At 70.2% G+C, this 115,343-nt stretch carries 94 protein-coding genes (1 of these 94 running past the window's edge); 58 read left to right on the top strand and 36 right to left on the bottom strand.

Annotated elements, in window-relative coordinates; translation table 11 throughout:
* Positions 1-314 precede the first annotated feature (314 nt).
* Positions 315-1,535, top strand: a complete 1,221-nt coding sequence (locus AC1PME_RS12965) for an RtcB family protein (protein WP_481096077.1) — start codon at positions 315-317, stop codon at positions 1,533-1,535.
* A 95-nt stretch (positions 1,536-1,630) separates the two neighbouring features.
* Positions 1,631-2,650, top strand: a complete 1,020-nt coding sequence (gene rtcA, locus AC1PME_RS12960) for an RNA 3'-terminal phosphate cyclase (protein ID WP_481096076.1) — start codon at positions 1,631-1,633, stop codon at positions 2,648-2,650.
* A gap of 61 nt (positions 2,651-2,711) precedes the next feature.
* Here rtcA and AC1PME_RS12955 read toward each other — a convergent pair whose 3' ends face one another.
* The gene (locus AC1PME_RS12955) at positions 2,712-3,311 is read right to left on the bottom strand and encodes a hypothetical protein (RefSeq protein ID WP_481096075.1); all 600 of its coding nucleotides are present in this window, start codon (positions 3,309-3,311) and stop codon (positions 2,712-2,714) included.
* 1 nt (position 3,312) lies between these two features.
* Positions 3,313-5,055: a S8 family serine peptidase gene (locus AC1PME_RS12950; RefSeq protein WP_481096074.1), complete on the bottom strand. Its 1,743-nt coding sequence runs from the start codon at positions 5,053-5,055 to the stop codon at positions 3,313-3,315.
* A 521-nt stretch (positions 5,056-5,576) separates the two neighbouring features.
* Here AC1PME_RS12950 and AC1PME_RS12945 point away from each other — a divergent pair.
* From AC1PME_RS12945 to AC1PME_RS12935, 3 genes are all read left to right on the top strand, one after another.
* Entirely contained in the window at positions 5,577-6,725 is a 1,149-nt protein-coding gene (locus AC1PME_RS12945) for a winged helix-turn-helix domain-containing protein (RefSeq protein WP_254458400.1), read from the top strand.
* A gap of 312 nt (positions 6,726-7,037) precedes the next feature.
* Positions 7,038-8,009: an XdhC family protein gene (locus tag AC1PME_RS12940; RefSeq protein ID WP_481098116.1), complete on the top strand. Its 972-nt coding sequence runs from the start codon at positions 7,038-7,040 to the stop codon at positions 8,007-8,009.
* Positions 8,009-8,617 carry a nucleotidyltransferase family protein gene (locus AC1PME_RS12935; RefSeq protein ID WP_481096073.1) on the top strand — a complete coding sequence of 203 codons (609 nt, stop codon included), beginning with the start codon at positions 8,009-8,011 and terminating at the stop codon, positions 8,615-8,617. Before AC1PME_RS12940 ends, AC1PME_RS12935 begins: the two co-directional genes overlap by 1 nt.
* 344 nt (positions 8,618-8,961) lie before the next feature.
* Here AC1PME_RS12935 and AC1PME_RS12930 read toward each other — a convergent pair whose 3' ends face one another.
* Genes AC1PME_RS12930 through AC1PME_RS12920 form a run of 3 tightly spaced genes read right to left on the bottom strand, consistent with a single transcriptional unit; the run spans position 8,962 to position 12,998 of the window.
* Positions 8,962-11,157: a xanthine dehydrogenase family protein molybdopterin-binding subunit gene (locus AC1PME_RS12930; RefSeq protein ID WP_481096072.1), complete on the bottom strand. Its 2,196-nt coding sequence runs from the start codon at positions 11,155-11,157 to the stop codon at positions 8,962-8,964.
* A gap of 22 nt (positions 11,158-11,179) precedes the next feature.
* Entirely contained in the window at positions 11,180-12,181 is a 1,002-nt protein-coding gene (locus tag AC1PME_RS12925) for an FAD binding domain-containing protein (protein ID WP_481096071.1), read from the bottom strand.
* The gene (locus AC1PME_RS12920) at positions 12,168-12,998 is read right to left on the bottom strand and encodes a 2Fe-2S iron-sulfur cluster-binding protein (protein ID WP_481096070.1); all 831 of its coding nucleotides are present in this window, start codon (positions 12,996-12,998) and stop codon (positions 12,168-12,170) included. The genes AC1PME_RS12925 and AC1PME_RS12920 overlap by 14 nt, the downstream gene beginning before the upstream one ends.
* A 346-nt stretch (positions 12,999-13,344) precedes the next feature.
* Here AC1PME_RS12920 and AC1PME_RS12915 point away from each other — a divergent pair, with 346 nt between their 5' ends.
* Positions 13,345-13,677 (top strand): DMT family transporter, encoded by a 333-nt coding sequence (locus AC1PME_RS12915; RefSeq protein ID WP_254458394.1) that lies wholly within the window; start codon positions 13,345-13,347, stop codon positions 13,675-13,677.
* 45 nt (positions 13,678-13,722) lie between these two features.
* Here the strand turns inward: AC1PME_RS12915 and AC1PME_RS12910 are convergent, their stop codons facing one another.
* On the bottom strand, positions 13,723-14,640 hold the full coding sequence (locus tag AC1PME_RS12910; protein WP_481096069.1) for a LysR family transcriptional regulator: 918 nt from the start codon (positions 14,638-14,640) through the stop codon (positions 13,723-13,725).
* Positions 14,641-14,752: 112 nt separating this feature from the next.
* Between AC1PME_RS12910 and AC1PME_RS12905 the strand changes: the two genes are divergently transcribed.
* Positions 14,753-15,526, top strand: coding sequence for an SDR family oxidoreductase (locus tag AC1PME_RS12905; RefSeq protein WP_254458392.1), 774 nt, complete (start codon positions 14,753-14,755; stop codon positions 15,524-15,526).
* A gap of 113 nt (positions 15,527-15,639) precedes the next feature.
* On the opposite strand, the gene AC1PME_RS12900 is transcribed toward AC1PME_RS12905, so the two are convergent.
* Positions 15,640-17,712 carry a TonB-dependent receptor gene (locus AC1PME_RS12900; protein WP_254458391.1) on the bottom strand — a complete coding sequence of 691 codons (2,073 nt, stop codon included), beginning with the start codon at positions 17,710-17,712 and terminating at the stop codon, positions 15,640-15,642.
* Between the two features lie 154 nt (positions 17,713-17,866).
* On the opposite strand from AC1PME_RS12900, the gene AC1PME_RS12895 reads away from it, so the two are divergent.
* Both AC1PME_RS12895 and AC1PME_RS12890 read left to right on the top strand, forming a co-directional pair.
* Positions 17,867-18,280 (top strand): MerC domain-containing protein, encoded by a 414-nt coding sequence (locus AC1PME_RS12895; RefSeq protein ID WP_307551127.1) that lies wholly within the window; start codon positions 17,867-17,869, stop codon positions 18,278-18,280.
* Between the two features lie 111 nt (positions 18,281-18,391).
* Positions 18,392-18,577 carry a 30S ribosomal protein THX gene (locus tag AC1PME_RS12890; RefSeq protein WP_254458389.1) on the top strand — a complete coding sequence of 62 codons (186 nt, stop codon included), beginning with the start codon at positions 18,392-18,394 and terminating at the stop codon, positions 18,575-18,577.
* Between the two features lie 167 nt (positions 18,578-18,744).
* On the opposite strand, the gene AC1PME_RS12885 is transcribed toward AC1PME_RS12890, so the two are convergent.
* From AC1PME_RS12885 to AC1PME_RS12870, 4 genes are all read right to left on the bottom strand, one after another.
* On the bottom strand, positions 18,745-20,178 hold the full coding sequence (locus AC1PME_RS12885) for a chloride channel protein (RefSeq protein WP_254458388.1): 1,434 nt from the start codon (positions 20,176-20,178) through the stop codon (positions 18,745-18,747).
* A 64-nt stretch (positions 20,179-20,242) separates the two neighbouring features.
* Entirely contained in the window at positions 20,243-21,508 is a 1,266-nt protein-coding gene (locus AC1PME_RS12880) for an alkaline phosphatase family protein (protein WP_481096068.1), read from the bottom strand.
* Between the two features lie 118 nt (positions 21,509-21,626).
* Positions 21,627-22,154 (bottom strand): methylated-DNA--[protein]-cysteine S-methyltransferase, encoded by a 528-nt coding sequence (locus AC1PME_RS12875; protein ID WP_254458386.1) that lies wholly within the window; start codon positions 22,152-22,154, stop codon positions 21,627-21,629.
* The gene (locus AC1PME_RS12870; protein WP_481096067.1) at positions 22,151-23,623 is read right to left on the bottom strand and encodes a DNA-3-methyladenine glycosylase 2 family protein; all 1,473 of its coding nucleotides are present in this window, start codon (positions 23,621-23,623) and stop codon (positions 22,151-22,153) included. The genes AC1PME_RS12875 and AC1PME_RS12870 overlap by 4 nt, the downstream gene beginning before the upstream one ends.
* Positions 23,624-23,832: 209 nt before the next feature.
* Here AC1PME_RS12870 and AC1PME_RS12865 point away from each other — a divergent pair, with 209 nt between their 5' ends.
* The 5 genes from AC1PME_RS12865 to ubiM all read left to right on the top strand — a co-directional run bounded on the left by AC1PME_RS12865 (position 23,833) and on the right by ubiM (position 27,585).
* Entirely contained in the window at positions 23,833-24,876 is a 1,044-nt protein-coding gene (locus tag AC1PME_RS12865) for a COG3904 family protein (protein WP_430544013.1), read from the top strand.
* 87 nt (positions 24,877-24,963) lie between these two features.
* Complete coding sequence (locus tag AC1PME_RS12860; protein ID WP_307551118.1) at positions 24,964-25,224, top strand: hypothetical protein; 261 nt, start codon at positions 24,964-24,966, stop codon at positions 25,222-25,224.
* A 65-nt stretch (positions 25,225-25,289) separates the two neighbouring features.
* Entirely contained in the window at positions 25,290-25,865 is a 576-nt protein-coding gene (locus AC1PME_RS12855) for a DUF4019 domain-containing protein (protein WP_481096066.1), read from the top strand.
* Positions 25,866-25,908: 43 nt separating this feature from the next.
* Positions 25,909-26,298, top strand: a complete 390-nt coding sequence (locus tag AC1PME_RS12850) for an MAPEG family protein (protein ID WP_254458383.1) — start codon at positions 25,909-25,911, stop codon at positions 26,296-26,298.
* A 99-nt stretch (positions 26,299-26,397) separates the two neighbouring features.
* Positions 26,398-27,585, top strand: coding sequence for a 5-demethoxyubiquinol-8 5-hydroxylase UbiM (gene ubiM / locus AC1PME_RS12845; RefSeq protein ID WP_481096065.1), 1,188 nt, complete (start codon positions 26,398-26,400; stop codon positions 27,583-27,585).
* A gap of 199 nt (positions 27,586-27,784) precedes the next feature.
* On the opposite strand, the gene AC1PME_RS12840 is transcribed toward ubiM, so the two are convergent.
* Positions 27,785-28,108 carry a hypothetical protein gene (locus tag AC1PME_RS12840; RefSeq protein WP_481096064.1) on the bottom strand — a complete coding sequence of 108 codons (324 nt, stop codon included), beginning with the start codon at positions 28,106-28,108 and terminating at the stop codon, positions 27,785-27,787.
* A 67-nt stretch (positions 28,109-28,175) separates the two neighbouring features.
* Positions 28,176-28,397: an RNA-binding S4 domain-containing protein gene (locus tag AC1PME_RS12835; RefSeq protein ID WP_307551112.1), complete on the bottom strand. Its 222-nt coding sequence runs from the start codon at positions 28,395-28,397 to the stop codon at positions 28,176-28,178.
* Between the two features lie 265 nt (positions 28,398-28,662).
* Here AC1PME_RS12835 and AC1PME_RS12830 point away from each other — a divergent pair, with 265 nt between their 5' ends.
* The 3 genes from AC1PME_RS12830 (at position 28,663) to AC1PME_RS12820 (ending at position 32,698) form a co-directional block, all read left to right on the top strand.
* A complete protein-coding gene (locus AC1PME_RS12830) occupies positions 28,663-30,630 on the top strand; it encodes a DEAD/DEAH box helicase (RefSeq protein ID WP_481096063.1) in 1,968 nt (655 codons plus the stop codon).
* Positions 30,631-30,777: 147 nt separating this feature from the next.
* Positions 30,778-31,497 (top strand): pseudouridine synthase, encoded by a 720-nt coding sequence (locus AC1PME_RS12825; RefSeq protein ID WP_254458378.1) that lies wholly within the window; start codon positions 30,778-30,780, stop codon positions 31,495-31,497.
* A gap of 133 nt (positions 31,498-31,630) precedes the next feature.
* Positions 31,631-32,698, top strand: coding sequence for a GGDEF domain-containing protein (locus AC1PME_RS12820; RefSeq protein WP_254458377.1), 1,068 nt, complete (start codon positions 31,631-31,633; stop codon positions 32,696-32,698).
* A gap of 162 nt (positions 32,699-32,860) precedes the next feature.
* On the opposite strand, the gene AC1PME_RS12815 is transcribed toward AC1PME_RS12820, so the two are convergent.
* The 3 genes from AC1PME_RS12815 to AC1PME_RS12805 form a co-directional block, all read right to left on the bottom strand.
* A complete protein-coding gene (locus AC1PME_RS12815; RefSeq protein ID WP_254458376.1) occupies positions 32,861-33,808 on the bottom strand; it encodes a DMT family transporter in 948 nt (315 codons plus the stop codon).
* 53 nt (positions 33,809-33,861) lie between these two features.
* Positions 33,862-34,836 carry a 2-keto-3-deoxygluconate permease gene (locus AC1PME_RS12810; protein WP_254458375.1) on the bottom strand — a complete coding sequence of 325 codons (975 nt, stop codon included), beginning with the start codon at positions 34,834-34,836 and terminating at the stop codon, positions 33,862-33,864.
* Positions 34,837-35,036: 200 nt separating this feature from the next.
* Positions 35,037-35,876, bottom strand: a complete 840-nt coding sequence (locus AC1PME_RS12805; RefSeq protein WP_254458374.1) for a DUF72 domain-containing protein — start codon at positions 35,874-35,876, stop codon at positions 35,037-35,039.
* A gap of 392 nt (positions 35,877-36,268) precedes the next feature.
* Between AC1PME_RS12805 and AC1PME_RS12800 the strand changes: the two genes are divergently transcribed.
* The 6 genes from AC1PME_RS12800 (at position 36,269) to secF (ending at position 44,785) form a co-directional block, all read left to right on the top strand.
* The gene (locus AC1PME_RS12800; RefSeq protein WP_481098115.1) at positions 36,269-37,846 is read left to right on the top strand and encodes a serine hydrolase; all 1,578 of its coding nucleotides are present in this window, start codon (positions 36,269-36,271) and stop codon (positions 37,844-37,846) included.
* Between the two features lie 261 nt (positions 37,847-38,107).
* Positions 38,108-39,937 carry an ABC transporter ATP-binding protein gene (locus AC1PME_RS12795; protein ID WP_481096062.1) on the top strand — a complete coding sequence of 610 codons (1,830 nt, stop codon included), beginning with the start codon at positions 38,108-38,110 and terminating at the stop codon, positions 39,935-39,937.
* Positions 39,938-40,071: 134 nt separating this feature from the next.
* Entirely contained in the window at positions 40,072-41,217 is a 1,146-nt protein-coding gene (gene tgt / locus AC1PME_RS12790) for a tRNA guanosine(34) transglycosylase Tgt (RefSeq protein ID WP_254458371.1), read from the top strand.
* A gap of 283 nt (positions 41,218-41,500) precedes the next feature.
* Positions 41,501-41,845, top strand: coding sequence for a preprotein translocase subunit YajC (gene yajC, locus AC1PME_RS12785; RefSeq protein ID WP_254458370.1), 345 nt, complete (start codon positions 41,501-41,503; stop codon positions 41,843-41,845).
* A 56-nt stretch (positions 41,846-41,901) separates the two neighbouring features.
* On the top strand, positions 41,902-43,746 hold the full coding sequence (secD, locus tag AC1PME_RS12780; RefSeq protein ID WP_481096061.1) for a protein translocase subunit SecD: 1,845 nt from the start codon (positions 41,902-41,904) through the stop codon (positions 43,744-43,746).
* Between the two features lie 73 nt (positions 43,747-43,819).
* Positions 43,820-44,785, top strand: coding sequence for a protein translocase subunit SecF (secF, locus tag AC1PME_RS12775; protein WP_254458368.1), 966 nt, complete (start codon positions 43,820-43,822; stop codon positions 44,783-44,785).
* Between the two features lie 321 nt (positions 44,786-45,106).
* Here the strand turns inward: secF and AC1PME_RS12770 are convergent, their stop codons facing one another.
* The gene (locus AC1PME_RS12770; protein ID WP_481096060.1) at positions 45,107-47,254 is read right to left on the bottom strand and encodes a methyl-accepting chemotaxis protein; all 2,148 of its coding nucleotides are present in this window, start codon (positions 47,252-47,254) and stop codon (positions 45,107-45,109) included.
* Positions 47,255-47,750: 496 nt separating this feature from the next.
* Between AC1PME_RS12770 and AC1PME_RS12765 the strand changes: the two genes are divergently transcribed.
* The 5 genes from AC1PME_RS12765 (at position 47,751) to AC1PME_RS12745 (ending at position 53,130) form a co-directional block, all read left to right on the top strand.
* Positions 47,751-48,752 carry a helix-turn-helix transcriptional regulator gene (locus AC1PME_RS12765; RefSeq protein WP_481096059.1) on the top strand — a complete coding sequence of 334 codons (1,002 nt, stop codon included), beginning with the start codon at positions 47,751-47,753 and terminating at the stop codon, positions 48,750-48,752.
* 139 nt (positions 48,753-48,891) lie between these two features.
* Positions 48,892-50,994 (top strand): TonB-dependent receptor, encoded by a 2,103-nt coding sequence (locus AC1PME_RS12760; RefSeq protein WP_481096058.1) that lies wholly within the window; start codon positions 48,892-48,894, stop codon positions 50,992-50,994.
* Entirely contained in the window at positions 50,994-52,169 is a 1,176-nt protein-coding gene (locus tag AC1PME_RS12755; protein ID WP_481096057.1) for a PepSY-associated TM helix domain-containing protein, read from the top strand. The genes AC1PME_RS12760 and AC1PME_RS12755 overlap by 1 nt, the downstream gene beginning before the upstream one ends.
* The gene (locus tag AC1PME_RS12750) at positions 52,166-52,363 is read left to right on the top strand and encodes a hypothetical protein (protein WP_307551088.1); all 198 of its coding nucleotides are present in this window, start codon (positions 52,166-52,168) and stop codon (positions 52,361-52,363) included. Before AC1PME_RS12755 ends, AC1PME_RS12750 begins: the two co-directional genes overlap by 4 nt.
* Positions 52,360-53,130, top strand: a complete 771-nt coding sequence (locus tag AC1PME_RS12745) for a DUF6796 family protein (protein ID WP_254458363.1) — start codon at positions 52,360-52,362, stop codon at positions 53,128-53,130. Before AC1PME_RS12750 ends, AC1PME_RS12745 begins: the two co-directional genes overlap by 4 nt.
* Here the strand turns inward: AC1PME_RS12745 and AC1PME_RS12740 are convergent, their stop codons facing one another.
* Positions 53,131-53,958, bottom strand: coding sequence for an inositol monophosphatase family protein (locus tag AC1PME_RS12740; RefSeq protein ID WP_254458362.1), 828 nt, complete (start codon positions 53,956-53,958; stop codon positions 53,131-53,133).
* A 118-nt stretch (positions 53,959-54,076) separates the two neighbouring features.
* Here AC1PME_RS12740 and AC1PME_RS12735 point away from each other — a divergent pair, with 118 nt between their 5' ends.
* The 3 genes from AC1PME_RS12735 to AC1PME_RS12725 all read left to right on the top strand — a co-directional run bounded on the left by AC1PME_RS12735 (position 54,077) and on the right by AC1PME_RS12725 (position 58,045).
* Positions 54,077-54,835, top strand: coding sequence for an RNA methyltransferase (locus tag AC1PME_RS12735; RefSeq protein ID WP_254458361.1), 759 nt, complete (start codon positions 54,077-54,079; stop codon positions 54,833-54,835).
* Positions 54,836-54,986: 151 nt separating this feature from the next.
* Complete coding sequence (locus tag AC1PME_RS12730) at positions 54,987-55,904, top strand: phosphate/phosphite/phosphonate ABC transporter substrate-binding protein (RefSeq protein WP_430543965.1); 918 nt, start codon at positions 54,987-54,989, stop codon at positions 55,902-55,904.
* Positions 55,901-58,045, top strand: coding sequence for a putative bifunctional diguanylate cyclase/phosphodiesterase (locus AC1PME_RS12725; RefSeq protein ID WP_307551083.1), 2,145 nt, complete (start codon positions 55,901-55,903; stop codon positions 58,043-58,045). The genes AC1PME_RS12730 and AC1PME_RS12725 overlap by 4 nt, the downstream gene beginning before the upstream one ends.
* Positions 58,046-58,105: 60 nt before the next feature.
* On the opposite strand, the gene epmB is transcribed toward AC1PME_RS12725, so the two are convergent.
* Positions 58,106-59,143: an EF-P beta-lysylation protein EpmB gene (gene epmB, locus AC1PME_RS12720; protein WP_481096056.1), complete on the bottom strand. Its 1,038-nt coding sequence runs from the start codon at positions 59,141-59,143 to the stop codon at positions 58,106-58,108.
* 99 nt (positions 59,144-59,242) lie between these two features.
* On the opposite strand from epmB, the gene efp reads away from it, so the two are divergent.
* From efp to AC1PME_RS12695, 5 genes are all read left to right on the top strand, one after another.
* A complete protein-coding gene (gene efp / locus AC1PME_RS12715) occupies positions 59,243-59,809 on the top strand; it encodes an elongation factor P (protein WP_010343528.1) in 567 nt (188 codons plus the stop codon).
* 392 nt (positions 59,810-60,201) lie between these two features.
* Positions 60,202-61,536: a TRZ/ATZ family hydrolase gene (locus AC1PME_RS12710; protein WP_254458357.1), complete on the top strand. Its 1,335-nt coding sequence runs from the start codon at positions 60,202-60,204 to the stop codon at positions 61,534-61,536.
* Positions 61,537-61,589: 53 nt separating this feature from the next.
* A complete protein-coding gene (ubiG, locus tag AC1PME_RS12705; RefSeq protein ID WP_481096055.1) occupies positions 61,590-62,327 on the top strand; it encodes a bifunctional 2-polyprenyl-6-hydroxyphenol methylase/3-demethylubiquinol 3-O-methyltransferase UbiG in 738 nt (245 codons plus the stop codon).
* Positions 62,317-63,024 (top strand): phosphoglycolate phosphatase, encoded by a 708-nt coding sequence (locus tag AC1PME_RS12700; RefSeq protein ID WP_481096054.1) that lies wholly within the window; start codon positions 62,317-62,319, stop codon positions 63,022-63,024. Before ubiG ends, AC1PME_RS12700 begins: the two co-directional genes overlap by 11 nt.
* 190 nt (positions 63,025-63,214) lie before the next feature.
* Positions 63,215-63,919, top strand: coding sequence for a phytoene/squalene synthase family protein (locus tag AC1PME_RS12695; protein WP_481096053.1), 705 nt, complete (start codon positions 63,215-63,217; stop codon positions 63,917-63,919).
* 28 nt (positions 63,920-63,947) lie between these two features.
* Here AC1PME_RS12695 and AC1PME_RS12690 read toward each other — a convergent pair whose 3' ends face one another.
* Positions 63,948-65,129, bottom strand: a complete 1,182-nt coding sequence (locus AC1PME_RS12690; RefSeq protein WP_481096052.1) for a putative acyl-CoA thioester hydrolase — start codon at positions 65,127-65,129, stop codon at positions 63,948-63,950.
* 380 nt (positions 65,130-65,509) lie between these two features.
* Here AC1PME_RS12690 and AC1PME_RS12685 point away from each other — a divergent pair, with 380 nt between their 5' ends.
* Both AC1PME_RS12685 and AC1PME_RS12680 read left to right on the top strand, forming a co-directional pair.
* Complete coding sequence (locus AC1PME_RS12685; RefSeq protein WP_481096051.1) at positions 65,510-67,192, top strand: sensor domain-containing diguanylate cyclase; 1,683 nt, start codon at positions 65,510-65,512, stop codon at positions 67,190-67,192.
* A complete protein-coding gene (locus AC1PME_RS12680) occupies positions 67,189-68,145 on the top strand; it encodes a hypothetical protein (protein WP_481096050.1) in 957 nt (318 codons plus the stop codon). The genes AC1PME_RS12685 and AC1PME_RS12680 overlap by 4 nt, the downstream gene beginning before the upstream one ends.
* Before the next feature lie 418 nt (positions 68,146-68,563).
* Here the strand turns inward: AC1PME_RS12680 and AC1PME_RS12675 are convergent, their stop codons facing one another.
* From AC1PME_RS12675 to yidD, 3 genes are read right to left on the bottom strand one after another with little or no spacing between them, the layout of a single operon-like run.
* Positions 68,564-69,427 (bottom strand): M23 family metallopeptidase, encoded by an 864-nt coding sequence (locus AC1PME_RS12675; protein WP_481096049.1) that lies wholly within the window; start codon positions 69,425-69,427, stop codon positions 68,564-68,566.
* Positions 69,427-70,761, bottom strand: a complete 1,335-nt coding sequence (locus AC1PME_RS12670) for a dihydroorotase (RefSeq protein WP_481096048.1) — start codon at positions 70,759-70,761, stop codon at positions 69,427-69,429. The genes AC1PME_RS12675 and AC1PME_RS12670 overlap by 1 nt, the downstream gene beginning before the upstream one ends.
* Positions 70,762-71,034: a membrane protein insertion efficiency factor YidD gene (gene yidD / locus AC1PME_RS12665; protein WP_106407029.1), complete on the bottom strand. Its 273-nt coding sequence runs from the start codon at positions 71,032-71,034 to the stop codon at positions 70,762-70,764. It lies immediately after the preceding gene.
* A gap of 114 nt (positions 71,035-71,148) precedes the next feature.
* On the opposite strand from yidD, the gene dksA reads away from it, so the two are divergent.
* A complete protein-coding gene (gene dksA / locus AC1PME_RS12660; protein ID WP_254458349.1) occupies positions 71,149-72,279 on the top strand; it encodes an RNA polymerase-binding protein DksA in 1,131 nt (376 codons plus the stop codon).
* A 371-nt stretch (positions 72,280-72,650) separates the two neighbouring features.
* On the opposite strand, the gene AC1PME_RS12655 is transcribed toward dksA, so the two are convergent.
* The 10 genes from AC1PME_RS12655 to AC1PME_RS12610 form a co-directional block, all read right to left on the bottom strand.
* Entirely contained in the window at positions 72,651-72,851 is a 201-nt protein-coding gene (locus tag AC1PME_RS12655) for a hypothetical protein (RefSeq protein ID WP_481096047.1), read from the bottom strand.
* Positions 72,852-73,756: 905 nt separating this feature from the next.
* Positions 73,757-74,428: a secreted signal peptide protein gene (locus tag AC1PME_RS12650; protein ID WP_481096046.1), complete on the bottom strand. Its 672-nt coding sequence runs from the start codon at positions 74,426-74,428 to the stop codon at positions 73,757-73,759.
* 66 nt (positions 74,429-74,494) lie between these two features.
* Positions 74,495-75,334 carry a hypothetical protein gene (locus AC1PME_RS12645; protein ID WP_481096045.1) on the bottom strand — a complete coding sequence of 280 codons (840 nt, stop codon included), beginning with the start codon at positions 75,332-75,334 and terminating at the stop codon, positions 74,495-74,497.
* Between the two features lie 291 nt (positions 75,335-75,625).
* Positions 75,626-76,012 carry a hypothetical protein gene (locus AC1PME_RS12640; protein WP_481096044.1) on the bottom strand — a complete coding sequence of 129 codons (387 nt, stop codon included), beginning with the start codon at positions 76,010-76,012 and terminating at the stop codon, positions 75,626-75,628.
* A gap of 74 nt (positions 76,013-76,086) precedes the next feature.
* Positions 76,087-76,926 (bottom strand): hypothetical protein, encoded by an 840-nt coding sequence (locus AC1PME_RS12635; RefSeq protein ID WP_481096043.1) that lies wholly within the window; start codon positions 76,924-76,926, stop codon positions 76,087-76,089.
* Positions 76,927-77,037: 111 nt separating this feature from the next.
* Positions 77,038-78,702 (bottom strand): outer membrane protein assembly factor BamB family protein, encoded by a 1,665-nt coding sequence (locus AC1PME_RS12630; protein WP_481096042.1) that lies wholly within the window; start codon positions 78,700-78,702, stop codon positions 77,038-77,040.
* Between the two features lie 43 nt (positions 78,703-78,745).
* Positions 78,746-79,648: a dienelactone hydrolase family protein gene (locus AC1PME_RS12625; protein ID WP_481096041.1), complete on the bottom strand. Its 903-nt coding sequence runs from the start codon at positions 79,646-79,648 to the stop codon at positions 78,746-78,748.
* Positions 79,649-79,673: 25 nt separating this feature from the next.
* Entirely contained in the window at positions 79,674-80,249 is a 576-nt protein-coding gene (locus AC1PME_RS12620; RefSeq protein ID WP_254458341.1) for a 2OG-Fe(II) oxygenase family protein, read from the bottom strand.
* Positions 80,250-80,323: 74 nt separating this feature from the next.
* A complete protein-coding gene (locus tag AC1PME_RS12615) occupies positions 80,324-82,420 on the bottom strand; it encodes a peptidase domain-containing ABC transporter (RefSeq protein WP_481098114.1) in 2,097 nt (698 codons plus the stop codon).
* A gap of 92 nt (positions 82,421-82,512) precedes the next feature.
* The gene (locus AC1PME_RS12610) at positions 82,513-83,652 is read right to left on the bottom strand and encodes a beta-barrel domain-containing protein (RefSeq protein WP_481096040.1); all 1,140 of its coding nucleotides are present in this window, start codon (positions 83,650-83,652) and stop codon (positions 82,513-82,515) included.
* Positions 83,653-84,234: 582 nt separating this feature from the next.
* Between AC1PME_RS12610 and AC1PME_RS12605 the strand changes: the two genes are divergently transcribed.
* Positions 84,235-85,287: an alpha/beta hydrolase gene (locus tag AC1PME_RS12605; protein WP_481096039.1), complete on the top strand. Its 1,053-nt coding sequence runs from the start codon at positions 84,235-84,237 to the stop codon at positions 85,285-85,287.
* A 134-nt stretch (positions 85,288-85,421) separates the two neighbouring features.
* Here AC1PME_RS12605 and AC1PME_RS12600 read toward each other — a convergent pair whose 3' ends face one another.
* The 3 genes from AC1PME_RS12600 to cysS all read right to left on the bottom strand — a co-directional run bounded on the left by AC1PME_RS12600 (position 85,422) and on the right by cysS (position 88,730).
* Positions 85,422-86,669, bottom strand: coding sequence for an MFS transporter (locus AC1PME_RS12600; protein ID WP_254458337.1), 1,248 nt, complete (start codon positions 86,667-86,669; stop codon positions 85,422-85,424).
* A complete protein-coding gene (locus AC1PME_RS12595) occupies positions 86,666-87,106 on the bottom strand; it encodes a SufE family protein (protein WP_017912501.1) in 441 nt (146 codons plus the stop codon). Before AC1PME_RS12595 ends, AC1PME_RS12600 begins: the two co-directional genes overlap by 4 nt.
* Before the next feature lie 208 nt (positions 87,107-87,314).
* Positions 87,315-88,730, bottom strand: a complete 1,416-nt coding sequence (gene cysS / locus AC1PME_RS12590) for a cysteine--tRNA ligase (protein ID WP_307551039.1) — start codon at positions 88,728-88,730, stop codon at positions 87,315-87,317.
* Positions 88,731-89,118: 388 nt separating this feature from the next.
* On the opposite strand from cysS, the gene AC1PME_RS12585 reads away from it, so the two are divergent.
* The 18 genes from AC1PME_RS12585 to AC1PME_RS12500 all read left to right on the top strand — a co-directional run.
* A complete protein-coding gene (locus AC1PME_RS12585) occupies positions 89,119-89,649 on the top strand; it encodes a hypothetical protein (RefSeq protein WP_481096038.1) in 531 nt (176 codons plus the stop codon).
* 296 nt (positions 89,650-89,945) lie between these two features.
* Entirely contained in the window at positions 89,946-90,977 is a 1,032-nt protein-coding gene (locus AC1PME_RS12580; RefSeq protein WP_254458334.1) for an N-acetylornithine carbamoyltransferase, read from the top strand.
* Positions 90,978-91,035: 58 nt separating this feature from the next.
* Positions 91,036-92,271 carry an argininosuccinate synthase gene (locus AC1PME_RS12575; RefSeq protein WP_254458333.1) on the top strand — a complete coding sequence of 412 codons (1,236 nt, stop codon included), beginning with the start codon at positions 91,036-91,038 and terminating at the stop codon, positions 92,269-92,271.
* Positions 92,272-92,348: 77 nt separating this feature from the next.
* The gene (locus tag AC1PME_RS12570) at positions 92,349-92,687 is read left to right on the top strand and encodes a nuclear transport factor 2 family protein (protein WP_254458332.1); all 339 of its coding nucleotides are present in this window, start codon (positions 92,349-92,351) and stop codon (positions 92,685-92,687) included.
* An 82-nt stretch (positions 92,688-92,769) separates the two neighbouring features.
* Positions 92,770-93,216, top strand: a complete 447-nt coding sequence (locus tag AC1PME_RS12565; RefSeq protein ID WP_307551034.1) for a GNAT family N-acetyltransferase — start codon at positions 92,770-92,772, stop codon at positions 93,214-93,216.
* 6 nt (positions 93,217-93,222) lie between these two features.
* Positions 93,223-94,320 carry an acetylornithine deacetylase gene (locus AC1PME_RS12560; protein ID WP_481096037.1) on the top strand — a complete coding sequence of 366 codons (1,098 nt, stop codon included), beginning with the start codon at positions 93,223-93,225 and terminating at the stop codon, positions 94,318-94,320.
* A 79-nt stretch (positions 94,321-94,399) separates the two neighbouring features.
* Positions 94,400-95,716, top strand: coding sequence for an acetylglutamate kinase (locus AC1PME_RS12555; RefSeq protein WP_254458329.1), 1,317 nt, complete (start codon positions 94,400-94,402; stop codon positions 95,714-95,716).
* A gap of 27 nt (positions 95,717-95,743) precedes the next feature.
* Positions 95,744-96,361, top strand: a complete 618-nt coding sequence (locus AC1PME_RS12550) for a GNAT family N-acetyltransferase (RefSeq protein ID WP_481096036.1) — start codon at positions 95,744-95,746, stop codon at positions 96,359-96,361.
* On the top strand, positions 96,358-97,341 hold the full coding sequence (gene argC / locus AC1PME_RS12545; protein WP_307551028.1) for an N-acetyl-gamma-glutamyl-phosphate reductase: 984 nt from the start codon (positions 96,358-96,360) through the stop codon (positions 97,339-97,341). Before AC1PME_RS12550 ends, argC begins: the two co-directional genes overlap by 4 nt.
* Before the next feature lie 88 nt (positions 97,342-97,429).
* Positions 97,430-98,728, top strand: a complete 1,299-nt coding sequence (gene argH, locus AC1PME_RS12540) for an argininosuccinate lyase (RefSeq protein ID WP_481096035.1) — start codon at positions 97,430-97,432, stop codon at positions 98,726-98,728.
* A gap of 156 nt (positions 98,729-98,884) precedes the next feature.
* A complete protein-coding gene (locus AC1PME_RS12535; RefSeq protein WP_254458325.1) occupies positions 98,885-99,142 on the top strand; it encodes a YciI family protein in 258 nt (85 codons plus the stop codon).
* Between the two features lie 4 nt (positions 99,143-99,146).
* Complete coding sequence (gene proB, locus AC1PME_RS12530; protein ID WP_307551024.1) at positions 99,147-100,328, top strand: glutamate 5-kinase; 1,182 nt, start codon at positions 99,147-99,149, stop codon at positions 100,326-100,328.
* 182 nt (positions 100,329-100,510) lie between these two features.
* Positions 100,511-101,758 carry a glutamate-5-semialdehyde dehydrogenase gene (locus AC1PME_RS12525; RefSeq protein WP_481096034.1) on the top strand — a complete coding sequence of 416 codons (1,248 nt, stop codon included), beginning with the start codon at positions 100,511-100,513 and terminating at the stop codon, positions 101,756-101,758.
* A gap of 237 nt (positions 101,759-101,995) precedes the next feature.
* The gene (locus AC1PME_RS12520; RefSeq protein ID WP_481096033.1) at positions 101,996-103,912 is read left to right on the top strand and encodes a CocE/NonD family hydrolase; all 1,917 of its coding nucleotides are present in this window, start codon (positions 101,996-101,998) and stop codon (positions 103,910-103,912) included.
* An 887-nt stretch (positions 103,913-104,799) separates the two neighbouring features.
* Positions 104,800-111,465 carry an Ig-like domain-containing protein gene (locus AC1PME_RS12515; RefSeq protein ID WP_481096032.1) on the top strand — a complete coding sequence of 2,222 codons (6,666 nt, stop codon included), beginning with the start codon at positions 104,800-104,802 and terminating at the stop codon, positions 111,463-111,465.
* Positions 111,465-112,733, top strand: coding sequence for a TolC family protein (locus AC1PME_RS12510; protein ID WP_481096031.1), 1,269 nt, complete (start codon positions 111,465-111,467; stop codon positions 112,731-112,733). The genes AC1PME_RS12515 and AC1PME_RS12510 overlap by 1 nt, the downstream gene beginning before the upstream one ends.
* 64 nt (positions 112,734-112,797) lie before the next feature.
* Entirely contained in the window at positions 112,798-114,891 is a 2,094-nt protein-coding gene (locus AC1PME_RS12505) for a type I secretion system permease/ATPase (RefSeq protein WP_481096030.1), read from the top strand.
* Positions 114,884-115,343, top strand: the start of a protein-coding gene (locus AC1PME_RS12500; RefSeq protein WP_481096029.1) for a beta-barrel domain-containing protein. 725 nt of this gene lie beyond the right edge of the window; the window shows 460 of its 1,185 coding nt (coding positions 1-460); the start codon lies at positions 114,884-114,886; the stop codon falls past the right edge of the window. The genes AC1PME_RS12505 and AC1PME_RS12500 overlap by 8 nt, the downstream gene beginning before the upstream one ends.

Here is a 115,343-nt window from a genome sequence, read left to right as displayed (position 1 = left end):
TGTCGTGGCCGTCGTCGGTCCTGTTGTGCGCGTTGCCTGGCGGATGCAGGCGGGACTCCATCGGTCGCGGGTTCGAATCCCGCCCGCCGGTTGGCGGTAGCTCAGCGGTAGAGCGATCGTTCCGCAGACGGACTTGCCGCGTGAGGCGATGCGTTGGTTTTTGCGGTGAATGCAGGTGGAACTCCATCTGGTAGCCCTTCATGGGTCGGGTTCAAGTCCCGGCCGCGTGGCGGCAGAGCCGCCATGCGGAAGGTTCCACCCTTCCTCGTCACCGCGCTTTTTATTTGAAGATTCGTTGCACAAGGAGCAACACCATGAATACCGAACAGTACGACGTCATCGCGCAGCCGGGAGCGGCGCCGATCAAGCTGTGGACCCGCGGCGTGCCGCTGGAGGACGAGGCGCGCCAGCAGCTGCAGAACATCGCCAAGCTGCCCTTCATCCATCGCTGGATCGCGGTGATGCCGGACGTGCACCTTGGCAAGGGCGCGACCGTCGGCTCGGTCGTGCCGACGATCGGCGCGATCGTGCCTGCCGCGGTGGGCGTGGACATCGGCTGCGGCATGATCGCCGCGCGCACCTCGCTGGTCGCCAGCGATCTGCCGGATAACCTGGCGCCGATCCGCAGCGCGATCGAGCGCGCGGTGCCGCATGGACGTACGCCCGGCGCGCGCGACAAGGGCGCTTGGCAGACCCCGCCGGGCGCGGCAGTGGACGGCTGGTCGCAGCTGGCCAGCGACTTAGCGCTGATCTGCGAGCGCCATCCGCGCCTGCGCAAGACCAATAACCTGCAGCATCTCGGCACGCTCGGCACCGGCAACCACTTCGTGGAGATGTGCCTGGACGAGACGCAGCGGGTGTGGTTCATGCTGCACTCCGGTTCGCGCGGCGTGGGCAACGCGATCGGCAACCACTTCATCCAGTTGGCCAAGGAGGAGATGCGGCGCTGGATGATCAACCTGCCGGACCAGGACCTGGCCTACCTGCCGGAAGGCAGCCAGTACTACGGGGACTACGTGTTCGCGGTGGACTGGGCGCAGCGTTATGCGCGGATCAACCGCGAGATCATGATGCGCAGCGTGGTCGAGGCGGTCCGCACGGTGATCGCCAAGCCGTTCGAGGCGCAGGCCGAGGCGGTGAACTGCCACCACAACTACGTCAGCCGCGAGCACCACTTCGGCAAGGACGTGTTCGTGACCCGCAAGGGGGCGGTGAGCGCGCGCAAGGGCGAACTGGGCATCATTCCCGGTAGCATGGGGGCCAAGAGTTTCATCGTGCGCGGGCTCGGCAACGCGGACAGCTTCCATAGCTGCAGCCACGGCGCCGGCCGGGTGATGAGCCGCACCGAGGCGCGCCGGCGCATCAGCGTCGACGAACACGCCAAGGCCACCGCGCACGTGGAGTGCCGCAAGGACCAGGATGTGGTGGACGAGTCGCCGGCGGCCTACAAGCCGATCGAGGCGGTGATGGCCGCGCAGCGCGACCTGGTGGAGATCGTGCACACGCTGCGGCAGGTGGTGTGCGTCAAGGGGTAGCAAGAGGTGCCGGCCGGCGTGCCGTGCTGCCGGCCGGCGCCGATCGTCCGTGCGGATTTGTCTGCACGGGGCTTTCAACGATGGATTGTTTTGCAATGGACATGATCGAACTCGATGGCGCCGCGGGCGGCGGGCAACTGCTGCGCACGGCGCTGACGCTGAGCCTGTGCACCGGGATCGGCTTTACTTTCTTCAACATCCGCGGCGCACGTCCGCGGCCGGGCCTGATGCGCCAGCACCTGACCGCGGTCGTTGCCGCGGCCGCGGTCGGCCAGGCGTGCACCCACGGCGCGCAGCTCGGCGCGACCACGCTACGGTTCGAGCCGGGAACGGTCGTGCCCGGCGACTACCATTTCGCTACCGGCAGCGCCGGCTCGACCACGCTGGTGCTGCAGACGCTGCTGCCGGCGCTGTGGCGCGCCGGTGCGTCGTCGTGCCTGACGCTGGAAGGAGGCACCCACAACCCGCTGGCGCCTTGCGCCGACTTCCTCGCCGAGACCTGGCTGCCGGCGTTGCAGCGGCTGGGCGTGCGCGCTGCGTTGATGCTGGACCGGCACGGCTTCTATCCGGCCGGGGGCGGCGCGCTGCGTGCCAGCATCGCGCCCTGTGCGCAGATGCAGCAAGTCGCCTTCGATGCGCGTGGCGCGTTGCAGGCGATTGAGGCGCAGGTGCTGGTCTCGGGCCTGTCCGGCAAGATCGGCCGGCGCGAGTTGGCGATCCTGGCCGCGCGCCTCGGGGTGGATGCCAGCCCGCGCCACGTGCACAGCGTGCGTCCGGCGATGGGGCCGGGCAACACCGCGCTGGTGCGGGTGCGGCATGCGGCGCACGTGGAGGTCTTCGCCGGTCACGGCGAGCGCGGTGTCTCCGCCGAGCAGGTCGGCGAACGCCTGGCGGCGCAGGTGCGACGCTACCTCGACGGCGGCGCCTGCGTCGGCGAGCATCTCGCCGATCAGTTGCTGCTGCCGATGGCGCTGGCCGGCGGCGGCGCCTTCACCACCGACACGGTCAGCGCGCACCTGTCCAGCAATGCCCGGTTGATCGAGAAGTTTCTGCCGGTGGAGATTGCCTGGGAGCAGGTGGCTCCGCAGCAGTGGCGGGTGGTCGTGTCCAGCTGAGGGCGAGGGGACTGCCGCCATGCTGTGACCGCCCAGCATCGCTGGGCGGCCCGCCTCCGCATCACAGTGCGCGGTTGAAGCCCTGCACGATCTCCATGGAGACCTCGCGCGTGCCCGGCGCTCCCTGGAGTTGCCTGGATGCCGCCATTGCCGCGTCGACCGAACCGTAGTCGATCATGGCGCTGCCATCGACGTCCGAGGCATACACCACGCTGCCGCCGCTGCGGCGGGCCAGTGCCCGGGCCACATCCGGCGTGGTGCCGAACAGCTTGAGCTTGCCGGTGACCACCACCGGCTGACCGCTGCGTTCGTCGATCGCGGCGCGCAGCGCGGTCGCGTCCGCTGCGCGGGATTGCGTAGCCGTTGCGGTGCCCGCGCGGGCGTTGCCGCCGAGCACGATGGCATACGGTCCGACGCGGGCGGCGACGGTGCCGCCGCCATCGGCGGCAGCGACCTGGGCGCGTTGCGTTCCGGTGCCTGCCATCTGCGGCGCCGTGCGCACCGTGGCATCGGGCAGCAGACGGTAGGTACTGCGGCCGATCTGGAAGCGCGCGCCATTGGCTGCCTGGTGCAGTGCCTGGGCATCGGCGTATTGGGCCGATGCGGGCGCGGCCGCGGTCAGTGCAAGCACGGCGAAAAGAAAGAGCGTATTGGTCTTCATGTCAGTGGCCCACCACGCGGAGTTCGAAGTCCTGCAGTTGTTCCTTGCCGTGCGCGTCGAGCATGTCGGCGACCTCCAGGGTCCAAGACCCGGCCGCATCCTCGTCCAGGAAGGCGTTGCTGGCGGTCAGCGGGATCGACATGCCCTGGGTATAGACGTCCTTGTTCAAGGCCGAGAACGGGGTCATCACATAGCTGCGGGTGCCATGCGGAGAGATCAGCACCACGCGCAGGCGGCTGGGATCCTTGTGGGTGCCGTCGAAGTACAACTGCACCGTCTCGACCTTGAAGTGCTGCTTGATGGCCACGGTCAGCCTGGCCGGCGAGGCGACGCCGCCGATGGTGCTGGCCGCGTCGGTGGTGACCTGGTAGTCGGTATCCTGCAGCGGCGGCAGGGTGTTGAAGTGCGTGGCCGCCTCGACGGCCGCCGCGGCATCCACCAGCCCGAAGCCGTACCAGTTGCTGAAGCGATGGCCGGCGGCATTGGTGATCCAGCCGGGATCGATCACGCTGCCGTTGTAGAGCGCCTTCGGCTGCCCGCTGTCGATCGGCCGCGCGGTCGTGGCCAGGATGTATTTCACGTCGCGCCAGGTCAGTTGCGGATTCACGCCGAGCATCAGCGCCGTCACCCCTGACACCGTCGGCGTGGCCGAGGACGTGCCGTTCATGAGCCCGGTGTAGTTGCACGATGCGTCGATCGGGGACTTGCTGCCGTCCAGCGCGTTCTCCACCGGCACCCCGTCGCGGTTGTAGCCGGCGGCACAGCCGCTGAGGTCGGTGGTCACGATCGCCGGGTCGTAGTGGGGGTCGCTGGCGGTCGTCGCCGACCGGGACTGCTGGTAGCGCTTCTGCCGCCCGTATTCGCCGCCGAAACCGCTGACCCAGACCGCCGAGCCGGGGGACGAGTACGAACTGCGCACGCCTCGCGCATTCACCGCACCGACCACGATGGTGGTGATCAGGTCGTTATTCGGATCGACGTTGGCCAGGCTGCAGGCGACGTTGTAGCGCTTGGGCAGGTCCGGGCAATGATCGGCCAGCGTGCCTTGCGCGTCCGCGTAGATGAAACTGTTGAAGTCGTTGCCGGCCGCCTTGACGTAGATGGCGCCCTTGCCGTTGCGCCCGGCGCGCATGAGTTTTTCCCAGGCGTACTGCGCTTCGACCGAGACGTTGGGATAGAAATTGGAGACGATGCCCCAGCTGTTGTTGAAGATGTCCAGCGTCCTGGCCTCGGCGCCATTCCCCCAGGCATTGCGGAGCTTGTCGTCGCTCTGGTCCGAATCGAGGAAGTTGAAACCAGCCAGCGACGCGTCCGGGGCGACGCCGCGTCCGCCTTTGCCGTTCCAGCCCACCGCGGCGGCGATGCCGGCCACCGCCGTGCCGTGCGCGTCGCCGACGTCGCTGGGCTTGGGGTCGTGCGAACCGTCCAGGAAATTGTACGAGCCGTTGGGCAGGATGTTGGCGGCGAGGTCTTCGTGGTGGATGTCCAATCCGCCGTCGACCACGCCGATCTTGGCACCTGCGCCGCGGATGTGCAGTTCGTGCAGGACATCCACATCCAGGTCGACACCGGGCGTGGGAAGCGTGTCGCCGATGACCGCCTGGCCCTGGTTGTGCAGGTACCACTGATAGCGGAACAGCGGATCGTCGGCGGCGCTTGCGGCGGCCGCGGTAGTGCCTGCGGCGATGCCGAGCGCGAGTGCCGACAGCAGGACAGTGACCGGTCGTGTACAGGGAGGTGTCATGTGGCGGATCCAGGGGAGGTGAGGGACAGTCGATGGCGCTTGCCACGTGCATGCCAGGCATCGCCTGCGCAGTGCCGATCGAGGCGTTGCTTGCTGGCGTTCGCCATCCGGTCGGATACGGTCGATCGCCAAGCGCGGCGCAAGCTACCCGCATCCGGATTTCCGCCGCAAGCGCAACGCACACCGCGAAAATGACGTAGTTCGCATGTGTTTCGGTACTGTGCGGATCGCCGCGCGATGACGCGGGATTTCAGTCGAAACGCGCTGCCGGCGCGTGCAAAGCGTTTACAAAATGCTCCAGCGCGGCGTCGGCTTACGCAAGCGCGGGCAATCGGCGTGGTGCGAAGCCATCGGGAGTTGCGCACGCCATCGCCTGAAGCATGCGCCGCAAGCCCGGTTCTGCGCGGGAACGTTCAACGTGGCGGATGCCGACCAGACACACCGCGACGGATGCGATCCACCTTGCGCGCCAGGGTTGTTATCCTGGCGGGCGCTGCCGCGTTGCCAGGAAGGTCGTTCCGATGCGCACTCCCATCGCCTCCGTCCCGATCGCGCCCGCCCGGGCGCGCGCGTTGTGGCTGCACGCGCAGCGCCTGACCACGCCGGCGCCGTTCGGCCGCGGTGCCGAGGCGGTGCGGCAGGCCACCGCGCACCTGGGCTACGTGCAGATCGACACCATCCACGTGATCGCGCGCAGCCACCACCACGTGCTCTACACGCGCATTCCCGAGTACCGCGAACAGGACCTGGAGCAGGCGCAGTCGCAGGACAAGTCGCTGTTCGAGTACTGGACCCATGCCTTGGCCTACGTGCCGGTCGCCGACTACCGCATGTACGTGGCGCAGATGGCCCGGCGACGTGCGCAGGCCGACGCCAGGGGGGCGGTGGATGCGCAGGACTACGCGCGGCTGCTGCGGCGCATCCGCAGCGAGGGGCCGTTGTCGATCCGCGACATCGACGACGAGGTCCTGGTCGAGAAGACCCATCCGTGGGGTAGCCGCAAGCCGTCGCGGGCGGCATTGCAGTACGGTTTCTTCGGCGGCGACCTGGTGATCAGCCGGCGCAGCGGCATGCTCAAGACCTACGAGCTGGCGGCGCGGCATTTCGGCTGGAGCCGGCGGCCGCGCCCGGTCAGCGAAGCGCAGTTCGCGCAGTACCTGCTGCAGCGCGCGTTGCGCGCGCAGGGCATCGTCGGCGTGGAGTCGATCTGCTATGGGGAGACCGCCGCCAAACCGGCGGTGCGTGCGTTGATCGCCGCGGAGGTGGCACGCAAGCGCCTGCGCCCGGTGCATCTGCAGGGGCAGGAAGGCGTGGCCCTGTGGGCCGCGCCGGAGGTGCTGGACAGCGCGCCGCCGCCGCCGGACCCGACACGGGCGCAGCTGCTGTCGCCGTTCGATCCGCTGGTGATCCAGCGCAAGCGGCTGCAGCAGTTCTTCGGCTACAGCCATCGCTTCGAGGCCTACGTGCCGGCGCCGCAGCGGGTGCTGGGCTACTTCGCGCTGCCGGTGCTGGTCGGCGACCGCATCGTCGCCGCGCTCGACCTGAAGATGGACCGCCGCGCCGGCCGCCTGCTGGTCCAGCAATGGACCTGGCTGGAACCGCGACGCCCGGCGCTGCAGGCGGCGGTCGACGCGGCGCTGCAACGCTTCGAGCGGTTTCATCTGCCCTAGCGGCCCGTCGCCGTCACGGATGGCGGATGGCGCCCGCTCGACGGCAGCGGTATCCGCGGCGGAGCGCCGGGCGCCGGCACGGTGCCATACAGGGCCGATCGCAGGATCGCGACGGTCGCGCACTTCGTGCGCTGCGGTCCCCGCGAACGCGAGGCCTGCGAACGGCGACCAGGGTCACCTCGCGACCACAGGCCGCTGCTTAGGCTCCGGATTCCCCCTTCGCCTGGCCGCCGCATGTCCGCTGCCCGACACTGTCTCCATGATGCCCTCGACGCCTGCCGTCGCGGCGCGCCCGCGGTCCTGGCCGTGGCGATGGCCCGCGAAGGCTCCACCTACGCGCATGCCGGCGCGATGGCCTTGTTCGGCGCCGACGGTGCGCAGCAGGGGTGGCTCAGCGGCGGCTGCCTGGAGCCGGAGATCGCGCGGTGCGCCGCGGAGGCCGCCGTCGCCGGCATGCCGGTGTGGATGGAGATCGATACGCGCGAGGACGAAGACCTGCTGTCGGGTTCGTCCGCTGGTTGCCGCGGCCGCCTGCACCTGGCCTTGTTGCCGCTGCTCGCCTTGCCCGGTTTCGAGGAGCTGGCCCAGGCCTGGCTGCAGGGGCGCGGTGGCTTGACCCTGGCGCTCGATGTCGACGGCGGCATCGCCGCCAGCGTGGCCGATCAGGCGTTGCGGTGGTGCCTGCCGTGGCACACGCTGTCTGCGGCTCCGCGCGCTGGCGAGGTGCACGTGCCGCCGGTGCCGAGGGTCAGCGTCTTCGGTGCCGGCCCGGAAACCGCCTTGCTGCTGCCCTTGCTGCGGCAGTTGGGCTGGATGACCACCCTGGTCGAACAGCGGCCGCGCTGGTCTGCGTTGGCTGCGTTGGCCGATCGCGCCCTGGCGTGCACGCCGACACGCGCGCTGGCCGACTGTGCCGGCAGCGATGCGGCGCTGGTGATGCACCACAATTTCGAACTGGATCGCGAAGCGCTGGATGCGCTGGCCGGCAGCGCGATCCCGTTCCTCGGTCTGCTGGGGCCGGTGCGGCGACGCGAGGACCTGTTCCGTTTGCTGAGCCCGACGCAACGCGCGCAGTTGTCGCCGCGCCTGCATTCGCCGATCGGGCTGCGCCTGGGAGGCAATGGCGCGGAAGCGATCGCGCTGAGCATCGCCGCGCAATTGCAGGCCAGCCGGGCCGCGCCGCCGCGGCTGAGCGCGGTCGCGCAGGCCAGCGACAGGCTGCGGCGATCGCATCGCGATGCGCTGGCGGCGGCGCCGCGACGGCTGGCCGAGGGCGGCGGCTGATGGCGCAGGCGCACGCGGCGCTGATCCTGGCCGCCGGCGCCAGCCGCCGCCTCGGCCGTCCCAAGCAGACGCTGACCAGTGACGGTGAGCCGCTGCTGCGCAAGGTGGTGCGCCTGGCGCTGTCCACGGCGCCGACGCGCTGCGTGGTGGTGCTGGGCGCGCAGGCCGAGGTGCTGCATCCGCTGCTGGATGGATTGCCGGTGGAATGCGTGCGCAATCCGGACTGGTCCACCGGCATGGGCGGCAGCCTCGACTGCCTGCGTGCGGCGGTACGCGACGATGCCACGATCACCCACAGCCTGGTGCTCGGCTGCGACCAGCCCGCGCTGGCCGCGGCGCATCTGCAGGACCTGTTGGCCGCGGCCGCGCGCGCGGCGTCCGGCTGTGCGGTCAGCGCCTACGCGGGCGTGCGCGGGATGCCGGCGGTGGTGGCGCAGCAGTGTTGGCGCGCTTTGCCATTGGCCGGCGACGAGGGCTTGCGCGCGCTGTTCGCGACGCTGGCGGCGGACAGCCTGGGCTGCATCGCCGCACCGGCATTGGCGCTGGACCTGGACACGCCGCAGGACGTGGAGGCGGCGGTGGCAAAGGGGTGGCTGGATCCGTCGTAGCGGTTGCCGGCGGGCGCACGGTGTTGCGCGGGGCGTGCTGCGCCGTGCGCGAGGTGCGGCCGAACGGGGTCTCGGTTCAGACGGCGGTCGACGTCGGGGCGTTCGCCGTTGCGTTCGTCATGGTTGCAGGCGCTGCTGTGGCGCGTCGGCCAGCCACACCGCAGGAGCGGCTTCGGTCACGACGGCGGCACAAGCCGACATGGCGTTCTGCGTCGTTCGTCGTGACGGAAGCGCACCTCTCATGCTCTGCTTTCGCTGTCCTGCCGTTGGAGGTCACCTGAAGTCGCTCCCGCGGCGGCCTGGGTCGCGTCGGCTGGACGCAACGGTCGAAAACCCGATCGCGCTCAGCCGATCAACTTGTCCGGGGTGATCGGCAGGTCGCGGATGCGCTTGCCGGTGGCGTGGAACACGGCGTTGGCGATGGCCGCGGGAATGCCGACCATGCCCAGCTCGCCCATGCCCTTGACCCCGAGCGGGTTGACGATGGTGTCGTCCTCTTCGACGAACATGGTCTGGATCTCGTGCACGTCGGCGTTGACCGGCACGTGATAGTCGGCCAGCGAGGCGTTGAGCATGCGTCCGTAGCGATGGTCGATCTCGGTGCCTTCGCTGAGCGCCATGCCGATGCCCATCACCACGCCGCCGATCTCCTGGCTGTGCGAGGTCAGCGGATTCATGATCTTGCCGCAGGCGGTCGCCTCGATGACCCGCGTCACCTGCACCATGCCGGTATCCGGATCGACCTTGACCTCGATGAACTGCGCGCCGTGCGCGGCGGTCGCGTACTTTTTGCGTTCGGCCGAGGGCTTGGATTCGTGCACCACCTCCAGTTCCTGCAGGCCGTGCTGGCGCATCAGCTTGGCGACGTCCAGGCCGGCCTCGGGCTTGCCGATCGGGCGCAGCCGGCCATCGACCAGCTCCACCGCGTCCACGTCCAGTCCGCTGAACGCGGCCTGCCCGTCCTGCCTGGCCAGTTCCAGCAGCTTGTCGCGGATCTCGCGCGCCGCGCCATGGATCGCGCTGCCGACGCTGGCGGTGGTCCACGAGCCGCCCTGCGCGGGCGCCTTGGGCAAGCGCGTATCGCCGAGTTCGAACTGCACGCGCTTGGCGTCGATGCCCAGGTACTCGGCGGCGATCAGGGTCATCACCGTGTAGGTGCCGGGGCCGATGTCGGCCGTGGCGCTGCCGACCCGCGCGCTACCGTCGGCCTTCAGCACCACCCGCGCCAGCGCCGGCATCTGCATCGCCGCCCAGGTGCCGGTGGCCATGCCCCAGCCGACCAGCAGGCGGCCGTCGCGCATGGAGCGCGGTTCGGGCGTGCGCTTGCTCCAGCCGAAGGTTTCGGCGGCCAGCGCGTAGCACTCGCGCAGCGCCTTGCTCGAGAACGGCTTGCCGCTGTCCGGATCGGTCTCGGCATAGTTGGCCAGACGCAGCTGCAACGGGTCCATCTTCAGCGCATAGGCCAGTTCGTCCATCGCGCACTCGATGCCGAACATCTGGCTGATCGTGCCCGGCGCGCGCATCGCCTGCGGCGTCGGCAGGTCGGTCTCCACCACCTCGAAGCGATCCTCCACGTTCGGACAGGCGTACAGCGAGCGCGCATTGCGGAAGATCGCCTCGTTGAACGCCTCGATGCGCGAGGTATTGAGCACGTGCCGGTAGCGGATCGCCTGCAGCGTACCGGCAGCGTCGGCGCCCAGGCCCAGTTCCACGCGGTAGTAAGGCCGGTAGCCATGGCCGCTGAACATCTGCCGCCGGGTGTAGACGATCTTCACCGGCAGGCCGACCGCCTTGGACACCGCGCCGAGCAGAAACGTGTAGTAGTTCGGGCGCAGGCACGAGCCGAACGCGCCGCCGACGAACAGCGACACCACGTTGACCTTGTCCAGCGGAATGCCGAAATAGCCGGCCAGCTGTTCGCGGTCCTGGTAGACGTTCTGGCTCTTGTTCACCACGGTCAGGGTGTCGCCGATCCAGTAGCCGATGCCGCCATGCGGCTCCATCGGGTTGTGATGCTCGACCGGCATCGTGTACGCGGCTTCCAGCTTCACCGGTGCGGCGGCGAACGCGGCGGCCGGGTTGCCGCGCGGCTTCGGCGTCTTGTCCGGGGTCGGATCGTGCGCCTGGTCGAGCAGCGCGTCGAAATCGGTGTGCGCGGTCTCGGCGGCGTAGTCCACCTGGATCAGCCGCGACGCATGCCGCGCCTGCTCGAAGGTGGCGGCCACCACCACCGCGATCGGCTGCGCATTGAAATGGATGCGGTCGTCGACCAGGGCACGGAACGACAGGTCCTCGCCCTTCTTCTTGACCTCATCGGACACCGGCTTGATCGCATTGAGGTGGGTCAGCACCTTGATCACGCCCGGCGCGGCCTCGGCGGCGCGGGTGTCGATGCGCACGATGCGGCCCTTGGCGATGGTGCTGGTGAGGATGTAGCCGTGGACCAGATGCGGGATCTGGAACTCCGCCGCATAGCGCGCCTTGCCGGTGACCTTGGCGTAGCCGTCGACGCGGCGCATTTCCTTGCCGATGTAGTTCATTGCCGGTTCTCCGGTTGGCCGCTCACGCGGCGTCGCTGCCGCTGGCGCGGTGCAGGGCGCGGATCATCGCGTGCGTGCCCATCGGGATCTTGTAGGCGTTGTGCGCCAGCGGCCGCGCCGCGGCCATCTCGGCCTGCGCGGCGGCGGCGAAGGCAGCTTCACCGACATGCTGCCCGACCAGCGCACGTTCGGCGGTGCGCGCGCGCCAGGGTTTGTGCGCGACCCCGCCCATGGCGATGCGCGCTTGGCGGATGCGTCCGTCCGGTTCCAGTGCCAGCGCCGCGGCCACCGAGACCAGGGCGAACGCGTAGCTCGCCCGGTCGCGCACCTTCAGGTAATGGCTGTGCGCGGCGAAGCTCTGCGCCGGCAGCGTGATCGACTCGATCAGTTCGCCGTGCGCCAACTGGTTGTCCAGGTCGGCGCGTGCGTCGGGCAGCAGGTGAAACTCGGCGAACGGGATCTCGCGGCGCGCGCCGGCGGGCGTGCGCACGTGCACGGTCGCGTCCAGCGCGGCCAGCGCCACGCACATGTCCGACGGGTGCACCGCCACGCAATGCGTGCTGTGGCCGAAGATCGCATGGGTGCGGTTGAGTCCCTCGCGTGCGCCGCAGCCGCTGCCGGGTTCGCGCTTGTTGCAGGGCAGGGCGGTGTCGTAGAAGTAGCCGCAGCGCGTGCGCTGCAGCAGGTTGCCGCCGTTGCTGGCCATGTTGCGCAATTGCATCGTGGCCCCGGCCAGGATCGCCTGGCTCAGCAGCGGGTAGCGCTGCCGCACCAGCGGATGGTTGGCGGTCTGGGTGTTGTTGGCGAGCGCGCCCAGGCGCAGGCCGCCGTCGTCGGTTTCGGCGATCTCGGCCAGGTCCTTGAGCCGGGTCAGGTCGACGATCTCGTCGGCACCGGTGACCCCTTCCTTCATCAGGTCGAGCAGGTTGGTGCCGCCGCCGAGGAAGCGCGCGTTCGGGTTGGCGGCGACACGGCGTACCGCGTCTTCCGGCGAGGTCGCGCGCTGGTACTTAAACGGCGTCATCGGCCACCTCCTTCGCCATCTTCAGGGCGGTCAACTCGGACTGGTCGACGTAGCGCCAGGTCAGCGGCCGCGGCGCGCCGCCGCTGTGCACGTCCTGGATGGCGGCGACGATCTTGGGGTAGGCGCCGCAGCGGCAGATGTTGCCGCTCATGCGCTCGCGCACCTCGGCGTCGCTGAGCTCGGTGACCGGCCGGCTGACGTCGGCGCTGGCGTGGCTGGCGTCGCCACGCTTGATCTCGTTGAGCAGCGCTACCGCCGAGCAGATCTGCCCGGGCGTGCAGTAGCCGCACTGGAATCCGTCGTGCTGCACGAACGCGGCCTGCATCGGATGCAGCCGCTCGCCGTCGGCCAGGCCTTCGATGGTGGTGATCTGCGCGTCTTCGGCCTGTGCGGCCAGGGTCAGGCAGGACAGGCGCCGCTCACCGTCGACGATCACCGTGCAGGCGCCGCACTGGCCGTGGTCGCAGCCCTTCTTGGTGCCGGTCAGCGCCAGGTGTTCGCGCAGCGCGTCCAGCAGCGTGGTGCGCGGGTCCAGCTTCAGCGCGTGTCGCTGGCCGTTGACCTGCAGGACCACGGGCAATGCGTTCTGCGGCGGCGCCGCCTTGGCGGCGGGTGCGGCGAACGCGGCCTCGCTGAAGAGGATCTGGCCGCCGGCGCTGCTCAGGCCGGCGGCCGAGAGCAGGGCGATGAAGTCGCGGCGCGACAGGCCGTTGATGCCGAGCCGGCGTGCGAGCGCGGCTTCGTCCTCGCTCAGCGGGGTATCGCGCGCGGTGTCGGCGCCGGACGCGGCGCCGGAACGGCTGGGGTCGTGCTGCATCGGTCTCTCCTGCCTGGGGACCGCCACCGCGCGCGCCGCGGCGCGGCATGGGGCGAGTCGACCTGGGTAGCGGCACCGCCATCGCGGCACCGGCGTGCGGGCACGCCTCGGCACCCAGGGGCAGCATCGCGGCGGTGCCGCGAAGGGATTGCGAAGAGCATGCGAAGGGACGGTGTCGAGGCCGCGACACGCGCGCGCGGAGGCGGGATCGGAGCGCGTTCGCCTGGCCCAGCCGGCGGCATTGGATGCAACGCGCCTACGCGCCTGCATCCGGGACAAGGACCGTCGCCATGGTCCCCACACGCGCATTGCTATCGTGGCGCGTGGTCCGCACGGATGTGTTGCAATGAAAAACTGGCTGTTCCTGTTGGTGGCCATCCTCGCCGAAGTGGTCGCGACCTCGGCGCTGAAGGCCAGCGAGGGCTTCACCCGGCTGTGGCCGACGCTGCTGGCGCTGTGCGGCTACGGCATCGCGTTCTACCTGCTGTCGCTCACCTTGCGCAGCGTGCCGGTCGGCGTGGCCTATGCGTTGTGGTCGGGCATCGGCATCGTGCTGATCTCGCTGCTGGCCTGGTGGCGGTTCGGGCAGGCGCTGGATCCGCCGGCGCTCCTCGGCATGGCGCTGATCGTCGCCGGCGTGGTGGTCATCAACGTGTTCTCGCGCAGCGCGCCGCACTGATCGTGGGCCGGCGAGGCCGGTCGCGCGATGCACTGCCGGCATGGCTCAGGCGGGCGATCCTTCCAGGCATGGCTGCATCACGCTGGCCAGCCAGTCGCTGAAGGCCTGGACGCGCCGCGACAGATGGCGGCGATGCGGGTAAACGATCTGGACCGGCATGGAGGGCGCGGGCCAGTCGGCCAGCACGGCGACCAGGTCGCCGCTGTGCAGATGCTCCTTGACGTCGAACGCCGGGATCTGGATCAGCCCCAGGCCGGCCAGGCAGCAGGCGATGTAGGTTTCGGCGTTGTTGGCCGCAACCTGTGCCGGCACCGCCTGCGTGCGCAGCCGTCCGTCCTCGCGCCATTCCCAGGTGGCGGTGTGGGGATGACCCGGCACGGCATAGTGCACGGCCAGATGGTTCCGCTGCAGGTCCTGCGGCGTGGCCGGGGTGCCATGCCGTGCGAGATAGGCCGGGCTGGCACAGTTGATCAACTGCAGTGCACCGAGCGGTCGCGCCACCAGGCTGCTGCCGGTCTCCAGCGTGCCGACGCGCAAGGCGCAGTCGATGCCTTCGTGGACCAGGTCGAGGGTGCGGTCGCTCGACCCAAGCTCCAGTTCGATGCGCGGATGCCGCGCGAAGAAGCCGGGCAGCGCCGGCGCCACCTGCCTGCGGGCGATGCGGCTGGGCAGGTCCACGCGCAACCGGCCCTGCAGGGACTGGCCGGACGGCCGGAACTGCTGCTCCAGTTCCTCGCTGTCGGCGACCAGGGCAATGGCGCGCTCGACAAGCGCCGCGCCATCCTGGGTCAGGCTCACGCGCCGCGTCGTGCGGCTGAACAGCCGGGTGCCCAGCCGGCTTTCCAGTTGCTGCACCGCCAGCGACACCGTGGGCCGGGGCAGCCCGAGTTGCGCGGCGGCGATGGAAAAGCCGCCGCTCTGGGCAACGCGAAGGAAGATGCGCAGTTGATCGATGCGGTCCATGGAACGGATCCATTGGTAGCGATTCCTGTCCAGTCTATGAGCAAACCGGCGATTTATTGACCGGAATGGCGAGAATACAGTCGTCGAACCCGATGACTGACTAGGAGTTCGCATGTCTCGACACAGCATTGCAGGCAAGGTCGTCCTGATCGCCGGCGGCGCCAAGAATCTGGGTGGGCTCATCGCCCGCGATCTGGCCACCAACGGCGCCAAGGCCATCGCCATCCACTACAACAGCGCCGCGAGCCGGGCCGATGCCGACGCCACGGTGGCCGCCATCGAGCAGGCCGGTGCCAAGGCGGTGGCCCTGCAGGCCGACCTCACCACGGCCGCGGCCGTCGAAACGCTGTTCGCCGATGCCGTGGCCGCCGTCGGCCGCCCCGATATCGCCATCAACACCGTGGGCAAGGTGCTCAAGAAGCCCATGGCCGAGGTCAGCGAGGCCGAGTACGACGCCATGGCGGCGATCAACAGCAAGGCGGCGTTCTTCTTCCTGAAGGAGGCCGGTCGGCACGTCAACGACCACGGCAAGATCGTGACCCTGGTGACCTCGCTGCTGGGGGCGTTCACCCCGTTCTATGCTGCCTACGCCGGCTCCAAGGCGCCGGTCGAGCACTTCACGCGCGCGGCGGCCAAGGAACTGGGCGAGCGCGGGATTTCGGTCACGGCCGTCGGTCCAGGCCCGATGGACACGCCGTTCTTCTATCCGGCCGAAGGCGCCGAGGCGGTGGCGTACCACAAGACCGCTGCCGCGCTGTCGCCGTTTTCCAGGACCGGCCTGACCGACATCGAGGACGTGGTGCCGTTCGTTCGCCACCTGGTCAGCGACGGCTGGTGGATCACCGGCCAGACCATCCTGATCAACGGTGGCTACACCACCAAGTAGGCCGCCGCGTCCGTTTCACGATGCCGCTGGTGCCCTGCGTCGGGCACGTGTGCCTGCATGAAAAAGGGCCGCCCGAAGGCGGCCCCGTGTGACACCGCGGCGAGCGCGCCCGATCAGAAGAACAGGCGCACGCCGAACGAGGCGCTGCGGCCGGGCAGCATGACGTCGTCCTTGAGGAACGAGGTGTGCACCCGCGCATCCTGGTTGGTCAGGTTGTTGCCGTCCAGGAACACTTCCCAGGCAGTGCTGCCGGCATCGACGTGATACGCCAGGTGCGCATCGACCAGGGTGTAGCCGGCGGTCGGGGTCTCGTTGACCGCCACCTTGTCCTGCTTCTGGTAGCGGGTGGCGCCCAGCGCGGCGCGCCAGTTGCTGGCATCCCAGCGCAGCTGCGCACCGTAGCGCGCCGGCGCGATGCGCGGCAGGTTGCCGCCGTCCTTCAGCCGCGCGCGCACGGTGTCGCCGAACACGCGCAGGTCCCAGGCGCCGCTGTCGTTGTCGGCCAGGTGGAAGGTGGCTTCGCCCTCGAAGCCGTGGAATACCGCATCGGCCTGGGTCCACTGGCGGATCGGCAGGAAGTCGTTGTCTTCCTCGTGGTACCACTGGCCGCCGGTGTCGACGATGTAGATGAAATCGTCGTAGCGGTTGTAATAGCCGGACACCTTGGCGTCCACCCAGTCGTTCTTGAAGTTCAGGCCAAGCTCGGCCTGGTTGGCCTTCTCGGTGCGCAGGTCGGGGTTGCCGATCTCGTAGGCGAGGGTGGCGATGTGCGGGCCGTTGGCGAACAGTTCTTCCTCGGCCGGGGCGCGCTCGGCGTGGTCGAGGTTGGCGGTCAGGCGCCACTGTTCGTTGAAGCGGAAGCCGCCGCTCAGCGACAGGCTCTTCGGGGTGAAGTCGCGGTCCACGCCGGTGTCGGTCTCGTACTTGATCTTGTCCACGCGCGCGCCGACTTCGGCCTGCACGCGGTCCCAGGTGTTGCGCGCCAGCGCGAACACGCCGAGGGCGCGGGTGTCGGTCTTGGGCACGAAGGCCTCTTCGCCGGTCGCCTGGAAGGTCGAATCGCTGCCCTGCACGCCGACCGCGGTCTGCCAGCCGCCGCCCAGGCCGAAGGACGCCTCCACGCGGCCTTCGTTGGCGCGCTTGTCGAACTTGGTGCCCACTTCCGCGCCTTCGAACTCGGTGTGGGTGTAGGCGGTGTGGCCGAAGCTGTAGCGCAGCGCGCTGCCGTCGCCCCACGGGTCGTTCAGCGCGCCCTTGAGCTCGAAGCGATCCTGATGCAGCTGCAGCGACACGCCGCGCTCGCCGGCGGCGGGGTCGCCCGGCTCGCCCGGGTTGCCGTAGTTGTCGCGGAAGCGCGAGACCGACACGCCGACGAAGCCCCAGTCGCCGGCCAGCGAGCTGCCGATCGAGCCGACCTTGGACTTGACGAACGAGTTCAGCTGCGGGCCCTGCGGCGTGTCGTAGTCCTTCAGGTTGCGATACACGCCGTCGGCATGGATCGACAGGCCGCTACCGTTGCCGGCATCGACGCGGAACATGTCGGTGTTGCCGCTCTTGTCGCCGCCTTCCCAGCGCGCCTCGGCGCGGCCGTGCACGCCGTCGACCGGGGTCTCGGCGATGCGCCCGTCGACCACGTTGACCACGCCGCCGATGGCGCCGGAGCCGTACAGCAGGGTGGACGGGCCCTTCAGCACTTCGATCTGGTCGGCCAGGAACGGCTCCACCGCCGGCGAATGGTCCTGGCTGACCGTGGACACGTCCTGCGAGGACAGGCCGTCGTTGAGCACCGCCACGCGCGGGCCGTCGAGGCCGCGGATGATCGGCCGGCCCACGCCGGGGCCGAAGTTGGAGCTCTGCACGCCGGGCAGGCTGGCCACGGTCTCGCCGATGCTGGCGCCGCGGTTCTCGTCCAGGCGCTCGCCGGCCAGCACGTCCACCGGCTGGCTCAGCGCGCCGGCGGCATCGCGCAGCGGGCTGGCGGTGACCACCACCTGGTCCAGGTCCTTCACGTGCCGGTCTTGCTTGTGGCCTGCGACATGGCGGCTGTCGCTGGCCGGCGGCGTGGCGTCGGCGGCGGCCGGCGCGGGGCTGGGGTCGGCGGCCAGCGCCAGCGAGGGGCTGAGCAGGCCAAGCAGGGCCAGGGACAGGGCGGAACGGCGGAGCGGGGCGGGACGGTGAGAGGGCATGGGCATTCCATTAGGAGGGACATTCGGGGCGACGCGCGCGCTGCCGGCACCGCATGGCGGCGGTGCACGGTCGAGGAAGAGGCGCGGGGCGCGCTGGTCGCCGGCGGCCGAATGTTATATTATTCTGTAACACATTCAACCCGTGCCGACCGTCATGTCCCCATCGTTCGATCTGCGCGCCGTGCTCGACCGTCTCGGCGCCACCGGCTCGCTGTTGTGCGCGGTGCACTGCGCGGTGCTGCCGCTGGCGCTGGCGCTGCTGCCGTCGTTGGGTCTGGCGATGTGGCTGGGCGAGGGCGTGGAGCGCAGCCTGGTGCTGTTCGTGACCTGCCTGGGCCTGTTCAGCCTGGTGCTCGGCTATCGCCGGCACCGCGCCTGGCAGGCCCTGGGTCTGCTGGTGCTGGGCCTGCTGGCGCTGTGGGCCGGCCTGCTGGTGCCGGCGCTGCACCACGCGGTGGCGCCGCACGCGGCGATCATGACCTTCGGCGGCACCCTGGTCGGCCTGGCGCATCTGCTCAACCTGCGCCTCAACCATGGCCACGTGCACGACGCAAGCTGCGCCCATTGAGCGCACGTGGTAGGCTTGCCGCCCTTGCGCGAGGGCGCCGACCGCGTTGGCCTCGCCAAACCCCGTGCGTCGCGCGGGGGTTTTCGCACATACATTCAGGAGTCGATGAGCATGGGTAAGGGTGACCGCAAGACCGCCAAGGGCAAGCGCTACAACGCCAGCTACGGCAATGCGCGCTCGCACAGCGTGAGCAAGGTGGCCGTGGGCGCTACCGCGTCGGTCGCGAAGAAGTCGGTGGTCAAGGCGCCGGCGGCCAAGAAGGCCGTGGCCAAGAAGACGGTCGCCAAGGCCGGCTGAGCCAGCCACCGGTTGCGACGAAGAACGCGGCGCTTGCGCCGCGTTTTTTTATGCCTGCGTGTATGGCTGGCGGTCGCCGCGAGGCACCGGTGAACGGCTTTGCGGCGGCAGCGGGTGAAGCGGAACGGGCTTCCCGATCGCGCCAGTAATCCGGGCCGCACGGCCGCTCAGTGCGGGCGTGGCGCGGCGGGGCCGTCGTCGTGGTCGTCGTGGCCGCTGCCGGCCAGGTCGGCGACCAGCGAGGTCGGCGCGTCCTCCTCGGCGGGCGGAGCGGGCGCTGGCGGCGGCGCCACCAGCAACAGCTCGGCCAGGCCGCGATAGATCGGCGTGCGGCAGACCAGGGCCGAGGCGCCGCGGGCGATCAGCACCGTCGCCAGGATCGGCAACAGCATGTCGCTGCTGTCGGTGAGTTCCAGCGAGATCACCGCCGAGGTCAGCGGCGCCTGGGTCACCCCGGTGAGATAGGCGCACATGCCCAGCAGCACGAAGATGCGCGGGTCCACGCCCGGCATCAGCACCGCCAGGTTGTGGCCGAGCCCGGCGCCGACCGCCAGGGCCGGCGAGAACAGGCCGCCGGGAATGCCGGCCACGTAGGACACCAGGTTCGCCAGCAGCTTCATCAGGCCGAATTCGTGGCCGACGCTGGCGTGCCCCTGCACCAGGCTGCGCGCCTGTTCGTAGCCGGTGCCGAACGCGCCGGCGCCGAAGATCAGGCCCAGCAGCACCAGCGCCAGGCCGCACAGCGCGGCCAGCAGCACCGGCTGCCGCCGGCGCAGCTCGCCCAGCCAGCGCGGCTTGCCGGCGACGGTGAGCAGCACCATGCGGGAGAAGGCGCCGCCGAGCAGGCCGGCGACCACGCCGCACAGCAGGATCGCCAGCCACGCCTTGCCCAGCGGCAGGCCGGCGGTGGCGACCCGGCCGAAGTAGGTGTAGTCGCCGAGCAGGCCCAGCGAGATCACGCCGCCGACGATCACCGCGGTCAGCAGGGTGCCGGAAAAGTGATGCTCGAAGCGCCCGCTCAGCTCCTCGATGGCGAACACCACCCCGGCCAGCGGCGTGTTGAACGCGGCGGCGATACCGGCGGCGCCGCCGGCCAGCAGGAAATGGCTGGCCTGACGCGCATCGCGGAAGCCGAACCAGCGCCCGAGCACGTACATCAGGCTGGCGCCGACGTGCACGGTCGGGCCCTCGCGGCCGATCGAGGCGCCGCCGAACAGGGCCATGGTGGTCAACATCAGCTTGCCGGCGGACACGCGCAGCGACAGGTTGGACTGGCGGAAACCGTCGTCGGTACGGTCCAGCGCGGCGATCACCTGCGGAATGCCGCTGCCGCGGGTCGGACGCAGCGCGCCGTTGGTCAGCCAGGCGAGCAGGGCGAACACGCCCGGGGTCAGGAGCAGCGCCCACCACGGCGAATGCGCGGTGATGCGCTGGAACATGTGGAAGGCGGCGTCGCTGGCCTTGGCGAAGACGATGGACACCAGCGCCACCGCCACCGCGCCGCCCCACAGGACGGCGCGCTGCTTCCAGCTCTCCTGCGAGATCAGCGGGCGCAGACGCTGGCGAAGGCGGGGCGGTTGCGCGGAATCGGGCGAGTGCATGCGGCAATTGTCGCATGCGTTGCCGTGGTCGGGCGTCGGTGCGCCGCCGCCGTTGCCGTGGCGCTCAGCGCAGCGCCGGCAGCAGCGCCTGCGGGTCGCCGTCGTTGGGCGCGGCGGGGATGCCGAGCAGGCGGGTCAGCAGCGGATACACGTCGACGTTGTCGATCGGCGCCAGGGTGACGCCGCGGCGGAACGCCGGGCCGCGGGCGACGAACACCGCGCGCATCGACGGCAGCGCCGGGTCGTAGCCGTGCGAACCGCGCAGGCTGCGCGGCTTCTCGGCGATGCGCGCGCGCGGCAGCGCATCCCAGCCCTCGTGCATCTGGCACACGATCGGCGGGATGCGCGGGTTGCTGCCGTAATGCCAGCGCGCCGGCAGCTCGCCCTTGCGCCAGCAGTCGTATTGCGGATGCGCACCGAGCAGCCGCGCCTCGGCCGCGGCCTCCTGGCCCGGACGCGGGGCGATGCCGACCGACTGCCCGTAGCTGATCACCGTGGCCTGCTGCGGCGACACCATCTCCTCCACCGCCAGCACCTGCTTGGGCGGCACCGCGGCCATGCCGTGGTCGGACACCAGCACCAGGTTGATCCGGTCCAGTTCGCCGCGCTGGGCCAGGCCGTCGAGCAGATGCCCGATCGCGGCATCGATCCTGGCGACGGCCTGCGCGTACTGCGGCGACTGCGGGCCGTGGCCGTGGCCGGCTTCGTCCACCTGTTCGAAGTACAGCGTCAGCAGCTGCGGGCGCGGCGCACTGGCGTCGTCGAGCCAGCCCAGCACCTGGTCGACCCGCGCGTTCGGCGGCATGTCCGCATCGAAGGCCTGTTGGCGGCTGGGGCGCACGCCCTGGATGGCCGCTTCGCTGCCCGGCCAGGCCCAGGTCGCCGCGTGCAGGCCTGCCTTCTCGGCACTCACCCAGATCGGTTCGCCGCCCCACCAGCGGCCGTCGCCGACCGCGGCGCGATCGCTGATCTGGAACGTGCCCAGCCGCGGGTCCTGCATGCTGTTGTGGACGATGCCGTGATGGTCCGGGCGCAGGCCGGTGGCGATGGTGTAGTGGTTGGGGAAGGTCAGCGACGGGTAGGAGGGCGTCATCCACTGCGCACGCACGCCGTCGTGGATCATGCGGCTCAGGTTCGGGGTGATGCCGCGATCGAGCATGTCCGCGCGCAGGCCGTCGATCGAAATCAGCAGCACCGGCGTGGGGGATGCCGCCGGCGCGGCGGCGCTGGCCGTAGCGGCCGCGTGCGGAGCCGGGGAGGGGGCGGAGGCGCAGGCACCGAGCAGCAGGGTGGCGCAGACGAGCGTGGAGCGCAGGGCGGAGGACATCATCGCGGCATGATACGGGGCCGCGGTGACGTGGCGAAGACACGGGCCGCCGCCGCGCCCATCGGCCCGCGGGCTGCGCGCCGCCGCCGCGTCGCCGCGGGGCCGCCGCATGGCGTGGCGCTCAGCCGAACAGCGCGGCCGTCGTGCCAGCGGCCGCGCCGCCGCCCTCGCGCCGCTCCAGCGCCAGCAACGCGGCCTTGGTCGGCAGGCCGCCGCCGAAGCCGGTGAGTGCGCCGTTGGCGCCGATCACCCGATGGCAGGGCAGCACGATCGGCAGCGGGTTGCGGCCGTTGGCGGCGCCGACCGCGCGCACCGCACGCGGCTGGCCGAGGTGCTGCGCCAGTTGCGCGTAGCTCCAGGTCGCGCCGAACGGGATCTCGGCCAGCGCCAGCCACACCCGGCGCTGGAAGTCGGTGCCGTGCGGCGCCAGCGGCAGGTCGAAGTGCTCGCGCTCGCCGGCGAAGTAGGCCAGCAACTGCTCGCGCGCGGCGCGCACCGGGACCGGATCGTGGATCCAGTCGGCGCGGCCGCGGGCGTCGTAGCGGTTCTCCGGGAACAGGATGTGGCGCACGCCGTCGGCGCCGACGGCCACGGTCAGGACGCCGATCGGGGTGGCGAAGCGGTCGTAGTACAGCGGGGACGCGGTCATGCGCGGGTCTCCTCGGGAGGATCGTTGGCCAGGTGCCACAGGTGCAGCACCGCGTAGGCGCGCCAGGGGCGCCAGGCCTGCGCGCGTGCCTCGGTGGCGCGTTCGCTCAGGCGCGCGCCGTCCGCGCCGAGCCTGCGTTGCAGCACCAGGTCGCCGGCGGGGAAGGCGTCGGGCTGGCCGAGCGCGCGCAGGGCGATGTACTGCGCGGTCCAGGCGCCGATCCCGGGCAGCGTGATGGCGTGGGCGACGAAGTCGTCCAGGCGCTGGCCGGCGCGGAACGACAGGCGGCCGTCCAGCACCGCCTGCGCCAGCGCGCGGATCGTCGCGGCGCGCGAGCGCGGCAGGCCGATCGCTTCCAGGGGCGCGGCGCGCAGCGCCTGCGGGGTCGGGAAGGCGCGGTCCAGCCCCGGCGGCTGGCCGGGCCGCGCGGCGCCATGGCGATCGACCAGGCGCGCGGCCAGGGTCGCCGCGCCGGCCACGCTGACCTGCTGGCCGAGCACCGCGCGCACCGCCACTTCGAACCCGTCCCAGCCGCCCGGCACGCGCAGCCCGGGGCGCCGCGCGATGGCGCGCGCCAGCAGCGGATCGTCGCCGAGCGTGGCGTGCACCGCGCGCAGGTCGGCGTCCAGGTCGAACACGCGGCGTACCCGGCGCACGATGTCGGGGATGGCGCGCGGATCGGCCGCGGCGATGTGCAGGCGCAGTTCGTGGCGCTGCGGATCGGCCTCGACGCGGATGCGGGTGGAGGCCTCGCAAGGGCCGAGCACGCGTTCGTAGCTGGCCTCGCCGATGCGTTCGATGCCGGGGATCGCGCGCTTGCGCAGGAACGCCAGCATCGCCGGGAAGTCCAGCGGCGGCCGGTAGCCCAGGCGCAACACCAGGTCGCCGCCGGGACTGTCGGCGCGCTGCTTGCGGATCGCCGAGGGCGGCATGCCGCAGCCGTCGAGGAAGGCGGCGTTGAAGCGGCGCAGGCTGTTGAAGCCGGCGGCCAACGCCACCTGGGTGATCGGCAACGCGGTCTCGGTGAGCAACTGCTTGGCCAGCAACAGGCGCCGGGTGGCGTGCACCGCCGCCGGCGTGGCGCCGAGCTGGGCGACGAACAGGCGCTGCAACTGGCGCGCGCTGATGCCCAGTTCGGCGGCCAGCGCGGCGACGCTGGCGTCCTGCAGCGCGCCCTCGGCGATCAGCGCCAGCGCGCGCCGCACCACCTCTTCGCCCAGGTGTTGCTGCGCCTCCGGCGACAGCTCGGGGCGGCAGCGCAGGCACGGACGGTAGCCGGCCGCGGCGGCCGCGGCCGCACTGGGGTAGTAGCGCACGTTGCTGCGCTTGGGCGGCGGTGCCGGGCATACCGGCCGGCAATAGATGCCGGTGCTGCGCACCGCGGTGAAGAACACGCCGTCGAAGCGCGCATCGCGCGACTGGCGGGCGCGGTCGTAGAGGGCGTGGTCGGCGGCGGCGAGGGCAGGCATGGCGCCAGTCTAGTCGGCCCAGGTGCGGCGGACTGGCCGTTTTCGGACAGCAATGCCGGCGCTGTCGCGTGGCCGTGGTGCCCGCGGTTTAGGCGCAGTTGGGGCGGCTCCGCCCCGCCACACTAGACTAGGTCCACAGGCGCCTGGCGCCTGCCTTTTTCGTGTTCGCCTTGGATCCCTGCTTGGCCGCTCCGTTCAGACTCTGCTGGTTGTCGCTGTGTTGCCTGGGCCTGATGGCGTGCGGGCAGCAGCCGACGTCGGCGCCGCGGACCGTCGCCGACAGCCCATCCGCCGACGGCGAACACATGGTCTCGATCGGCGCGCCGCCGGCGCCGCTGCCGCCTGCGGCCGCGCCCAAGCGCGATCCGCAGGCCTGGGACGAGGCCACCCTGGAGAACGGCGAGGCCTTCATCAGCTGCGACACCGATTATGCCGCCGAGGCCGGCGACGGCCAGCCGCTGGCCGGGCTCGATCGGCCTGCCGTGGAAGCGGCGCTGGCGCCGTGCCGCGAACGCGGGCTGATGCGGGTGCGCTATGTCGGCAAGATCAACGCCGGCTTCGCCGAGCTGGTGCGGCGCCTGGCCGAGGTGGCCCGGCAGACCGGCATCGGCAAGCGCGTGCTCGACCTGGATTCCAGCGGCGGCCAGGTCGAGGCGGCGATCCGCGCCGGCGACGCGATCGGCGAATCCGGCTGGACCGTGTGGGTGCGCGAAGGCTCGGTCTGCCACAGCGCCTGCGTGTTCGTGCTGGCCGCCGGCGACAACCGGCTGATCTCCGGCAAGGTCGGCATCCACCGGATGATGCGGATCAGTTCCACCGCGACCTCGCGCGCCGAACTCAACCGCGAGCTGCAGGAGGTCTATGGCAACGTCAAGGACTACCTGGAGCGCAACGGCGTGGCGGTGGCGGTGGCCGACCTGATGATGACCGTGCCCAACCGCAGCCTGCGCCTGCTCAGCAGCGACGAACTCAAGCAGTACGGCCTGGACGGCACCAACGCGGTGCAGGACGACCTGGAGCGGATCAAGCAGTTGCGCAAGTGCGGCGACGACTTCGTGCGGCGCAAGGATGCGTTCCTGGTCGCCTTCGACCAGGAGTGCAAGACCAGGAAGGACATGGACCTGGAGAGCCTGACCGCCTGCGGCCAGGCGCTCAAGCAGCGCTTCGGGTTCCCGGACCAGGCCTGCCCGATGGAAAGCCCGCTGTCGGAGATCGACGTGGCGACCCTGCCGCTGGCCTCGCCCGGCGCCTGAACGGAAACCGGGGCCTGCCGCGCCCGTTCACGTGGCCGGCATCCAGGCGGCGCTAGCGTCCGCGGCAACCCTCCCCGGAGCGCGCGCATGGCCGCCGGAACCCGCTTGATGCTGCGGCTGTATCTGCCCCCGGCGCTGCTGGCGCTGGGCGGCTTCGTGCTCGCCGAAGTGCTGCTGCACGTCGCCAACGGCCTGCATGCGCCCTGGCTGGCGCGGACCGGTTCGCTGCTGAGCCTGTTCGGCCTGCTCGCGGCCACCGCCTGGGCGCTGTGGGCCAGTTGGCGCGCCTGGCACCGCCAGCGCTACGCCGCCCCGGCCGCGGCGGTCCCTGGCGAGGAAGCGCCGTAGGCGCCGCTGCGCTGGCCCGCGACGACGGCGTAGACTGCGGCCACCGCCGCTGCCGAGCGATGTCCTTGCCCACGTCCGTCCCGTTTCGCCTGCCCGTCGTCCTGTTGGCGCTGATTGCCGGCGCCGCCTCCGCGCAGACCGCCGCACCGGTGCCGTCCACTGCGCCTGCAGCGCCTGCCGCGACGTCCGCCACGCCGCCTGCCGCGCCCGCGGCCGTGCCGAAACCGGCACCGCGCCATGCCGGCGCCGCCGCGCCCGCGCCCGGGCCGCTGGCCAAGCAGGATGCGCAGATGGCCCAGGCCGGGCTGCGCGCCGCGCAACTGGTCGATGCCGGGCGCACCGGCGAACTGTGGGACGGCGCCTCGGCGGTGGCGAAGAAGGCGGTGACGCGCGCGGTGTTCGTGCGCGAAGTCGACGCCGCGCGGGCGCGGCTGGGCGCGTTGCTCGGCCGCGGCGTCGCCAGCGTGGCGCGGGTGCAGTACGCCGCCGGCTCGCAGGTGCCGCCGGGCACCTACGTCAACATCAGCTTCCCCAGCCGCTTCGCCAACGCGCCGCAGCCGGTGCGCGAGCTGGTGTCGTTGCGGCTGGACGAGGACAAGACCTGGCGCCTGGTCGGCTATCACGTCGCCATGCCCGATTGAGCGGCATGCTGCGCGCCGTCTTCCCTTTCCCGGCGAAACTCCGATGCCCATCGAAATCCGCATGCTGGCCTGGGCGATCCTGCTCGGGATCGCGCAATTGCTGCTCGCTTCCGCCTTCGTCACCGCGCAGCGCGGCTTGAAGTGGAACGCCGGCGCGCGCGATGCGCCGCAGCCGCCGCCGGCCGGCGTGGCCGGGCGCCTGGACCGCGCGCTGCGCAACTTCCTGGAGACCTTCCCGTTCTTCGCCGCCGCGGCGGTGGCGGTGGCGGCGCTGGGCAAGGGCGATGCGCACACCGCGCTGTCGGCGCAGATCTACTTCTGGGCGCGGGTCGCCTACGTGCCGCTGTACGCGGCGGGCGTGCCGTACGTGCGCAGCCTGGTGTGGGTGGTGTCGCTGTGGGCGATCCTGCAACTGGTATGGGCGCTGTTCTGAGCGCCGCCGGCTGCGACCGATCGTCGCGGCGCTGATCCAGATCAAGGCCGCGGTGCGCGCTGGTCGTATCCTGGGCGGGTCCGATCACGGAGTCGCCGCATGCAAGTGGATATCGCCATCGTCGGGGCCGGCCCTGCCGGCCTGTGCTTCGCCCGCTCATTGGCCGGCAGCGGCCTGTCGCTGGCGCTGATCGAGCCGCAGCCGCGCGCGGCGTTGGCCGAGGCCGCCTTCGACGGCCGCGAGATCGCCCTGACCCATGCCTCGCGCGCGCTGCTGGAGCGGCTGGACCTGTGGGCGCGGATCGACCCGCAGGCGATCGCGCCGCTGCGCGATGCGCGGGTGATGAACGGCTCCTCGCCGTTCGCGCTGACCTTCGCGGCAGGCGAGGGCGGCCGCGGCGATCTCGGCTGGCTGGTGCCCAATCACCTGATCCGCCGCGCCGCGTTCGCCGCGGTGCAGGACCAGCCCGGCCTGCGCCTGCTCGACGGCGTCTCGGTGCAGGCGCTGCGCCGCGACGCGCGCCAGGCGCAGCTGCAGCTCTCCGACGGGCGCAGCGTGACGGCGCGCCTGGTGGTGGCGGCCGACAGCCGCTTCTCCAGCACCCGGCGCATGAGCGGGATCGGCGCGCAGCTCCGCGATTTCGGCCGCACCATGGTGGTGTGCCGGGTGCGCCACGCACGTCCGCACCATCAGACCGCCTGGGAGTGGTTCGGTTACGGCCGGACCATGGCCCTGCTGCCGTTGCACGGCAACGAGGCCTCGGCGGTGCTGACCCTGCCGCCGGAGCGCGCGCAGGCGCTGCTGGAGATGGACGAGGCGGCGCTGGGGGCGGAGATCGGCGCCTGCTTCGAGCATCGCCTGGGCGCGATGACGCCGCTGCTGCGGCCGCAGGCGTATCCGCTGGTGGCGGTGTACGCGCAGCGCTTCGTCGCCGAGCGCTATGCGTTGATCGGCGACGCCGCGGTCGGCATGCATCCGGTGACCGCGCATGGGTTCAACTTCGGCCTGCAGAGCCAGGCGCGGCTGGCGCGCGCGCTGCACGACGCGGTCGCGCGCGGTGGCGACATCGCCGCGCCGGCCTTGCTGGCCGGCTACCAGCGCGGGCACCGCCTGGCCACGCGGCCGCTGTACGAGGCGACCAATGCGATCGCCGCGCTGTACACCGACGACCGCCTGCCGGCGCGGGCCCTGCGCGGTGCAGCGCTGCGCGTGGCCGACCGGGTCGCGCCGTTCAAGCGGGCGATCGCGGCGCACCTGACCCAGCGGGTGGCGGCGGTGGCGCGCTGAGGACAGGCGCGCGGCGAGAGGAGGAACGCGTCGGCGCATGCGATGCGGCCTGCGGCGGGACGGTTGTCGCCAGGGCCGAGCCCGTTGTGCGCGTTCCTGTGGGAGCGGCTTCAGCCGCGACGGGCTTCAACGGGAACGCCTGTCGCGGCTGAAGCCGCTCCTACGCACAACTACGACGAGCAGCCTGGGCCCAGCAACCTCAGGTCGCACGCCGTTGCGCCGCAACGGCGACGCGCTGGGCGAGGGCGCCTTGCAGGTCGCCGGAGCGCTGCGCCGCGTCGATCGGGGCGATGGCCCATGCGCAGCCGGCATGGCGCAGATGCTGGCGCCAGTCGCCGGGCCAGGCTTCCAGTTCGTCCAGCGCCAGGTGGATGGAGCCGCCGCGCTCGGCATGTCCGCCGCGGATGGACTGGCCCAGGCAGAACGGCCGCGCCGCGTCGGGATCGAGGTGCGCCGTGTACACGTCGTGGTGCGGATCCTCCGCGGATGGCGCGATGTTGCGGATGCCGAGCGCGATCAGCATCGCCCGGCGACTCGCGGTGCACGGCGCAGCCGGCCGGCGCGTGGCGGGGCGGCTGCGCCGGCGGCGGTCATGCCTTGCCGAGCACCTGCACCTGCACCTCGCCCAACTGCACCACCTGGCCCGCGCGGACCTTGCAGGCCTTGCGCAGTTCGACCTCGCCGTCCACGCGCACCTGGCCTTCGCTGATCACGGCCTTGGCCGCGCCGCCGCTGTCGCACAGGCCGGTCAGTTTCAACAGGTGCTTGAGTTCCACGTAGTCGCTTTCTAGCTGGAGATCGATGGTCTGCATTGGGGGGCTTTTCGGAAATCGGCGCCCATTGTCGGTCATTCGCGGGCAAAACGCCCGCCATGTTGCGCGCCGCGCGCTGTCCTCGGCGCGGCGGGCTGCTGCGCCGGGCCTCCCGCGGCCGGCCGCCAGCGCCCGCATCCGGCAGTGCGGAGCGGGTCACGCCTGAACGGTGTCGTTCACCTGCTTTCGACATGCGGCCCGGCAGGGCGCACAATAGGGGCTTCTTTGCGCCTGCCGGTTCTCTGCGGCGCCCCCGGAGTCTCCCATGTCCCAAGATACCCCCGCGCCGCTGCTGTTCGCAGATCTCGGCCTCTCCCCTGCTGTGATGAAGGCGGTCGCCGACGTCGGCTACGAGTCGCCGTCGCCGATCCAGGCCGCCACCATCCCGGCGTTGCTGACCGGCCGCGACCTGCTCGGCCAGGCGCAGACCGGCACCGGCAAGACCGCCGCGTTCGCGCTGCCGATCCTGTCGCGGCTGGATTTCGACCAGCGCAAGCCGCAGGCGCTGGTGCTGGCGCCGACCCGCGAACTGGCGATCCAGGTGGCCGAGGCGTTCCACCGCTACGCCGCGGCGATCCCCGGCTTCCAGGTGCTGCCGGTGTACGGCGGCCAGCCCTACGTGCAGCAGCTGTCGGCGCTCAAGCGCGGCGTGCACGTGGTGGTGGGGACCCCGGGGCGGGTGATCGACCATCTGGACCGCGGCACCCTGGACCTGTCCGAGCTGAAGACGCTGGTGCTCGACGAAGCCGACGAAATGCTGCGCATGGGCTTCATCGACGACGTCGAGGCGGTGCTGAAGAAGCTGCCGGACTCGCGCCAGGTGGCGCTGTTCTCGGCGACCATGCCGTCGGCGATCAAGCGCATCGCGCAGACCTATCTGAACGACCCGGCCGAGGTGATCATCGCCTCCAAGACCACCACCTCGGCCAACATCCGCCAGCGCTACTGGGCGGTGAGCGGGCTGCACAAGCTCGACGCGCTGACCCGGATCCTGGAGGTCGAGCCGTTCGACGCGATGATCATCTTCGCCCGCACCAAGGCCGGCACCGACGAACTGGCGCAGAAGCTGCAGGCGCGCGGCCTGGCCGCGGCGGCGATCAACGGCGACATCCAGCAGGCGCAGCGCGAGCGGGTGATCCAGCAGCTCAAGGACGGCAAGCTCGACATCCTGGTCGCCACCGACGTGGCCGCGCGCGGCCTGGACGTGGAGCGGATCAGCCACGTGCTGAACTACGACATCCCCTACGACACCGAAAGCTATGTGCACCGCATCGGCCGCACCGGCCGTGCCGGGCGCAGCGGCGAGGCGATCCTGTTCGTCAGCCCGCGCGAGCGCGGCATGCTGCGCGCGATCGAGCGCGCCACCCGCCAGCCGATCGAGGAAATGCAGCTGCCGAGCGTGGACGCGGTCAACGACCAGCGCGTGAGCCGCTTCATGGAGAAGATCAGCGAGACCATCGCCGCTGGCGGCATCGACATGTACCGCGACCTGCTGCAGAAGTTCGAGGCCGAGAAGAACGTGCCGATGGTGGAAGTGGCCGCGGCGCTGGCGCGCCTGCTGCAGGGCGATACGCCGCTACTGCTGGCCCCGGATCGTCCGCGTCCGCCGCAGGGCGAACGCTTCGAGCGCCGCGAGCGGCCCGAACGCAGCGAGCGTGGCGAGCGCCCGGAGCGCCCCCGTTTCGAGCCGAAGTTCGAGCGCGAGGCGCGTGCGCCGCGCCGCGACGACGGCGAGCGCCCGGCGCGTCCGGCGCCGGCCGCGCGTGGCGAGGATTTCGACTACCACCGCGACGTCGGCAGCTTCGAGGCGCCGCGCCGCGACAAGGCGCCGAAAGCGCCGCGCGGCGCGCCGGAAGTGGGCATGGAGACCTACCGCATCGAGGTCGGCCACCAGCACGGGGTCAAGCCGGCCAACATCGTCGGCGCGATCGCCAACGAAGCCGGGCTGGAAAGCAAGTACATCGGCCGCATCGACATCCATGACGACCACTCGGTCCTGGACCTGCCGGCGGACATGCCGCGCGAGCTGCTGACGCACCTGAAGAAGGTCTGGGTCTCCGGCCAGCAACTGCAGATGCGCAAGCTCGAGGGCGACGATGCCGGCAGCGCGCCGTTCAAGCCGAAGTTCGCCCGTACCAGCAAGCCCGGCGGCAAGCCCAACGCCGCCGGCCCGCGCCCGGCCGGCCGCTTCGCCGCCGACCGCCCGCCGCGCAAGGGGCCGCCGAAGCGCTGAGAAGCTGGGAATAGGGAGGAGGGAATCGGGAATGGGGGGGGCGTCCCCGCTGCCGCTCCCTGCCTTCCTTCCCGAAGCTGACCATTGCCCCAGGCGGCAGTCGCCCGCTGTTGCCATTCCCCATTCCCGATTCCCCACTCCCAGCCCATGTCCACCCGCCTCAACAAGCACATCGCCGAGACCGGCTTTTGCTCGCGCCGCGAGGCCGATCGGCTGATCGCCGCGCGCCGCGTCACCGTCAACGGCATGCCCGGCGGGGTCGGGTCGGTGGTGGGCGAGGGCGACGAAGTCAAGGTCGATGGGCAGCCGCTGCGCGCGCGCGCCAAGGCCAAGAGCGGCCGCCGCCACGTCTACATCGCGCTGAACAAGCCGGTCGGGGTGACCTGCACCACCGAGAGCCAGGTCAAGGGCAACATCGTCGACTTCGTCGGCCACGAGCAGCGCATCTTCCCGATCGGGCGCCTGGACAAGGAGTCCGAGGGGCTGATCCTGATGACCAGCAACGGCGACATCGTCAACGAGATCCTGCGCGCGGAGAACCGCCACCAGAAGGAATACCTGGTGGCGGTGAACAAGCCGGTCACCGACGAATTCCTGCGCGGCATGGCGCGCGGCGTGCGCGTGCACGACCAGATGACGCTGCCGTGCCGCACCGCGCGGATCGCCAAGTTCGGCTTCCGCATCGTGCTGGAGCAGGGCCTCAACCGGCAGATCCGGCTGATGGCCGCCGCGTTCGACTACCGCGTCACCCAACTGCGCCGCGTGCGCATCGACAACATCAAGCTCGGCGCGCTGAAGCCGGGCCAGTGGCGCAATCTCACCGAGCAGGAGCTGCACGGCCTGCTGCCGCAGCGCCAGGAGTGGTAACCGCGTCGCAGTGTCGGCGGCCGGCCGCCGCCGCGCGGCCCGATTGCGCAGACAAGACGCCCGCCAGGGCTGGCGTCCGCTGCGGATTGGGCGATACTGCGCAACGCCAACCGTCGCTTCCGCCGGGTACTCCGTGATCAAGCCTCGCAAGCCCGACAACGAAGCCGCACGCCTGCAGGCGCTGCATGCGTTGCAGATTCTCGATACCGAACCGGAAGCGTCCTACGACGATCTGGTCGACATCGCCGCCAAGCTGTGCGGTACGCCTTCGGCGCTGATCTCGCTGGTCGACGACGAGCGCCAATGGCTCAAGGCGCAGCGCAACGTATGCCTGTTGAGCACCGCGCGCGACGAGTCGTTCTGCGGGCACACGATTCTGACTCCGGAACAGGTCATGGTGGTCGCCGACGCCACCGCCGATGCGCGTTTCCAGCACAATCCGCTGGTCACCGAAGGCGGGGTGCGGTTCTACGCGGGCGCGCCGCTGCTGACCCGCGACGGCCTGCCGGTCGGCACCGTGTGCGTGCTCGACAATCAGCCGCGCACCCTGCTGCCGGCGCAGCTGGAGGCGCTGCAGGCGCTGTCGCGGCAGGTGATGCAGCTGATCGAGCTGCGCCGCACCAGCCATGCGCTGGCGCTGCAACTGCGCGAGCGCGCCTGGTACGAGCAGCAGTTGCTGCAGTACCAGGATTCGCTGGAATCGCTCAACGCCGAACTGCTGGAGCAGGCGCGCACCGATCCGCTGACCGGCCTGCTCAACCGCCGTGCCTTCGCCACCGCGTTGATGGTCCACGCCGAGGCGGCGCAACTGGTCGCCGCGCCGCTCAGCGTGGCGATCCTGGATCCGGACTACTTCAAGAGCGTCAACGACCTGCACGGCCACGACAAGGGCGACGAGGTGCTGCTGGCGCTGGCCGACATGCTGCGTACGCGGATGGCGCCGGACAGCGTGGTGGCGCGCTACGGCGGCGAGGAGTTCGCGCTGTTGTTGACGGGGCTGGACGCGGCGCAGGCGGTGCGCCTGTGCGAGCGCCTGCGCCACGACGTCAGCCTGCTGCAGCTCGGCGTGCGGCTCACCGCCAGCATCGGCGTGGCGACCCTGCAGCCGCGCGAGAGCGCCGAGCAACTGCTCAAGCGCGCCGACCAGGGCCTGTACCAGGCCAAGCGCGCCGGCCGCGATTGCGTGTCGCTGGCGGCCTGAGTCGTTGCCAAGGGCGCGCGCCTGCGGAAGCGAGCGCGATCCCCCGCCGTCATGGGGCGCGGCTGAAGCCGCTCCTGCGATGGCCTTTGCCTGTGGCAGCCCCGCGGCTCAAGGCGAATCCCCAATCGCGAATCCCCACTCCCGGCGGGAGCGCGCCAGCGCTCACTCCACCGCGTTCTTCGCTTCGCAGGTCGCCAGCAGCTCCGGGTGCTGGAGCGGACGCGCGCGGGTCAGCAGCGGATGCAGGAACACCGCGCCCAGGATCACCGCCACGCCGAGGTAGAACAGCCCGGTGAGCTGGCGCTGCTCGTCCAGCAGCACGATCGCGAACACGATCGCGTAGACCGGTTCCAGGTTGGTGACCAGTTGCACCGCGTAGGCGCTGAGCCGGCGCAGCGCGACCAGGGCCAGGGCGAACGGCAGCAGCGTGCACAGCAGCGCCAGCGCGAGCAGCAGCGCGGTGTCGTGCAGGCTGGGCAGCACCAGCAACGGCCCGCTCAGGGCCGGCAGCACGAACGGCAGCAACGGCGCCAGCGCGGTCAGGGTCAGGGTGCCGGCACCCAGTTCCAGTGCGGTCACGGTCAGCGGATCGGCGTGGTCGACCAGGCGCTTGTTGAGCGAGCCGAACGCCGCCACCAGCAGCGCCGACACCGCACCGACCGCCACGCCGGCGCGCATCCCGTGCGGCACCCCGCCGACCACCAGGGCCACGCCCGGCAACACCGCCAGGCCGAAGGCCAGTTCGCTGGGGCGGAACGGCCGTTTCGCCACCCAGGGTTCGATCACCGCGGTGAACACCGGCGCCAGTGCGATGCAGGTCGCCGCGACCGAGGCGTTGGCCAGCTTGATCGCGCCGTAGAAGGTCAGCCAGTGCAGGCCGACCAGGGCACCGACCACCGCGTAGCCGAGCGCCAGTTTCGGCGTCAGCGCCGCCAGCCCGCGCCACACTCTTGGCAGCAGGGCCAGCGCGGCCACCACCATCAGCATCCGCCACCACACCAGCGGCAGCGCGGGCAGGGTGATCAGCTTGCCGAGGATCGCGGTGATCCCCCACAGCAGGACGCAGAAATGGATTTGCAGCTGGGCTTTGGTGGTGGGGGGCATCGGCATCCGCGTATTGTCGCGCAAACCGTCGCGCGGCGGTCGGATGCCGGGACGCGCGGTCAGGCGTGCGGTGCGGATGGCGACGCGGCCCGCGCCATCCTGCGCGCATAGGCGGCGGTCAGCGGCGGCACCAGCAGGGCCGTGACCACCACGGACGTCGCCACCAGTGCGGTCGCGGCGGGCGCGGCGGCCTGGAACTGCGGCGCCACCGCCGCCACCAGTGCCGGCGTGGCCACCGCCGCGCCGGCGGTGCTGGAGGCGGCCAGGCCGGCGCTGCCGTTGCCGCCGGCCAGCCAGCGATCGGCCAGCAGCAGCGGGATCCCGGTCGCGACGATCACCAGCAGGCCCAGTGCGACCCCAGCCACGCCGGCGTGGGCGACCATGCGCAGGTCCAGGGTGTTGCCCAGGGCGAAGGCGAAGAACGGAATCAGCGCCGGCACCGCGCGCGCGAACAGCGCGCGCAGCGCCGGGTCCAGGTTGCCGAGCGCGAAACCGGCCAGCAGCGGCAGCACCGCGCCGAGCAGCAACCGCGGTTCGAAGTGGGCGACGCCGGCACTGCCGAGGATCAGCATGGTCACCAGCGGTCCGGATTCCAGCGACATCAGCGCCATCGCGCCGGCCTCGCCGTGGCGGCCGTACTGCTGCATCAGCGCGGCGAACAGGCCGGCATTGGTCATGTCCATCGCCGCCACCAGCGCCAACACCGACAGGCCGCTCCAGATGCCGGAGACGATGCCGCCCGGCGGCAGCAGGCGCGCGGCGATCACCGCACTCAGCCACGCCACCGCGATCTTGGTCAGCACCAGCACGCCGGAGGCGCGCAGCACGCGGCCGCCGCTGCGCAGCCGGATCGAGGCGCCCAGGCAGAAGCACCACACCGCCAGGATCGGCACCAGCCCGCCGATCAGGCCCTGGGTGAACGAGCCGAACCAGGCGCCGGCCTGCGGCCACAGGGTGTGGCAGAGGGCGCCGAGCAGCAGCGGCGCCAGCATCATGCCGCCGGGAAGACGTTCGAGCGTGCGCTTGATCCGCATCGAGGGGCTCCGTATGTGGGGGCGCGGCCGGCGGCCGCGGACCGGCGATGGTGCCGGACGGGCGGTGTTGTACCGCGGCGCGGCGACGGCCGGGTGTCGCCGGCACCGCGCGGTCGATGCCCGGTTCAGCGTCTTGCGGCCACTGCGTTCAGCGTCGCGATTGCGCTGTGCCGGGCGTCGCGTGCGTGCGGCCGAGCGCGTCACGCCTGGGCGGCGGACCCCAGGAGCTTCAGCAGGGCCATCGCCGCGGCGGGATTGCGTTCCTTGGCGGCGCTGATGAAGTAGACGAAGACCTCGCGCGGCGTGGCGGCGGCCACCGTCGCATCGGCATGCGGCAGTTCCTGCAGGTCTTCGCCGCGGCGCCAGGCCTGGGCGCGCGCGGCCCAGGCCTGCAGCGCCTTGGGCGGGTAGCCATGGGCGACGTCGGCGCGGCTACGCATCAGCCGCGCGTAGACGAAGTCGGCGCCCAGGTCGGCGAAGGAAGGGAACTCGGGGGAATCGGTGAACACCGTGGCCACGCCGTGCCGGCGGGTCAGTTGCAGCAGGGCCGGGCCGACGCAGGCCGGATCGCGCACTTCCAGCACGTGGCGCAGCCGGCGTCCGTCGATCGCGCGCGGCAGCAGGTCCAGGAACGCGGCCAGCTCGTCCAGGTCCAGGCGATGGCCGTGCTCGAACTGCCACAGCAGCGGGCCGAGGCGGTCGCCGAGGCTGGCGATGCCGCCGACGAAGTCCTCGATCTGCGGGCCGGCGCCGGCCAGTCGCCGCAGCGCGGTGATGCGCTTGGGCGCCTTGGCCGAGAACAGGAAGCCCGGCGGTGTCTCGTCGCGCCAGCGCGCATAGGTCTGCGGCTTCTGCGCGCCGTAGTAGGTGCCGTTGATCTCGATGCTGGTGACGTGGCGGCTGGCGTATTCCAGTTCGCGACGCTGCACCAGGCCCTGCGGATAGAAGGCGCCGCCGCGCCACGGCGCATAGGTCCAGCCGCCGATGCCGACGCGGATGCCGTCCGGCGCGGCCGGGGCGGAGTCGAAGAGGTCGTTCATGCGGGCGTGTCCGGCTGCAGGCGGGGGGCGATTGTGCCGCAGCGCGGCGTTGCCGGGTGTCGTCGCGGGAATCGCGCGCTTGCGGGGCCACGGGCGGTGCGCGGCCGCGGTGCGTTCGCGACGTGCGCGATGCCGGCACGCGCGCGCGGAGGGTGGGGCGCCGCGGAGTCGTGCTGGCCGCGTCTTGCGAGCCGGACCGCCAGCGCCGGCGCCCACCGGGACCGCAGCCGGCAGCGCGCGGCAGCGCCGCGACGCAGCGTGGCTCCGCCGCAACGGGCCCGGCAGGCTCTACACTCGCCGAGTACGCGCGCGGCGGCGTGCGGCCTTGGTTTCCCTCTTCAGGAGCGATGCAGTTGAAGAACATTTCGATGGGCTGCGGCCTGTTGCTGGCGATGAGCGCCACCGTGCAGGCGCAGGCGCCTGTCCCCGCCGCGGCTCCCGCGCCGGCCCCGGCCGCGTTGCCGCCGGGGCTGCAGGATTTGGACGCGCAGGTGGAGCGTGTGCGCAAGCAGTTCGATGTGCCCGGCATCGCCATCGCCATCGTCCAGGACGGCAAGGTGGTGCTGGAGCGCGGCTACGGCGTGCGCGAACTCGGCAAGCCGGAACCGGTGGACGCGCAGACCCTGTTCGCCATCGCCTCCAACACCAAGGCCTTCACCTCCGCGGCGCTGTCGATCCTGGCCGACGAAGGCAAGCTCAAGCTCGAGGACCGGGTGGTGGACCACCTGCCGTGGTTCCAGATGTCCGACGCCTACGTCACCCGCGAGATGCGCGTGCGCGACCTGCTCAGCCATCGCAGCGGCCTGAGCCTGGGGGCGGGCGACCTGCTGTTCTGGCCGGCCACCAGTTACAGCAACGAAGAAGTGGTGCGGCGCCTGGCGCACGTGCCGCTGAAGGGTGGCTTCCGCGACCGCTACGCCTACGACAACATCCTGTACGCGGTGGCGCAGAAGCTGATCGAGCAGGTTTCCGGGCAGAGCTACGCCGACTTCGTGCGCCAGCGCATCTTCGTGCCGGTGGGCATGACCGGCGCGCGCATCAACAGCGACCACCTGCAGCCGGGCGACGAGGCCGCGGTCGGCCACGCCAAGTTCGACTTCCGCGCGCTGCGCACGGTGGCGCCACTGACCTGGTCCAACAATTCCGGCGCCGGCGGCATCTACGCCAACGTGCACGACATGGCCAAGTGGATGCAGGTGCAGCTCGACGGCGGGCGCCTGCCGTCGGCCGACGGCCAGGAACGTCAGCTGTTCAGCGCGCAGCGCCAGCAGGAGATGTGGCAGATGATCACGCCGATCGCCGTGTCCGAGCCGAGCGTGCCGGAACTGCTGCCGGCCAAGCCGAACTTCGCCGGCTACGGCGAGGGCTGGAGCCTGAGCGACTACCGTGGCGCCAAGCTGGTCTGGCACACCGGCGGCTGGCCGGGCATGGTCTCGCGGCTGACCCTGGTGCCGGAGCGCAAGCTGGGCGTGATCGTGCTGACCAACCAGGAAGTCGGCGCCGCGTTCAACGCGATCACCCTGCGGGTGCTCGACGCCTACCTGGGCGCGCCGGCGACCGACTGGACCGCCGCCTACGCCAAGGCCGTGGCCAAGGCCGACGCCAACGCCGACGAGGACTGGGCCAAGCACGTGGCCGCGCGTGATGCGAAGTCCACCCCGTCGCTGCCGCTGTCCGGCTACGCCGGCACCTACCGCGACCCGTGGTACGGCGACGTGGTGCTGCGCCAGCAGGGCAAGCACCTGGAACTGCAGTTCAGCAAGACCGCGCAACTGGTCGGCACCCTGGAGCACTGGCAGCACGACACCTTCATCGTGCGCTGGCGCGACCGCTCGCTCAACGCCGACGCCTTCGTCAATTTTGCGCTGACGCCCGACGGCAAGGTGCGCGAGGCGCGCATGCAGGCGATCTCGCCCTTGACCGATTTCAGCTTCGATTTCCAGGATTTGCTGCTGACGCCGGTGGAGTGACTGCTGGGAATCGGGAATAGGGAATGGGGAATAGGGACTGGTAGGAGCGATGCGCATGGGAAGCCGCTGTCGCGAACCCCCACTCCCCACTCCCCAATCCCGGCCCTACCGCGTTGCGGCTGAAGCCGCTCCTGCAAGGGGAAACGATGCGCACAGGCAGCCGCTTTTGCGATTCCCCATTCCCCACTCCCCATTCACAGCGTCACGAAGCATGACGCCGAATACGCTACCCTGACGCCCCTTTTCAAGCGTGGCGTGGCGATGTTCCGCTGGTTCGAGTCCCTGGTCGAGGTCTTCCCGAAGGTCGAGACGCAGATGCCGCCGCGCGGGGTGGTGCGCTTCTATCTGCACTATCTGCGCCCGCTGTGGCCGCTGCTGCTGGCCACGCTGCTGGCCGGTCTGGCGCTGGCACTGGTGGAAGTGGCGATGTTCGACTTCCTCGGCCGCATCGTCGACATGGTCGCCGAGCAGCCGGGGCCGGACTTCTTCCAGCGCCATGCCGGCGAACTGCTGTGGATGGCGTTCGTCGTGCTGCTGGCGCGGCCGCTGTTCGTGGCCCTGCACAACCTGCTGGTGAACCAGGCCATCGTGCCCGGCCTGAGCAACCGTGCGCGCTGGCTGATGCACAACTACGTGGTGCGGCAGAGCCTGGGGTTCTTCCAGAACGACTTCGCCGGACGCATCGCCAACCGGGTGATGCAGACCGGCACCTCGCTGCGCGAGTCGGCGGTGCAGATGGTCGATGCGCTCTGGTACATCGTCGTCTATACCGGCAGCGCGCTGTACCTGTTCGCGCAGGCCGATCCCTGGCTGATGGCGCCGCTGCTGGTCTGGGTGCTGGTCTACGTGGGGCTGATGGTCTATTTCGTGCCGCGGATGAAGCAGCGCGCCTGGATCGCCTCGGACGCGCGCTCCAAGGCGATGGGCCGCATCGTCGACGGCTACACCAACATCGCCACGCTCAAGCTGTTCTCGCACGCCGGGCGTGAGCAGGCCTACGTGCGCGAGGCGATCGACGAACTGGCGGTCAAGCACCGCGGGCAGACCCGCATGACCACGGCGATGGACAGCGCCATTGCCATCATCAACGGCTTCCTGATCGCGGTGACCTGCGGGCTGGCGCTGTGGCTGTGGAGCCGTGGCCAGATCAGCGTGGGCGCGATCACCCTGGCCACCGGCCTGGTGATCCGCATCCACAACATGTCCGGCTGGATCATGTGGACGGTCAACGGCATCTTCGAGGACATCGGCGCGGTGCAGGACGGCATGGAGACCATCGCGCAGCCGGCGCAGGTGCAGGACCGCGCCGACGCGGTGCCGCTGCGGGTGCAGCGCGGCGAGGTGCGCTTCGAGCACATCCACTTCCACTACGGCAAGCGCGGCGGGGTCATCGCCGGGCTCGACCTGCAGGTGCGCGCGGGCGAGAAGATCGGCCTGGTCGGGCCCTCCGGCGCCGGCAAGTCGACCCTGGTCAACGTGCTGCTGCGGCTGTACGACCTGGAGCAGGGCCGCATCCTGATCGACGGCCAGGACATCGCCGGAGTCACCCAGGAGAGCCTGCGCCAGCAGATCGGCCTGGTCACCCAGGACACCTCGCTGCTGCACCGTTCGATCCGCGACAACCTGCTGTACGGCCGTCCCGACGCCAGCGAGGCGCAGCTGCGCGCGGCGGTGGCCAAGGCACGTGCCGACGAGTTCATCGAGCAACTGCAGGACGGTGAGGGCCAGCGCGGCTACGACGCGCAGGTCGGCGAGCGCGGGGTCAAGCTGTCCGGCGGCCAGCGCCAGCGCATCGCCATCGCCCGCGTGCTGCTCAAGGACGCGCCGATCCTGATCCTGGACGAAGCCACCTCGGCGCTGGATTCGGAAGTGGAAGCGGCGATCCAGGACAGCCTGGACGAGTTGATGGCCGGCAAGACGGTGATCGCGATCGCCCACCGGCTCTCGACCATCGCGCGAATGGACCGGCTGGTGGTGATGGACCGCGGTGCCATCGTCGAGACCGGCACCCATGCCGAACTGGTCGCCCGCGGCGGCCTGTACGCGCGGCTGTGGGCGCGCCAGACCGGCGGTTTCGTCGCGGCCGAGTAGGGGGCCCAACTGGTCGGCACCTCCGGGCGCCGGCCGGCATGCAGAGAGGCCGCTAGGGAATGATGGCATCCGCCGGTTCGGCGCCGGCGGCCCGGCAATGCGACAATGCGCGGCTTACCGACGTTCGCCAGACCATGTCCCGATTGCAGTTCCAGCTCCACACCACCGACGGCGCCGCGCGCCGCGGCCGCCTGACCTTCCCGCGCGGGACGGTCGAGACCCCCGCGTTCATGCCGGTGGGCACCTACGGCTCGGTCAAGGGCGTGCTGCCCGAGCAGATCAAGGCGCTGGGCGCGCAGATCATCCTCGGCAACACCTTCCACCTGTACCTGCGGCCGGGCCTGGACGTGATCGGCGACCACGGCGGCCTGCACGGCTTCGCCCGCTGGGATGGGCCGATCCTGACCGATTCCGGCGGTTTCCAGGTGTTCTCGCTGGCGCACCGGCGCAAGATCAGCGAGCAGGGCGTCACCTTCGCCTCGCCGACCGACGGCGCCAAGGTGTTCCTGGGGCCGGAGGAGAGCATGAAGATCCAGCGCGTGCTCGATTCGGACATCGTGATGATCTTCGACGAGTGCACCCCGTATCCGGCCACCGAGGACGTGGCGCGGCGTTCGATGGAACTGAGCCTGCGCTGGGCGCAGCGCTCGCGCGACGCGCACGACGCGCTGGGCAACGACGCGGCGCTGTTCGGCATCGTCCAGGGCGGGGTGCATGCGGACCTGCGCAGCCGCTCGATCGAGGGCCTGCAGGCGATCGGCTTCGACGGCTACGCGATCGGCGGCCTGGCGGTGGGCGAGCCGGAGCACGAGCGCAACGCCATGCTCGAGCACCTGCATCCGCGCCTGCCGGGCGACCGCCCGCGCTACCTGATGGGCGTGGGCCGGCCGGAGGACCTGGTCGAGGGCGTGGCCCGCGGCGTGGACATGTTCGACTGCGTGATGCCGACCCGCAACGCGCGCAACGGCCACTATTTCACCACGTTCGGCACGGTACGCATCCGCAACGCCAAGTACGAGCGCGACCTGGACCCGATCGAGCCGGGCTGCGGCTGCCATGCCTGCAGCAGCGGCTACACCCGCGCCTACCTGCGCCACCTGGACCGCTGCAACGAGATGCTGGCGCCGATGCTGGGCACCCTGCACAACCTCTGGTACTACCAGAAGCTGATGGCCGACATGCGCGCGGCGATCGCCGCGGGAACCTTTGCCCAGTTCCGGCGGTCTTTCTATGCGGCGCGCGGGGTCGAAGCCACGCCGCTCCCGTCGGAGCAAGGCTGAAGCCCCTCTCCTCCCGGGAGAGGGGGTGGGGTGAGGGTCCGGGCGAAGCCTCGTGTCATTTCGACTGCACCAGGCTTCGCTCGTCCCCTCATCCGCCGCTGCACAGCACCTTCCCCCGAGAAGGGGACCATGGCCTGGCAGTGAGGCGGGGAGCGGGCGCCGCGGCCGTTCCCGGGGGGAGGGGAAGATCGTGGCATAATCGGCGGCTGCTTGTCGCCTCAAGGCAAACCAGCGGTCCGTGCCCCCAAGGGCGGCGGGCTGCCCAAACCATAGGACGCACCCGATGAATCCGCTCGATTTCCTGATCCCCGTCGCCCAGGCCCAGACCGCCGGCGGCACCGCCCCGGCCGGTGGCGGCCTGCAGATGTTCCTGCTGCCGATCATCCTGATCGCGGTGATGTACTTCGTGATGATCCGGCCGCAGATGAAGCGCCAGAAGGAACACAAGTCGATGCTGGACAAGCTCGGCCGCGGCGATGAGGTCATCACCACCGGCGGCGTGGCCGGCGTGGTCACCGATATCGGCGACAACTTCGTCACCATCGAAGTGGCCGACAACGTGCGCATCCGCGTGCAGAAGGGCGCCGTCGGCAATGTCCTGCCGAAGGGCACCCTGAAGTCCGCCTGATCCATTTCTCCTACTGCTAGGCGCGACGCCGGCGTGGCGTCGTGCGGGGTCCCGCAATGCTCGAGTTTCCGCGCTGGAAGTATGTCCTCATCCTGATCGTGCTGGCGTTGAGCGCGTTGTACGCGCTGCCCAACGTGTACCAGAAGGATCCGTCGGTCCAGATCACCGCAAGCCGCGGCGGCAAGATCGACGACGCCCTGCGCGAGCGGGTCCTCGCCGACCTGAAGGCGGCCGGGATCACCCCGAAGCGGGTCGACAAGGAAGGCGACAGCCTGATGGTGCGCCTGCCGAACCTGCAGGCGCAGACCCGTGCCAACGACGTGCTGCGCCAGCAGGTGGGCGAGAACTACACGGTGGCGCTGAACCTGGCCTCGACCGTGCCGGACTGGCTGTCGCGGCTGGGCGGCAAGCCGATGGTGCTGGGCCTGGACCTGGTCGGCGGCGTGCACTTCGCCTTGCAGGTGGACCAGAAGGCGGCGCTGGAAAAGCGCCTGGACGCCTTCGCCGAGGACATCCGCACCACCCTGCGCGACAACCGCCTGGCTTACCGTTCGGTCGAACGCCGTCCGGACAACAGCATCCAGGTGATCCTGGGCGAGGGCGTGGACGCCAGTGCCGCGCGCGCCGCCATCGCCAAGGCGCAGCCGACCCTGAGCTACGCGGTGTCCGGGCAGACCATCGCCGTGACCGTGCCCGACGCCGAGCTGAAGCAGATCGCCGCCGGCGCCATCGAGCAGAACCTGACCACGCTGCGCAACCGCGTCAACCAGCTGGGCGTGGCCGAGCCGATCATCCAGCGCCAGGGCGACGACCGCATCGTGGTCGAACTGCCGGGCGTGCAGGACACCGCCGAGGCCAAGCGCATGATCGGCGCCACCGCCACGCTGGAGTTCCGCGGCGTGGTCGACGGCAATGCCGAGGATGCGGTGCGCACCGGCAACATCCCGCCCGACGCCAAGGTCTACCGCCTGCGCGACAGCGGCGCCCCGGTGCTGCTGAGCAAGCGCGTGCTGGTGTCCGGCGACCAGATGGTCAACGCCACCGTCAGCACCGACCAGAACGGCATGCCGGCCGTGGCGGTGACGCTGAACAACGCCGCCGGCCAGCGCATGTTCGACTACACCAGCGCCAATACCGGCAAGCTGATGTCGGTGGTCTACATCGAGCGCATTCCCACCGTGACCATGGTCGACGGCAAGGAAGTGCGCAGCGTGCGGGTCAGCGAGGAGGCGCTGGCGCCGACCCGCATCGCCGGCGTGTTCGGCAAGAACTTCCAGACCACCGGCCTGGAGAAGACCGAAGCCGAGAACCTGGCCAAGCTGCTGCGCGCCGGTTCGCTGGCCGCGCCGATGGACTTCGTCGAGGAATACGTGATCGGTCCCAGCCTGGGTGCGGAGAACGTGGAGCGCGGCATCACCGCGGTGGTCTACGCGTTCCTGTTCACCCTGGTGTTCTTCAGCGTGTACTACCGCATGTTCGGCCTGATCACCTCGGTGGCGCTGCTGATGAACCTGCTGATCGTGGTCTCGGTGATGTCGCTGTTCGGCGCCACCATGACCTTGCCGGGCTTCGCCGGCCTGGCGCTGTCGGTCGGCCTGTCGGTGGACGCCAACGTGCTGATCAACGAGCGTATCCGCGAAGAGCTGCGCCTGGGCGTGCCGCCGAAGTCGGCGATCGCCGCCGGCTACGAGAAGGCCGGCGGCACCATCCTCGACGCCAACCTCACCGGCCTGATCGTCGGCGTGGCGCTGTACGCGTTCGGTACCGGCCCGCTGAAGGGCTTCGCGCTGACCATGATCATCGGCATCTTCGCCTCGATGTTCACCGCGATCACCGTGTCGCGCGCGCTGGCGGTGCTGATCTACGGCCGTCGCAAGAAGCTCAAGTCCGTGGCGATCTGAGCCGCGCACGCCACCTTCCGCACGACCCCGCGCCGATAGGCGCGGGTTCCAAAAAAACGCAGAGCGGTCTCCCATGAAAATCTTCCCGCTTCACCTGATCCCCAACGACACCAAGATCGACTTCATGCGCTTTCGGCGCCCGACCCTGGTGCTGATGCTGGTGCTGGCGCTGGCCTCGTTCGCGGTGATCTTCGCCAAGGGCTTCAACTACGCGCTGGAGTTCACCGGCGGCGCGCTGGTGCAGACCAGCTTCCAGAAGCCGGTCGACGTGGACCAGGTGCGCGAGCAGCTGGCCAAGGCCGGTTTCGACAACGCGCAGGTGCAGAACGTCGGCAGCGGCAACGAGGTGGTGATCCGCCTGCAGCCGCAGGGCGAGCACAACAACGAGGACATCACCAAGAACCTCGCCGAACAGGTGCGCAAGGCGGTGAGCACGCCGCAGAACCCGGCCACGGTCAAGCCGGGCGAGTTCGTCGGCCCGCAGGTCGGCAAGGACCTGGCGTTGAACGGCGTCTATGCCACGGTGTTCATGCTGGTCGGCTTCCTGATCTACATCGCCTTCCGCTTCGAGTGGAAGTTCGCGGTGGTGGCCAGCGTGACCGCGCTGTTCGACCTGCTGGTCACGGTGGCCTACGTGTCGGTGACCGGCCGCGAATTCGACCTGACCGTGCTGGCCGGCCTGCTGTCGGTGATGGGCTTTGCGATCAACGACATCATCGTGGTGTTCGACCGCGTGCGCGAGAACTTCCGCAGCCTGCGCGTGGAGCCGATCGAGGTGCTGAACCGGTCGATCAACCAGACCCTGTCGCGCACCGTGATCACCGCGGTGATGTTCTTCCTGTCGGCGCTGGCGCTGTACCTGTACGGCGGCGAGTCGATGGAAGGCCTGGCGCTGACCCACATGATCGGCGCGGTGGTGGTGGTGGTGTCCTCGGTGATCGTGGCCGTGCCGCTGCTGTCGATCGGTCCGTTCCAGGTCACCAAGCAGGACCTGCTGCCGAAGTCGAAGGATGTGGAGGCGTTGGCGCGTCGGCCCTGAGGGCGGGGAGTGGGGAATCGGGAATGGGGAATCGTCAAAGCGGGATTTCCTGGTCCTGAAACACGCCCTCCTGCGAACAAGAAAGCCGCGCGGATGCGCGGCTTTTTCTTTGTGCGGATGCGGGGTCTTCCGGCGCGGGCGGGGCGACATCCGCTTTGCGGCAGGAGCGGCTTCAGCCGCGACGCGTTACCGATAGCGCGTCGCGGTTGAAGCCGCTCCTGCCGCGCGTTGGCCGGCCTGCAGCGCCTTCCGGCGTCGCGAGCTGGGTCGTCGATGACGGCCCGCTCCTGCGCGGCGTCCGTGCCGCGCGGGGTGTAACGCCTAGGCCGCGTTGGCGGTGGCGCGGGCGACCAGTTGCGCCACCACCGGGTAGGTCTCGCTGCGTACCTGGAACTGGCCGACGATCTCCACCAACTCGCCGGCCTGCTGTTCCATCGCGCGTGCCGCGGCGGTGGCTTCCTCGACCAGCGCGGCGTTCTGCTGGGTGGTCTGGTCCATCTGGGTGACGGTCTGGTTGACCTGTTCGATGCCGGCCGACTGCTCCTGCGAGGCGGCGGCGATCTCGCCCATGATGTCGGTCACGCGCTGCACCGAGGCCACGATGTCCTGCATTGTCGTGCCGGCCTGCGCGACCAGGGCCGAGCCCGCACTCACCCGCTCGACCGAGTCGTCGATCAGCGTCTTGATCTCCTTGGCGGCGCTGGCCGAACGCTGGGCGAGGGCGCGCACTTCGCTGGCGACCACCGCGAAGCCGCGACCCTGTTCGCCGGCGCGGGCGGCTTCGACCGCGGCATTGAGCGCCAGGATGTTGGTCTGGAAGGCGATGCCGTCGATCACGCCGATGATGTCGGCGATCTTCTTGGAGGCGGCCTCGATGCCGTCCATGGTGGTCACCACCTGGCCGACCACCGTGCCGCCCTGCGAGGCCACCGACGCGGCGCCGGCCGCCAGCTGGTTGGCCTGGCGCGCATGCTCGGTGTTCTGCTTCACCGTGGCGGTCAGTTCTTCCATCGAGGCCGCGGTTTCCTCCAGGCTGGCGGCCTGCTGCTCGGTGCGGCGCGACAGGTCGTCGTTGCCGCTGGCGATCTCGCCTGCGGCGGTGTCGATGCTGGCCGCGGCCTGCTGGATGCGGCTGACCATGTCGGTCAGCTGCGCGACGGTGGCGTTGGCGTCGTCGCGCATCTGCGCGAACACGCCGTGGAAGTCGCCCTGCATGGTGTGGGTCAGGTCGCCGGCGGCGATCGCGCGCAACAACTGCGACAGCGCCGCCAAGTTGGTCTCGGTGCCGGTCATCATGGTGTTGAGGTTGGCGACCATGCCGCGGAAGGCGTGGCGGAAGCGTTGCTCCTCGCCGCGGCGGGAGAAGTCGCCCTGCGCGGCGGCGCGCACCAGCAGGTCGATCTCGTGGTTGATCGCGCCGAGGTTGCGCTTCACCTTGGCCATGGTCTCGGTCAGGATCGCCATCTCGCCCGGGAACTGCTCCAGGTCGCGGCTGAGGTCGCCTTCGGCGTACTCGCCCATCAGCGCGATCACCCGCTGGTTGACCGCGATATGGCTGTGCACCAACGCGTTGGTGTCGCGCACCATGCGTCCGTAGTCGCCCGGGAAACGCGCCTCGTCCATGCGGAAGCTGATCTGGCCGGCGGCATGCTGCCGGGCCATCTCGGTCTGCGCCTGGATCACCGTGCGCAGTTCTTCCTGCATCTGCCGCATGTCGTTGAGCAGCGATGGCGTCTGCGTGCGCAGGCGCACGTCCTGCGACAGGTCGCCGCTGGCGATGCGGCGCACCACATCGGCGGCGTAGGCCGGTTCGCCGCCGAGCTGGCGCATCAGGCTGTTGCGCACCAGCAGGCCGAGCAGGATCGCGGCGACGATGCCGATCAGCATGCCGCCCAGGCTGGTCCACTCGCCGGACTGCGCACGCGCCTCGCTCTCGGCCTTGCGCACCTGCAGCAGCGCGCGTTCGGCGTCCTCGTACTGGCCGATGGTGGCGCGCAGCCCGTCCATCTGCTGCTTGCCGACGGTCTGGAACGCGTCCAGCTGGGCGTCGTCGCTGTCGGCGGCGGTGACGCGCATGTGCTCCACCGCCTTGCGCTTGGTCGCCATGAATTGCGTGTAGTCCTGCATCAGGGTCTGCAGGCGCGCTTGCTGCGCCGCGTTGTCCGCGGTCAGCTGCTTGGACTCCTGCCACTGCGCGCGGAACTCGCGTTCGCCCAGTTCGAACGGTGCCAGGTAGGCCGGGTCGCGGGTCAGCGCGAAGCCGCGCGCGCCGCTCTCGATGTTGAGCAGGCTCACCAGCATGCGGTCGCCGAGGGTGATGACCTTGTAGGTGTGCGCGTCCAGCGCCGCGGCGCTGGTGAACTTGCGGAAGCCGATCAGGCTGGTGATGCCGACCAGCAATAACATGGCGATCACGCCGCAGAAGCCGATTGCCAGGCGCTTGGTGACGGTGAGATGATGAAAAGACACGCGGGATCTCCTGAAGATGCGAGAGAGCGGCGCAACCGGCGTCGTTGCCGCAGGGCCTGCAACGCGAACACGGTTGAGCGGGGGACCTCGGGCAAGATGCCCGCACCTGTATCGGCCGCGTTCCGGGGATCTTGAGGGCGGTTATTGGCTGCGCGCGTGGCGGGCGTAGCGCACAGGCCATGGCCCCGCGCGTAGGGGCCTGGCGTCGCCGTGTTCTACTGAAACGCCGATCAAGCATGAGTGAAGCGCGCGGCGTGCAGGACGTGAGCATGGTGTGAGCGCGCGGCTGGCGGCGCGTCGTGGCGCTGTCGTGTCTGTTGGCCGCTTGCCAGGCGCGCCGGCGCATGTCGCCTACGTTCGCATCTGCTGTCCGGTCGACGCTCGCATGCGTCCAGCGCCGTGCCGAGCCGTCGCGCGACCGGCACAGTTGTGGAATGGAGGCTGCTGCGTATCATTCGCGGCAAACGCGCGATAGCCCCGGGTGCGAGCGACGGCGATGGCAATGGAACTGTGGGACACGCAAGAGCGCTTCACCGCCGAGCGCCTGCTGCAGCGTGCCGCCGACCTCGCGGTGGCGCTGACCCCGATCGACATGTCCGCACGGCGGTTGCGCACTGCGCTGTTCTCCGGGCGCCTGCTCATGTGCGAGGTGCAGCCCGGGCTGATCGTCACCGCCAGCGACGTCCTGTACTTCAAGGGCGACACGGTGCAGTTGCAGGCCGATCCTGCGCTGAGCTGCAGCATCCTGCTCGGCGGCGAAGCGGAGCGGATGCGGATCGATCGGCACGCCGAGGTCTGCAAGCGCCTGGAGCACGCGGTGCTGATCGGCCACGCCCACCGCGTGCGCGTGGAGCGGCCGGAAATCGTACGCGCGCACCGCAGCCGCGATGCCGGCTTCATGCTCAAGCCGGCGTTCTTCGATCGTTTCGGGACGCAGTTGGCCGACGACGGCCTGGCGGGGCTGCGTGCGTTCGCCGAAAGCGACTACCGGACGGCGACGCTGGCGCGTTCGCCGCGCCTGCTCGGCATCGCCAGGCAGATCCTGGACTGCCCGTACAGCGGCCACCTGGGCCGCCTGTTCCTGGAGGGCAGCGCGCTCGCCCTGGTGGCGGAGGTGGCCGCCTTGCTGGCGCAGGAGCATTTGCAGGTGCCGCGGATGGGCAAACGCCGCTACGACCAGGTAATGCTGGCGCGGGCCATCCTCGACGCGCGCGTGGCCGCGCCGCCATCCACGCTGGCCCTGGCCCGGCTCGTGGGGGTCAACGTGACCACACTGCAGGCCAGCTTCAAGCAGGTGCACGGCGTCACCCTCTTCGGCTACGTCCGCGAGCAGCGGCTGCTGATGGCGCGTTGCCTGCTGCAGGAGTGCGACGTCGCCGCTGCCGAGATCGGCCGCCGGGTCGGGTTTTCCAGCCCAGCGGCATTCGCCACCGCCTACCGACGCCGCTTCGGCCATCCGCCGACGGCCGCAAGGCGCGGCACGCGCGCGCCCGGCTGAGCGCAGGGAGGCAGAAATTGCGTGGCGCGCAAGCGCGGTTGCGCCGCGCGAAAGCGCCTGCCACCGCCGCGGCGTTAGCCTAGCGGGAGTCGCCAGCGCCCCTCGTCGCGAGCCAGTCCCCGTCCCGATGAGGTCTTCCATGCTGCCCGCTGCATGCGCGCGCCGTTCCCGGTCCTGTCTCCCCGCGCTGCAACCGCTGCCGCTCGCCTGTGCGGCGATCGCCGGCCTGGCCTGCTTCGGCGCTGCCGCGCAGACGGAGCCGCAGGTGCCGGCGACGCTGCCACGCATCGTGGTGACCGCCGAGAAGCAGGAGCGGGCGCAGCGCGACACCGCCACCAGCGCCGACGTGCTGAGCGAACGGGAGCTGCGCCGGCGCGGCATCGTCAGCAGCCGCGACGCGTTCGCCGACGCGGTCAATGTCGTCTATCTCGGCCACGACAACGCGGCGCCGGCCATCCGCGGCATCGACGGCGCCGGCGCCGCGGTCGGCGTGGATGCCTACTTCGCCGGTTCGCGGCCGCGCCTGGGCATCACCGTGGACGGGCGGCCGCTGAGCTTCAACGAGATCGTCTTCGGCAGCAGCAGCCTGTGGGACGTGCAGCAGACCGAACTGCTGCGCGGCCCGCAGAGCCTGCTGCAGGGCCGCAACGCCATCGCTGGCACCCTGGCGATCAAGACCCGCGATCCGGTCTTCGCGCCCGAAGGCGCGGCGCTGTTCTCCGCCGGCGGTCACGCGCATTACCAGGGCGCGCTGTCGTTCAACGCGCCGCTGGTGGTCGACGAACTGGCCTTGCGCGTGGCCGCCGATGTGCAGCACCACGACAGTTTCTTGTCCTACAGCGGCTACCCGGGCGTGCGTCGCCCCGGGCGCTTCGAAACGCACAACGTCCGCGCCAAGCTGCTGTACACGCCGAAGGCGCTTCCCGGCGTGCGCGAGCTGGTCACCCTGCAGCACACCGATGCGACCGCACCGCAATCGGAGACCACGCAGTTCCCGTACACCTCCCGTGTCGCCAGCACGCCGCAGATGCCGGTGTTCCGGACGCGCGCGAATGCCGTGCTGTCCGACACCCAGTGGCCGCTCGGCGAGCGGCTCACGCTGCGCGGCCTGGCCACCGCGACCGACCTGCACGTCGAGCGCGACGCGTTACCGCGTTCGGGCATCGCCGATCTGGATGCCAAGCAGTACACGTTCGAACCGAATCTTGCGCTGGACCGCGGCGGCTCGGCGTTCAGCGGGCTGCTCGGCCTGTATCTGTTCCGCTCGCGGCAGGACGAGACCATCGACTACCCGTTCGACGAGCGCTTCCACGACCGCGTCGACACCGAGGCGCTCTACGCGCAGGGCACCCTGGCGCTGAGCGAGCGGGTGGACCTGACCGTGGGCGCGCGCTACGAACGCGAGCGCCACCGCCGCGATGGCGGCGACGCCGCCCGCTACATCGCCCTCGACCTCGACACGACCTGGCGCACCTTCCTGCCCAAGCTCGACCTGGCCTGGCATCCGAGCGGCGCATGGACGCTCGGCCTGCTCGCCCAGCGCGGCTACAACGCCGGCGGCGGTGGCGTGACCCTGGGCTACCCGCAGGCGACGATCTACAGCTACGCTCCGGAATACGTGCGCGACCACGAGCTGTACGTGCGCGGCGACCTGGCCGGCGGCAGGCTGCAGGTGAACGGCAATCTCTTTTACGGCGAGTACCGCGGGCTGCAACTGCCGTTCCTGACCAGCACCCAGCCCTACTACCAGTTCGTGATCCGCAACGCGCGGCGCGCCTACAACGCCGGTGCCGAACTGGGCCTGCGCTGGTTGCCCAGTGCGCGCGTCGATGTGCATGCCAGCCTCGGCCTGCTGCGCACGCGCATTACCGACGATGCCGGCTGGGGCACCCAGGGCAATGCCTTCGCCAATGCGCCGCGGGTCACCGGCAGCCTCGGGGCCAGTTGGCACGGTGTCTCCGGCCTGGACCTGAACCTCGACCTGCACCACAGCGGTTCCTACCATTCCGACGTGCAGAACACCCCGCTGGCGCGGATCCATCCGTACTGGCTGGGCCGCGCCAGCGCTGGCTACCACCTGGGCAACGTCTACCTGTTCGCCGGCGTCGACAACCTGTTCGATCATCGCGATCCGCTGATGATCTACGTGTTCGCCAGCGCCGGCGCGTACTCGGCCTACAACACCGGCACCATGCCCGAACCGCGCACCTGGTACGCCGGGCTGCGCGTGGATTTCCGCTGATGCGCGAGGGACCTGCGGCCGCGGTCGGCGCCACGCCCTGGTATCGGCTCAACCTGTGGCTGCACCGCTGGTGCGGCCTGGTGGCGACGCTGCCGTTTCTGGTGCTGTGCCTGAGCGGCACGGTGCTGATCTTCCACGAGGAGATCGACGCGGCGCTGGGCACGGTGCCCGCTGCGCAGGACGCCGGGCGGGCGCCGCCGCTGCCGCTGGCACGTTCGGTGGCGAACGTGCGCGCGGCGTTTCCCGGCGAGCGCGTGCTCAGCATCGGGCTCGACCCGCAAGCGCATCCCGGCGTGGCGATGCTGGTGACCGCGCCGCAGGACGAACGCGGCTTCGAGCACTACCGGATGCGCTACACCCGCCTGGGCGACGCGCAGCCGGTGGCCGACGCGGCGACGCGGCCCAGCGCGACGCTGACCGGCTTCCTGCTGGAGCTGCACGCACACTGGTTCCTGGGGCTGCCCGGCGAGCTGCTGGGCGCGCTGATCGCGCTGCTGGTGCTGATCGCGCTGCTGTCGGGCGTGGTGGTGTACTGGCCGCACGTGAAGAAGGTCGCGTTCGGCCTGTTGCGACGCGGGCGCGGACCGCGGCTGCGGCAACTGGACCTGCACAACACCATCGGCGCCGTGGTGCTGGGCTGGGCGCTGACGGTCAGCCTGACCGGGGTCCTGCTCGGTTTCGGCACGCTGGCGCAGAGCCTGTGGCAGCGGACCGAACTGGTCGCGCTGCAACGCCAGCACGCCGGTCCGGCGGTCGACCGGCTGCAGCCGCCGGTGGACGTCGACCGCGCTCAGGCGGCGGCGTTGGCGGCAATGCCGCGCGGCTGGCACGTGATCTCGATCGTGTTCCCACAGACCGATTTTTCCACCGACCGCCACTACACCGTGCTGGTCGCGGGGCAGGGACTGGACCAGCGGCTGTTCCGGGTGGTGCTGGTGGACGCGGCCAGCGGCCAGGTCGCGGCCGCGGTGGAGCTGCCGGGCTATTTGAAGGCGATCGCGCTGGCGCAGCCGCTGCATTTCGGCGATTACGGCGGCCTGCCGCTGAAACTGCTGTGGACGCTGTGCGCCTGGTTAACGCTGTTCGTCACCGCCAACGGCGCCTGGCTGTGGTGGGACCGGCGGCACCGGCATCGGCGGGCAGCGGCGGCGCGCCAGCGCGGGGACCGGCGATGACCGGCGCGCGGGCGATCGCGTTGCTGTTGATGCTGGCGCTGGCCGCGATGGGCGGCCTGGTCGGCATGCTGCTGGCCGAGGGCGGCCTGGACCGGGTCTGCCTGGCGCTGGCCGTCGCGCCGCTGCTGGTCGGCGCCGGCTGCTGGTGGCGTTGGCGCCGATCCGCGCGCGCGGCGGGGAGGAAGCAGCCGTGAGCGCCGCGGCGCGCACCTGCGATCGGGTGCAGTGGGCGGGCTGGGCCGGCGTGCTGGGCGCGTTGTGCTGGATCGCCGGCGATGTGCTGATCGTCGGCCAGGTCGTGGCGCGGGCGCAGGTGCCGCTGCTGTTCCAGCACTACGCGGCGCAGATCGACGTGGAGATGGCCGAGCGCCTGGTCGCGGTGCCGCATTGGCGCTTGCTCGCCGGCGCATTGCTGCCGGTGTTCGCGCTGCCCTTGTACCTGCTCGGCAACTGGCATCTGTGGCGCGGGCTGCGCCCGGCCGGGCGCGGCTGGGCACTGCCGGCGACGCTGCTCCTGTTCCTCGGCTATGCCTGGTCGCCGCTGGCGCATGCGGCGTTCTACTTCGTCGGTGCGGTGTATCAGGCGCTGCCGGCGACCGATGCGGCCGCGCACCCGCCGCTGCTGGCCTTGGCGGCGGCGTTCCGCCGGGCGTTGCTGATCGTCTATGTGCCGTCGGTGGCCTGCTCGGCGTTGGGCCTGCTGGCGTTCTCCGCTGCCGTGGCCAGCGGACGCAGCGCCTATCCGCGCTGGTTCGCGCTGAGCGGCAATCCGCTGCTGCTCGGCGCGCTCGCCATCGGCGGCCCGCAATGGCTGCATGGGCCGCTCGCCGACGCCCTGAGCGGTGCCGGCTTCAATACGCTGCAATTGCTGCTGTACCTGCAGTCGGTGTGGCTGCTGCGCCGGCGCCGCGCGCGCGGCCGCGCCGGCGTGGCGCCAGCGCGCCGGATGCCGGCCCGCTGATCAGAACTTCGCGTCGAACTCCCCGGCGTAGCCGGTGTTGACGATCAGCTTCTGCAGCGCGTCGCCGACCTTGAGGTTGCCGGCCACCACCTGGAACTGCGGCGGGCCGCGGTCGTCGATGCGGCCGAGGGTGCCGCCCTTGAAATCGGTGACGCGGCCGCCGGCCTCGCGCACCAGCAGCACGCCGGCGGCGATGTCCCAGGCCTTCACGCCGGCTTCGAAGAAGGCGTCGCTGCGGCCGCAGGCGACATAGGCCAGGTCCAGCGCGGCCGAGCCGGTGCGGCGAATGTCCTCGGCCTGCACCAGCAGCGCGTCCACGCACTTGAGCTGGGGGCTGGCGCGCTTGCGCTCGCGCGGGGCGAAGCCGGTGTGGACCATGGCGCCATTGAGTTCCTTGCGCTCGCTGACGCGGATGCGGCGATCGTTGAGCACCGCGCCGTTGCCGCGGCTGGCGGTGAACAGTTCGTTGCGCAGCGGGTCGAAGATCACCGCGTCGACCGGCTCGCCGTTCTCGACCAGGGCGATCGACACGCAGTAGTGCGGGAAGCCGCGCAGGTAGTTGCTGGTGCCGTCGAGCGGATCGATCACCCACATGTAGCGGCCGCCGCCCTGCACGCCGCTTTCCTCGCCCATCACGCCGTACTCGGGGTAGGCGCGGCGCAGCTCCTTGACGATCACCTTCTCGGCATCGGCATCGACTTCGCTGGCGTAGTCCATGCGGTCCTTCTGCACCACGTTCAGCGCCTCCAGGCGGTTGATGTGGCGCAACAGGACGTTGCCGGCGAGGCGGGCGGCCTTGACCATGACGGTGACGGCGGGTTTTTGCATGGCAACGGCTCCCGGGAAGGCGGAGGTGGGTCTGAAGGGGGAAAAGAGCAATCCGGCGCCAAGGCCGGCCGCGCAGTTTACCATCTACGCCCCCGTTCGCTTCGCCTGCCGTGCCGCCATGACCGATTCCTTCCGTATCCGCTTCGTCCTCGTCGGGACCCAGCACCCTGGCAACATCGGTGCGGCGGCGCGCGCGATGAAGACCATGGGGCTGTCGCGGCTGGTGCTGGTGGCGCCGGAATGCGAGGTGGACACCGAGGCCTACCGGCGTTCGGCCGGGGCCGAGGACCTGCTGCAGCAGGCGCCGGTGCTGCCGGCGCTGGCCGATGCGGTGGCCGATTGCCGGCTGGTGCTGGGCTGCACCGCGCGCAGCCGCCGCGTGTCGCTGGAGGAGCTGCTGCCGGCCGATGCCGCGCAGCGCCTGACCGCCACCAGCGCCGAACCGGCGGAAGTGGCGCTGGTGTTCGGCCGCGAGCGCACCGGCCTGACCAACGAGGAACTGCAGCTGTGCCACGCGGCCGTGCACATTCCTTCCGATCCGGCGTTCAGCTCGCTCAACCTGGCCGCGGCGGTGCAGGTGCTGGCCTACGAACTGCGCCTGGCGCAGCTGCGCGCCGGCGCCCCTGCGCCCGCGCCGGCACCGGGCTTCCGCGAGGCGCCGGCCAGCCACGCGCAGGTGGAAGGGCTGTTCGGGCAATTGGCCGAGACCCTGGACGACATCGACTTCCACAAGGGGCGCGCCCCGGATTCGGCGATGCGCAAGCTGCGCCGGCTGTTCCTGCGCACCGAGCTGACCGAGCAGGAAGTGCGCCTGCTGCGCGGCGTGCTGTCCGACGCGCAGCGCATGGCGCGGCTGGCCGGACAGGCCGGAAACTGAGGCCAGGCCAGGCGCGAAGATGCGCATCGCGGCACGCGCGGCCAGACGCGGGCCCGGGGCGGATTCGCGGCGCGGCAGGCGTCATTCTGTGACGCTGTCACCGGCATGCGCTTTCGGCTAGGCTTTGCAAGGGCTACTTGGGGATCGTGGTTTGTCCAGTTCGCGTTGGCGGGTGGTCGTGGTGTGGCTGGCGCTGGCGATCTGCTGGCCCGTGTCCGTGCACGCGCGGCCCTCGGTCCTGGTGCTTGGGCGCATCAGCGACGATCCCAAGGCCCATTACGAGCAACTCAAGCCGCTGCTGGACTACGTGGTGCCGCGCATGCGCGAGGTCGGCATCACCTCCGGGCAGATCCTGATGGCCCGCGACAGCCAGCAGATGAGCAGCTACCTGCGCCGTGGTCGGGTCGACTGGGTCACCGAGACCGCCGCCACCGCGATGGCGCTGGAACAGCGCGGCGGCGCCAAGCCGCTGCTGCTGACCGAGCGCAACGGGGTGCGCGAGTACCACACCGTGTTCTTCGTGCGCCGCGACGCGCCGGTGCATGACCTCTCCGACCTGCAGGGGCGCACCCTGGCGCTGCAGAGCCAGCAGTCCACCAGCGCCTACATGGTGCCGATGATGACCTTGTTCGAGCATGGCCTGCACCCGGAGATCCTGCTCTCGACCAAGGACCAGCCCTCGGCGGAGACCGTCGGCTACGTGTTCGCGCGCTCGGAACTCAACATCGCCGCCTTCGTGCACAAGCACCTGGTGGATGCCGGGGCGTTCAGCAATCTCGACTGGGACGACGACCGCCGCCTTCCGCCGGCGTTCCGCCGCGACTTCCGGGTGATCTACCGCAGCGAGCCGTATCCGCGCGCGGTGGAGATGGTCCGCAGCGACCTGCCCACGGAGGTGGAGATGCGCCTGCGCGAGGTGTTGCTGCACGCCGCCGACGATCCGCAGGGACGTGCGGCGCTGCATCAGTTCTTCGGCACCTCCGGGTTCTACCCGATCGATCCCGCGTCGCAAAAACGCCTGGACACCCTGCGCGCCGGCGTGGCGCGGGTGAGGCTCGAAGTGGAATGAAGACGATGCGTTTCGGGTTGCAGGCCAGGTTCCTGCTGGCCATGGGTGTGGCTGCGTTGTTGGTGATGGCGATCCTGGCCCTGCTGCTGGAGCGTCAGGCGGCCATGCAGCGCGAGGTGCGCACGCTCAGCGGCAATGTCATCCACGGCCTGTTCGACAGCAGCATGCGCACCCGCGGCGAGTCGCTGGCGCGGCAGCTGGCCGATTCGCTGGCCAACCCGGTGTACTACTCCGACCTGGACGCGATCGGCACGCAGGTGCGTGGCGCGCTGGGCTATGTCGCGGTGGCCTACGTGCTGGTCTACGACGCCGACGGGCGGCTGATCCACGACGGTAGCGAGGATCTGGTCGGCTACGGCCAGCGCATGCGCGGGCCGATGGCCGACGCCGCGATCCGCGCCAAGGGCCTGCTGGCGCAGGAGTCGCCGGATTTCCTCGACGTGTCGATGCCGATCATGATCGGCGACCAGCGCGTGGGCGGGGTGCGGGTGGGCATGTCCTGGGCGCGCGCGCAGGAGTACGAGCGCAAGGCCGGGCAGAACCTGGACCAGCGCCTGGGCGCGCTGGGCAAGCGCCATCTCGGCTGGTTGCTGCTGTTGCTGGCCGCCCTCGGCCTGACCGCGGCGATGGTGACGGTCTACGTGCAGCGCACGCTGGTGGCGCCGTTGCGCTGGATGGCCGCCGCCGCGCGCCAGATCGAGGCCGGCAACTACGCGGTGGAACGCCGCGACAGCGGCCGCTACGACGAGGTCAGCGAACTGCTGCGCGCGTTCGGGCGCATGAGCGAGGCGATCGCCCGGCACGACCGCGATGTGCGCCATATGGCCTACACCGATGCGTTGACCGGGCTGACCAACCGGCTGGCGTTCCGCGAGGCGCTGGACCACCGCATGCTGTCGGCGCGCGCCTCGCAGCGCCGGTTGGCGCTGCTGTTCGCCGACATCGACGATTTCAAGCGGATCAACGACACCCTGGGCCACGAGGCCGGCGACGAGGCCTTGCTGCAGTTCGCGCGGCGCATCCAGCTGGCGGTGGAGCAGCTGGGCGGCGACGACGCGCTGCTAGCGCGTTTCGGCGGCGACGAGTTCGTGATCCTGGTCGAGGACGCGCAGGCGGCCAAGGTCGCCACCGCGCTGGCGCAGCGGCTGGTACAGGAGCTGCGCGAGCCGCTGCGCATCCAGGGCCGCGAGGTGTTCATGGGCACCTCCATCGGCATCACCGTCTACCCGGGCGATGCCGAGGACGCCTCGGCGTTGCTGAAGAACGGCGACATCGCCATGTACCAGGCCAAGCTGGCCGGCAAGAACTGCCATCGCTTCTACAGCCGCGCCATGGACTATGCGGTGGAGCGGCGCGTGCACATGGAGCACGAACTGCGCGGCGCCTGGGAGCGCGACGAACTGAAGCTGGCCTACCAGCCGATCTTCCGCACCCAGGACCGGCGCATGGTCGGCGTGGAAGTGCTGCTGCGCTGGCAGCATCCGGCGATGGGCACGATCTCGCCGACGGTGTTCATCGACGTGGCCGAACAGAGCGGCCTGATCGAAAGCATCGGCCCCAAGGTGCTGCGCGCGGCCTGCCGCGAGGCCACCCAGTGGCGGCGCGCCGACGGCAGCCGCGACCTGTTCGTCTCGGTCAACGTCTCGCCGCGGCAGTTGCGCAGCGGCGATCTGCCCGAACTGGTGGCCGAATGCCTGCGCGAGTCCGGGCTGCCGGCGGCGCAACTGCACCTGGAGCTGACCGAGACCGCGGTGATCGGCGACGAACTGCAAGCGGCGAGCATGCTGGCGCGGCTGCACCGCACCGGGGTCAAGGTCTGGCTGGACGACTTCGGTACCGGCTTCTCCGGCCTGAGCCACCTGCGCCAGGTGCCGGTGGACGGGGTCAAGATCGACAAGAGTTTCGTCGCCGACCTGCAGCGCGACCCGGACGACCTGGCGCTGACCACCGCGATCATCGCGATGGCGCACTCGCTGGACATCACCGTGGTCGCCGAGGGCATCGAGCAGGAGGCGCAGTTCGAGTTGCTGCGCGAGCGCGGCTGCGAACTGGGGCAGGGCTTCTGGCTCAGCCGCCCGCTCAGCGCGGAGGAATTCCGCAAGTTGCTGGCCAACGAGGGCGCGTCGCCGGCCGATGCCTGAGCATCGCCGCGGCACCGTGGTCTGCGGCCGCCGCTCGCGCGGCGGTCGCCGTCGCCGGGGTCAGGGCAGCAGCGGGCGCTTGCCGGTATCGCCGGCGATCTCGCGCACCAGCTTCGGCACCAGGTAGCCGGACAGGCGCGCGGCCAGCGCCTGGTGCAGCGCCAGCGCGGTGGCATCGTCCACTTCGAAGTGGGCCACGCCCTGCACCCGGTCCAACTGGTGCAGGTAGTAGGGCAGCACGCCGGCGGCGAAGCTGCGCTCGCTCAGCGCGGCCAGCGCCTCCACGCTGTCGTTGACCCCGCGCAGCAGCACCGCCTGGTTGAGCAGTTGCGCCCCGGCCTCGCGCAGGCGCGCCAGCGCGGCATCGACGCCGGCATCGAATTCGTTGGCGTGGTTGGCGTGGATCACGAACGCCAGCGGCCACGGCAGCGCGCGCAGCCAGGCCAGCAAGGGCGCGTCGACGCGCTCGGGCAGCACCACCGGCAGGCGGGTATGGATGCGCAGGCGCTTGAGCTGCGGCAGCGCCGCCAGCGCCTCGGTGAGTTCGGCCAGCTTGGGCGTGGCCAGCGACAGCGGGTCGCCGCCGGACAGGATCACTTCCTCGATGCTGGGGTCGGCGGCGATCGCCGCCACCGCGGCGCGCCAGCCGTCGCGCGCGGCGGTCTCGTCGGCATACGGGAAGTGGCGGCGGAAGCAGTAGCGGCAGTGCACCGCGCAACTGCCGGTGGCCACCAGCAGGGCGCGCCCGTTGTACTTGTGGATCACCCCGTCGGCCTTCTTGGCCGCCGCATCGCCGACCGCATCCAGGGCGAAGCCGGCGACCCGGCGCTGCTCGGCGTCGATCGGCAGCACCTGGCGCAGCAGCGGGTCGTGCGGATCGCCCGGGCGCATGCGCGCGACGAAGCTGCGCGGCACGCGCAGCGCGAACTGCGTCGCAGCCTGTTCGGAGACGCCCAGCGCCTGCGGGTCCAGGCCCAGCAACGCCAGCAGCTCGCGCGGATCGCGCACGGCGTCGCGCCAGGCCTGCTGCCAGCGCGGCGGCGCGGCGGCGGGCAGGGGCGGGGACGGCTGCATCGGGCGGGGGGCTGCGGTTATCATAGGCGGTCATCACACGAGCGCCCGCCGTTGCGGCGGAGCTTCCATTCTATCCGGCCGGCCGCCGAACGCGGCGGGTTTGCCTTACCCGAGGAGTTTCAGATGGCCAGCTACGGCATGAACGACGTCAAGAACGGGATGAAGATCCTGGTCAACAGCGAGCCTGCGATCATCACCGATACCGAATACGTCAAGCCCGGCAAGGGCCAGGCGTTCACCCGCGTCAAGTACCGCTTCATCAAGTCCGGGCGCGTGGTCGAAATGACCATGAAGGCGACCGACAGCGTGGAAGCGGCCGACGTGGTCGACACCGACATGCAGTACCTGTACAGCGACGGCGAGTACTGGCACTTCATGCAGCAGGAAACCTTCGAGCAGGTGCAGGCCGACAAGGCCGGCGTCGGCGACGCCGCCAAGTGGATCAAGGGCGAGGAAGATTGCGTGGTGACGCTGTGGAACGGCACGCCGATCCAGGTCACCCCGCCGAACTTCGTCGAACTGAAGATCGTCGAGACCGACCCGGGCGTGCGCGGCGATACCTCCGGCGGCGGCGGCAAGCCGGCGACCCTGGAGACCGGCGCGGTGGTGCGCGTGCCGCTGTTCGTCGGCCAGGAGGAAGTGATCCGCGTCGATACGCGTTCGGGCGAATACGTCTCGCGCGTCAAGTAGTTCCTGCATGCCCGCGGCTGCCGCAAGCCGCGGGCATGCACTTGCGCCGGCGTGCATGCGCCGGATGACTGCGCGGCGGTGACCGACCAGCGCCTGTCACGGCACCGCCGTGACACGCAGCCACGCCGACCGCGCCGACGCCCGGTCTCCGCGCGCGAGTTGGGCCTGGCGCTACGCCTCAGCGCCGCAGGACTGGACGCTGAGGTGGCGCGTCGCGGTGCTGCCGGCGGTGCGCGTGCGGTGCAGTGCGCCGGCCATGGTCGCCCCGCTGCTGGCGCGATTGGCGGTGCTGGCGGTAGTCGTGTTGCAGTGGACGGCGATGCGCGTGTCCCGGCGCCGTCTCGGCCAGGTCCAGACGGCAACCTGATCCCTCCCTTTCCAGAGCGCTTGCGATGACCTCCATACCCGAATCCTGCGACCTGCTGATCGAAGCCGGCTACGTGGTGCCGATCGAACCGCATGCGGTGGTACTCGAAGACCACGCGGTGGCGGTGCGCGGCAGCGAGATCGTGGCGGTGCTGCCGACGGCCGAGGCGCGCACGCGCTTCGCCGCCGCGCGCACCGTCTCGCGTCCGGACGCCGCGCTGCTGCCGGGGCTGGTCAACGCGCACACGCACAACCCGATGACCCTGCTGCGCGGCATCGCCGACGACCTGCCGCTGATGGTGTGGCTGCAACAGCACATCTGGCCGGTGGAGACGGCGGTGATCGGCCCGGAGTTCGTCGCCGACGGCACCGCGCTGGCCATCGCCGAGATGCTGCGCGGCGGCACCACCTGCGCCAACGAGAACTACTTCTTCGCCGACGTGCAGGCCGCGGTGTACAAGCAGCACGGCTTCCGCGCGCGGGTCGGCACGGTGATCATCGATTTCCCGACCGCCTGGGCCAAGACCTCCGACGAGTATTTCGCGCGCGCCTGCGAGGTGCACGACCAGTGGCGCGACGATCCGCTGGTCGGCATCGCCTTCGCCCCGCATGCGCCGTACACGGTCAACGACGCCAACTTCGAGCGGGTGCGGATGCTGTCCGACCAGCTCGAGGTGCCGGTGCACCTGCACACCCACGAGACCGCGCAGGAAATCGCCGATTCGCTCAAGCAGTACGGGCAGCGCCCGCTGGCGCGGCTGGATCGGCTGGGCCTGGTCAACGACCGCCTGATCGCGGTGCACATGACCCAGCTCACCGACGCGGAGATCCACCTGTGCGCCGAGCGCGGGGTCAGCGTGGTGCATTGCCCCGAATCCAACCTCAAGCTCGCCTCCGGGTTCTGCCCGGCCTGCGCGCTGCAGCGTGCGGGCGTGAACCTGGCGATCGGCACCGACGGCTGCGCCAGCAACAACGACCTGGACATGTTCAGCGAGAACCGCACCGCGGCGATCCTGGCCAAGGCGGTGGCCAACGATGCCACCGCGCTGGACGCGGCCAGCACGCTGCGCGCGGCCACCCTGGGCGGCGCGCGCGCGCTGGGTTTCGGCGAGACGATCGGCTCGATCGAACCGGGCAAGCAGGCCGACCTGATCTGCGTGGACCTGTCGGCGCTGGAGACCCAGCCGCTGCACAACGTGCTGTCGCAACTGGTGTACGCCACCGGCCGGCAGCAGGTCAGCGACGTGTGGATCGCCGGCCAGCCCAAGCTCAGCCAGCGCGTGCTGGTGGACATGGACGTGGAGGCCCTGGTCGCCAATGCCCGGCAGTGGCGCGAGCGTATCCGCAGCGTCCACGCCTGATCCGCTATGTTCGCCGTGCCGCGCCGCGCGCGCGGCCCCAACGAGAGTCCGCCATGACCGCTTCCGCCGCCAACGCCTCCGCCAATTTCGATCAGGCCGAACTGGACAAGTTCGGCGCCCTGGCTACCCGCTGGTGGGATGCCGACGGCCCGCAGAAGCCGCTGCATGCGCTCAACCCGGTACGCCTGCGCTACGTCGCCGAGCGCCTGCCGCTGCGCGGCGCGACGGTGCTGGACGTGGGCTGCGGCGGCGGCCTGCTCAGCGAGGCGCTGGCCAAGGAGGGCGCGCAGGTCACCGCCATCGATCTGTCGCCGGAGCTGATCAAGGTCGCGCGGCTGCACCAGTTCGAATCCGGGGTCGAGGTCGACTACCGCGTGCAGTCGGTCGAGGACCTGGCGGCGGCGCAGCCGGCCAGCTTCGACGCGATCACCTGCATGGAGATGCTCGAACACGTGCCCGATCCGGCGGCGATCGTGCGCGCCTGCGCGACCCTGCTCAAGCCGGGCGGCCAGCTATTCCTGTCCACCCTCAACCGTACCCCGGCGGCCTTCGCCCTGGCCATCGTCGGTGCCGAGTACGTGGCGCGGCTGCTGCCCACCGGGACTCACCGCTACCAGGATTTCATCAAGCCGGCGGAACTGGCCGCCTGGTTGCGCCAGGCCGAGTTGCAGTTGCGCGACGTCAGCGGCCTGGCCTACGAGCCGTGGCGCAATCGGGCGCGGCTGTCCTCGCGGACCGACGTGAATTACCTGGCTTGTGCTGCAAAGCCGGGAATCGGGAATGGGGAATAGGGAAGCGTTGCTGCCGCGTCACCGATTCCCGCGGGTGGTGCTGTTCGATCTGGATGGCACGTTGCTGGACAGTGCGCCGGATCTGCTGGCCGCGGCCAATGCGCTGCTGGCCGATCATGGCCGCCCGGCCTTGACCCTGGCGCAGTTGCGGCCGGTGGTGTCCAAGGGGGCGCGGGCGATGCTGGGCGTGGCCTTTCCGGATCTCTCTGGCGCAGAGCGCGATGCGCTGATTCCGGCGTTCCTGCGCCACTACGAGGCGCTGATCGGCCGCCATTCGCAGCCGTTCGACGGCATCCCGGAGCTGCTGCAGCGGCTGGAAGACGCCGGTAGCGTGTGGGGCATCGTCACCAACAAGCCCGAGGCGCTGGCGCGGTTGATCCTGCCGCAGCTGCAGTGGCAACGGCGCTGCGCGGTGCTGATCGGTGGCGACACGCTGCCCGAGCGCAAGCCGCATCCGTTGCCGCTGCAGGTCGCCGCGCAGCGCCTGGGCGTGGCGCCGCACGAGGTGGCCTACGTCGGCGACGACGAACGCGACATCCTCGCCGCGCGCGCCGCCGGCATGGCCTCGGTCGCGGTGCTGTGGGGCTACCGGCTGGACGAGGACGATCCGCTGGCCTGGCGCGCCGACGCGATGGTCGCCGCGCCGGCCGAGCTGTATGCCGCCGCGGCCTGGCCGGTGGCCGCCGCCGCGCCCTGACGCCGGTGCGGTCGCCGCGCGGCGGCGCCGCGCAGATGCCGCGACCGCCGCGTCGCCGCAGGCATGCCGACAGCGCTCGGCATCCACCGGTCGCGCACGTAAACTGCGCGTCCTGCGCAGCAACCGCGCCCACTTCCCCCGTCGCGCGACGCCCACGGCGCGCGCGCCCGAATCCGGATCCACCGATCGCATGAGCAGTTCGTCCGCCCTGGATGCCTTCCTCGACAAATGGCGTCGCCGCTGGCCGGAATGGGCCGTGGCCGAGGCCTTCGTGCCGGCGCCGCAGCGCGCCCGCACCGTGGCCTGGTTCGCCTTGCTGCAGGAGTTCGACGACATCCTCAACATCGCCGGCGATCCGCTGCCGGCCGACGCCAAGCTGGCCTGGTGGGGCGAGGAGCTGCGCAGCTGGGCCGGGCAGCGCTCGCGGCATCCGCTGGGTCGGGTGCTGGAGCCGGTGGCCGCGCCGTGGGCGCAACTGGCCGAGGCCTTGCCGAGCCTGCCGCAGGCGCGCGCGGCCGCGGCCGACACCGGGCATGCGCTGGAGCGGCTGGAGCCGTTCGCGCAGGCGGTGGTCGCGGTCGAGCGTGCGCTGTTCGCGGCCCCGGCCGAGGGCGCCGCCGTGCCGGTCGCGTTGCAGGTGCTGGCGCAGCGCCTGACCGAAGGCGGTGCCGCCACCGCGCCGCTGGCGCTGCGCGGTGGCGACGAGGTACAGCAGCGCCAGCGCTGGGCGCAGGCATTGCTGAAGCAGTGGCCGCGCCGTGTGCGCGGGCCGCGCGCACGGCGCATCCTGTCGGCGCTGGCGCGTGCGCGGACCGCGCAGCAGGCGGCCGCCACGCCCCGGCCGCCCGGACAGATGGCCACGCTGTGGCGCGCCTGGTGGGCCGGGTTGGGCTGAGCCGCCCGTTGCAGGGCGTCGCCTGGACTCAGTGGGCGCTGCCGGCGCCGCTGTTGGCGTATTCGGAGAAGCGATTGGCCGAGGTGCTGCAGCCGCTGCTGCAGTACGGCCGGCCGATGGTCGAGGCGTTCCACGGCGCGCTCTTGCGGATGTGGCCGCCCAGCACCGAATCGCGGATCACCACCTTGCCGTTGGGCGAGGTGCCGTCGACGTAGTTGGACAGGCTGCCCACGCTCTCGTCCCAGGCCCGCCCCAGCCACACCGTGCCGCTGCCGGGAGTGCCGACCGCATCGAAGGTGCTGCCGATGGCCAGGAAGCCGTAGCCGCTGCCGGGGCGGGTGCTGGGCGCGAAGATCACCCCGCCATCGTTGGCGCCGCGGCGCGCGGCGGTGTAGCGGATGGTGCTGCCGGCGAACACCGCCACGCCCGAGCCGAAGATGAAGTCGGTATCGCCCTCGATGATGCCGCCCTTGATGTAGGCGCGGATTACCGTGTTGGCGCTGCCGGCGCTGACCAGCAGGGTGTCCTGGTTGCCGGTCAGCACCACGTTCTCCAGCACCGCCTTGTCGCCGCGCAACGCCAGCGCCACCGCCGACTGGTTGCTGCCGCTGTAGGTGCCCTCGACGTAGCTGTTGACGATCGCCAGGTTGCGCGCCTGGAACTGCGCCGCGCGCACGGTGACGGTGCCGCTGTCGGAGGTGCCCACGGTACTGCTGGCGGCGTTGCTGGCGCAGGGATGGGTGGCGCTGCCGGTCGGTTTCGGCGTCGGGTTGGCGTTGCCGAAGCGGATCGTGGTGCTGGCCGGACTGCCGCCCAGGCCGAACAGGGTGAGCGGCGGCGCCGCGGCGGGGACGCAGACCACTTCGGTGTAGGTGCCTGGCGCCACGCTGATGTAGCGGCGCATGCTGCCGCCGGCGGCGACCGCGGCGTCCACCGCGGCCTGCACGGTGCGGTAGCGGGTGCTGCCGTCGGCCGCCACCGCGTAGTCGGCCTGCAGCAGCGCGACTCCGGCGCTCGGATCCCAGTTGTCGGTGACCAGTGCGCCGATCGGGCCGGCCTGCGCCAGGTGGCGGGCGACGGTCTGGTTGGCCGCCTCGCTGCTGGTCAGTTGCGGGCGCGACGCGGTCCCGGTCAGGGCCGGGGCGTCGGTGACGACCCCGGCCGCCAGGGCCAGGGTGGAGGAAAGCAGCAACCAGCGCGATACGGTCATGGAAAGCCTCCGCTCAAGGATAAGGGCCCGCGGCGGCGCCTGGAATGATACCGGTGTCATCCGGTCGTGCGATTCGGTGTCGGCAGCGGATCGGCGATGGTAGGGGCGTTTGCCTGTGGCGCCCGGCCGATGCCGCAGCCAGCGGCCGGTTGTGCCGTCTCCATCACGTTCGCGGTGCCGCAAGGGCGCAGATCGCCCGCGGGGAGCGGACGCCGCAGGGCCTTGCCGACGGTCGATTGCCGGCCCGTCGCGGCACTGCGGCATGGATCTGCGCGCGCCTGCCGACCGCGCGCCATGGCGTGATGGGGCCGTGAATTTGGATACGAGCGCGGTCGCGGCTTGCGCTACGCTCCATGGCAACGTCCGTTGGAACCCGTCGATTGAAGCGCCTGTGCCGTTGGTGCTGCCTGCTGCTGTGCCTGGGGATGGTCGGGTCGGCGCAGGGGCAGGAACTGCTGTTGCAGCGTCTGGTCGCCGACCCACCGGCGTCGGAGGTGGTGGCGGGGCGCTACGATGCCGCCTTCGCCGACGCCGGCCACGGCGCCACCCTGTACGAGCGCAGCAAGCGACCGACCTGGTGGCGCATCCGCGCCGACCGCGCGATCGGCAGCGAGGGCCAGCCGCAACTGGTGCTGCAGTCGCCCTACTTGACCCGGGTCGAGGCCTGGGTCCCGGGACGTGCTGCGCCGATCTGGCGCGCGATCTACGGCGCCGACGCCGACCTGCGCTACTCGACCCGCGCTCTGGTGATCGCCTTGCCGCAGGGGCTGCCGCGCGGCGCCTCGATCTGGCTGCGGGTGCAGGCGCCGGCGGCGATGCCGATGCCGGTGGGCATCGTGCCGCTGGCGCAGGTGCAGCGCGAGGATCTGCACTACGTCGGCTGGCGCGCCTTCATCCTCGGCTCGACCGCGGTGCTGGCGATCCTGGCGATCGCGTTGTGGGCACGCCTGCGCGAGCCGATCTACGGGTACTTCACCGCCAACGTGATGTGCGTGCTGCTGTACCTGCTCGGCCTTGGCGGCGAAGCGCGCGCGGTACCCGGCCTGGCCAGCGTGTTCGCGTCCTCGCCGACGCCGATGCGCATCGTCGCCGCGCTCGGCGGCTTCTTCATCATCACCTTCCAGCGCCGGCAACTGGAGATGCACCGGCAACTGCCGCGACTGGACCGGGTGCTGCGGCTGTGTGCGCTGTATCTGCTCGGCATCGCCGTGGCCTGTCTGCTGTCGGACGCGGCGGTACTGAGCCTGCTCGGCAATCTCGGGCTGATCGTCGGCGCGGCGCTGCTGCTGCCGTGCTGCCTGTTGCTGGCCTTGCGCGGGCAGCGCTACGCCTGGCCGCTGCTGGCCTCGTGGACCCCGCTGTGGATGCTGTGCGTGCTGCGCTGCCTGGAGCTGACCGGGTGGTTGCGTCTGGATCTGGCCGCGCCGGTGCTGGCGCACGGCATCAGCCTGGCGCTGGCGATCTCCTGCCTGCTGGTGACCTTCGGCCTGGCCGAGCAGATCCTGGAACTGCGCCGCGACCGCGACCGCGTCAGCCGCATGGCGACGGTGGACGAACTCACCGGCATGCTCACCCGTGGCGCGCTGCAGCAGCGCCTGGCCGAGGCGTTGCAGGATGCGGCCCGCGGCGACCGGCCGCTGGCGCTGGCCTACATCGACATCGACCACTTCAAGCGCATCAACGACATCCACGGCCATGCCGGCGGCGATGCCTGCCTGCGCTGGGTCGCCGCCTGTGCGCGGGCGCGCCTGCGCAGCACCGACATGCTGGGCCGCCAGGGCGGCGACGAGATGCTGCTGTTGATGCCGGGCGCCACCCTGGAGGCCGCGCGGCGCGTGGCCGAGGACATCCGCCAACACGTCGCCGCGCAGCCGCTGCCGCGCGACGGCCAGGCGCTGTCATGCACGCTGAGCATCGGCGTGGCGCAATGGCAGCGCGGCGAGAGCGTCGCAGCGCTGCTGCAGCGGGCCGATGCCGCGCTCTACGCCAGCAAGTCCGCCGGCCGCAACCGCGTCAGCGTGTCCACCCCCCACCGTGTCACCCACCAGGAGCCTCAGCCATGACTGCACAGCCCGCTTTGCCCGCGTTCGCTCCCGATCAGTTGCAGGTCGGCGACATCCTGTTGCAACTGGGCTGCGGCCCGGTGTCCGAACTGATCGCCTGGTGCGGCGACAGCATCTACAGCCATGCCGCGATCGTCGCCGACCAGGGCGACCTGATCGAGGCGGCGGCCAGCGGCGTGCGCCGCTATCCGCTGTCGCAGCGGCTGACCGACACCACCGACTACCTCATCATCGACGCCTACCGGCCGCTCAGCTACGCCGGCGTGGCGCTGGACGACGCCGACCGCGCCAGCGTGCTGGCGAAGGCGCAGTCGCTGCTGGGCGTTCCGTACCCGCTGGATAGCCTGGCCACGCTCGGGCTGCTGGTCGCCATCCGCGGCAAGTGGCCGCAGCACTGGCTGGCGCGCATCGTGGTGCGCGAGGCGCTGGATCACCTGGTGCGCGACAACCCCTCGCACATGGTGTGCAGCGAGGTGGTGTACCGCGCCCTGGCCGAATGCGATGCGACGCCGCCGGGCCGGCTGGCGCCGCAGATCGTCCTCAGCGGGCCGACCCATATGCCGTTCCCGGACCTGGACTGGAAGGCGCTGTGGCAGGAAGTGTGGCAACTGCTGCATCCGCACCGGCAGCAGGCGCTGGGCGACATCGCGCAGCGTCTGGCGGCGGTGGAGGGCGCACCGGCCAGCCTGGCCGCCTCGGCGCTGACCACGGTCGCCGACGAGGATCTGCTGAGCCGCGCCAACGCGGTCCGCGCCGGGCTGGGCCTGCCGCCGCTGCCGCCGGTCACCGACCAGGTGGACGACAACGGCGCGCTGCTGCGGGAAGCCGGCGAAGCGGCCCCGGGAACGCCCTTGCCGCATCCCAATCCCAAGCTGGTGATGCCGCTGGACCTGGCCAACAGCCCGTCGCATGTGGTGCTGGGGCGCCTGCTGGAGGTGGTCACGCCTGCGTAGCGAAACGCTGTGTGTGCGAGCGACCTCGGGGTACCTCTCGTCACTCCGGGACGTGTCCTGTGGGAACGGCTTCAGGGCAGCTTTCATCGCTCCGGGACGTATTTTGTGGGAACGGCTTCAGCCGCGTCGGGTTTTACCGGGAACGCCCCGACGCGACTGCAGCGCGTCGCCAGAGCCCAGCCGGCGCGCTTGTCGCGCTGCGCGGCGATCGAGGTGGCGCTTCGGGATGTACCACGCTGTCTGATGTAGGAGCGGCTTCAGCCGCGACCGGGCGTCCCCGGAAAAGCCTCGTCGCGGCTGAAGCCGCTCCTGCATTCGGCGGCCGCTGCGTTTTGTCCGCTCCGCGCCAGGCAACGACGCCGGTCATGCCGATGAAGAACGCGCCGCCGCGCGCCAGCGCACCCGACGCAGCAGCGCTTCAGGGCTGCTGCGTCCGCTCCAGCACCAGCAATGGGTCGATGCGCACGTCGAACCAATTCATCCCCCAATGCAGATGCGGCCCGGTCGCACGGCCCGTGGCGCCAACCGCGCCGATTACCTGGCCCTGGGCGATGCGGTCGCCGACCTTCACGTCGATCCGCGACAGGTGCAGGAAGTTGGAACTGACGCCATAGCCGTGGTCGAGCAGCACGGTGCCGCCGGTCAGGTACAGGTCGGGGGCGGCGAAGGTGATCACCCCGGCGGCCGGGGCCTTGACCGGGGTGCCGGTGGGCACGGCGATGTCCATGCCCGAATGACCGGCGCCGGGCTGGCCGTTGTAGACGCGGGCGTTGCCGAAGCGGCCGCTGATGCGGCCCTGCACCGGCCAGATGAAGGGCGCGGCGAAATCGGTGCGCGGGTCGTCGCGGTCGCGCGCGGCGGTGACCTGGGCCTGTTCGCGCTTGATCCGCTCGGCGATCGCCGGCGGCGGGTTCACCGTTTTCGGCGGCACCCCGTTGACCTGTTCCAGCGGCCAGTCGCGCGGCGTCACCGCGATCTCGACGGTTTCGGTCCCGCCGTCGGGGCGCTGTACGGCGATGCGCAGCGGACCGCGCTCGTCGCGGCCGATGCCGAACACCACGCTGCCGTAGTCGCTGACCCGCAGGGTGCGGCCGGCGTACTGCACGCGGCTGCCCGGCGCCACCTTGCCGATCACCAGCGCGCCCTGCGAGGCGCTGCGCGGGAACACGCTGCGCGCCTCGGCGCCCGCCGCGGCCGGCGTCTGCGCATGCAGCGACGGGGCGACTGGTGCGGTCAGCAGGACCAGCGCCAGTGCGGCGCCGGACAACACGGCGCCGCGCATCAGCGGTCGAACGCCAGGCGCTGCCCGTTGGGGCTGCCGACCAGGCGGGTGCCGTCCCAGGCCAGCACGCCGTTGATCCAGGTCGCGGCGATCTTGGAGCGGAAGCTGCGGCCTTCGAACGGCGACCAGCCGCACTTGAACAGCACGTCCTCGCGGCGCACGGTGAACGTGGTGTCGTCGATCAGCACCAGGTCGGCGTGGTAGCCCTCGCGCAGGAAGCCGCGTTCGTGCACGTCGAACAGCAGCGCCGGCGCGTGCGCGAACTTGTGCACCACCTGGGCCACGCTGAGCCGGCCCTCGTGGACCAGCTCCAGCGCCGCGACCAGCGCGTACTGCACCAGCGGCAGGCCCGACGGCGCCTGCGCATATGGCTTGCTCTTCTCTTCCCAGGTGTGCGGCGCGTGGTCGGTGGCGAGCACGTCGATCACGTCCTCGGCGATCGCGCGGATCAGCGCCTCGCGGTCGCTGGCGTCCTTGATCGCCGGGTTGCACTTGATCAGGTTGCCGAGGGTGGCGTAGTCGGCGCGGTCGAAGCGCAGGAAATGGATGCAGGTCTCGGCGGTGATGCGCTTGCCCTGGATCGGGCCGGGCGCGAACAGCGCCAGTTCGTCGGCGGTGGAGATGTGCAGCACGTGCAGGCGGGTGCCGTGCTTCTTCGCCAGCGACACCGCCAGCTGCGAGGACTTCAGGCAGGCCTCGCGCGAGCGGATGTCCGGGTGCATGTCCGGGGTCAGCGCATCGCCGTACTTCTGCTTGAACGCGGCCAGGGTCGCGTCGATGGTCGGGGTGTCTTCGCAGTGGGTGATGATCGGGGTCGGCGCGTCACGGAAGATCGCGTCCAGGGTGTCCGGGTTGTCGACCAGCATGTTGCCGGTGGAGGCGCCCATGAACACCTTGATGCCGGGGGCGGTCTTCGGGTCCAGCGTCTGGATCGCGGCCAGGTTGTCGTTGCTGGCGCCCAGGTAGAAGCCGTAGTTGCCCCAGGCGCGGCCGCGCGCGGCGTCGTACTTGGCCTGCAGCGCGGCGGCGTCGAGCGTCGGCGGGTTGGTGTTGGGCATGTCCATGAAGCTGGTCAGGCCGCCGGCCACCGCCGCCGCCGATTCGGTGGCGATGTCGCCCTTGTGGGTCAGGCCGGGTTCGCGGAAGTGCACCTGATCGTCGATCATGCCGGGCAGCAGCCAGCGCCCGGCGGCGTCGACCACGGTCTCGCCGTCGCGTGCGGCCAGTTGCGGCGCGATGGCGGCGATGCGGCCGTCGGCGATGCGCAGGTCGCCCTGGGTTTCGCGGCCTTCGTTGACCAGGCGCGCATTGACGATCAGTGTGGAAGCGGACATCTAGTGTTTTCCTTGGCAGCGGCAGGGTGGCGGCGCCGTGGGGTCGGGCACCGGGTCGAACCCGCCAGGATGGAAGGGGTGGCAGCGGCCGACGCGACGGGCGGCCATCCAGCCGCCGCGCAATGCGCCGAAACGGGCGATGGCGGTCACCGCGTACGCCGAGCAACTGGGCACGAAACGGCAGCGCGGCCCCAGCAGCGGGCTGATGAAGCGCTGGTACAGGCGCAGCAAGGCAATGAGAGCGCGGGCGATCACGCCGCCATGATATGCCACTGTGCTGGACTAGGCAGGTCGCTCGGCGTATACGCCGCGTTATTGCCGCGGGGGGTAGGGTAGGCTATAAAGGCCCGCTTTCCCGGGCCCCGGGAAGACCAAGGAAGAGCGTTCGTGGCTGCTAAAAAACCTGCAAAGAAGGCCGTCCAGGCCGCCAAGAAGCCCGCCAAGCCCGCCGCCAAGAAAGCGACGGGGTCAGCTCCCGGCAAACCGCTGAAGAACGCCGTGCCCGTCAAGCAGGCGGCGAAGGCCGCGCCGGCCAAACCGGCCAGCAAGGCCGTGGCCAAGAAGCCGGCGGCCAAGCCGGTGGCGGCTGTGCCGGCCAAGTCCGCTCCTGCCAAGAAGGCTCCGGCCAAGAAGGCGCCCGCCAAGCCGGCCGCACCGGCCAAGGCTGTCGCCAAGCCCACGCCCGCCGCCAAGCCGGCAGCGAAAACCGCGGCGGCCAAGCCTGTGGCCAAGGCCGCGGCCGCGCCCGCCAAATCCAAACCGGCCACCGCCTCCGTCGCACCCGCGGTGACCACCTCCGTACCGAAGTCGGCACCCAAGCCGGCTGCGGCCAAGCCTGTCCCGGTCAAGCCCGCCGCGCCTGCCGCTGCACCGGCTCCCAAGCCCGTTGCCGCCAAGTCCGCCGCGCCGTCGACCCCGCCACAAAAGAATCCCGTGTCCGTTTCGAAATCCTCCGCGAAAACCCCCACCAAGTCCGAATCCACCCCGAAGGCGCCGGTCGCCAAGCCCACCGGCAAGGTCGCCGTGGCCGTGACCGCCAAGTCCAATACGCCGGCCAAGCCGGCCAAGTACAAGGTGGTCGAGTACAAGACCGATGAGGCGACCGGCCGTCCGATCCTGCCCAAGGGCTACAAGCCGGCGGCGGACGAGGAGTACATGAGTCCGCTGCAGCAGGAGTACTTCCGCCAGCGCCTGCTCACCTGGCGCGCCGACCTGGTGGAGGAATCCAAGCAGACCATCGAGAACCTGCGCGACGAGGTCCGCGACATCGGCGACGAAGCCGAGCGCGCCACCCGCGAGACCGAGAACTCGCTGGAACTGCGTACCCGCGACCGCTACCGCAAGCTGATCGGCAAGATCGACAGCACGCTCAAGCGTCTGGACGCCGGCGACTACGGCTACTGCGTGGACACCGGCGAAGAAATCGGCCTGGAGCGCCTGGAGGCGCGCCTGACCGCCGAGCGCACCATCGACGCGCAGGAGCGTTGGGAGCACCTGCAGAAGCAGCAGGGCGACTGATGTTCCACGACGTCTCCTGACGTCTCGAAATCCCTTCGTATTCAATCGGAGGGAGGGACGTCAGGGTTTCATGACGTCACCCTGCGGTCCACGAAATACCCCCAATCCGGGGGTATTTTTGTAGGTATGTCACGGCCGATTCCGCTGTAGCTGCGAACGTCGTAGACGACGTGCGAGAGGTCGCACACCGCTCGCGACACGTTCGACGCGTTGCAGATGTGCAGCGCTTCTCAAGGTAGGCACTTCGACGGTGGCGGGCTGTTCCTCGACGTCCAGCCCAGCGCGCGCGAGGCGGATGGAGTACCGCTTCGGCAAGGCCGGGTCTGGATCACGCAGTGGACCCGTGGCACCTAGGAGCAGCCGCTCCCAGACTAGGCGGCCGTATCCAGCAAATACATGCCATAGACGGCGGCCACCATCACGAGCATCGCGATGGCAAAGAAACCGAAGCGCACGCCGCCACGGCCAGGGCCGCCCTCGCGCACGGCTAGTCGCGTCGCGAAGAAGCCGACGGCACAGAAGATCACTGCACCAACGAACCAGCCAAAAGACATGTTGGCGATGGCATTCATCAGACAGGCGAACGCCATGACGAAAAGAACGCCGATAAACGCTCTTGGACTCACTATTCCTTTCCCCCTATGTTCTCGCCCAACACGCGGCTCACGTCGCCCGACGAACCCAGCTCCGTCCGCATGACCTGTCAGGGCTTGCTCGACACAGCTCGCGGGACCGACAGGGCGACAGCGAACACGCATTGCGCGATGGTGCTTGAGAACAATAGCATCCACTGCGTTCAACAGCGCTAAGTCGCCCAACTTCAGGCACGCCATGATCTTTGGCGTGGTGATGGGGGCTTGTCCGTGGTACGGCAACAGGGGCAGCAAAGGTCGATATGTCGCTGGATCCATCTCGGATCTTATTGTTGGATGACGGCGCCTGGCAGCGTCTTCGGTGAAGCTGCGAATCCGCCGGAAGACAGACGGATCGCAGCTTGCTCTGCGCCGGGCGTGCCGTCTTCGAGCATGGTGTCCCACTCGCTCGACGCCGTGGCGACATGCGTCCTGCAGCGAGCTGATCGGGCTGTAGAAGCCCGGTGACTGCGGGTTGAGCAACACCCAGGCGAAGGCCGCCGGTCCGTTGCATTTCAGTCGGCCCGACACAGATGCCACAGCCCGGCAGGCGGTGCCAGCGATAGGCCCCGGTGGGCCTGCCACAGGAAGGCGGCCTGACGCGATAAGCGTGGGGCGTTGTCCCCGTCGGCTTTCGGCGGCCCATGTCCGGGCGACGCGCCTGCCGTGTGCTGCCGCGTGTGGCGGAGGCGATACCACCCCAAGAGGCTGGCGATGGAAGCGCCGTTGCGGCATGCGCGGCATGCGCGGCGTGTGCGCCCGTCCTGTGGCCGGAACCGTTGCCGATGCGTGGGTAAGGCTGCCGTTGACAGGCGGGCGTTTCCCGGCACGGACGGCGGCGTTCCTCAGCGCACGCCGTTGACCAATCCGCTTTGTGCGTCCTTGCTCAGCTTCAAGGCGGGCAGGGCAAAGCTGTCCAGCTCCTGCTTGCTGGTGGCGAGATCCAGCCCGATGACGGCCGAGGTGTCCGGATCGACCTCCAGGCCCAGCGGCATCGCGGCGAACTGCACGTAGTCGCGGCTGGCGTTCCATTGCGGCTGCCCACCGATGGCCTGCAGCACGCGATCGATGTGGATGCCGGCCGGCTGGCCGAGCAGATCGAATGGCAAGGGAGCGTCTGGATTGGCGAACGCGATCAGGTTGGTGACGCGGTCATGGCGAAAGCGCACCGCCAACTGGCTGTAGGTGAGGGCGGCGGCCGGCCGTGGCTGCTGCGCCAGCAGCGGGTTCAACCCGCGCGGGTACAGATACACCACACTGAGCGTGTCCGGGTGTGCCGCATCGCTGCGGGTGATGTCCGGCTGGCCCAGTGCGGCCAGAACCTGTTGCTTGCGCATGCCGAGCGCGACTGGACCGAGACGTGCGCATTGGCTCGGCAGGGTGGCCGCGTTGCTGGAGCCTGCAAAGGCCTGATGCAGCGCGAGGGTGCAGGCCGCCGCGTCGCCGGCGGCATGGGCCTGCGAGCAGGTCATGCAGAGAGCGAGCAGGCCGAACAGCGAGAAGAACCGGGATGCCATGAGAAATTCTCCGTGAGGGGGATGCGTGGCGAGGCGGGAGGCATTCCCGGCCTCGCCACAGGTGAATTAATTGCCGTGCCAGCCTTCGCGGTGCCCGTACGCGGTGATGAACGCGCTGCGCTGGTCGCTGTTCAACGACCCCCATTGATCGGACGGACTCAGGCCCGAATTGGTGGTGATGGTGGTGATCATCTCCGCGGTCGGATTCTCTTTTGGCGGCGACATGGTGGAGATGAGATCGCTCAGCGTGGCGGTGCCGCCGGCGTCGTTGTTGATGCGGTCCATGTCGGCCGCCGCGGCGTCCAATCCGGCTTGGGGGCTGGAGAAGATCGCAAAACCGCGGTCGTCGCCGAGCGTGCCGTGATTGTCCGCGAACGTGCCGGACCGGATGTCGAGCGGGTTGTTGTCGCGGTTGGGATGCGTGCCGGTGACTTGCTGCGTGCTGCCGTCGGCGGCGGTATAGGTCACCGTGGTGCCGCTGGCCGTCGCGGACGTGGCGGGGTCGTCGTTGCTGCCTGCGCCGTCGCCATCGCCGCCATCGCCGCCATCGCCCTCGCCACCGTCGCCCTCGCCGCCATCTCCTTCGCCACCGTCGCCTTCGCCTCCCTCACCACCTTCGCCTCCCTCGCCACCTTCACCTCCCTCACCGCCTTCGCCTCCCTCACCGCCGTCGCCGCCGTCGCCACCACCCTCCGATTCGATCGGTGCGGCGACTTCGTTGGTGGTGGCCATCTGCGCGGCCGCAGTCTTGTGCATCGCCATGTGGTGATGCGTCTTGGCTTTGGCGTGGTGCGTTTTCCTGTGCGCCTTGGCGTGATGAATCGAACTGGACAACGGATGCGCGCCGATGGATGTGCGCGTGCCGCCTGCAACCATATCGATTTCGATGATATCGAGCGTTCTCATGTTGATCCTTGAACAGAGGTGCGGGAAAAGTGCCGTCCCCGCTTCGGCTGATCCGGCGCGTGCGGCGTGGCCGACGATCGGATCGGTTCATGCTGCGTGCGGCGCGTCCCAGAGCGCGGGCAGGGCATCTGCCCGGTCCTGCGTGTGGTGGTGCGTTCGAACGCAAGGAAACTGGGGTCGCACGCTGCGTCGTGCGCGGATCGCGAACGCCAGGGCGGACCGCGGAGAGCAGGCGCCGCGCGTTTCCTCCCACTGCGTCCCACAGCCAAGGCGCAAGCGCCTATCCGATGGTCACATCCCATGCGTCGCCGCCGCTCCTTCTCTGGAGCACACCAACGTCAGGTCCAGGCGACGTATCGTCCAGTGCGATGGCGTGTCGATCGTCCCGGTCGCATGCACGTGGTAGGCAGGGCAGTCCGCATCTTCCTCGGGGTTGTCCTTGATGTCGCAATTGCCTTCGATCAGAAAGGTCTTGGCACCTTCGGCACTGGTACGGGCAAATTTCAATGCCGGACAGTCCCCGAACATCCTCGACAGGGCGATGTCATTCTTCAGCACGTAAGCGATCGCCTGTTCTCCCCCTGCTTGGGAAGAGGCTTGCATCGCCTGCAACGATCCTTGCACGGCGAAGGTGAGCGCCAGGACCGTGCACATGCGCAGTAACCAGATGGGCTTCATACGGAGAACTCCGAAGGCGGTTGTCCCCCGGGCTGGCCGGCGCCGGCGCGGGAGAGGAGATCGTGGGATGCGAACTACTTGAAGACGCTGATGTGGACGTGGGTCGTGTCGCCGCTTTCCCGGCTGGCCGGCGTCCAGTCCGCCGTTGGACTCGACCGGATGAAATTGCCCGCCGGACCCTCGACGTAGCTCACGTTGGGATTGTCCATCGCGGCGTTCTCCAGCGCTTGGGCGTTCTGCAGGCCTGCGCCGCTCGTGCCGACATGCACGTCGTTGATGATGTTGATATCGACGGCGTTGCCCGTGTAGTGAGCGGAATTGGGATCGTGGCTGCCGTTGGTCGTGGCCGAGATGTCGATGCTGTTGACGCTCTGATCGCCGTCGAGCACGGAGTTCAGTGTCGAGGCCATTCTGGATGTGACCGGGTTGTCGCTGCTCGAGCCGTCTTTCGTATTCTGATAGCTGATCGAAACCGTCCTGCCATCGGACGTCGTATGGCTGCTGCCTATGCTGGTATCGGCAGGGCCGTTGCCATCGGCGTCGTCGCCGTCGTCGTAACCGCCGCTGCCATCGCCTTCGCCGCCTTCACCACCCTCACCACCTTCACCCCCTTCGCCACCTTCGCCACCTTCGCCGCCTTCACCGCCTTCACCCCCTTCGCCGCCTTCGCCACCTTCGCCACCTTCGCCCCCTTCGCCCCCTTCGCCGATCGGCTCGACCTCTTCCATCCGTGCCATCTGCATGGTCGCGGACTTGTGCGCCACCATGTGCTGGTGGTGGATCTTGGCCTTCGCCCGGTGCGTCTTGTTGTGCGCTTTGGCGTGATGGATCGAACTGGACAGCGGATGTGCGCCGATCGATGTGCGCGTACCGCCTGCGACCATATCGATTTCGATGATATCGAGCGTTCTCATGGTGATCCTCGAACAGCTGTGCGGGGAAACGGCCGTCCTCGCTTCGGCTGATCCGTGCGTGCGGCCAATGAACGGCATGCACGGACCGATCCCGGCCATGCGCGGCGCGCGTCAGAATGCGGCGAGGGCGGGGCGCGCGCGTTGCTCGTGCGCGTCGCTCAGGCGCTCGAACGCATAGAGATGGTTCATGTAGGTGGATACGTAGATGCGCCGTTCGTCGGGCGAGATCGCCACGCCGTTGGTGACAGCGTCCGGCAACTGCAGTACACCGACGGTTTCGAGCGTGTCGATGTCGATCTCGACCACGCGGCCGCCGTTGCTGCCGACGATCACCCGGTTGCCGATCCGCTTGGGCGATGCGTACACCCGCGAACGCAGGTTGATCTTCTTGAGCAACTGCATCGTGTCGATGTCGATCACGTACAGATGGCGGTCGCCGGATCCGCAGAACAGCTTGTTGCCGGCGAACAGCGGCGTCGTGTAGCAGATTTCATCTGTCTGCCACTCGCCGCGCTTCTGGCCAGTGGCGACATCCAGGACATAGATGGACTTGTCGAACGAGGCAAATGCGGTCAGCCCACGACGCTCGTCCACCGCGGGCGCGTACTTCACCGAACGCCGCGTCTTGAAACGCCAGGCAATGCGTCCTGTCCTGGCGTCCAGCGCGAGCGTCTCATGGTCCGCGCTCCCCCAGATCACCAGATCGCCGCCTTCCCAGTAACCGGGCGAGCCGTGCTGCAGCTTCTGTACTTGGTGCTCCCATATCTTCTCGCCGGTGTCCATCGCATAGGCGGCGAGACTGCCCTGCGCCCACGGGCGGACATACTCGATGCCGACGTACATCAGCTTGTGGCGCGGCACCAGCAGCGGGGAAGCGCCGACCCAGTCGCCGTCCGGATGCGTCCAGATCTCCTCGCCGCTGGCCGCATCCAGGCAGTAGACGGTGCCGTTGTACGCACCGAAGTACAGACGCCCGTCGTGATAGGCCGGGCAAGACCAGATGCCTTTCTTGGTGTATGCGGCGCCGGTCACCGGGTATTCCCACACCAGCCCGCCGGTCTCGGCGGAGAACGCCTGCATCTTGGCGGCGTCGCAACCGCGATAGATCATGTCGCCGACCAGCAGCGGCGCTGACTTGGGGACCACATGGAAGGCAAAGCCTCCCGGCGTCGCCGTCCGCCAGAGTTCGCGGTACGCCTGGGTGGGATGCGGCGCGCTTTGTTCCTGCGGCAGGTCGAAGTCCTTGAGGGTGAACAGCGATTGCACCGAGATTGCGTGTGTTTTGCGCCACTGCATGCCGGCCTTGGACAGGAAATCGACCACTACGAACACCTCGCCGAGAGTGTGTCCGGCCGCTGCGATCACCGCGCGCGCCTTCTCGGCGCTGTTGCCGGAATTGAGCGAGTCGTCGACCAGTACGATGGGCAGATCGAGCACATCGCCCTCGATGGCGTTGCCCATGCCGGTGGTCTTGCGATCCTTGCGAATGATGAAGCCGTTGACCGGGCCGCGTTCCTTCGGTGCGGTCAACAGCAAGGCGGTGAGCAGCGGGATTGCCGCGGTTTCCAGTCCGCCGAGCTGGAAAGGGGGGCGCGCGGCGTTGCGCTCCCAGAACGCTGCGGCGATCTGCTCGAGCGCAGTGCGTCGCATGAAGACCCGACGCAGATCGAACAGCCAGAGGTAGGAGCCGCCCTTCTTGGTGATGAGGGGGATGTTCTCGGCGCTGGTGTGCAGGCCGACGGTCTGGATCAGGTCCCGAAGCGATTGCATGGTCATCGTGCAGCCCTGCTGGGGATGGGAGAGTGAGGGGGACGGCGGGTCAAGGAGACGCCGGAACGTCCATCGAGCCGAGATAGCGGTCCACGGCCGGTCCCCAGATCGCGGAACCCCCGTGGCCGAAGAACAGGTGGTGACCGTCGTCGCCGAAGGCGGAGGGCGTCACCAGGACGGCATGGCCGCCTGCCTCGGTGAAGGCACGATGCAGCGACGCGGCAAGTTCAGGTCCGAAGAAGCTGTCGTTGGCCGTATAGATCCACAGCATCGGCGTGGTGGCCTGTTGGCCGAATGTGGCGGCTGCCGCAATCAACCTGTCGGGATGGCAGTTGCTGTTGGACTGGTCGTGGAAGTGGCCGCCGCGGCCGCCGGCCATGTTGACGAACGCGCTGACGTTGGGGTGCGGCAGGCTGTCGTACGCCAACGTGCCCCAGCCGCCGGCCGACTGTCCGACCACGATGGCGCCGGTCGGGCTGTAGTCGGGCAGCGCGGTCAGGACGTCCACGATGCGCTTGAGCTGGCGAGCGGTTTCCAATCCGGCCTTGACGTAGTCGGCGTGGTCGCAGCCGTCGTAGCCCTCGCTCCAAGGACCACCGGTGGCGCCGTAGCCGAGGCGCAGCACCAGTGCCACGGCGTAGTGGCGGCGCAGGAACCAGCGTGCCGATTCGCCATCGCAGGTTTCGAGGGTCATGCCTGGTCGGTCGGCTGCCTTCGCCGGTGAGCCGTGTGCGATGACCACCACGCGCGGGCGGCGGACACCGGCGGGGCGGCACAGCCGTCCTTGCAAGGTCCAGGGGTGTCCGTCCGGATCGGCGATGGGGATCTGCAGCGATTCGCCGAGGTCGGCATGCGTGCCGCCGAAGCCGCTGGCCGAGGCGATGCAGGGTGCCATACCGCAGAGCAGCAGTGCGGTCGCGGTCGGCAGGCAGCGTATGCAGGTGGATGACATGGTGGAGTTCCTCGCTGCGCCGGTATCAGCGTCGGACGCGCCGCATATGGAAGGTGATGGTCGAGCACAGCGTCGGGCACTCCCGTGCCGGGGCACGCGAGGCACGGGTGACGGCGCCATCGAACACCACCAGTCGACCAGGCCGCGGGCGGATGGAGATGCACTCGCGCGCGGTGTCGTAAAACACGGTTTCGCCCGCCCAATCGTCCTTCCATTCGGCGCTGGCGTAGAGCAAGGCGACACGCTCCTGATCCGACGGCTTGGCGTAGTGGTGCGCCACGCCGTCCTGTCCATGCGTGTGGCCGGTGACGTAGGCGCGGACCAGGCCGTAGTCCTGGGCCAGGTTTTCCTTGATCTGCGTCCAGATCTCGTGGAGCGGTTCCATCCCCGGGGTCGCCGCGAGGACATCGTCGTGGATCGCGCGCTCGTGCGCTTTGCGGCTGCCGCACAGATGGATATGCCAGGACGGCGCCACGTCGCCGAGCAACCCTGGATAGATGCCGTAGCACCAGCCGCCTCGACTGCGCAGCAGTTCGGGCAGATGCTGGACTTCGACGAAATTGTTGACGACTTGCAGGGACGACGCTTCCGACGCTGACACGATGGCGACCTCACGTTGGCGATACGGGGTGGGGCGATGCGGCGCGGCGAGCTGTCCGTCGCGCCGGTGGCAAGCTAGGAGGTGACAGGGGCGAGTGGGGCATGTGCCGCAGCCTGGCGCGTGCGGATGGCTCCTTCGTGCAACTCGATGACGCGATCGGCATGCGCGATCGTTTCAGGGCGGTGCGCAATGACGATGCGCGTGATGTTCAGGGCCTTGATCGCCTGGTTGAGCTGGCGCTCCAGCGCGAGATCGAGATGGCTGGTCGCCTCGTCCAGTACCAGGATGTGCGGGCGCCGGTACAGTGCGCGCGCCAGGAACAGGCGTTGTTGCTGGCCGCCGGACAGCGAGGATCCCATGTCGCCGACCAGGCTGTGGTAGCCCATCGGCATGGCCATGATGTCCTCGTGTATACCGGCCAGGCAGGCGGCATCCTCGATGTCCTGCGGCGTGGCGAGTGCGTCGAACATGCTGATGTTCTCGGCGATCGAACCGGTGAACAGGTGGTCGTCCTGCATCACGCTGCCGGTGATCGCGCGGTAGCGGGACTTGCCGAGTCGGCGCAGATCGAGGCCGCCGATCTCGATGGCGCCTTGCTGCGGATCGAGCAGGCCGAGCAGCACTCTCACCAACGTGCTCTTGCCGCACCCAGATGGGCCGACAATGGCGACCGATTCGCCCGCCTGCACCGCGAAACTGCACTCGCGCAGGATCCAGGGCTCGCCTTCGGCATAGCGGAAGCTGACCTTGTTGAAGGCGATGCTGGGCTGCGGCAGCGGGCCCGCATGCTCGCTGGTGGCGTGCGCTTCGGGCGGCGTCAGGACGATGTCGGCCAGTCGCTCGGCCTGCAGGCGCAGCATGCGAAGTTCGATCGCGTAGTCGACCAGGCTGGCGACGCGGCCGCTGAACTGGTCTCCGTAGGCCACGAAGGCGGTCAACATGCCCACGGTGAACTGGCCTTTCAACCCTAGCCACGCGCCCAGCCAGAGCACGCCCAGGCGCTGCGCGCCTGCCGCCAGGTTCTGCAATGCGGTGAACAGCATGTCCAGCCGCTGCACGGCGATGGAGGTATTCAGCGTGTCCGTCGCTGCATTGAGGTAACGCGCGGTCTGTTCGGCCTCTTGGTTGTTCAGGCGGATGGTCTGCACGCCGCGCACCGCTTCCAGGAATCGGCTGTGTTGCTTGGCGGTGACGGTGATCTGGCTGAGGTTGGCCTCGCGGTAGACGCGGAAGTACAGCAGTCGAAGTGCCGCATACACGGCCACCGCACCGAGGACGATGGCCGACAGCAAGGGGCTGTAGACGAACAGTACGACCAGGGTGACGCTGGCAAGCAGTCCATCGAGCAGGATCTCGACGAAGCGGGTGGTGAGCGTTTGCTGGATCATATCGATCGCGCCGAAGCGGGAGACGATGTCGCCGAGATGGCGCGTGCCGAAGTAGGACTGCGGCAGGCGCATCAGATGCTGGAACACGTTGCCGGTCCAGCCGAGGTTGAAGTGGGTGCTGAGCCACATCACCGTCCAACTGCGCAAGGCCGAGACGAGGGTCTCAAGCACGATCAGCAACGCGAAGCTCAGGCCGAGAAAGGTGAGCAGGTCATGGTCGCCGTCGGCGATCACCTGATCCACGACAAGTTGCATGAACAGAGGCGCCAGCAGCGCGAAGACTTCCAGTACCAGCGCCAGCCCGAAGATCTGCGTCAGTCCGCGGCCCAGGCCCTGCACCGAGCCGGCGAGCGCGCGCAGCGACACCGGCGGCGTCTCGCGTTGCCGCTGGAAGGTCGGCCCCCTGGAAAACTCGATCGCCACGCCGGTGAAGCGCCTGCCGACCTCGGCCATGCTGAGGTTGCGCACGCCCACCGCGGGGTCGTGCACGACGATCCCATGCTTGCCCACGCTGCGCAGCACCACGAAATGATCCATGTCCCAGTGCAGTACGCAGGGCGTCTGCAGTTGGCCAAGCTCTTCCAGGTCCAGCCGAAGCGGTCGGCATTGCAGTCCCAGCGTATGCGCGATTTCGATCAGGCGTCGTGCGGTCATGCCCTTCAGCGACAGACTGAAGCGGCGCCGCAGTGCGGGCAGATCGGTATGGTGACCGTGATAGCCGGCGATCATCGCGATGCAGGCCAGGCCGCACTCCGCGGCTTCCGCCTGCAGCACGTTCGGCAGCACGCGTGAGCGCCGGAAGCGCAGCCGTCCTGCGCGCCCGTCCTGCGCGCTTGCGGCCTGTGCCGGCGTGCCGTGATCAACGGATGCCCGGCTCACGCGCCGCCGCTCCAGCGGTGCCCCATGCCGTACAGCGGCTCGAAGATCCACTCGACGATCCGGCGCCGGTCCAGCAACATGTCCGCATCCAGCGCCATGCCCGGGCGCAAGGGCTCCTTGCGCCCATACGCCTCGACGTTCTGATCCGCCAGGTCCACGCGGGCCAGGTAGAGCGGATCGGAAGAGGGCGGAGTGCCGCCGCCGAGCAGCAACGTGACTTCGCCAGGCGTCAGTGCGCTGCGCGAGACGCTACTCACCACGCCATGGTGCAGGCCAAATTTCTGGTAAGGGAACGCCTGGTAGTGCAGGGTGACCTGGATGCCCGGATGGACGAAGCCGACCGCCTGGCTGGGAACCAGGATCTGCGCCTGCAGGGCCGAGCCGTCCGGGACGATGGCGAGCAGCGGTTGGCCCAGCGCGACCGAGGCGCCGGGTTTGACCAGCAGGGTGGCGACGGTGCCGCTGGCCGGTGCACGCAGCTCGCTGGCGCGCGTCGCTTCGTTCTGCGCCAACGTCTGTTCGACTTGCGCGAGTTGCCGGCGCAAGTCGTTGAGCTTGGCCGAGACCGCCAGCGGCAGTTGGGTCAGTTGGTCGTTGAGGACGCTCAGTTGCTGCCGGGTACTGGCGCGTTGCTGCTGCAGTGAACGCAATTGCGATTCGTCGGCGAGCAACGCCGATTGCTCCTGTTCGACCTGCAATGCCGGGATGTAGCCGCCGGCGACCAGGCCCGACCATTTGTTCACCAACTCCTGCACCAGCTGCATCTGCTTCTTCTCGATCGCGATCTGCGCGTCGATCTGGACCAACTGCTCCTTCAGTGCGGCTTGCTGCGTGCGATTGTCCTCTGCCTGCTTGTCCTGCAGCTGCTGGGTATCGCCGATGTCCTGGCGCAGGCTGCCTGCTTGGCGCTGCAACTGCGCGCTGACGCTGGCTGCCGTGTTGCCGAGCGCCTTGCTGGTGTGCTCGCCGGACAGCGATACAAGGACCTGTCCACTCGCGACCCGGTCGCCTTCCGCGACGCCGACATGGTCGATCACGCCGAGCGTATTGGCGGTCAGGCTGATCAGGCCGGCGCGCGGGACCAGAAGCCCGGTGACATGGACGCGCTGGGTGTAGTGGCCGAAGAACAGCCACATCAGAACGGTGGTGGCGATGCCGAGAGCGACGAAGGTCCACGCTCTGGTCGAAAGTGGCGTTGCCAGCCGCACCGTCCCCAGCCATGCCTGGCTTCGGGCGTCCACTGCCTCGTCACGGAAAAGCGAATGTTCCATTCGGCTGATTCCATCCGTGTTTCATAAGGGGGCCGCGCGTTTCGATGTGCGTCCATTTTCGAAAGCGGGTTGGAACTTAATCCTTGGGAGATAATTTCGGCGACTTCTTTCGTCTTCCTTTCTGGGTTTGCGGACTTTCCATCTTGTCTACGAAATGCATTCTCATGATATTGGCGAGTGGTGGATTTGACTTGGAAATTCCACTGCTTATTGCCGGAACCGGAGTGTCTTCGATAACTGTCGAGGAGCTTTAAATGTGCCTGTCATAACGATGTCGCATAATGACGGGCGTGGTATATCGCCATGTCGTTTCTGACAATCCATGTCATTGCCTGCAAATTATTTCAATCATGTATCCGGTGCTGCATCGATAATGGAGTGCCACGCTTGAGTCGCAATTCCGATTTGGCCGGGCCATCCGTGCCCAAACGCCGCCGTCGTTGGCGCTTGCCGGTCCTGATCGCCTTGTTCCTGCTGGCGCTCATTGCGCTGGGGCCACGGGTCAGCGTGGCCCTGCCGCAGGTGGCGGCGCCGGCGGTGCCGCAGGATCCGTTGGCGCTGCAGGCCTGGATCGATGCGCGCGAACGCGCCACGCCGGGGGTGCGCCCTGACAACCAGGCGCGGATCGTCTGGGCCGATCCGGCGCATCCGGGGCGACGCGCGTGCGCCATGGTCTATCTGCATGGCTTTACCGCCAGCCAGGGCGAGGGCGCGCCCACGCACGTGCGGCTGGCGCGCAGCTTCGGCTGCAATCTGTATCTGCCGCGCCTGCCCGGGCACGGCTTGGTCGCGGCCGATGCGCTGCGCGGCGTCGATGCCGGGCGCCTGCTCGCCAGCGCGGCCGAGGCGCTGGCGGTGACCCGGGTACTGGGCGAGCGGGTGGTGGTGATCGGCAATTCGATGGGCGGCGCGCTGGCGCTGCAGGCGGTGGCGGCCAATCCACGCCAGGTGCAGGCGCTGGTGCTGTGGTCGCCGCTGGTGCGCGAGTACGGCGATCAGCTGCAACCGATGCTGTGGCCCTGGGGCGCGCAGTTGCTGGCGTGGACGCACAACGGCGGCGATCCGATCCTGCGCTATCCGGTCGACAGCGCCTACTGGGCCGATGCCACGCATCTGGATGGCTACCGTGCGCTGGCGGCGCTGACCCGCGGCGGCATGCAGCCGGCGACCTATGCGCGGATCCATGTGCCGGTGTTCCTCGGCTACTACTACCGCGATCCGCAGCATCAGGACCGCACGGTGTCGGTGGCGGCGCTGCAGGCAATGTTCAAGCAACTGGGCACGCCGCCGGCCTTGCGCCAGGCGGTGGATTTCCCGGGTGCCGACAATCACGTGCTGGCCTCGCCGATCCGCTCGCGCGCGGTGCCGGCGGTGTTCGCCGCTACCTGCCGGTTCCTGGCGCGGCAGGGCGGCCTGGTGCAGCCGGCCGGCGTTCCGGATTGCGCGCATGCCTGGGCCGACGACGAGGCGCAGGCGCGCGCCGTGGCGGCCGCACGCTGAGTGCGGCCGTTGCGGCGGAGCCGAAGTGCGTTGGGCGGCGCGCAGGCGCCGGTGGCGCTGCGCGGGAGGCGCGGCGAGGCCGCGCCGTCGCCGCGCCCGCCGGGCGCCGCCGCGCGCGCGCCGTCAGCCCGGGTCTACTGCAGGTCGCGCAGATCCAGATTGCGCAGCTTGGGCGCCTTCCAGCTGGTGACGCCGACCACGCCCAGGGTCACGCAGCCGCCCAGCACCACCGCCGGCACCAGGCCGATCAGCCGCGCCATGACGCCGTCGTAGAACGCGCCCAGTTCGTTCGACGAGCCGATGAAGATGCCGTTGATCGAGGACACGCGGCCGCGCATCGCGTCCGGCGTGGCCAACTGCAGGATGGTCTGGCGCACGATCACCGAGACGCCGTCGCACATGCCGTAGGCCAGCAGGATTGCCGCCGACAGCCAGAAGTGCCGCGACAGCCCGAACGCGATGGTGCACAGGCCGAAGCCGGCCACCGCCAGCAGCAGCACGCGTCCGGCGTTGCGCTGCAGCGGGTGCCGCGCCAGCCATACGCCGACCAGGATCGACCCCAGCGCCGGTGCGCCGCGCAGGATGCCCAGGCCCTCGGGGCCGTAGTGCAGGATGTCGTGGATGAAGGCCGGCAGCATCGACACCGCGCCGCCCAGCAGCACCGAGAACATGTCCAGGGCCATCGCGCCGAGCATGATCTGGTTGGAGAACACGAACTGCGCGCCTTCGGCGATGCTGCGGAAGATCGGCGCGCGCGGTCCTTCGTGCACCGGCTCGGCGACGCGCAGCAACCACAGCGCCAGCAGCGCCGCGCTGGAGGCGCCGATCGCGGTGCCGTAGGCCAGGCTCTTGCCGCCCCAGCCGACCAGCAGGCCGCCCAGCGCCGGGCCGAGCACCATGCCGGCCTGGAACGCCACGCTGCCGACGCTGGCGCCGCGCGCGTAGGCCTCGCGGGGCAGGACGCGGGCGAACAGGGCGTTGTAGACCGGCGACAGGAAGGCGCGCGCGGCGCCGGTCAGCGCGATCGCCGCGTAGATCGGCCACACCCCGTGCGCGGACAGCCAGCCACGGCTCACCGCCAGCAGCACCGCGGCGGTGGCGATCAGGCCGACGCTGGCGAGCATGCCGAGGTAGCGCCGCGGCAGGTGGTCGACCAGGTAGCCGGCGAACGGGGCGATGCAGAAGAACGGCAGGATCTCGGCCAGGCCGATCAGGCCCAGCGAGAACGGATCGCGGGTGATCTCGTAGATGTGCCAGCCGACCGTGACCGCGACGATCTGGTAGGACAGCATCGCCAGGATGCGGTAGGCCAGCACCAGGGCGAAGCCGGGGTGCGCCAGCAGCGTGCGCAGGGTGTGCGGGGTGGGCAGGGGCGCGCTCATGCCTGCTGCGCGCGCGCCGTGTCCTGGATGAAGGCCAGCAGCGCGGCCAGGCCGTTGCTGCGGGTCGGCGACAGGTGCTTGCCCAGGCCGATGGCGGCGACGAAATCCGGTGCGGTGGCCAGGATGTCCGCGGCGCTGCGCCCGGAATAGACCCGCAGCGCCAGGTAGATCAGCCCGGAGACGATCGCCGAGTCGCTGATCGCATGGAACACCAGGCGTTCGGCATTGCCCTCGGGCACGATCCACACCATCGACTGGCAGCCGTGCAGGCGATGCTCCTCGGTCTTCCAGTGTTCGGGGAAGGCGGGCAGCTTGCGGCCCAGGTCGATCAGGTACTGGTAGCGCTCGGACCAGTCGCCGAAGAAGCCGAATTCCTCGGCGATGGCGGCCTGGGCGTCGGCGGGCGTGGGTTCGAGCGGAAAGTCGGTATCGGTCATCAGCAATCCAAGATCAAGCGATGTAAGCCCCTCTCCCTCCGGGAGAGGGGTTGGGGTGAGGGTCCGGGCGCAGCCTCGTGCACTGTCGATGCCATTCGCTGGGCCTTATGGCTCTATGCTTCGCTCGTACCCTCATCCGCCCCTTCGGGGCACCTTCTCTCCAAGGGAGAAGGGAACAGCCGTGCGCCCTTTTTCTAAGAGCGCCCGGTCACCCGCGTTTCCAGCGTACGCCCTGCGGCGTGTCCTCCAGGACAATGCCGGCCTCGGCCAGTTCCTTGCGGATGGCGTCGGCGCGGGCGAAGTCGCGGGCCTGCTTGGCGGCGCTGCGGGCGTCGATCAGCGCCTGGATGCGGGCGTCGTCGTCGCTGCCGGCGCCCTGGAACCAGACCTCGGGATCCTGCTGCAGCAGGCCCAGGGCCAGGCCGGCGCCGAGCAGGCGGCCCTTGGCCTGGCGCAGCGCGTCCGCGCGCGGCGCGGCATCGGCGGGGTCGGGACCGCCGGCCGGCGCCAGCTCGCGCAGTTTCTGCCGCGCCTGCGCCGCCAGGGTCGACAGCACCGACAGCGCCAGCGGCGTGTTGAGGTCGTCGTCGAGGGCGTCTTCGATCTCGGCCGGAATGACCGCCTCGGCATCGATGCCCTGCAGGTCGCGCAGCGTCCCGTACAGGCCGTCGAGCCGGGCTACCTGGGCGTGGATCAGGGCGTCGGACCAGTCCAGCGGCTGCCGATAGTGCGCGCTGAGCAGCGCGCAGCGCAGCGCCTCCGGCCGATGCCGGGCGATCAGGTCGTGCACGGTCTCGATGTTGCCCAGCGACTTGCTCATCTTGGCGCCGCTGAAGGTCAGCATGCCGTTGTGCAGCCAGACGCGGGCGAAGGTGGCGCCGCCGTGGGCGCATTCGCTCTGCGCGATCTCGTTCTCGTGGTGCGGGAACTGCAGGTCCACGCCGCCGGCATGGATGTCGATGGTCTCGCCCAGGTGCGCGGCGGCCATCGCCGAGCATTCGATATGCCAGCCGGGACGACCGCGACCCCACGGCGAGTCCCAGCCCGGCAGCTCGTCGCTGGAGGGCTTCCACAGCACGAAGTCGCCCGGGTCGCGCTTGTAGGGAGCGACCTCGACCCGGGCGCCGGCCAGCATCTCCTCCGGGTCGCGCCGCGACAGCTTGCCGTAGTCGGCGAAGCTGGCCACCGCGAACAGCACGTGGCCTTCGGCGGCGTAGGCGTGGCCGCCGGCGATCAGCCGCTCGATCATCGCCACGATGTGCGGGATGTGCGCGGTGGCGGCCGGCTCGATGTCCGGCGGGGTCACCCCCAGCGCGGCCATGTCCTGGCGATAGATGGCGGCGAAGCGGTCGGTGATGGCCGAGATCGGCACGCCCTGCGCCTGCGCGGCGGCGTTGATCTTGTCGTCCACGTCGGTGATGTTGCGGGCGTAGCGCAGCTTGCCGTAGCGGCGCCGCAGCAGCGCCGCCAGCACGTCGAACACCACCGGGCCACGGGCGTTGCCGATGTGCGCGTAGTTGTAGACGGTGGGGCCGCAGACGTAGAGCGTCGGGCCGGCCACCGGATCGAGCGGTTCGAAGGCGTCGACCCGGCGGGTCAGGTTGTTGTGCAGGCGCAGGCTCATCGGCATCGGCGGTGGGGAAACCGCCCGATTCTACCGGCAGCCGCCCCAGGGCGGGTCATCCGTCTCCGCGCATGCGGTGCCGCAGCTGCGCGGGTCTGTGGGCAAGGACGCGCGAGGACGTGGCCGGCGCTCCGCGCCTGTGCGATGACGTGGCCGCGGATCCGCGCCATCGCGGCCGGTCGGGTGGGGCGGGCAGGGCGCGCGACTCGACCGACCGCCAGCCAGGCGCTGCACCACGCCAGGGCGGTACGCCTGACAGATCCGACGCGGCGTGCCCGCGGGGGAGGGCGCGCGCCAGGCCGGCGGGCGCGGCCGTCGGCTCGCGTTCAGCCCGACGCAAGCCGCCATGCCTACACTCACTGGTCTGCCCTTGCGAAGCCTGCTGCCGATGCGTCCTAACCCGTTGTTGCCGCTGGTCGGCATCCTTGCCTGCGCCGCCGCGCCGGCCTGGGCGCAGGACTCCGAGGCGCGCAACCGGGTGGTGGTGATCGAGAACGTCAAGCTGGATTACGCCCAGGTGCTGAACGTGGAGCCGGTGTACCAGACCCTGCGCGCCACCCGCACCGAGCAGCAATGCGACCCGGCGCCCACGCCGGCACCGGCGGCGCGGGCGCCCAAGCCGGCCGAGGACGACAGCCGCTTCAACCGGTTGATGGATTCGGTGAAGGACATCTTCAGCCGCCGCCACGAGGAGCCGGCCCCGGCGGCCGCGCCGGCCACAGCCCCGGCCGGGGGGCGCAACTGCCGGACGGTCGAGGTCGGCCGCGAGTTCCGCCGGCCCATCGCCTACGACGTGGACTATGTCTACAAGGGCACCAAGTACCGCTCGCGGCTGCCGGAAGATCCCGGCAACCGGCTGCGCATCCGCGTCTCGGTGGCGCCCTACGTGCCCGACGCGGTGGTGGTGCCGCCGCGCTGAGCGCCGCGCGCTTGCGCCTGTGGCGTGCGCGTGCGAGGATGCGCGCCGATGAAAGCGAACCTGCCCCAGCACGATCTCAGCGCCGCACGCATGGCCTCGGGCATGACGTCGCGCGCGCGTCGACCGGAATCCCACATTCTCGCTGGGTAACCGGAGCGTCGTGCCGTTCGTTCTGAAAACCCAGCCCGAGGCTGGGTTTTTTCGTTTTCATCGCCCGGAAAAGTTTCACCCGTAAAGAACCTTCCTGTAGAACTTCCCGCGCGTCCCGCGTCCCCACCGCTGCAAAGGATCGATCGATGTCTCTGAAGCACTTCTTGAACACCCAGGACTGGAGCCGCGCCGAGCTGGACGCGGTGCTGACCCAGGCGGCGCTGTTCAAGCGCAACCGCCTCGGCAACGAGCTGAAGGGCAAGTCGATCGCGCTGGTGTTCTTCAACCCCTCCATGCGCACCCGCACCAGCTTCGAGCTGGGCGCGTTCCAGCTGGGCGGCCACGCGGTGGTGCTGCAGCCGGGCAAGGACGCGTGGCCGATCGAGTTCGACCTGGGCACGGTGATGGACGGCGACACCGAAGAGCACATCGCCGAGGTGGCGCGGGTGCTGGGCCGCTACGTGGACCTGATCGGCGTGCGCGCGTTCCCGAAGTTCGTCGACTGGGCCAAGGACCGCGAGGACCTGGTGCTGAAGAGCTTCGCCAAGTACTCGCCGGTGCCGGTGATCAACATGGAGACCATCACCCACCCGTGCCAGGAGCTGGCGCACGCGCTGGCGCTGCAGGAGCACTTCGGCAGCAGCGACCTGCGCGGCAAGAAGTACGTGCTGACCTGGACCTACCATCCCAAGCCGCTGAATACCGCGGTGGCCAATTCCGCGCTGACCATCGCCACCCGCCTGGGCATGGACGTGACCCTGCTGTGCCCGACCCCGGACTACGTGCTCGACGAGCGCTACATGGGCTGGGCCGCGCAGAACGTGGCCGAGAGCGGCGGCTCGCTGACCGTCAGCCACGACATCGACAGCGCCTACGCCGGCGCCGACGTGGTCTACGCCAAGAGCTGGGGCGCGCTGCCGTTCTTCGGCAACTGGGGCCCGGAGAAGCCGATCCGCGACCAGTACCAGCACTTCATCGTCGACGAGCGCAAGATGGCCCTGACCAACAACGGCGTGTTCTCGCACTGCCTGCCGCTGCGCCGCAACGTCAAGGCCACCGACGCGGTGATGGATTCGCCCAACTGCATCGCCATCGACGAGGCCGAGAACCGCCTGCATGTGCAGAAGGCCGTGATGGCGGCGCTTGCTTCGCAAGCGGGAATCGGGAATCGGGAATAGAGAATCGTCGCAGCAACAGCCTTCGCCCCCACTTTTACGCGTCATCAAGGAAACCGCCATGAGCACCGCTTCTCCCATTCCCGATTCCCCTGTCTCCACTCCCGGCACCAAGGACATCGTCCTCGCCTTTTCCGGTGGTCTGGACACCAGCTTCTGCATTCCCTACCTGCAGGCCAAGGGCTATGCCGTGCACACGGTGTTCGCCGACACCGGCGGTGTGGATGCCGAGGAGCGCGACTTCATCGAGAAGCGCGCGGCGGAACTGGGGGCGGCCAGCCACGTCACCGTCGACGGCGGCCCGGCGATCTGGGCCGGCTTCGTCAAGCCGTTCGTGTGGGCCGGCGAGGGCTACCAGGGCCAGTACCCGCTGCTGGTGTCCGACCGCTACCTGATCGTCGATGCCGCGCTCAAGCGCGCCGAGGAGCTGGGCACCAAGACCATCGCCCACGGCTGCACCGGCATGGGCAACGACCAGGTGCGCTTCGATCTGGCGGTCAAGGCGCTGGGCGACTACGAGATCGTCGCCCCGATCCGCGAGATCCAGAAGGAACACACCCAGACCCGCGCCTACGAGCAGAAGTACCTGGAAGAGCGCGGCTTCGGCGTGCGCGCCAAGCAGCAGGCCTACACCATCAACGAGAACCTGCTCGGCCTGACCATGTCCGGCGGCGAGATCGACCGCTGGGAAGCGCCGGGCGAGGGCGCCCGCGGCTGGTGCGCGCCGCGCAGCGCGTGGCCGACCGAGCCGCTGACGGTGAAGCTGAAGTTCGTGCAGGGCGAGGCGGTCGAGCTCGACGGCAAGGCGCTGCCGGGCGAGCAGATCCTGGCCAAGCTCAACAAGCTGTTCGCGCCGTACGGCGTGGGCCGCGGCGTGTACACCGGCGACACCGTGATCGGCCTGAAGGGCCGCATCGTGTTCGAGGCGCCGGGCCTGGTGGCGCTGCTGGCCGCGCATCGCGCGCTGGAGGACGCGGTGCTGACCAAGCAGCAGAACCGCTTCAAGCCGGACGTGGCGCGCAAGTGGGTGGAGCTGGTCTACGAAGGCTTCTACCACGATCCGCTGAAGACCGACCTGGAAGCCTTCCTGAAGTCGTCGCAGGCGATGGTCAACGGCGAGGTGACGCTGGAGACCCGCGGCGGCCGCGTCGACGCGGTGGCGGTGAAGTCGCCGCACCTGCTCAACGCCAAGGGCGCGACCTACGCGCAGTCGGCGGACTGGGGCGTGGCCGAGGCCGAGGGCTTCATCAAGCTGTTCGGCATGAGCTCGACGCTGTACGCGCAGGTCAACCGCTGAGTCGTGCCGCGGGTGACCGGACCTCTGGCCCGGTCACCCGTGGAGGATCGTTTGCCTCCCATCTGGACCGTACCGCCATGTCCGCCGTGATCGAACCGGTCGCGCGGCAGTTCGAAGCGTACAACCGCCGCGACCTGTCCGCCTTCCTTGCCTGCTTCGCCGAGGATTTCGTCTCCTACCGGATGCCGGCCGTGTCGCCTTCGCTGCAGGGCAAGGGCGCGCTCGCCGCGTTCTACGCCGAACACCGCTTCAACAACCCCGCCTTGCGGGCGGAGCTGGTGTCGCGGACGGTGCTGGGCCAGTGGGTGTTCGACCACGAGCGGATCCACGGACTGGCGGCGCAGGCGCTGGAGACCATGGCGGTCTTCGAGGTCAGGGACGCCTTGATCCGCACGGCCTGGTTCTATTCGAGTTGAGCGGCGTGCTCCCCGTTCGTCCGCCTGCGGCAGGCGCTGCCTGCTTGCGCTCCCCATGCGTTCCATGAAGGATCCCGACGCGATGCGTTCCCCGTTGCGTATCAGCACCGACAAGCAGGAACTGGATCTGCCGTTGATCCATCGCTTCCTCAGCGAGCAGGCCTATTGGTGCCTGGGCATCCCGCTGGACACGGTGCGGCGGGCGATCGCCGGTTCCCTGTGCTTCGGCGGCCATCTCGACGGCGTGGGGCAGGTGGCGTTCGCCCGGGTGATCAGCGATGGCGCGACCTTCGGCTATCTCGCCGATGTGTTCGTACTCGACGCCTACCGCGGCCGCGGCTACGGCAAGCAGCTGGTGGCGGCGGTGATGGCACACCCGCACCTGCAAGGCCTGCGTCGCTTCCTGCTCGCCACCTCCGATGCGCATGCGCTGTACGCCCAGCACGGCTTCGCCGCGCCGGCGCGGCCGCAGACGCTGATGGAAATCGCCCATCCCGACCTCTACCGCACCAGCCCCACGGCGGCCTGACCCACCATGACCGATCTGCTCACCTCCACGCTCGATCACCTGCAGGCGCTGGTGTCCTTCGACACCCGCAATCCGCCGCGCGCGATCGGCCCCGACGGCATCTTCGACTACATCCGCGCGCAGCTGCCCGGCTTCGCGGTGGAGGTGATCGACCACGGCGCCGGTGCGGTCAGCCTGTACGCGGTGCGCGGCACGCCGAAGTATCTGTTCAACGTGCACCTGGACACGGTGCCCGATTCGCCGCACTGGAGAGCCGATCCGCACGTCATGCGGCGCCTGGACGATCGCGTGGTCGGCCTGGGCGTGTGCGACATCAAGGGCGCGGCGGCGGCGCTGCTGGCCGCGGCCAATGCCGGCGACGGCGATGCCGCGTTCCTGTTCTCCAGCGACGAGGAAGCCAACGACCCGCGCTGCATCGCCGCGTTCCTGGCCCGCGGCATCGCCTACGAGGCGGTGCTGGTGGCCGAGCCGACCATGAGCGAGGCGGTGCTGGCGCACCGCGGCATCAGTTCGGTGCTGATGCGCTTCGCCGGCCGCGCCGGCCACGCGTCGGGCAAGCAGGACGCCGCGGCCAGCGCGCTGCACCAGGCGATGCGCTGGGGCGGTCGCGCGCTGGACCACGTGGAGTCGCTGGCGCACGCGCGCTTCGGCGGGCTGACCGGGCTGCGCTTCAACATCGGCCGGGTCGAGGGTGGGATCAAGGCCAACATGATCGCGCCGGCCGCGGAGCTGCGCTTCGGCTTCCGGCCGCTGCCGTCGATGGACGTGGACGCCTTGCTGGCGACCTTCGCCGGCTTCGCCGAGCCGGCCGCGGCGCATTTCGAGGAGACCTTCCGCGGCCCGAGCCTGCCCTCCGGCGACATCGCCCGCGCCGAGGACAAGCGCCTGGCCGCGCGCGACGTCGCCGATGCGCTGGAGCTGCCGATCGGCAACGCGGTGGACTTCTGGACCGAGGCCTCGCTGTTCTCCGCCGGCGGCTACACCGCGCTGGTCTACGGCCCGGGCGACATCGCCCAGGCGCACACCGCCGACGAATTCGTGACGCTGGAGCAACTGCAGCGCTACGCCGCCTCGGTGCACCGCATCATCAACGGCGCGCGCTGAGCCGCACGCCTTTCCCTGTCGCCCGGACCGATCCCGCGATCGCGTCCACCCCGCATTCCTTCGGACACCGCCCCACGCCATGCACGCCAACCGCCAAACCCGCCAGACCATCGTGCGCCTGCTTTCGAGCATGGCCAGCGCGAAGGAGATCAGCCAGTACCTCAAGCGCTTCTCGCAACTGGACGCCAAGCGCTTCGCCGTGGTCAAGGTCGGCGGCGCGGTGCTGCGCGACGACCTGGAGGCGCTGACCTCCTCGCTGTCGTTCCTGCAGGAGGTGGGGCTGACCCCGATCGTGCTGCACGGCGCCGGCCCGCAGCTGGACACGGAACTGTCCGCCGCCGGCATCGAGAAGCAGACCGTCAACGGCCTGCGGGTGACCTCGCCGGAAGCGCTGGCGATCGTGCGCCGGGTGTTCCAGGCCTCCAACCTAAAGCTGGTCGAGGCGCTGCAGCAGAACGGCGCACGCGCCACCTCGATCACCGGCGGGGTGTTCGAGGCGCAGTACCTGGACCGCGACACCTACGGGCTGGTGGGCGAGGTCACCGCGGTCAACCTGGCGCCGATCGAGGCCAGCCTGCAGGCCGGCTCGATCCCGGTCATCACCAGCCTGGGCGAGACGCCCAGCGGGCAGATCCTCAACATCAACGCCGATTTCGCCGCCAACGAACTGGTGCAGGAACTGCAGCCGTACAAGATCATCTTCCTCACCGGCACCGGCGGCCTGCTCGACGAACAGGGCAGGGTGATCGATTCGATCAACCTGTCCACCGAGTACGACCACCTGATCGCGCAGCCGTGGATCCATGGCGGCATGAAGGTGAAGATCGAGCAGATCAAGGACCTGCTGGACCGGCTGCCGCTGGAGTCGTCGGTGTCGATCACGCGCCCGGCCGACCTGGCCAAGGAACTGTTCACCCACAAGGGCTCGGGCACCCTGGTGCGGCGCGGCGAGAAGGTGCTGCGCGCCACGGCGTGGAGCGAGCTGGACCTGCCGCGGCTGAAGACCCTGATCGAATCCAGCTTCGGCCGCACCCTGGTGCCGGACTATTTCGACAGCACCCGGCTGCTGCGCGCCTACGTCAGCGAGAACTACCGCACCGCGGTGATCCTGACCGACGAGGGCGGCTATACCTACCTGGACAAGTTCGCGGTGCTCGACGACGCGCAGGGCGAGGGCCTGGGCCGCGCGGTGTGGAACGTGATGCGCGAGGAGACGCCGCAGCTGTTCTGGCGCTCGCGCCACAACAACCAGGTCAACATCTTCTACTACGCCGAGTCCGACGGCTGCTTCAAGCAGGAAAAGTGGAAGGTGTTCTGGTACGGCCTGGAGACCTTCGAGCAGATCCAGCACTGCGTGGCGCACTGCGCCACGCGCACGCCGACCCTGCAGGGTTGAACGGTCCCTTCGCCTAGGAACGACCCCATGTCCAGCAACGATTCCGTGCTTCCCGAGGCCTGGCGCCGCGTGCCCACGCTGCGCGGCCGCCACGTCAGCCTGGAGCCGCTGCAGGCGGCGCACGCCGAGGGCCTGCGCAACGCCGTGCGCGGCAGCGGCCTGGACGCGCTGTGGTATACCAGCGTGCCGGCGCCGGAGCGGGTGGACGCCTATGTCGCCGCCACGCTGGAGGTGCAGGCGCTGGGCCGGGTGCTGCCGTTCGTGGTGCGCGATGCGCACGGCGAGATCGTCGGCAGCACGCGCTTCTACGGCCTGGATCCGCAGGTGCCGACGCTGTCGATCGGCTACACCTGGTATGCCCCGCGGGTGCAGCGCACCGGCCTGAACACCGAGGCCAAGCTGCTGCTGCTCGGGCATGCCTTCGACACGCTCGGCTGCCTCAGCGTCGTCTTCGAGACCAGTTGGTTCAACCAGGCCTCGCGCACCGCGATCGCGCGGCTGGGGGCCAAGCAGGACGGCGTGCTGCGCAACCACAAGCGCCACCCCGACGGCACCCCGCGCGATACCGTCATCTTCTCCATCATCAATACGGAATGGGCGGGGGTGAAACGCCACCTGCAGTTCCGCCTGGATTCGCACGCATGAGCACGTCTCCCGTCTTCTCCATCGGCATCGTCGGCGCCCGCGGCCATACCGGCGCCGAGTTGATCCGCCTGATCGCGGCGCATCCGCAACTGCGCCTGGCGTTCCTGTCCTCGCGCGAGCTGGACGGGCAGCGCGTCGATGCGCACCACGACGCCTACCAGGGCGAACTGCGCTACGAGAACCTCGACCCGGAGGCGGTGGCGGCCAAGCGCGCCGACGTGGTGGTGCTGGCGCTGCCCAACGGCAAGGCCGCACCCTACGTGGCGGCGCTGGACGCGGCGGTCGCCGCCGGTGCGGCCGATCCGATCGTGGTCGACCTGTCCGCCGACTACCGCTTCGACCCGGCCTGGTACTACGGCCTGCCGGAGCTGACCCGCGCGCGCTATGCCGGACAGCGCCGCATCAGCAATCCCGGCTGCTACGCCACCGCGATGCAGCTGGCGATCGCACCGTTGCGCGAGCACCTGGCCGGTCCGCCGCAGTGCTTCGGCGTGTCCGGCTACTCCGGCGCCGGCACCACGCCGTCGGACAAGAACAACCCCGACCTGCTGCGCGACAACCTGATGCCGTACGCGCTGACCGACCACATGCACGAGCGCGAGGTGTCCGCGCAGCTCGGCGTGCCGGTGGAGTTCATGCCGCACGTGGCGCCCCATTTCCGCGGCATCACCATGACCGTGAACCTGTGGCTGCAGCAGCCGCTGAAGCTGGAGGCGGTGCAGCAGCTGTATCGCACGCGCTACGCCGACGAGCCGCTGATCGAGGTGGTGGACGCGGCGCCGTGGGTCAGCCGCATCGCCGGCCGCCACGGCGTGCAGCTCGGCGGTTTCACCCTGGCCCCGGGCAACAAGCGCCTGGTGCTGGTGGCGACGCTGGACAACCTGCTCAAGGGCGCCGCGACGCAGGCGATGCAGAACCTCAATCTGGCGCTGGGCGTGGCCGAGCTGACGTCGATCCCGCCGATGCACGCGCCGGAGTAGAGCGCCCACGTCACCGCTGCATCTATGACGGACGCAGCGCGCCGCTTTCCGAATCCCCATTCCCCAATCCCCATTCCCGGCTTCCCCAATGACCACTCTCCTCTGGCAAAAACCCGGCGTCGCCGTCGACACCCAGATCCAGGCGTTCCTGGCCGGTGACGACGTGCTCCTGGACCGCGAGTTCTTCCTGCACGACATCGCCGCCAGCGGCGCGCACGCCGAAGGCCTGCAGCGCATCGGCATCCTGTCCGCCGACGAACTGGCCGGGCTGCAGCGCGAACTGGCGGTGCTGGCCGAGGATTTCCGCAGCGGCGCGTTCGTGCTGGATGCGCGCTTCGAGGACGGCCATTCGGCGATCGAGGCGCGGCTGACCGAACGCCTGGGCGATGCCGGGCGCAAGATCCACACCGGGCGCAGCCGCAACGACCAGATCCTGGTCGCCACCCGGCTGTGGCTGAAGGACAAGCTGGCGCGGCTGGCGCAGTTGAGCGCGGAGATCGCCAAGGTCGCGCTGGACCGCGCGCAGGCCGAGCGCGACCTGCCGGTGCCCGGCTACACCCACATCCAGCGCGCCGTGGTGTCCTCGGCCGGCATGTGGTGGGCGGGCTGGGCCGAGGCCTTCATCGACGATGCGCTGCGCGCCCGGGACACCTTGTGCCTGGTCGACTGCAATCCGCTCGGCACCGCCGCCGGCTACGGCGTCAACCTGCCGCTGGACCGTGCGCATACGACCGCCGCGCTGGGCTTCGCGCGCCTGCAGGTCAGCCCGATCTACGCGCAGCTCTCGCGCGGCAAGTTCGAGATGGCCGCGCTGGAAGCGCTGGGCAGCGCCACCCTGGACCTGCGCCGCCTGGCCTGGGACCTGTCGCTGTTCACCAGCGGCGAATTCGGCTTCGTCGCGCTGCCGGCGCAGTACACCACCGGCAGCTCGATCATGCCGAACAAGCGCAACCCGGACGTGATCGAGCTGATGCGCGCCACCCACGCCAGCGTGGCCGCGGCGCGCACCGAGATCGAACAGTTGCTGTCGCTGCCGTCGGGCTATCACCGCGACCTGCAGAGCAGCAAGGGCGCGATCTTCCACGGCTTCGGCCGCGGCCTGGCGGCGCTGGAGCTGCTGCCGGCGCTGCTGGCCAACCTGGAGTGGCGCGAGGACAAGCTGCGCGCGGCGATCGATTCGGGCATGTACGCCACCGACGTGGCGGTGGAAGCCGCGGTGGCCGGCGTGCCGTTCCGCGAGGCCTACCAGGCCGCCGCCGCGTCCGCCGACAGTGCGGGGCAGGGGCGCACGCCGGAAGGCAGCCTGGCCGCGCGGGTCTCGCCCGGCGCCGCCGCCGATCTGCGCCTGGACGAGCTGCAGGCGCGTTGGCACGCGCTGGGCGGCTGATTCCTTGGAGAGGCTTCGGCCCCGCGCCTTGATCCTGTGGGAGGGGCTTCAGCCCCGACGCCTCAGCGCTAACGCGTCGGGGCTGAAGCCCCTCCCACAAACAGCATTCGCTGCGACGCCGAACATTCAAACCGATTGCAGAAGGAACGCCGTACGATGAAATACTACCTGGTGCTGGCGATGCGCAAACCCAACTTCGACGAGAGCGTGGTCGCCCCGCACTTGGCCTTCCTCGACGACCTGCGCGCACGCGGCTTGCTGGCGCTGACCGGCGGTTTCAGCGACCGCAGCGGCGGTGCCTACCTACTGCAGGGCGTGGACGACCTGGCGCAGGCGCAGGCGATCGTCGCAGCCGATCCGTTGGCGATCCAGGGCAGCTCCGATCTCACCGTGTACGAATGGAACACGCGCTGATCCAATGACCACACAAACGCCATCGCCCTTCGCCGAACAACGCCTGCCGCCCTGGCGGCGCGCGGTGCTCAAGGTCGGCAGCAGCCTGCTGGCCGCCGACGGTGGCGGCCTGACTCCGCGCTTCGCGCTGGGCCTGGCGCAGTTCGTGTCGGCCAACCTGGTGGCGGGCCGCGAACTGGTGATCGTGTCCTCCGGCGCGGTCGCTGCCGGCCGCGCCATCGTGCCGAAGGCCGCCGAAGCGGGCGCGGCGCTGGCCGCGCGGCAGGCGCTGGCCGCGCTCGGCCAGGCGCAGCTGATCGCGCTGTGGCAGCGCTTCTTCGAACGGCCGGTGGCGCAGGTGCTGTTGACTCACGACGACCTGCGCAACCGCCGCCGCTACCTCAACGCACGCGCCACCCTGGGCGAGCTGCTGCGGCTGGGCGCGCTGCCGGTGGTCAACGAGAACGACACGGTCTCGGTGGACGAACTCAAGCTCGGCGACAACGACAATCTCGCCGCGATCGTCGCCGCCCTGGTCGATGCCGATGCGCTGTTCATCGCCACCGACATCGACGGCCTGTACACCGCCGACCCGCGCCGCGACCCGCAGGCGCAGCCGCTGCATGAGGTACGGGAGCTGAGCGCGGCGGTGTTGGCGATGGCCGGCGGCAGCGGCAGCGGCGTGGGCACCGGCGGCATGCGCACCAAGCTGGAGGCCGCGGCCAAGGCCGGCGCCGCCGGCATCGAGACCTATCTGTTCAACGGGCGCAGCGCCGAGGTGGTGCGCGGCCTGGCCCAGGACCGCCTGCGCGGCACCCGCATCCATGCCGCGCGCACCCGCATCGCCGCGCGCAAGTACTGGCTGCGCCACGTCCCGGTGGAGCCGGGCGCGATCCTGGTCGATGCCGGCGCTGCGGCCGCGTTGCGCGACAAGGGCGCCTCGCTGCTGCCGGGCGGCGTCGCCGGCGCCGTGGGCGAGTTCCGCCGCGGCGACATGGTCGAGGTGCGCCTGCGCGACGCGGCCGGCGAGCACTGCCTGGCGCGCGGCGTCAGCCAGTACGCGGCAGTGGACATCCGCCGCATCGCCGGCCGCCACTCGCGCGACATCGAGGCGATCCTGGGCTACAACTACGGCGAGAACGTGATTCATCGGGACGATCTGGTGGTGTTGCGGGAGTCGGGAATCGGGAATGGGGAATCGGTCTGATCGCGCCAGCCCCGCGCCGGCCGCGCCGGCGGCGGCGATCGCGCCGCAACGCCGACACCCGCGTCGCGCCTCGCGCTCGCCGCCGCTCATTTCCCCGGCATAGCGCGTAGCCTTTTCGAATCCCGAATCCCGAATCCCGAATCCCGAATCCCGAATCCCGAATCCAGCCACCGGAGCCCCCAATGACCTCCATCCGCACCCAGGCCCTGCAATGCCGCGATGCCGCGCAAGCGCTGGCGCAGTTGTCGTCCTCGGCCAAGCAGGCCTTGCTGCAGGCGATGGCGGCGGCGCTGGAAGCCGATGCGGAGGCGATCCTGTCCGCCAATGCGCGCGATCTGGAGGCGGCGCGGGCCAAAGAGGTCGGCAGTGCGATGCTGGATCGGCTGGAGCTGGACCGCAAGCGCCTGGACGGCATCGCCGCGGCGCTGCGCGAGGTGGCGGCCTTGCCCGATCCGGTCGGCCAGGTCACCCGCGACGACGTGCGCCCCAACGGCATCCGCGTGCAGAAGATCCGCGTGCCGCTGGGCGTGGTGGCGATGATCTACGAGGCGCGGCCGAACGTCACCGCCGACGCCGCGGCGCTGTGCATCAAGGCCGGCAACGGGGTGATCCTGCGCGGCGGTTCCGAGGCGATCCACTCCAACACCGCCATCGCCGCGGCGCTGCGCCGGGCGCTGCGCGAGGCCGGCATCGGCGAGGCCGCGCTGACCCTGGTCGAGGACCTGCGCCGCGAGACCATGCTGGAACTGCTGCAGCTCCACGACATCGTCGACCTGGCGATCCCGCGCGGCGGCGAGGGCCTGATCCGCTTCGTCGCCGAGCATGCGCGGGTGCCGGTGATCAAGCACTACAAGGGCGTGTGCCATCTGTTCGTCGATGCCTCGGCGGACCTGGAGCTGGCGGTAAAGCTGCTCATCGACGGCAAGACCACGCGGCCGGCCGCCTGCAATTCCCTGGAGACGCTGCTGGTGCACGCCGACGTCGCCGCGCGCTTCCTGCCGCTGGCGGCGCAGGCGCTGCGCCAGCGCGGCGTCGCCCTGCGCGGCGATGCCGCCACCCGCGCGCTGCTGCCGGACATCGACAGCGCCAGCGACGACGACTACGCCGCCGAGTACCTGGACCTGATCCTGGCGGTGGCGGTGGTGCCGGACCTGGACGCGGCGATCGCGCACATCCGCCGCTACGGCTCGGACCATACCGAGGTCATCGCGACCGGCGATCCCGCCAACGCCGAGGCGTTCGTGCAGGCGCTGCGCGCGGCGGTGGTGATGGTCAACGCCTCCTCGCGCTTCTCCGACGGCGGCGAACTGGGCCTGGGCGCGGAGATCGGCATCTCCACCACGCGCCTGCACGCCTACGGCCCGATGGGCCTGGAAGCGCTGACCGTGGAGCGCTTCGTGGTGCGCGGCGAAGGCCAAGTGCGGCACTGACAGGCCGCGTCGCGCGGCCTCACCCGGATCGCTGCCGTCGGCGGCGCTGCCGGGCGCTGGCTGCCATGATCGCGCGCGGCATCCGTACGTCTGCCCCATGGTGCCCGGTGTCGGCCTGGGCCGATCGCACGTTGCCGGCGCCGCGACCGCAGCGGGCGACCCAGCCTTCGTCACTTGCCTAGCGCCGCGGGCTCGCCTAGCGTCGGGGATTCGCCTTCTCTCGGGATCCCATCGCTCATGCGTCGCATCGCTCCCTGCCTGCTCGCCGCCGCCGTCGCCCTCGCCACCACCGGCGCCGCGTTCGCCCAGACCGCGCCGATGACGCCGGACATCACCGGCAAGCCGTTCGTCGCGCCGACCGCGGCCAACGACTACGTCAAGCGCGAGGTGATGATCCCGATGCGTGACGGGGTCAAGCTGCACACGGTGATCGTGCTGCCCAAGGGCGCGCACGGCGCGCCGATCCTGTTGACCCGCACGCCCTACGACGCCAGCGGCCGCGCCAGCCGCCTGGCCTCGCCGCACATGCGCGATCTGCTGCCGCAGGGCGACGAGGTGTTCGTCGACGGCGGCTACATCCGGGTGTTCCAGGACATCCGCGGCAAGTACGGCTCGGAGGGCGACTACGTGGTGACCCGGCCGCTGCGCGGGCCGCTCAACCCGACCAAGGTCGACCACGCCACCGACGCCTGGGACACCATCGACTGGCTGGTCAAGCACGTGCCCGAATCCAACGGCAAGGTCGGCATGATCGGTTCGTCCTACGAAGGCTTCACCGTGGTGATGGCGCTGGCCGATCCGCACCCGGCGCTGAAGGTGGCCGCGCCGGAAAGCCCGATGATCGACGGCTGGATGGGCGACGACTGGCTCAACTACGGCGCCTTCCGCCAGGTCAACCTGGACTACTTCACCGGGCAGATGACCCGGCGCGGCAAGGGCGAGGGCATCCCGCGCCAGGGCTACGACGACTACAGCAACTTCCTGCGCGCCGGCTCGGCCGGCGACTACGCCAAGGCCGCCGGGCTGGAGCAGTTGCCGTGGTGGCGCAAGCTCACCGAGCACCCGGCCTACGATGCGTTCTGGCAGGAGCAGGCGCTGGACAAGGTGATGGCGCGCACCCCGCTGAAGGTGCCGACGATGTGGCTGCAGGGGCTGTGGGACCAGGAAGACATGTGGGGCGCGATCCACAGCTATGAGGCGATGGAGCCGCGCGACACCGGCAACGACAAGAACTACCTGGTGATGGGGCCGTGGCGGCACAGCCAGGTCAACTACGAGGGCGCCTCGCTGGGCGCGCTGCAGTTCGACGGCGACACCGCGCTGCAGTTCCGCCGCGACGTGCTCAAGCCGTTCTTCGACCAGTACCTGGTCGATGGCGCGCCCAAGGCCGACACCCCGCCGGTGCTGATCTACGACACCGGCGCCAACCACTGGGACCGCCTGCAGCGCTGGCCGCTGAGCTGCGCGCAGGGCTGCCCGGCGCAGAGCAAGCCGCTGTACCTGGAGGCCGGCGGCCGCGTCTCGTTCGAGGCGCCCAAGGCCGGGCAGGGCGAGTACACCGAGTACGTGTCCGACCCGGCCAAGCCGGTGCCGTTCGTGCCGCGCCCGGTGGTGTTCGGCGACCGCGACATGTGGACCACCTGGCTGGTGCACGACCAGCGCTTCGTCGACGGGCGCCCGGACGTTCTGACCTTCGTCAGCGAGCCGCTGCAGGCGCCGCTGCGCATCGCCGGCGCGCCGCAGGTGCACCTGCAGGCCTCCACCAGCGGCAGCGACAGCGACTGGGTGGTGAAGCTGATCGACGTGTATCCGGACCAGATGGCCTCCGCGCCGAAGTTGGGCGGCTACGAGCTGCCGGTGTCGCTGGCGATCTTCCGCGGCCGCTACCGCGAGAGCTTCGAGCATCCGGCGCCGCTGACCCCGAACCAGCCGCTGGCCTACAGCTTCGGCCTGCCCACCGCCAACCACACGTTCGAGCGCGGCCACCGGGTGATGGTGCAGGTGCAGTCCAGCCTGTTCCCGCTGTACGACCGTAATCCGCAGACCTACGTGCCCAACATCTACTTCGCCAAGCCGGGCGATTACCAGAAGGCGACGCAGCGGATCTGGCACACGCCGCAGCAGGCCAGTTTCATCAGTCTGCCGGTGTACTGAGCCCGGGAGTGCCGCGCACCGGCGGTGCGCGGCGGCACGCGCCACGCCGCCGACCATCCAGGGTCGGTGGGCCGATCGCTGTGACAGGCGCGGGCGTGTGCCCGCGCCTGGTCCCCATGCAGTCGTCGCGTGACCGCAATTGCGTGACCGCGGAAGCCGCCAGCCCGGCGCGGTCCGGCAAGTGCGGCCGACCTCCGACGTTGGCGCAACCGCCCGGCTGCTTCTTATGCAGCCACGCCGGTCGGCGCCAATTTTCCGTGGTTTTGCGCAAGACCCTTGAAACACTCGCAGCAGGCTTTGTGAAAAAGTCGTCGCTGTTGCGTGGTGCGAAACACAGTTGCGTGACAAATTTGTGTCAGTTCATTGCCTTCATGTGTCGTCGTTGCCAATGATTGGCGCGTGCAAACGGAAGGGGGACCGCGTAACGCCAGTTCGTTGGCGGATATGCGGCACGATGGATCCGGACCTGAGGTTGGGCACCTCGCACGTCAGGCGAGGCATGTCGGCGCAGTGTCACCTGCACAGGGTTTTTGCCGTCTTGCCGTCTGAACTGCTCTGGCTTTTATCAGGAGTGCCCGTGATGTCATTGGACGCCGCCGGTTCGTCTCGTTCGCCCCGCCACGCGCCGCCGCGCCGCCGCCCGCTTCATCCCTCGATTTCCCCTTTGCAACGATACCGACGCTAGCCGCCGCTACGTCCATCGCGACGTGGCGCCTGGCTGTTCGTGGGCTGCGTTGCTCGATCACCGATCCAATGCGTGTCGTGGACCAACAGGGCCGCGCGGGTGACGTGTTGCCTGCGTACGGCGTCCCGTCGTATCGCTCGCCGCCCGCCCTTGGCTCGCGTTCGCAGGCTTTCGCCCAATCTCGCGATAAGGAGTGTTCGCCATGAGTATCCAGGTCAAGGTTGTCCCGCACAGCGCCGACGTCACCCGCGCCCCTGCCGTCCCGCTGCCGGCCGACGGCGTGGTGCGGCTGACCCAGGCCAGCCAGGTCGTGCTGGACGTGCCGCCCGACAGCGTCGCCGCCTACAGCCGCGACGGCGACGATCTGCTGGTGCGGATGAAGAACGGCGAGACGGTCCGCATCGCCCACTTCTACGATGCCGCCTCGGAGCCGAGCCAGTTGTTCCTGACCCAGGAGGAGCAGCTGCTCGCGGTGCAGTTCGCCGGCGCCGGCGAAGGGACCGCGTTGCTGGCCAGCTATGCGCCGGTGGGGACCGAGGCCGGGTTCGAATCCTTGACCGCGGCCGGCGTGGGAGCGGCGGCCGGTGGGCTGGCTGCGCCCTTGCTGATGGCGGGCGGCGTCGCACTCGGCGCGGGCGCGTTGGCCAGCATGGGCAGCGACGACGACCGCAACGAGATCGTGCAGCCGCAGCCGGCGGTACCGGCCGCGGCGAGCAATCTGCAGATCTCCACCGACGGCACCCAACTCACCGGCATCGCGCAGGCCGGCCACTCGGTCCTCATCGATGCCGATGGCGACGGGCAGATGGAAGTGGTCGTCGTGGCCGGCAGCGACGGCAGCTTCGTCGCGACCCTGCCGACGCCGCTGGTCGATGGCGAGATGGTGGCCGTGGTCGTCACCAGTCCGGTGGGCGTCACCAGCCCGCCGGCAATGGTGCAGGCGCCGGACGTCACTCCGCCCGGTGCGGCGGGCAACCTGCAGGTCGCGGCGGACGGCAGCAGCCTGACCGGCACCGCCGAGGTGGGCGCGACGGTGGGCGTGGACACCAACGGCGATGGCGTGCCGGACGCGACCGCCGTGGTCGGCAGCGACGGCGGCTTCAGCGTGCCGTTGCAGCCGCCGCTGACCAACGGCGAGACCGTGACCGTGGTGGTGACCGATCCCGCCGGCAACACCGGCCCCGGCGCCAGCGTCAACGCGCCCGATACCACGCCGCCGGCGGCGGCCGGCGATCTGCAGGTCTCGGCCGACGGCGGCAGCCTGACCGGCACCGCCGAGGCGGGCGCGACGGTGGGCGTCGATACGAATGGCGACGGCCTTCCCGACGTCACCGTCGTGGTGGGCGGCGATGGCAGCTTCAACGTGCCGTTGCAGCCGCCACTGACCGACGGGCAGACGCTGACCGTGGTGGTGACCGATCCGGCCGGCAACAACAGCCCCCCGACCAGCGTGCAGGCGCCGGACCTGCTGGCGGCGCCGATCATCCAGGCGACCAACGGCAGCGTGATCGCCGGCACCTCCGAAGCGGGCGCCAGCATCACCCTGAGCGACGGCAATGGCGCGCCGATCGGCCAGGCCGTCGTCGATGCCGCCGGCAACTGGAGCTTCACGCCGGCCACGCCGCTGCCGGACGGCACGGTGATCACCGCGGTCGCCAGCAATGCCGCAGGCACGGTCAGTCCGCCGGCGACCGCCACCGTGGATGCGGTGGCGCCGGCGGCACCGCTGCTGCAACCGAGCAACGGCAGCGTCGTCGCCGGCAGCGCCGAGGCCGGTGCGACCGTCACCGTCAGCGACGGCAACGGCACGCTGATCGGCCAGGCCACCGCCGATGCGTCCGGCGCCTGGAGCCTGACCCCGGCCACCCCAGTGCCCGACGGCACCGTGCTGACCGCCATCGTCACCGACGCGGCCGGCAATGCCAGCGCGCCGGCGACCACCACGGTGGATGCCGTGGCCCCGGCTACCCCGGTGCTGCAGCCGAGCAACGGCACTGCGATCGTCGGCAGCGCCGAAGCCGGCGCGACGGTCACCGTCACCGATGGCAACGGCGCGCTGATCGGCCAGGCCACGGTCGATGCGTCCGGCAACTGGAGCATCACCCCCGGCGCCGCGCTGCCCGACGGGACGCCGATCAACGTGGTGGCCACGGACGCGGCCGGCAACGCCAGCGCGCCGGCGACGCTGACCGTCGATGCCGTGGCGCCGGCGGCGCCGGTGCTGCAGCCGAGCAATGGCGTGGCGATCGTCGGCAGCGCCGAAGCTGGCGCGACGGTCACCGTCACCGATGGCAACGGCACGCTGATCGGCCAGACCACGGCCGATGCGTCCGGCAACTGGAGCGTCATCCCCGGGGCCGCACTGCCCGACGGCACCGTGATCACCGCCGTGGCCACCGATGCGACCGGCAACGTCAGTGCGCCGGCGACGACCACGGTCGATGCATTGGCGCCGTCGGCGCCGATCCTGCAGCCGAGCAATGGCGTCACGATCGCCGGTACCTCGGAAGTCGGCGCGAGCGTCACCGTCAGCGACGCCAACGGCACACTGATCGGCCAGGCCACGGCCGATGCGTCCGGCAATTGGAGCATCACCCTCGGGGCGGCATTGCCCGACGGCACCGTGATCAGCGCCATCGCCACCGATGCGGCCGGCAACGCCAGCGCGCCGGCGACGACGACCGTCGACGCGCTGGCGCCGTTGGCGCCGGTGCTGCAGCCGAGCAATGGCAGCGCGATCGTCGGTACGGCGGAGGCCGGTGCGACGGTCACCGTCACCGATGGTGCGGGTGCCCTGATCGGCCAGACCACGGCGGATGCGTCCGGCAACTGGAGCATCACCCCGGGTGCCGCGTTGCCCGACGGCACCGTGGTGATGGCCATCGCCAGCGATGCCGCCGGCAACGCCAGTGCGCCGGCGACGCTCACGGTCGATGCGTTGGCGCCGTCCGCCCCGATCCTGCAGCCGAGCAATGGCGTGGCGATCGTCGGCAGCGCCGAAGCTGGCGCGACGGTCACCGTCACCGATGGCAGCGGCGCGCTGATCGGCCAGACCACGGCCGATGCGTCCGGCAACTGGAGCGTCACCCCGGGGGCGGTACTGCCCGACGGCACGGTGATCACCGCCGTGGCCACCGATGCGACCGGCAACGTCAGCGCGCCGGCGACGACGACGGTCGATGCCGTGGCGCCGTCGGCGCCGATCCTGCAGCCGAGCAATGGCGTCACGATCGCCGGTACCGCGGAAGCCGGGGCGAGCGTCACCGTCACCGACGGCAACGGCACGCTGATCGGCCAGGCCACGGCCGATGCGTCGGGCAACTGGAGCATCAGCCCGGGGGCGGCATTGCCCGACGGCACCGTGATCAGCGCCATCGCCACCGATGCGGCAGGCAACGCCAGCGCGCCGGCGACGACGACCGTCGATGCGCTGGCGCCGTCCGCGCCGGTGCTGCAGCCGAGCAACGGTACTGCGATCGTCGGTACCGCCGAAGCCGGCGCGACCGTCACCATCACCGATGGCAACGGCACCCTGATCGGCCAGACCACCGTCGATGCGTCCGGCAACTGGAGCATCACCCCAGGGGCCGCGTTGCCCGACGGCACCGTGGTGACGGCCATCGCCACCGATGCGTCCGGCAATGCCAGTGCGCCAGCGACGCTCACGGTCGATGCGTTGGCGCCGTCCGCGCCGATCCTGCAGCCGAGCAACGGCGTGGCCATCGTCGGTACGGCGGAGGCCGGGGCGACCGTCACCGTCACCGATGGCGCGGGCGCGCTGATCGGCCAGACCACGGCCGATGCGTCGGGCAACTGGAGCGTCACACCGGGGGCCGCCTTGCCCGACGGTACGGTGATCAACGCCGTCGCCACCGACGCGGCCGGCAATACCAGCGCACCGGCGACGTTGACCGTGGACGCCTTGGCACCGGCCGCTCCGATCCTGCAGCCGAGCAACGGCGTGGCGATCGTCGGCACGGCGGAGGCCGGCGCGACCATCACTGTCACCGATGGCAACGGCACGCTGATCGGCCAGGCCACGGCCGATGCGTCGGGCAACTGGAGCGTCACGCCGGGGGCCGCATTGCCCGACGGCACCGTGATCAGCGCCATCGCCATCGACGCCGCCGGCAACGCCAGTGCGCCGGCGACGCTGACCGTGGATGCCTTGGCACCGGCCGCTCCGATCCTGCAGCCGAGCAACGGCGCCACGATCGCCGGTACCGCGGAGGCCGGGGCGACCGTCACCGTCACCGACGGCAACGGCACGCTGATCGGCCAGGCTACCGCGGATGCGTCCGGCAACTGGAGCGTCACGCCGGGGGCTGCGCTCCCCGACGGCACCGTGATCAACGCCATCGCCACCGATGCGGCCGGCAATGCCAGCGCCCCGGCGACGTTGACCGTGGATGCGCTTGCGCCGACTGCCCCGATCCTGCAGCCGAGCAATGGCGTGGCGATCGTCGGCACGGCCGAAGCCGGTGCAACCATCACCGTCACCGACGGCACCGGCGCGCTGATCGGCCAGGCCACCGTGGATGCGTCCGGCAACTGGAGCGTCACCCCGGGGGCCGCATTGCCCGACGGCACCGTGGTGACGGCCATCGCCACCGATGCGTCCGGCAATGCCAGTGCACCGGCGACGTTGATCGTGGATGCGCTTGCGCCGGCGGCGCCGATCCTACAGCCGAGCAATGGCGTGGCGATCGTCGGCACCGCGGAGGCCGGGGCGACCGTCACCGTCACCGACGGCACCGGCACGCTGATCGGCCAGGCCACCGCGGATGCGTCCGGCAACTGGAGCGTCACGCCGGGCGCTGCGCTCCCTGACGGCACCGTGATCAACGCCATCGCCACCGATGCGGCCGGCAATGCCAGCGCCCCGGCGACGTTGACCGTGGACGCCTTGGCGCCGGCCGCCCCGATCCTGCAGCCGAGCAACGGCGTGGCGATCGTCGGCACGGCCGAAGCCGGCGCAACCATCACCGTCACCGACGGCAACGGCGCGCTGATCGGCCAGACCACGGCCGATGCGTCGGGCAACTGGAGCGTCACCCCGGGGGCGGCGCTCCCCGACGGCACCGTGATCAGCGCCATCGCCACCGACGCGGCCGGCAATGCCAGCCCGCCGGCGACGTTGACCGTGGATGCGCTGGCGCCGGCGGCGCCGTTGGTGTCGATCAGCCTGGACGGCAGCCTGCTCAGCGGCACCGCCGAGGCCAACGCGCAACTGCGCGTGGTGGTGAACGGCGATACCACCAATCCGCTGCTGATCCAGGTGGACGGCAACGGCAGCTTCAGCCTGCCGCTGTCGCCGCCGCTGGTGATCGGTCAGGCACTGTCGGTGGTGGCGGTGGATGCCGCCGGCAATGTCAGCCCGCCTGCGCTGCTCACCGCGCCGGACCTGTCGCCGCCGCTGCTCAGCGTGCCGGAGGCGGGCGATACCTGGGTCAACGCCGCCGAGATCGGCGATGGCATCCAGGTGCTGGTGCAGTTGCGGCCGGCCATGCTGGTCGGGCAGGTGGTGACCGTGCACTTCGCCGGCCAGAACGGCTACGAGGTCGACGTCAGCCACACCCTGACCAGCGCCGACCTGAGCGCCGGCAACGTGCTGGTGTCGGTGCTGCCGCCCAGCGGCGGCGCGGCATTGCCGCAAGGGGCGGCGACGGTCACGGCCGACCTCAACGGCGGTCCGCTGTCGTCCTCGGTCGGCTTCACCATCGACACGGTGGCGCCGGCGACGCCGGTGCTGTCGCTGGTCGGCAGCCTGCTGACGATTTCCAGCGAGCCGGGCGTCGCGCTGACGGTCAACGTCAACGTCGGCGGCGTGCAGGCCACCGCCACGCTCGCCGCCGACAACAGCGGCCTGGCCTCGCTGGACCTGCTCACCGGCCTGGACATCGACCTGAGCTGGGCGCAGCTGCTGAACGCGCAGGTCTCGGTGGTCGGTGCCGACCCGGCCGGCAATCCCAGCCCGGTCGTCTCGCTGGGCGTGGGGACCAACATCGCCCAGCCGCTGACGCTCGGCGACTTCGGCGTGGACTTCTCGCTGCTGCCGGCGACGTTCGGCTTCAGCGGGCAGGCCGAGCCGAACGCGAGCCTGGCGATCCGGGTCATCACGCCGGCGCTCAATGTCGAACTCACGCCGATCCAGGCCGACGCCAATGGCGACTTCGCCCTGAACCTGCTCAGCTCCAGCGTGCTGAACCAGCTCGGGCTGACCGCCTCGGGCCTGCTCAACCTGGGAACCCAGGTGTCGTTCGAAGTGGTGGGCACCGATACGCAGGGCAACGACAGCGCCCGCTACGGCATCAGCCTGTCCAGTAGCGGCGTCAGCCTGGGCATCGGCGAGATCAGCGTGTTCGGCACCGCCGTCAACGACATCCTGTCCGGCGCCGACGGCAGCAGCGAACGCATCCTCGCCGGCGACGGCAGCGACCTGATCTTCAACGTCGGCAGCGGCGACCGGGTCGTTGCCGGCAACGGCGACGACACCATCCAGATCACCGGCAACACCTTCGCCAGCATCGACGGTGGCGCCGGCTTCGACACGCTGTTGTTCGCCAACGGTATCGATCTGGACTACAACGCGGCGGGCATCGGCACCCTGAGCAACATCGAGCGCGTCGACCTCGGCAAGGGCGATTCCGGCAGCACGCTGACCCTGACCGCGGCGGAAGTGCTGGCAATCACCGACAGCAACGACACCCTGCAGTTCACCGGCGACGGGGCGGATGTGCTCAACGTGATCGGCGCGGTGGACAGCGGCACCACCCAGGCGATCGACGGCATCACCTATCACGTCTACAGCTTCGGCACCGCGACCTTGCTGGTGGAGGACAACACCCTGGCGGTGGTGACGGCCTGATGGCGAAGAAGGGGGCAGGGGACCGGCGCACGCGCCGGTCCGCTCTGGCGCTGGCCCTCGGGCTGTGGCTGGCGCTGCCGGCGTGCGCCTGCGCGATGTCGCTGACGCAGGCCGTGCAGCGCGGATTGGCGATCGAGCCGCAGTTGCGCGCGGCGATGGCCGACGCGGCGCGCGCCGCCACCGACGTGCGCATCGCCCGCAGCGGCTACTACCCGGCGCTGTCGGTCGCCGCCGGACCCAAGGCGCTGGACCCGGGCGAGGTGGTCTACGACGTCAACCTCTCGCAGATGCTGTACGACTGGGGCCGCGTGTCGAGCCGGGTGGCGAATGCGCGCGCGCAGCAGCGCGGGCAGGACGCGGCGGTGGAGGTGGCCGCCGACGATGCCGCGCTGCAGATCGTGGAGGTGTATCTGGACGTGTTGGCCGCGCAGCAGCGGCTGCAGGCGGTGCAGGCGCACCTGCAGCGCCTGCAGGTGATCGCCGACCTCAGCCAGGCGCGCAGCGGCGGCTACGCCGACCGCAGCGAACTGGAGCGCACACGGCTGGAACTGGCCCGCGGCCAGGACCAGTTGGCCACCGAGCAGGGCGTGCTGCAGGAGGTGCGCAACCAGTTCCTGCTGCTGGTCGGCGCCGAGGCCGAGGATCTGGTCGAACCGGAGACGCTGGAATTGCCGCAACTGGCGCCGCCGTTGCTGGCGCAGGCGGTGGACGCCTCGCCGCTGCTGCGCAAGGCCGGCGAACAGGTGCGCGCGGCCGAGGCGGAGCTGCGCGAGGCGCGCGCGGCATTGAAGCCGCAACTCAATCTGGAGGCCGCCGCGCTGCGCCGCGACGTCGGCGGGCGCCTGCAGAACGATTCGACCATTTCGTTGCGGCTGAGCATGGACGTGCTCCAGGGCATGTCCACGTTCCTGCGTCCGCAGGCCGCGCGCCAGCGCCTGGAAGCGGCGCAGTGGAACATGCAGGCGATGCGCCGCGAGGTGCTGCGCACCGTGCAGACCCTGGCCGACAGCGGCGAGGCCTTGCGCGGGCGCGAACAGGCGCTGCTGCGGCAGGCGCAGCAGGCGGTGGAAGTGGCCGAGCTGTACCGCGAGCAGATGAGCGTGGGCCGGCGCGAGGTGATCGAGCTGCTGAACGTGCAGCGCGAACGCCTGGAGGCCGAGCGGCAATTGATCAGCCTGCGGATCGAACGCAAGCGCCTGCGCTATCGCGCGGCGGCGCAGATCGGCGCCTTGCGCGCGCTGTTTCGGGAGACGACGCATGCAGGGTGATGGGGGGATCGGGGCATCCGCGGTGACGCCGCGGGCCGGGGGCGCGGATGGGCTGCGCGAAGGCTTGCTGTTGCTGTGCCAGCGCCTGGGGCGGCCGTTGAGCGATGCCGAACTGGTGGACGGCATCGCCCTGGTGCAGGGACGCCTGCCGCTGCACCTGGTGCCGCGCGCGCTGCGCCGTGCCGAGCTCACGGCCGAGGTGCTGGCCTATCCGCTGGACGGCATGGACCGCTACCTGTTGCCGGCGCTGCTGCTGTTGCACGATGGGCGCACGGTGCTGCTGGAGGCGATCGAGGCGGGACAGGCGCGGCTGCTGCTGCCGCATGCCGGCGGTGGCGAGCAGGCGGTACCGGTGGCGGAGCTGGAGGCGCTGTACAGCGGTTCGGCGGTGTTCGCCAAGCCGCGCTTCCGCGACGACGGGCGCATCGGTGGTTACGCCGGCAGCGCGTCGGAACATTGGTTCTACGGGCCGCTGAAGAAGCTGTGGCGCTCCTATGCGGAGGTGGCGCTGGCGGCGATGGTCGCCAACCTGCTGGCCATCGCCACAGCGCTGTTCGCCATGCAGGTCTACGACCGCGTGGTGCCCAACGCCGCCTTCGACACGCTGTGGATCCTGGCCAGCGGCGTGGTCCTGGCGATCGTGATGGAAGGCGTGCTGCGCACCCTGCGCGGGCAGTTGCTGGCGGTACTGGGCAAGCGCCTGGACCTGCAACTGTCCACGCTGCTGTTCTCGCGCGTGTTGGCCATGCGCATGGCCGCCAAGCCGGCGTCGATGGGCGCGTTCAGCACCCAGGTCCGCGAGTTCGAGTCGGTGCGCGAGTTCTTCACCAGTTCCAGCGCGGCGCTGATCAGCGACCTGCCGTTCGTGGCGATCTTCCTGGGCATCATCGCCCTGATCGGCGGCCATGTGGTCTGGGTGCCGCTGGCCGCCTGCGTGCTGATGGTGCTGCCGGGGCTGCTGGCGCAGCGCCAGCTGGGCGAACTGTCGCGGCAGAACCTGCGCGAAGGCGCGATGAAGAACGGCCTGCTGCTGGAGGCCTTCGAGCATCTGGAGTCGATCAAGGCCGCGCGCGGCGAAGGCCGCTGCCAGGGGCTGTGGGAAGCGCTGACCGCGCAGTTGTCCGCCTCGGCGATGAGGACCTACGCGCTGACCACCGCGCTCAGCTATGCCGCATCGGTGGTGCAGCAACTGGCTTACGTCGGGGTGGTGGTGTTCGGCGTGTACCGCATCCAGCAGGGCGCGATGAGCGTGGGTGCGCTGGTGGCCTGCTCGCTGCTGGCCTCGCGCGCGATCGCGCCGCTGGGACAGGCCGCGGCGGTGCTGGGGCGCTGGCAGCACACCCGCGTGGCCATGGAGGGCCTGGATCAGCTGCTGGGGGCCGAACAGGAGCGGCCGCCGGGCAAGCGCTTCGTGCACAAGCTGCGCGTGCGCGGCGACTACCGCCTGGAGGCGGTGCGCCTGCGCTACGGCGAGCAGCCGCCGGTGCTGGACGTGCAGGCGCTGCGCATCGGTGCCGGCGAGCGCGTGGCGCTGCTGGGCGGCAACGGCGCCGGCAAGTCCACGCTGCTGCGGGTGCTGGCCGGCCTGCTGGATCCGCACGCCGGGCGGCTGTTGCTGGACGACGTGGCGATCGCGCAGATCGACCCGGCCGACCGCATGCGCAACATCGGCTACCTGCCGCAGGACGTGGCGCTGTTCCATGGCAGCCTGCGCGACAACCTCAACCTGCACGGCGCCGCGCTCGGTGACGACGAGCTGTACGCGGCGCTGGACGGGGTCGGGCTGGGCACGTTCGTGCGCGCGCATCCGTTCGGGCTGGACCTGCCGATCCAGGGCAACGCCAGCCTGTCCGGCGGACAGCGCCAGGCGCTGGGACTGGCGCGGCTGCTGCTGCAGGATCCCAGCGTGGTGCTGCTCGACGAACCCACCGCGGCCTTCGATCAGCACAGCGAACAGGTGTTCATTGCCTACCTGCAGCGCTGGCTGGGCGCGCGCACGCTGATCGTCAGCACGCACAAGCGCAGCATGCTGGAGGTGGCGCAGCGCGCCGTGGTGCTGCGGCAGGGGCGGGTCGTGGTCGACGGGCCCGTGGAGCAGGTGCTGCAGGGCAACCGGGTGCAGGTGCCGGCGACGGCAGTGGCGGGCGGCCATGGCTGAGCGCGCGGCGGTGGCGGTGCGGCGGCGGCTGGGCGATCCGCTGCTGGCGTCCACGCATCCCTGGTACCGGCCGCTGCTGTGGACGGTGCTGGCGACGGTGGCATTGTTTCTGGGCTGGGCGGCCTGGGCCGAGCTGGACGAAGTCACCCGCGGCGACGGCCGGGTGGTGCCGTACAGCCGCATCCAGAAGATCCAGAGCCTGGAGGGCGGCATCCTCGATCGGCTGCTGGTGCAGGAGGGCGAACTGGTCAAGCCAGGGCAGCCGCTGGTGCGGCTGGAGCGCACCCACTTCCTCACCAACTACCAGGAGTCGGTCAACCAGGCGCAGGTGCTGCATGCGGCGATCGCGCGGCTGGAGGCGGAAGTGCTGGGCAAGAACAGCATCGCCTTCCCGCCGCAGATCGCCGGCGAGCGCGCCTTGCTGCAGTCCGAGCGCGACCTGTTCGACGCGC

The sequence above is a fragment of the Xanthomonas sp. NCPPB 901 genome (genome assembly GCF_056725085.1).
The sequence above is the reverse complement of the archived record's forward strand: the minus strand, read 5'-3'. Positions and strand labels throughout refer to the sequence as shown.

Bases quoted from the DNA above. Each gene is read 5' to 3' on its own strand.
- AC1PME_RS12885 (WP_254458388.1), bottom strand. From the start codon at position 20,178: ATGCACTCGCCCGATTCCGCGCAACCGCCCCGCCTTCGCCAGCGTCTG.
- AC1PME_RS12890 (WP_254458389.1), top strand. From the start codon at position 18,392: ATGGGTAAGGGTGACCGCAAGACCGCCAAGGGCAAGCGCTACAACGCC.
- AC1PME_RS12860 (WP_307551118.1), top strand. From the start codon at position 24,964: ATGGCCGCCGGAACCCGCTTGATGCTGCGGCTGTATCTGCCCCCGGCG.
- AC1PME_RS12675 (WP_481096049.1), bottom strand. From the start codon at position 69,427: ATGCGCGGCGCCGTGTTGTCCGGCGCCGCACTGGCGCTGGTCCTGCTG.
- AC1PME_RS12740 (WP_254458362.1), bottom strand. From the start codon at position 53,958: ATGCAAAAACCCGCCGTCACCGTCATGGTCAAGGCCGCCCGCCTCGCC.
- AC1PME_RS12805 (WP_254458374.1), bottom strand. From the start codon at position 35,876: ATGAACGACCTCTTCGACTCCGCCCCGGCCGCGCCGGACGGCATCCGC.
- AC1PME_RS12575 (WP_254458333.1), top strand. From the start codon at position 91,036: ATGAGCACCGCTTCTCCCATTCCCGATTCCCCTGTCTCCACTCCCGGC.
- AC1PME_RS12940 (WP_481098116.1), top strand. From the start codon at position 7,038: ATGGCCCGCGAAGGCTCCACCTACGCGCATGCCGGCGCGATGGCCTTG.
- AC1PME_RS12765 (WP_481096059.1), top strand. From the start codon at position 47,751: ATGGCAATGGAACTGTGGGACACGCAAGAGCGCTTCACCGCCGAGCGC.
- AC1PME_RS12955 (WP_481096075.1), bottom strand. From the start codon at position 3,311: ATGAAGACCAATACGCTCTTTCTTTTCGCCGTGCTTGCACTGACCGCG.
- AC1PME_RS12835 (WP_307551112.1), bottom strand. From the start codon at position 28,397: ATGCAGACCATCGATCTCCAGCTAGAAAGCGACTACGTGGAACTCAAG.
- AC1PME_RS12525 (WP_481096034.1), top strand. From the start codon at position 100,511: ATGACCTCCATCCGCACCCAGGCCCTGCAATGCCGCGATGCCGCGCAA.
- AC1PME_RS12515 (WP_481096032.1), top strand. From the start codon at position 104,800: ATGAGTATCCAGGTCAAGGTTGTCCCGCACAGCGCCGACGTCACCCGC.
- secF (WP_254458368.1), top strand. From the start codon at position 43,820: ATGAAAATCTTCCCGCTTCACCTGATCCCCAACGACACCAAGATCGAC.
- AC1PME_RS12840 (WP_481096064.1), bottom strand. From the start codon at position 28,108: ATGCTGATCGCGCTCGGCATCCGCAACATCGCGCCATCCGCGGAGGAT.
- AC1PME_RS12850 (WP_254458383.1), top strand. From the start codon at position 25,909: ATGCCCATCGAAATCCGCATGCTGGCCTGGGCGATCCTGCTCGGGATC.
- AC1PME_RS12510 (WP_481096031.1), top strand. From the start codon at position 111,465: ATGGCGAAGAAGGGGGCAGGGGACCGGCGCACGCGCCGGTCCGCTCTG.
- AC1PME_RS12550 (WP_481096036.1), top strand. From the start codon at position 95,744: ATGTCCAGCAACGATTCCGTGCTTCCCGAGGCCTGGCGCCGCGTGCCC.
- AC1PME_RS12910 (WP_481096069.1), bottom strand. From the start codon at position 14,640: ATGGACCGCATCGATCAACTGCGCATCTTCCTTCGCGTTGCCCAGAGC.
- AC1PME_RS12610 (WP_481096040.1), bottom strand. From the start codon at position 83,652: ATGTGGCTGTTCTTCGGCCACTACACCCAGCGCGTCCATGTCACCGGG.
- tgt (WP_254458371.1), top strand. From the start codon at position 40,072: ATGTCCCGATTGCAGTTCCAGCTCCACACCACCGACGGCGCCGCGCGC.
- AC1PME_RS12725 (WP_307551083.1), top strand. From the start codon at position 55,901: ATGAAGACGATGCGTTTCGGGTTGCAGGCCAGGTTCCTGCTGGCCATG.
- AC1PME_RS12830 (WP_481096063.1), top strand. From the start codon at position 28,663: ATGTCCCAAGATACCCCCGCGCCGCTGCTGTTCGCAGATCTCGGCCTC.
- AC1PME_RS12555 (WP_254458329.1), top strand. From the start codon at position 94,400: ATGCACGCCAACCGCCAAACCCGCCAGACCATCGTGCGCCTGCTTTCG.
- AC1PME_RS12795 (WP_481096062.1), top strand. From the start codon at position 38,108: ATGTTCCGCTGGTTCGAGTCCCTGGTCGAGGTCTTCCCGAAGGTCGAG.
- rtcA (WP_481096076.1), top strand. From the start codon at position 1,631: ATGGACATGATCGAACTCGATGGCGCCGCGGGCGGCGGGCAACTGCTG.
- AC1PME_RS12695 (WP_481096053.1), top strand. From the start codon at position 63,215: ATGAGCAGTTCGTCCGCCCTGGATGCCTTCCTCGACAAATGGCGTCGC.
- AC1PME_RS12760 (WP_481096058.1), top strand. From the start codon at position 48,892: ATGCTGCCCGCTGCATGCGCGCGCCGTTCCCGGTCCTGTCTCCCCGCG.
- AC1PME_RS12710 (WP_254458357.1), top strand. From the start codon at position 60,202: ATGACCTCCATACCCGAATCCTGCGACCTGCTGATCGAAGCCGGCTAC.
- AC1PME_RS12930 (WP_481096072.1), bottom strand. From the start codon at position 11,157: ATGAACTACATCGGCAAGGAAATGCGCCGCGTCGACGGCTACGCCAAG.
- AC1PME_RS12520 (WP_481096033.1), top strand. From the start codon at position 101,996: ATGCGTCGCATCGCTCCCTGCCTGCTCGCCGCCGCCGTCGCCCTCGCC.
- AC1PME_RS12880 (WP_481096068.1), bottom strand. From the start codon at position 21,508: ATGATGTCCTCCGCCCTGCGCTCCACGCTCGTCTGCGCCACCCTGCTG.
- AC1PME_RS12950 (WP_481096074.1), bottom strand. From the start codon at position 5,055: ATGACACCTCCCTGTACACGACCGGTCACTGTCCTGCTGTCGGCACTC.
- proB (WP_307551024.1), top strand. From the start codon at position 99,147: ATGACCACACAAACGCCATCGCCCTTCGCCGAACAACGCCTGCCGCCC.
- yajC (WP_254458370.1), top strand. From the start codon at position 41,501: ATGAATCCGCTCGATTTCCTGATCCCCGTCGCCCAGGCCCAGACCGCC.
- AC1PME_RS12680 (WP_481096050.1), top strand. From the start codon at position 67,189: ATGACTGCACAGCCCGCTTTGCCCGCGTTCGCTCCCGATCAGTTGCAG.
- AC1PME_RS12655 (WP_481096047.1), bottom strand. From the start codon at position 72,851: ATGAATGCCATCGCCAACATGTCTTTTGGCTGGTTCGTTGGTGCAGTG.
- cysS (WP_307551039.1), bottom strand. From the start codon at position 88,730: ATGAGCCTGCGCCTGCACAACAACCTGACCCGCCGGGTCGACGCCTTC.
- AC1PME_RS12750 (WP_307551088.1), top strand. From the start codon at position 52,166: ATGACCGGCGCGCGGGCGATCGCGTTGCTGTTGATGCTGGCGCTGGCC.
- AC1PME_RS12560 (WP_481096037.1), top strand. From the start codon at position 93,223: ATGACCGATCTGCTCACCTCCACGCTCGATCACCTGCAGGCGCTGGTG.
- AC1PME_RS12870 (WP_481096067.1), bottom strand. From the start codon at position 23,623: ATGCCTGCCCTCGCCGCCGCCGACCACGCCCTCTACGACCGCGCCCGC.
- secD (WP_481096061.1), top strand. From the start codon at position 41,902: ATGCTCGAGTTTCCGCGCTGGAAGTATGTCCTCATCCTGATCGTGCTG.
- AC1PME_RS12735 (WP_254458361.1), top strand. From the start codon at position 54,077: ATGACCGATTCCTTCCGTATCCGCTTCGTCCTCGTCGGGACCCAGCAC.
- AC1PME_RS12570 (WP_254458332.1), top strand. From the start codon at position 92,349: ATGTCCGCCGTGATCGAACCGGTCGCGCGGCAGTTCGAAGCGTACAAC.
- AC1PME_RS12625 (WP_481096041.1), bottom strand. From the start codon at position 79,648: ATGTCATCCACCTGCATACGCTGCCTGCCGACCGCGACCGCACTGCTG.
- AC1PME_RS12650 (WP_481096046.1), bottom strand. From the start codon at position 74,428: ATGGCATCCCGGTTCTTCTCGCTGTTCGGCCTGCTCGCTCTCTGCATG.
- AC1PME_RS12600 (WP_254458337.1), bottom strand. From the start codon at position 86,669: ATGAGCGCGCCCCTGCCCACCCCGCACACCCTGCGCACGCTGCTGGCG.
- AC1PME_RS12645 (WP_481096045.1), bottom strand. From the start codon at position 75,334: ATGAGAACGCTCGATATCATCGAAATCGATATGGTTGCAGGCGGCACG.
- AC1PME_RS12810 (WP_254458375.1), bottom strand. From the start codon at position 34,836: ATGCGGATCAAGCGCACGCTCGAACGTCTTCCCGGCGGCATGATGCTG.
- AC1PME_RS12900 (WP_254458391.1), bottom strand. From the start codon at position 17,712: ATGCCCTCTCACCGTCCCGCCCCGCTCCGCCGTTCCGCCCTGTCCCTG.
- AC1PME_RS12595 (WP_017912501.1), bottom strand. From the start codon at position 87,106: ATGACCGATACCGACTTTCCGCTCGAACCCACGCCCGCCGACGCCCAG.
- AC1PME_RS12755 (WP_481096057.1), top strand. From the start codon at position 50,994: ATGCGCGAGGGACCTGCGGCCGCGGTCGGCGCCACGCCCTGGTATCGG.
- ubiM (WP_481096065.1), top strand. From the start codon at position 26,398: ATGCAAGTGGATATCGCCATCGTCGGGGCCGGCCCTGCCGGCCTGTGC.
- AC1PME_RS12965 (WP_481096077.1), top strand. From the start codon at position 315: ATGAATACCGAACAGTACGACGTCATCGCGCAGCCGGGAGCGGCGCCG.
- AC1PME_RS12670 (WP_481096048.1), bottom strand. From the start codon at position 70,761: ATGTCCGCTTCCACACTGATCGTCAATGCGCGCCTGGTCAACGAAGGC.
- AC1PME_RS12895 (WP_307551127.1), top strand. From the start codon at position 17,867: ATGTCCCCATCGTTCGATCTGCGCGCCGTGCTCGACCGTCTCGGCGCC.
- AC1PME_RS12815 (WP_254458376.1), bottom strand. From the start codon at position 33,808: ATGCCGATGCCCCCCACCACCAAAGCCCAGCTGCAAATCCATTTCTGC.
- argH (WP_481096035.1), top strand. From the start codon at position 97,430: ATGACCACTCTCCTCTGGCAAAAACCCGGCGTCGCCGTCGACACCCAG.
- AC1PME_RS12535 (WP_254458325.1), top strand. From the start codon at position 98,885: ATGAAATACTACCTGGTGCTGGCGATGCGCAAACCCAACTTCGACGAG.
- AC1PME_RS12935 (WP_481096073.1), top strand. From the start codon at position 8,009: ATGGCGCAGGCGCACGCGGCGCTGATCCTGGCCGCCGGCGCCAGCCGC.
- AC1PME_RS12920 (WP_481096070.1), bottom strand. From the start codon at position 12,998: ATGCAGCACGACCCCAGCCGTTCCGGCGCCGCGTCCGGCGCCGACACC.
- AC1PME_RS12915 (WP_254458394.1), top strand. From the start codon at position 13,345: ATGAAAAACTGGCTGTTCCTGTTGGTGGCCATCCTCGCCGAAGTGGTC.
- AC1PME_RS12690 (WP_481096052.1), bottom strand. From the start codon at position 65,129: ATGACCGTATCGCGCTGGTTGCTGCTTTCCTCCACCCTGGCCCTGGCG.
- AC1PME_RS12700 (WP_481096054.1), top strand. From the start codon at position 62,317: ATGGGGAATAGGGAAGCGTTGCTGCCGCGTCACCGATTCCCGCGGGTG.
- AC1PME_RS12565 (WP_307551034.1), top strand. From the start codon at position 92,770: ATGCGTTCCCCGTTGCGTATCAGCACCGACAAGCAGGAACTGGATCTG.
- AC1PME_RS12640 (WP_481096044.1), bottom strand. From the start codon at position 76,012: ATGAAGCCCATCTGGTTACTGCGCATGTGCACGGTCCTGGCGCTCACC.
- epmB (WP_481096056.1), bottom strand. From the start codon at position 59,143: ATGATAACCGCAGCCCCCCGCCCGATGCAGCCGTCCCCGCCCCTGCCC.
- AC1PME_RS12800 (WP_481098115.1), top strand. From the start codon at position 36,269: ATGAGCGCCACCGTGCAGGCGCAGGCGCCTGTCCCCGCCGCGGCTCCC.
- AC1PME_RS12875 (WP_254458386.1), bottom strand. From the start codon at position 22,154: ATGACCGCGTCCCCGCTGTACTACGACCGCTTCGCCACCCCGATCGGC.
- ubiG (WP_481096055.1), top strand. From the start codon at position 61,590: ATGACCGCTTCCGCCGCCAACGCCTCCGCCAATTTCGATCAGGCCGAA.
- AC1PME_RS12635 (WP_481096043.1), bottom strand. From the start codon at position 76,926: ATGAGAACGCTCGATATCATCGAAATCGATATGGTCGCAGGCGGTACG.
- argC (WP_307551028.1), top strand. From the start codon at position 96,358: ATGAGCACGTCTCCCGTCTTCTCCATCGGCATCGTCGGCGCCCGCGGC.
- AC1PME_RS12585 (WP_481096038.1), top strand. From the start codon at position 89,119: ATGCGTCCTAACCCGTTGTTGCCGCTGGTCGGCATCCTTGCCTGCGCC.
- AC1PME_RS12580 (WP_254458334.1), top strand. From the start codon at position 89,946: ATGTCTCTGAAGCACTTCTTGAACACCCAGGACTGGAGCCGCGCCGAG.
- AC1PME_RS12630 (WP_481096042.1), bottom strand. From the start codon at position 78,702: ATGACCATGCAATCGCTTCGGGACCTGATCCAGACCGTCGGCCTGCAC.
- AC1PME_RS12945 (WP_254458400.1), top strand. From the start codon at position 5,577: ATGCGCACTCCCATCGCCTCCGTCCCGATCGCGCCCGCCCGGGCGCGC.
- AC1PME_RS12825 (WP_254458378.1), top strand. From the start codon at position 30,778: ATGTCCACCCGCCTCAACAAGCACATCGCCGAGACCGGCTTTTGCTCG.
- AC1PME_RS12905 (WP_254458392.1), top strand. From the start codon at position 14,753: ATGTCTCGACACAGCATTGCAGGCAAGGTCGTCCTGATCGCCGGCGGC.
- AC1PME_RS12925 (WP_481096071.1), bottom strand. From the start codon at position 12,181: ATGACGCCGTTTAAGTACCAGCGCGCGACCTCGCCGGAAGACGCGGTA.
- efp (WP_010343528.1), top strand. From the start codon at position 59,243: ATGGCCAGCTACGGCATGAACGACGTCAAGAACGGGATGAAGATCCTG.